The sequence below is a fragment of the Kitasatospora sp. NPDC058184 genome (assembly GCF_042883725.1).
Taxonomy (GTDB): Bacteria; Actinomycetota; Actinomycetes; order Streptomycetales; family Streptomycetaceae; genus Kitasatospora.
The window spans coordinates 1-112291 of sequence record NZ_JBHVVE010000006.1 but is presented as its reverse complement, the minus strand read 5'-3'; the positions used below and the strand labels follow the sequence as shown (position 1 = coordinate 112291).

The window sequence follows — 112291 nt, the reverse complement described above, 5'->3', positions numbered from 1 at the left end:
CCGAGCAGCAGCACCGGCACGTTCGGCAGCCTGCGGTGCGCCGGCGGGATCGGCGGCACCTGCTCGCGCGGCCAGTCCAGGCAGACCAGTTGGCTGCCGAGCCCGGTCGCGGTCGCCGCGTCGTACGGCCAGGTCTGCTCGGCGGTCAGCCGCTGCCGGGTGCGCTCCAGCGCGGCCGCCCGGCCCGCGACCGGGGTGTCCGTGCTGCCCCACGGGAAGCGCGAGTCCGCGCAGACGGTGGCGGCGTGCAGGCCCTGGCTGAGCGCCTCGGCCGGGGCCGCGTCGTCCCGGTGGACGGTCTCGATGAAGGCCTGGAGCTTGGCGGGCTGCCCGCCGGCGGCCTCGTGCAGCGCCTCCGGGACCCCGCCGTAGTTCGGGTCGGTGAACTCGTAGCTGGTGAGGGCGTCCAGGACCTGCGCCCCGTTGCCGTACCGCCGGACGGTGGCGGCCAGGTCGGCGGCCGGGTCGGTGGTGCAGCCGGTGGCCTGGCAGGCGGCCCGCAGCACCCGGGCACTGGCGGGCAGCGCGGCCAGGTCGAGCGGGTCGTAGCCCTGCTGCGGCACCACCGAGTCGAGCACCAGCCGGGCCACGTGCGCCGGGTGGGCGAGCGCGTACCGCTCGGCGACGAGGGTGCCGTACGAGACGCCGTCGAGGGTCAGCCGCCGGTCACCGAGGGCACCGCGCAGCCGGTCGATGTCGGCGACGGTGTCCGCGGTGCTGTAGAAACGGGCGTTGGGGCCCAGGGTGGCGGCGCAGTCGGCGATCGACTGCTTGCGCGGCACGGCGAGGTCGGAGGAACCCATGTCCTCCTGGAGGCCCGGGCACTGGAGCGCACGGGCGCCGGTGCCGCGCTGGTCGTACATCACCAGGCGGTAGTCCTTGAGGACGGGCGCCATCTTGCCGGCGATCCGCTTCATCAGCGGGACGCCGGGCTGGCCGGGGCCGCCGGTGAGGAACAGCAGGTCGCCCTTGGGGGCCGCGGTGTTCCCGGCGACGGCCACCGCGAGGTCGAGGGTGCCGGGGACGGCGCCGCTGTGGTCGAGCGGGACGGTGAGGGTCCCGCAGGTGAACTCGGGCGCGTCCGGGCAGGGCGCCTGCCCGGCGATCCCGCCGCCTGGCCTGGCCGTGGCGAGTGTGTCGGCCGTGGCGGCCGCGGGAGTGGCCAGCGTGGTGCCGGCGACCACCGCGACGGCGCCCAGCAGGGCGGCGATGCGGCCGCGCGTGCTCGTCATGTGAGTCCTTCCGCTCGCACCGCGTCCGTACTGACGCGGGCACGGAAGTAGCCTGCGCCCGGGACGACGGCGAAGGCGAGCGGTTATCCGGGGATTCGACCAGGAGCGAATCCCCGACGGAGCCAGTGACGGTGACGCACCGTCACATCAATCGCGGAAGCCGCGGCAGTCTCAGAGCAGCGCCCGCGGCAGCACCACCCGCACCCACTCCTCCGGCTGCGACAGGTGCGGGGCGTGCCCGGCGCCGCCGTACAGGTGGCGTTCCGCCTTGGGCAAGGTGAGGTCGATGAGGTCCAGCACCTCGCCGAACATCGGCGCGCTCTCGTCGCTCTGGGTGAGCAGCGCGGGCTCGCCGAAGCGGGCGAGCCCGATGAGGTCGAGGTCGAGCGCGTCCGGGTCGCGCAGCTCGTCCAGGTAGGTGGGCGCGTTGCGGATGTAGCTGTGCCGGACCGGCGCGGGCAGCTGCTCCCAGGCGCCGGGGCCGAAGGCGAGGCTGTCCACGTACAGTTCGGCGGCGGCCGCCGACTCGGCCTGTTCCAGCAGCTCCCGGACGGCGGCGATCCGGTCGGCGAAGCCGGTGCCGAGCGGTCGCAGGTCCGGGTCGGCGAGCAGGATGCCGGTGCCCGGCGGCTCGTGCACGGCGATCCCGCGCAGCAGGTCGGGCCGGGCGGCGGCGAGCCGGAGGACGACCAGGGCGCCGTAGGAGTCGCCGTAGGCGAAGGCGGGCGCGAGGCCCAGCTCGTGGATCAGCCCGGCCAGGTCGGCCGCGTCCTCGTGCACCGAACCCTGGGTGAGCGGGTCCTCGCTGCGGCTGTGCCCCCGGCGGTCGTAGGCGACCGCGGTGGTGGACTCCGCCAGGCCGGGCAGCACCCGCGCCCAGGAGTCCGCGTCGCTCCAGGAACCGTGCACCAGGACGACGCCGGGGCCCTCGCCACGGGCCTCGTAGTGCAGCGCCACCCCGTTCACCCTGATCTCGGCCATCACGAGTCTCCCGGTCTCGGCGGTGCTCCCCCACCAGACTGACACAACCACCCGAAAGGGTCAGGTCCGTCGGCGGCGGGCCCCGTCCCGGCCCCGTCAGCTCATCGCCCGCACCGGCGGCTCGTCCCGTGTCCCGTCCTCCGCGACCACCGTGAACCGCTCAGCGTCCGACACCGACAGGTCCACCGGATAGAGCGACGCGGTGTCGTTGACGTCCAGCACGGCGCTCTGCCGCCCGGTCGCCGCCTCCACCCTGGTCACCCGGCCCCGGGTCATCGCCCACACCGAGCCGCCGTCCACCACCAGGCCGGTCACCTGGTCGTCCAGCCCCGCCGTCCACCGCTTGCCGCCGTCCGTCAGCGAGTACGCCAGCAGCCGGCCGGTGGCGGTGCGGCTCGGGTGCTTGCCACCGCTGATGCCGATGTCGCCGGGCTTCTCCCCCGGTACGACGAACAGGTCCCCGACCACCACCCCGCCGAACAGCGGCCGGGCGCTGAACTCGTCGAAGGCGTGCAGCCCGCCCAGCATCACGTCCAGGTCGTACTCGTCCCCGGCGACCGGTATCACCGCCCGCTGCCGGCCGGTCCGGTCGTAGCTGAGCACCGCGTGGGTGCCGCGCTCGGCCTGGGCGTCCACCCACACCGCGAGCGGGTCGACCGACACCACCGCGAGGTTCTTCAGCCCGCCCGCCGCGGGCAGCGCGATCCGCCGCTGCTCCCGGCCGTCCGCCGGGGCCAGCGAGCGCAGCACGGGCGGCGCGGCGCCGCACTGCGCGACCGTGACGGCGTCCCCGGGCCCGCCCGCGACCTGCAGCGGGGTGCAGCCCGGGTCGGCCGCGCCGCGCCAGACGTCCCGGCCGTCGGCCAGCCGTACGGCGCGCCAGCCGGCCTTCTCCTGGAGGAGGGCCTGCTGCCCGGCCACCGCGACCACGTCCGGAGTCGCGTCGTCCCCGTCCCGGGCGGGCGCGTCCACGGCGGCGGTCCAGCCCTCCCTGCCGTCGGAGAGGTCGAGCGCGGTGACGGCGGAGCACGGCTTGTCGTGCGGCGCGTGGCCGATCAGGCCGAGGGCGCCGCCGCGGCCCGTGCCGTCAGGCCCGGTCGTCCGGCTCATCGCGCACACCGTGTCCTCCCCGGGCGGGGCCCAGTGCCAGGCGACGGCCCCGGTCGTCCGGCGGTACGCCACCACCAGGTCCGGCCGGGCCCGGACCACCAGGTCCCCGCTGGTCCAGCTGCCCACCGCGCGGATCGTCGACGGCCGGTCCAGCGGCGCCTTCCAGGAGTCGTTGAGGCCGTCCCCGGCGAAGCCGACGAAGATCCCGAGCCCCAGTACCGCCCCGACGGCGGCCGACGGGAACCCGGCCCTCGGGTGGATCAGCGCCCAGACGAAGCCCGCGCCGCAGGGCATCAGCCCCAGGATGCTGATGATCCCCATGTACGCGAGGCTGTCGCCGCCGAACCCGTTCGCCGGGCCGAACAGCACCGCCAGCCCCATGCTCGCGAACAGCGCCCCCAGCACCCCGCCGGAGACCACCATCCAGGTCTCCCGGTCCCAGGCGGACCACACTCCCCACTTCGCCCGGACGACACTGTCCTCGGGCCGAACGGCCATGCCGGTCTCTCCCCTGCGACGCGCCGCCCACCGCGTCGGGGCGACGATCATCGGATCGTCGCAGAGCGCGCCATGATCCGGAACAAAGAGCAGGGAAAACCCCGGCCATGACCCGCACATACCGGGCCCGGGGCGCCGGTGGCACCTGCTCTCCACGGCGCGCGCCGGGCGCGGAAATCGATTGCCCGCCCCTGGGCCGCTGACTAGCGTTGCCCGGCATGACCACGCCATCCACCACCCCCGACTGGCGCACCGCCAACCGCGCGAACTGGGACGAGCGCGTCCCCGTCCACGCCGCCGGCCCCTTCTACGACCTGCCCGGCTTCGTCGCGGGCCGTGACACCCTCCAGGACTACGAGCCCGCCGAGGTCGGCGACGTCACCGGCCGCACCCTGCTCCACCTCCAGTGCCACCTCGGGCTCGACACCCTCTCCTGGGCCCGCCGCGGCGCCGTCGTCACCGGGCTCGACTTCTCCGCCCCGGCCGTCGCGGCCGCCACCGACCTCGCCGCCCGGATCGGCGCCGCCGACGCCCGCTTCGTCACCTCCGACGTCTACGCCGCCGCCGAGGCGCTCGACGGCCGGACGTACGACATCGTCTACACCGGCTTCGGCGCGCTCTGCTGGCTCCCCGACCTCACCCGCTGGGCCCGGACGGTCGCCTCGCTCATCACCCCCGGCGGCTTCCTCTACCTCGCCGAGTACCACCCGGTGGCCGACGTCCTCGCCGACGACGGGCGCGGCTTCGCGGAGGACTACTTCGAGCGCACCCCGATCGTCGTCGACTACCCCGGCACCTACGCCGACCCGGACGCCCGGCTCGACTCCACCGTCACCGTCCAGTGGCAGCACGGCCTCGGCGAGGTCGTCACCGCCCTGGCCGAAGCGGGCCTGCGCCTGGACTTCCTCCACGAGCACGCCCACGCCCACTTCCGCGTCCCCGCCGGCGCCCCCGCCCCGCAGACCTACTCCCTCCGCGCCACCCGGCCCCGATGACCCCGCCGGGGCGGCTCCGCCCCGGCTCCCAGCGCCTCCCCCTCGCCGCCCTCTCCACCCTCTCCACCCGCACCGCCCTCGCCGCCGTCGAGACCCCCGTCCCCTACGCCGACGCCCTCCCCCGCGGTGCCGCCGGGCGCGATCCCGCCCGTGCTCACGGCGGGCACATTTTTGCCCCTCAGCTCCAGCCCGTGTCCCCGCCCCTGCCCGCGGTCCGATCCCCGCCCGGCACCCTGTCCCCGCCCGGCACCCAGTTGCCGTGCAGGCCCAGGGGCACCCGCACCGGCAGGTGGATGCGGGCCAGGGGCTCGCCGGTGAAGTCCTGGGCGGCGAGGACCACCAGGTCCGCCGCTCCCCGCTCCGGGTCGTGGACGTACGCCATCAGGTACCCGTCGTCCTCCGCCGTCGGCGACTCGGCGGCGACGAACACCGCCTCGCCCACCGCCCCGTCGCGCCCGAACTCGTGGGCCTCGACGGTCCCCCGGCTCAGGTCGTGCTTGAGCAGGGCGTTGCTGAAGCCCTCGTCCGGGCGGTCGTCCCCGGGGCCGGTCGGCGGCGCGTAGAGCTCGACGGCGGCCGCGTAGCCGTAGCGGTAGGGGCGGCCGGTGTGCCGCGGGTTGAGGCGCGGGAACTCCTGCACCCGGTCGTCCAGCCGCTCTTCCCGGACCGTCCCCGCCGCCAGGTCGACCGTCCAGCGGTCGAGCGTGGGCCGGCTCGCGCCGATGTTCCGCAGGTCCATGCCCGGCGGGTGCCGCACGACGTCGACCACCAGCTCGTCCGCCGTCCGCTCGTACGCGTTGAGGGTGTGCCCGACCAGGTGCGGCGCGAGCTCGAACCACCGCACCGCGCCGCCCTCGCGCGGCATCACCCCGACCCGGGCGGCGCGCCGCTCGTCCCAGGTGAAGGGCACCCCGGTGGCCAGGTGCGCCGGGCTGAACACCACCTGGGTGTCGTACAGCAGCACGAACCGCTCGGTGAGCGCGAAGTCGTGCATGTACGGGTTCCCGGGCACCTCGATCAGCGTGCTGCGCCGGACGGTGCCGGCCGCGTCCATCACGATGTGCTGCACCTGCTCGGAGCCGTACAGGAAGGCCAGCGAGTGCAGTTCCCCGGTGTGCGGGTCGACGACCGAGTGGGCGTTGGCGCTGTACCCCTCCGGCGTGGCGCCCAGCCCGCACGGCCCCACCGTGTCCAGCTCGTAGGTGAGTTCGTACGGGCGGATGCCGCCTTCGAGCAGCGCGTAGGTGCGCCCGGCGAGGCCCGCGACCTGCACGTTGGGGGAGATGTCCATCCGCTCGTCGACGGGCGTGCCGCGCCGGGGCTCACCGAGCCGGTCGGCGACCGCGCCGGAGCGGACCCAGCGGTTGCGGTACCACTCGGCGCGCCCGTCCCGGATCCGCACGCCGTGCACCATGCCCGCGCCGAGGGTCCACAGGTGTGCGCCCGGGTCTTCGATGCCCAGCGGGTTGGGGCCGTTGCGCAGGTAGCGGCCGTCGAGGTGGGCGGGGATCCGGCCGGTGACGGGCAGGTCGTAGGCCGTGACCTCCTCGGCCACCGGGGCGAAGTTCCCGGAGACGTAGCGGCTGCGCCTCGTACCGTTGTTGCTGTTGCTGTTGCTGATCGCGCTGTTGCCGTTGCTCTTGCCGATCGTGCTGTTGCGGATCGGGTCGCCTGGGCTCATCGTCTCGGCCTCTCGTCAGGTGATGGGGTGTCCGGACTCGTTCACGAACCGGCGCCGAACGCCCGCCCCAGTGCGGCCATCAGCGCCTCGTAGCGCGCCCCGGCCTCGGCCGACGCGAAGTGGCCGGCGAGCTCCAGGCTCACCGCACCGTGGGTGGCCGCCCAGAAGAGGTTGGAGACCTCCAGGGCGTCGCCGGGCCGGAAGACCCCGGCCGCCATGCAGGCCTCGACGGCGGCCACCGAGGCGCCGAACGCGCCGTCGGCCAGGGCCAACGCCTCGGCGCTGGGCCGGAATCCGGGCACCGGCTGCTCGAACATCACGCGGTAGTAGGCGGGTTCGGCAACCGCCCGCTCCCGGTAGGCGCGGCCGAGCTCGGTCAGGTACTCCAACGGGTCGCTCCCGCGCGGGACTTGCTCCTGCGCCCGGCGCAGTCGTGCGAAGCCCTCCCGGTACAGCGCGTCGAGCAGCCCCTCCTTCCCGCCGAACATCGTGTACAGCACCTTGGTCGAGGAGCCGATCTCGGCGGCGATCCGGCGCACGGTCAGCGCGGCGGGGCCTTCGGCGACGAGGAGGGAGATGGCGCGGTCGAGGATCACGGCGCGTACGGCATCCTGGCCGACCCGCTGCGCGTCCTGGTAAGGCGTGCTCATGGGTAACAACGTAACTGATGAGAAACAGTGTTACCAGCCTTTGCGGGCAAGGGATTTCACCACCCACCCGGCCCGACCGCCCGGCCGCCCCGACCGGCTGTCCGACCACCCTGACTAGACTGGCGCGCTCCACAGCCGAGGGGAGTCAGCGATGAGTGGTGCCACCCGCTGCGACGAGGTCGCGGCCGAGGCGGGCCTGGGCGAACGGCGGCGGCTGTACCGGACGAGCCGCCGGATCGGCGACGGCGTGGGCAAGTGGGGCCTGGGACTGCCCGGCATCCTCGTCTTCGCCGCCTCCGGCTGGACCTGGTGGGGCGCCGTCCTCGCGGTCGCCGCCGTGGCAGCGGCCGCCGTGGCCTACCAGAAGGTCCCGCCGCGCTCCGGGCTGGTCGCCGTGGCGCGCTACCAGGGCGGCCTCGTCCTCCACCACGCCGGCGGCGACTTCCGCGCCCTCCCCTGGGACGCCATCGAGAGCTACGAGTACATACCCTCCCGGATGGAGTTCCGCGGCAACCTGAGCGTCGAGCACTTCGGCCGCGTCCTCATCCTCGCGCGCGGCCGCGAAACCCCCTTCGTGGTCTCGAAACTGGCGGGCCGCTACGAACCGGGGCTGGCCGAGGCCATCCGCGCGGGCCTGCTGCCGCGCTACACCGCGCCGCTGCACGAGCGGTTCGAGGAGGAGGGACACGTCCTGTTCGGGACGGTGCTCGCCGTGCTGCCCGCGGGACTCCTCCTCGACCCCGACGACGACCACCCCACGGCCCCGCTGCCGTGGAGCGACCTCCAGGACATCAGCGCCGAGGACACGCGCGAGCTGCGGATCACGGAGCGCACCGGACCGGGCCGGGGCGGACGGGTCGTCACCCGCGTGCTCACCGACGCGGACGTCGTCGCGGCGTTCGTCCGGGAGACCCGGGCGAAGCTCCTGGCGGAGCAGCGCCCGGAGTGACCGCCCCCTGTGACCGCCCCGCCCGACCGGGCCGCACGACCGGCCCTGACCGCACCCCTAGCTGCGGCCAGCCGACTCGACGACTGTCCGCCAGGGCGCGCCAACCCCGCGCTACGGCCGGATAGTTGACATGCGTCGGGCATCCGCCGGCGCACCGGCGGCACCGGGTCCGCACGTCGTGCTGCGCCGACCGGGTCAACCTCGGCGCCGGACTGTACGCGCACGCCCGGTCGGCTCGTTCTGCTGTACATGCCTCCCCTGATCCCGACGCCCTCACCGCTGCCCGTCCGCGGCACCGCGCGGACCGCCGCACGGAGGTCCCCGTGGCCGTGATCGGCCGTGCGGCGGCCACCGTGGTCGCGCTGGGCATCCTGCTGATCCCGACGGCCGTCACGGCGGGCACCGACCTGCCGCCCGAGCCCGGTGCGGGCTGGTGGGAGGTGTCGGCCAACGCCGCCAACGTCCGGGTCGACCACTTCGGCGAGGAGACCGTCATCGGACTCGCCCGTTCGGGTGACCGGGTCGAGGTCGTGGACACCTGGACCTCACCGCTCGGCGCCCGCTGGGCGAAGGTCATGGTGGAGCGCACCCGGGTCTCCGGCTGGGTCCTGTGGTCCCTGCTCGCGCACCGCGACCCCTCCTCGGAACCGTAGAATCCGCCTGTACACATCAGGAGGGAATTCGCGTGTTCCGAGCGCAGCGTCCGCGCACCGCAGAGCTGACCCCACGACGGGGCGAGGAGCCGGTCACCGGCGTCGCCCTGCTGCTGCCGGGCGGGTTCCTCCGCAGTCGGCGCGCACCGATGCGGGTCGCCGAGCTGGGCCTGCGGGACCTGGCCACCGAGCTCACCGACCGCGGCCGGCCGCACGGCCTCGCGGTGCACCTGCTGCGCTACCGCCACGGCGGCTGGAACGACGCGGACGCCGACACCGCCGTCGACACCCGCTGGGCGCTCGACGAGCTGGCCCGGCTCTACCCGGGCGCACCCGTCGTGCTGATCGGCAACTCGCTGGGCGGGCGCGCCGCCTTCTGGTGCGCCGGGCACCCCTCGGTGGTCGGCGTGGCCGGGATCGCGCCGTGGCTGCCCAGCGGCGACCCGGTCGACCAGCTGGCCGGGCGGCGGGTGCTGATCGTCCACGGCACCGGGGACCACAGCTCGGCCAGCGCCACCCAGTCCCTGGAGTACGCGCTGCGCGCCCGGCGGGTCGTCCCGGACCTCGCGCGGTACGAGGCCCCGGGCGCCAACCACCTGCTGCTCCGCGAGTCCCGCGACATCAGCGCGCTGACCACCGCCTTCACCCTCGGCGTCCTGGGCGCCGAGCCCGCTCCGCTGGTGGCGGGGGCGGTCTGCACCCGGCTGCCGGCGCGGGTGTAGCCGGCGCTCCCCCAACCGCTGTCGCGTCCCGCCTCCCGTGTGGTCCGCGTCCGCACCCCGGGCCTCCCCTGCCGATCGGCAGGGGAGGCCCGGTCGCTTTCCCGCCGGATTCCTGCCGAACGGCACATGCGCGAAGCGGCTTCCGGCAATCACTCTTGGGGGCATCGCGACGGTGGCCACCCGGGCCACTGTGGAAGGGAGTCCCCACCGTGTTCCGTGCCCGCGCTCTCCGCCTTCGCACCGGTCGTGTGCAACTGAATGACCGTCAGCCGCGTGTTCTCCAGGGCGGATCGCTCCGCCCCACAGCCGTCCCACCCGCTTCGGAGGGCACATGGCCGTCAGCAAACCCGCCACCCTCGCGCGGGGCCTCGCCGCCCTGCTCCTCGCGGCGGCGTCCGCATCCACCGCACCCGCCTTCGCCGCCACGCCTGCTCCGGCCGCCCTCGGTCCGGCTGTCCTCGATCCGGCTGCCCTCGATCCGGCTGCCCTCGACGCCGCGATCGCCGCCCGGCCGGGCGACCCGGTGGCGGGCGCGGTCGCCCGGGTGACGGCCGACGGCCTGGTCTGGCGCGGCAGCGCCGACGATCCGGTGAGCGGGCGGCCGGTGGCGCCGGACGCGGCGTTCCGGATCGGCAGCATCAACAAGACCTTCGTCGCCGCGGTGCTGCTCCAACTCGCCGCCGAGCAGCGGATCTCCCTGGACGGAACCGTCCAGCAGTACCTGCCCGGCACGCTGCCCGCGAGCTTCACGCTGCCGATCACCGTCCGTCAACTCCTCGACCACACCAGCGGACTTCCGCAGGCCGTCGAGGGCCCGGAACTCGAGGGCACCGAGCTGGAGAAGCGCGACGGCCTGATCGCCAACCGCTTCGCGATCGAGACGCTCGACCTGGTCGTCCAGCGGACGCTCCGGCCCCACCCGGAGCGCGGCCTGCCCGAGGCCGGCCCGGCCTTCGATCCGGGCAGCGAGCAGGAGTACAACAACTTCAACTACCGGGTGGCGGGCCGGATCATCGAGCAGGTGACGGGGCACACGATCAGGGAGGAGGTGACGGCCCGCATCCTGAAGCCGCTCGGCCTGCGGCACACCGAGGTGACGGAGGGCAGGCCCGCGATGCCCGAGCCCCACCTGGCCGGCTACGTCCCCGACAGCGCCGACACCCCGACGGACGTCTCCGAGCAGGGCGGCAACCCGGAGTCGATGGTGTCCACCCCGGCCGACCTGGACAGGTTCCTGCGCGCCCTGCTCGACGGCGAACTCCTGCCTCCGCAGCAGCTGCACGACCTGCTCACCCTGCCGCGCGACGCCTCCGGCCGGCTGGTGCCCGTACGCGGAGCGGGCGAGTGCCTGTTCGGTCCGGACAAGGGTCGGGCCTGCTACAGCGCCGGACTGATGGCCGTCCCGCTGCGGGACGGCACGGTGCTCTGGGGCAAGACCGGGCACGACCTCGGGTACTCCGACGGCTTCTTCACCACCCCGGACCTGCGCAGGCGGCTGGTCTACTCCGTCGGCGCCGGGAGCGGCACCCCGGCACCGGCGCTCCGCCTCGCCGCCACGACCTTCGGCCCCTTCGCCCCCTGAGCCCGACCGGACCGGACCGGACCGGCAAGCCACACCAGCGCCCTCCCCCCACCGTCGAAAGGAAGCAGATGATCAGCATCCCCGGCGGGCTCGCCCGCACCACCATTGACCGTGAGGGAGCCCCCGGCGCGGCCTGGATCGCCGAACTCCCCGGCCTCGCCGCCGAGCTGCTGGAACGCTGGGGCTGCGTGCCGGACGGCGCCGCCACCCACGGCGGGGTCGGCCTGATCCTCCCGGTCCGGCAGGCGGCCGAGCGCGTGGCCGTACTGAAGGTCTCGTTCCCCCACCCGGGCAACGTCCACGAGCCGGACGCCTTCGCGGTGTGGGCGGGCCGGGGCGCCGTCCGGCTCTACGAACGGGACGACGAGCGCTTCGCGATGCTGCTCGAACGGGCGAGCCCGGCCACGCTCGCGGAGGCCCGGGACGGCGACGAGGTGCCGACGGTCGCCGGGCGGCTCAGCCGGCGGCTCGCCGTCCCGGCGCCCCCGGGCCTGCCCCGGCTGAGCGAGCAGGCCGCGGAATGGGAGGCCGCCCTGCGCGCCGACGCGGCCTCCCTCTCCCACCCCCTGCCGGCCCGCACGGTCGGCGCCGCCCTCGCCACCGTCCGCGAACTCGCCCGCACCCAGCCGGACGTGCTCGTCCACGGGGACCTCCACCCCCGCAACATCCTGCGGGCGGAGCGCGAACCCTGGCTGGCCGTGGACCCCAAGGGCTACGTGGGAGACCGCGCCTACGACGGCGGCACCCTGCTCAAGGTCCATGCCCTGACGCTGCTCGACGCGCAGGACCGGCAGCGCGCACTCCTCCGCGCGCTCGACGTCTTCGCCGAGGCCGCCGAGCTGGACCGCGAACGCCTCCGCCGCTGGACCCAACTCCACGCCGTCCAGGCCGCCTTCCACGGTCGGCGGCACGGCTTCCGGCTCGCCCGAGGAGGCCCCGGGCTCGACCGGCTCACCCGGTACGCGGACGAGCTCGCCGAAGTACTCACCCCCGCCTGACCGGCGCCCACCACCACCGGCAACCACCCGACGACCGCCTACGGGCGCCCAAGGAGGCCCGCGACCACCGACCGTCACCGAGAAGCGCCCGGCCCAGGAATCACGTTGGCGGTCGGCGGCCCGCACTGCCTATGGTCGGGGGATGACCACTCGAACCTTCCGCATCATGGTGCGCGGCGTCTTCGACGGCCTCACCGCCGACCAGCGTGCCGAACTGCTCGCCGCCGCCCCCGAGCACGACGTGCTGCGCGCCGCCTTCACCCGCGAGGGCCACCTCAGCTACGACGTCTCCGCCCGGGCCGCCTTCACCTTCCGCTTCCTCGACGAGGGCGAGGCCGAGGAGGACATCCTGGAGGCCACCGAGCGGGCCGAGCAGTCGGCGCGGGACTGGCTCACCGAACGCGGCTACGGCTACAAGAACCTCCGCTCCCAGGCCGAGGACCTCTCCCAGGCCCCGCTCGGCAAGCGTCAGCGCCGCGCCGCCAACACCGCACACTGACCCACCCCTCCCCTCCCCCCTCCGCCACCTCCTTGACGGCTCGCCCTAGCGCTATACTTGAGCAGTCAAGGAGGTGGCAATGACAGAGCGTCCAGACCATCAGCGTTCAGACCAGCAGCAGCCGGACCAGGTGGACCGGGCCGCGACCGGGCCGGCCGCAACGAGCCCGAGCCCCGATCCCCTGGACACCGCCCTGCGGCTGGTCCGCGCCCAGACCGCCGTGGTCAAGCGCTTCGACGCGGGCCTCAGCCGCCTGCACGGCGTCAGCCTGGCCGACTTCACCATGCTGCTCCACCTCTCCCAGGCCCCCGGCGGCCGGATGCGCCGGGTCGACCTCGCCGAGGCCCTCGGGCTCACCGCCTCCGGCGTGACCCGCGGCCTCGCACCGCTGGAGCGGATCGGCCTGGTCGCCCGCGAGGCCGCCGCCCGCGACGCCCGGGTCACCTACGCCGCCCTCACCCCGACCGGCCGCGAGCGGCTCGCCGAGATGCTGTACACCGCCCGCAAGGTCGCCGCCGAGCACTTCGCGGCGGAGCAGTGGAGCGCCGAGGACCTCGGCCGGCTGTCCACCCTGCTCACCCGCCTCGGCGGCACCGCCCCCGGCCGGCACCTCGGCTGATCCGCCCGCCTCACCGCCCCCGCGCACGCCCTTCCGCACCCCGCCACACCCTCCACCCGAGCCCACGTCCTAGGCTGGCCCCGCACCATGGGGCACCTCCCGTGCCATCCGCAACAACCGGCACTACCCGCACCACCCGCACCACCCCACCCCGCGAAGGGCCGCACCATGACCGACACCCCCGACACCGGGCCCGGCCCGGAGCGCGCCCTCGCGGACGCCCAACGCGCGCACTGGCAGCAGACCTACACCGCCAACCCGGGGATGTACGGCGAGCGGCCCTCCGCCCCCGCCGAGTACGCCGCCGGAGTGTTCGCCGCCGCCGGGGCCCCGGAGGTGCTGGAACTCGGCGCCGGTCACGGACGCGACGCACTGCACTTCGCCCGGGCGGGTTTCCGCGTCCTGGCCGCCGACTTCAGCCCGACCGGCCTGGAGCAGTTGCGCGCCACCGCGGCGGACCAGGGCCTGGCCGACCGGCTCTCGGTCCTCGCCCACGACGTCCGCGACCCGCTGCCCCTCCCCGACGCCTCCGTCGACGCGGTCTTCGCCCACATGCTGCTCTGCATGGCGCTCTCCACCGGAGAGATCGAGGCGCTCGTCGCCGAGGTTCGCCGGGTCCTGCGCCCGGGCGGCACCCTCGTCCACACCGTCCGCCACACCGGCGACGCCCACTACGGCGCCGGCACCGGCCACGGAGACGACATCTGGGAGCACGGCGGCTTCGCCGTCCACTTCTTCCCCCGCGAGCTGGTGGACAGGCTCGCCGAAGGCTGGCACCTGACCGACGTCCACCCCTTCGAGGAGGGCGAACTGCCCCGCCGCCTCTGGCGCATCACCCAGGAGAAGCCCCGATGACCGCCCCCGACGCCACCGCAGGGACCCCCGAAACCGCCGCCCCCGACGCCCCGAACGCCCCCGACCTCACCATCGACGGCACCGGCCTGCTCTGCGTCCAGCTCCTGCTCCGGCTGCGCGCCCGGATCGCGCACCTCCCCGCCGGCGCGGTGGTCCACATCCACACCACCGACCCCGCCGCCCCGCTCGACCTCCCCGCCTGGTGCCACCTGACCGGCCACGAGTACCTCGGCCAGGTCCCGTACGAGGCCACCGACCGCGAGGTGTACGCGCTGCGCCTCACCTCCGCCCCGGTCCAGACGCGCCCCGACCGCCCCTGGCACCCGGCCCCCGTCACCGACTGACCGGCTGACCGACCCGCCCCGCAGGGCGCACCCGGAGCGGGCCACGGCTGCCGCACGCTCCAGGAAGCCTGGCAACGGGCCCGAGGACGGCTCGCGGCCGAGGCCCCCGCAGCGACCGGTGTGCCACCATGATGAGGTACGAACGATCCAGCGCCACAGGGAGGTTGACCGCCGTGGACCCGATCATCAGCTGCCGCTGGCAGGACCCGAGCGGCGAGTGGGCCCTGACCGTCGGCCACAACGGCGACGCCTGGGAACTGCTCGCCTCGGCCCCCTCCTCGTCGGAGTCGATCCCCTTCGCGAACCCGGACGAGGTCCGCCGGCTCGCCCAGGCCCTGCTGGACCTGCCCGCCGAACCCGAGCCGTACGAGTTCGAGTGGCAGCTCTCCCGCAGCGGGCCGGCCCCCGCCCCGGGCGGGCCGCAGCCCCACTTCGCGACCTTCGCCGTCGGCCTCGACCCCACCGACGACCACCGCCCGTACCTCGCCTACCAGTCCTACTACGACCTGGGCCGGGCCACCGGACTCGGCCTGGAGGTGATCTGCGAGGACCCGCCGGTCGACCACCTCCGCGCCCAGGCCCACGCCTTCCTCACCACCTTCTCCGGCCCCACCCGCCGGTAGCCGTACAGACCCACGGCCCCACCGCCCCGCCTCCTTGCCACCCCACCGCCGAGCAGCCCCGACTCACGCCACCGCGCGCACCGCCCAGTCCACCTCGGCCGCCCAACTCTCCGGCGCGGCCCAACCGTTGACCACCGCCAGCAGCTCCAGGTACCGCTCCCGCCGCGGATCGGCCATCGCCCCCAGCCGCTCCGCCAACCGGTCGCGCACCGCCCCGGCTTCCCCCGGCACCGCCCCCGCGCAGCACCGCCCGTACCGCTCCACCAGCACCGCGACGACCGCCGCCGCCTCCGCCGACCCGGGCTCCACCCCGGCCGCGACCGCCGGCCCGGCCAACTCCCGCACCGCCACCGCCAGTCCGGGCCTCGGCAGCCCCGTTCCGGCCGCCTCTGCGGCCTCCGCCTCGGCGAGCCCGCGCAGCAGCGCCCGGAACCCGGCGTCCCCCGCCAGCTGCGCCAACTCCACCCAGGCCTCGACCTGTTCGACCGACGGCTCCTCCGGCAGCTCCGGCGTCAACGAGCGCGCCACCGCGGCGAACCGCCCGCCGCCCCCGACCCCGCCGTCTTCGATCCCGCCGAACACCCCCGTCAGGAACTCCCCGATCAGGCGTCCCCGTTCATCCTCCGTGAGCCGGGCCAACCGGTGCACGAGCGTCAACTCCTCAGGTGTGGAACCCATCCTGGCCACCGCCCCGAGCACCGCCCGCCGCAGCCGCAGCACCCGGATCTGGAGGTCGATCGCCTCCGCCTGCGCGGCGGCGACGTCGGCCGGCGTCAGTTCACGCTCCACCACCCGCCGGATCGCGGGTAGTCCGAGCCCGAGTTCCCGCAGGGCAAGGACCAGTTCGAGGCGCGCGACGGCCTCGGGGCCGTACCGCCGGTGGCCGGCCGGGTTGCGGTCGGCCGGCGACACGATCCCCTGGTCCGAGTAGAAGCGGACGGTCTTGACCGTCAGCCCCGTGCGCCGGGCCAGCTCGCCGATCGTCCAGAGCGCGTCGCCGTTCATGGCCACCACCCTGCTACCTCCCCCTACGGGAGATGCAAGCCGCCCACGGCCGCGGCCGCCCCCGTCTCACCCACGGGGCCCGCGCCGACGCCCCTCCTCCCGCCCGGAGCGCCGCGGTGTCCGCCAGGCGGCGAACAGGATGCCCGCCGCGCCGATGACCGCCTGGAGCGCCCCCGTACCGGCCAGCAGGCAGATCAGGGTGCACACCGCCAGGATCGACATCAGGGCGATCAGATCGAGCGCGCGGCCGTCCGTCCCGGCACCACCGTCACCCCGCGAACCGGCAGGCTCCCCCGTCGAACGTCGAATCTCCGATGACACTGCCGCCTCCCACGGCCGGGGAGGGCAGCGCCGCGGATCCGACTCCACACAACGAAACAGCCGCATCGCGCCGCATGTCTTGTGGGGTTGCTTCCCCGGCTTCCGCCGCTCGACGCGACGAAGCCTGCCCCCAAAGATCATGCAGCCGAGCGGCTACACAGCAGCCATGGAAGCCGACATCCGACGCCGCGTCAACCCCGCCCGGACAGGCGGCGGTTCACCTGCCGGAGCCGACCGGCCAGCCTCCCCGCCGAAGCGACGACCCCCGCCGAGGTGACGACCCCGGCCGGGGAAGCGACCCCGACCGGGGAGGCGGCATCGGCACCCCGCCGTCAGGCGGTACGCCGCAGCAGCGCCAGGTACATCGCGTCCGTCCCGTGCAGGTGCGGCCACAGCTGCACGTCCGGCCCGTCGCCGAGCGCCGGGACGCCGGGCAGCAGCGGGCGCGCGTCGATCCACTCGACCCGGCCGCCCTCGGCCCGCAGCACGTCGTCCACGACCGCCCGGGTCTCCGCGAGGTGCGGCGAGCAGGTCGCGTAGCCGACCACGCCGCCGACCCGGGTGGCCTCGATGGCCGAACGCAGCAGGTCCCGCTGGAGCGGGCCGAAGGCCGCGATGTCCGCCGGCCGACGCCGCCAGCGCGCCTCCGGGCGGCGGCGCAGCGCGCCGAGGCCGGAGCACGGCACGTCGACCAGCACCCGGTCGAAGCCTTCGGACCGCCAGGCCGGGCGCGTCCCGTCGGCCGCGATCACGGTGTACGGGCCGGGGTTGCCCGCCAGCGCCCGTGCCACCAACCGGGCCCGGTGCGGCTGCTTCTCGCTCGCGACCAGCGCCGCGCCCCGCTCCGCGGCCAGCGCGCCGAGCAGCGCGGCCTTGCCGCCGGGGCCCGCGCAGCCGTCCAGCCAGAGCCCGTCCGGCCCGTCCAGCGGCGCCGCGGCCAGTGCCAGCGCGACCAGCTGGCTGCCCTCGTCCTGCACGCCCGCCCGGTTCTCCTGGACCGCCGCGACCGCGCCCGGGTCGCCGCCCTCGGCGAGCCGCAGGGCGAACGGGGACCAGCGGCCCGGTTCGGCCTCGGGCAGCGCGTCGGCCAGCTCGTCGACGGTGGCCCGGCCGGGTCGGGCGACCAGGGTGACCTCGGGCCGCTCGTTGTCGGCCCGCAGCAGCTCCTCCATCGCGGCGCGCCCGGAGGCGTCCGGCTGCCAGCGGCCGAGCGAGTCCCAGAGCGCGGAGACCACCCAGCGCGGGTGCGAGTGCACGACCGCCAGGTGGTCCTCGGCGTCCTTGTCGTACGGCGGGGCGACCTTCTCGATCCAGGCGTCCAGGTCGTGGGCGCTGATCCGGCGCAGCACGGCGTTGACGAACTTGGCCTTGCCGTCGCCGAGCACCACCCGGGCCAGCTCGACGGTCGCCGAGACGGCCGCGTGGCTGGGGATGCGGGTGGTGAGCAGCTGGTGGGCGCCGAGCGAGAGCACGTCCAGCACCGGCGGGTCGACCTTGCCGAGCGGCCGGTCGATGCAGGCGGCGATGACCGCGTCGTAGGTGCCCTGCAGGCGCAGGGTGCCGTAGACCAGCTCGGTGGCGAGGGCGGCGTCGCGCCGGTCCATGCCCTTCTGCTCGGCCTCGCGGAGCAGCGAGGGCAGGATCAGGTTGGCGTACGCGTCGCGCTCGTCGACGGCACGCAGCGCGCGGAACGCGACGATCCGGGCCGGGTCCTTCTTCGGGCGGCGGTGCGGGCGGGGGGCGCGCTTGGCGCTGGGGGTGGTCACAGGTGCCTCAAGGTGCTGCGGTGGTTATCAACGAACGGTGGTTAGCAACGAACTCGGACGACAACGCAATCAGACGACAACGAAGTCGAACGAACACGGACGATCTCAAACGAACAGTAGCGCCAAACCGGAGCGTCAGCCCCCGAAGCGCTCCCCCGCCTCCAGGCGCGCGCCCCGGGCCCAGTCGGCGGCCCGCATCTCCTTCTTCCCCTGCGGACGCACCTCCCCGAGCTCGATGTCGTGGCTGCCGGTCCCGACCCGGACGCTGTTCTTGCCCGCCATCGCGACCTCTCCCGGCGCCAGCCCGGTGGAGTCCGGCAGCAGCCTGACCGGCCCGGTGACCTTCAGCCGCTCGCCCCGGAACTCCGTCCAGGCCCCCGGCGCCGGCGCGCAGCCGCGCACCACCCGGTCGATCCGCAGCGCGGGGTGGCTCCAGTCGATCCGCGCGTCCTCGACGCTGATCTTCGGCGCGAGCGTGACGCCCTCGGCGGGCTGCGGAACGGCGTGCAGGGAGCCGTCCTCGATGCCGTCCATGGTGGCCGCGAGCAGCCGCGCACCGGAGAGGGAGAGCCGGGTGAGCAGCTCGCCGCTGGTGTCGGTCGGGCGGATCTCCTCGGTGATCACGCCGTAGACCGGGCCGGAGTCCAGGCCCTGCTCGATCAGGAAGGTGGACGCGCCGGTGACCTCGTCGCCGGCCAGCACCGCGTGCTGGACCGGGGCCGCGCCACGCCAGGCGGGCAGCAGCGAGAAGTGCAGGTTGACCCAGCCGTGCTTGGGGATCTCCAGGGTGCCGGGGCGCAGCAGCGCGCCGTAGGCGACCACCGGGCAGCAGTCGGGGGCGAGTTCGGTGAGCCGGGCGACGAAGTCCGGGTCGCTGGGCTTCGCCGGCTTGAGGACCTCGATCCCGGCCTCCTCGGCGCGCTGGGCGACGGGGCTGGCGACCAGCTTGCGCCCGCGCCCGGCCGGGGCGTCGGGGCGGGTGACCACGGCGACGACCTCGTGCCGGTCCGAGGCGAGCAGGGCGTCCAGGGCGGGAACGGCGACCTCGGGGGTGCCGGCGAAGACGAGACGCATCAAGTGCCTTTCTGCAAACGGAAGTTCAAGAAACCAACGAAGACCGACAACGACCGGGGAAGACCACCGGGGCCACCAGGACCGCCGGCAGCGACGGAACCGAAGGAACCGGCCGGACTCAGCGGGCGGAACCGAAGGTGCTGTGCGGCGAGACCTTGACCACCGGGGCCGGCCCGGCGCCCCAGTCCGCCTCCCGGATCGCCTTCAGCGCGGCCTTGCGCTGCTCGCGGTCCAACCGGTCGATGAAGATGATGCCGTCCAGGTGGTCGGTCTCGTGCTGGATGCACCGGGCGAGCAACTGCGTGCCCTCCACCGTCACCGGATCGCCGTACATGTTGAAGCCCTTGGCCACCACGCCGTACGCGCGCGTGGTGTCGTAGCGCAGGCCCGGCAGCGACAGGCAGCCCTCGGGGCCGTCCTGCTCCTCCTCGCTCAGCGACAGGTCCGGGTTGATCAGGTGCCCGGTGACGCCGTCCACGTGGTACGTGAACACCCGCAGCGAGACGCCGAGTTGCGGCGCGGCGAGGCCGGCGCCGGGGGCGTCCAGCATGGTGTCGGTGAGGTCGCCGACCAGCTTGCGCAGTTCCTTGTCGAAGGTGGTCACCGGCTGGGCGGTGGACCGCAGGACGGGGTCTCCGAAGAGACGGATCGGCTGGATCGCCACGGGGTACGGGCTCCTGTCCGTAGGGGCGCGGGCTGCGGTCGGCGGCTGGTTCACCCGCCAGTCTATGCAACCCGCGCGGCCGCCCGCCGAGGGCTTCCCCGGAGCCCTGACCGGCACCGGACCGGCACCGCCTCAGGGCCCGGACCGGCGCCGGATCAGCACCGGATCGCCGCCGGATCGCCGCCCGGCACGCCCCGACTGTGCCGAGCCGCGTTACCCCGGCCCCCGCTTCGGCGTTGGTCAAGAGAGATTGACCGGGGCCGGGCACACGGGACACCGCGTCCCGGCCGAGCTGAACCGTACGGAAGGTGGCACGTAGGCCATGGCCGAGCAGATCAACCACGACGCCCGGGCGCGGGCGAGCCTGCACCTGCTGGTGCGGGACATCGAGCGGGTGAGGCGGCAGGTCGACGCGCTGCGGACGCTCACCGCTCAACTGGGCAACGTCTACCGTCCGCGCCGACCGAGCACCTCGGCCGGCTTCGTGGTGTACGGGCGGGCGCCGGCGCCGACCGTGCGCCTGGCACAGGAGCTGCGGGAGAGCGTGGAGACCCTGGTGGCGGCGGCGGTCGAGTTCGACCGGGCGCTGGGGTTCTCCTGGGACTCGGTGGGCTCCGCCCTCGGGGTCACCAAGCAGGCGGTGCACCGGCGCTACGGGATGCGCCGGCCGACCAGCGAACTCCTCGCCGCGAGCGGCGCCGTCCCGGGCCAGGCCCGTCCGGACCGCTCCGAGGAGCTGCCCACGGGCACCGAGCGCACCGGACTGGCCACGACCGTCCCGGCGGCCCGCCAGGGCGGCCTGGACGGTCGCGCCCTGGAGCGCGCCACGATCGACCGCACCGGCATCGACCGCACGCCGATGGACCGCACCACGATCGACCGCACGCCCATCGACCGAACCGGCATCGACCGCGCCGGCATCGACCGGGGCGCGCTGGACCGCCCCGGCATCGACCGCAGCACGATCGACCGCACCCCCGTCGACCGCACCACGACCGACCGCAGCACCCCCGTCGACCGCCCCCAGGCGGACCGACCCGGCATCCCGCTGCGCGGCTGACCGAGCCACGCACCCGGGCCGTCCGGGGCGGGGTGGCCCACTCACCCCGCCCCGCCGGGCCGCCGGTCCCCAAGCCCCCGAACGCGACGCACCCACCCGCGAGCCCCCGAAGCCCCCGACCCCCGCCCCTCAGCCGATGTCCGTCTCAGCCGATGTCCGTCGGATCCACCCGCACCCGCACCGGCTCCGCCGTCCGCAGCGCGATCCGCGCGATCTGCGCCGCCTTGAGCGCCGCCGCCAGCGCGGCCCCCTGCCCGGGCGGCACCCGCAGCAGCGCCCGCTCCTGCTCCTCCCCCCGCAGCGCCGGCGAGGGCACCGGCCCGAGCACGTCCGCCTCCTCCGGCAGCCGGATCAGGTTCAGCAGGTCCGCGACCGCCGAGGGGCTGCCGCTCACCGAGGCCATCCTGGACACCGGCGGGAAGTGCAGCTGCGCCCGTTCGTCCCGCTCCAGCCCGGCGTGCCCCAGCGGATCCCACCGGACCAGTGCCTGCACCGGACGGGCCGAGGGCTCGGCGACCACGACCACCGTCCCGCCCTCCGTCGAGGGCCGCGCCAGCGCGGCCGCCGTGAGCCAGAGCCGCAGCGTCTCCTCCCCCGCCCGCAGGTCCGGCCGGCCCAGCAGCGCCCAGCCGTCCAGCAGCAGTACGGCCCCGTACCCGCCGCCGCCCTCGACCACCGGTTCCGCGCCGGGCGTGGAGATCACCAGGGAGGGTTCGTCCGGCACGGTGGCCAGCACCGCCTCCCGGCCCGAGGTCCGCACCGGGATGCGCGGGAACGCCTTGCCCAGCTCCTCCGCCGTCCGCCGGGCCCCGACCACCTGGGCCCGCAGCCGGAAGGACCCGCACTCGGGGCAGTGCCAGTCGTTCTCCGGCTCCCCGCACCAGGCGCAGCACAGCGTGGCGTCCGCCGAGGGCGCCTCCAGCGGCCCCTCGCAGCGCCGGCAACGGGCGGGGGTCCGGCAGCGCCCGCAGGCCAGCCGGGGCACGTAGCCGCGCCGGGGCACCTGGATGAGCACCGGGTGCCCGGCGGCCAGCGACTCCCGGGCGGCCTCCCAGGCCACCGAGGGCAGCCGGGCGGCCTGGGCGGCGGCGTCCCGGTGCTGGTCCTGGTCGGTGACGGTCCGCACCCGGGGCGCGGCCTGCCGCACCGTCTCGCGGTCCGCGACCAGCGGGCGCGCCCAGCCGGTGCTGACCAGCTGCGCGCCCTCCACCGTCACCGCGTGCCCGCCGAGCAGCACCGCGGCGCCCTCATCGGCGGCCCGCAGCAGCGCCACCTCGCGCACGTGCGGGTGCGGGGCGCGCGGGTCGCTGTGGCTGCCGTCGCCGTCCGACCAGACGACGACCAGCCCGAGGTCCCGGACCGGCGCGAACATGGTGGCCCTGGTCCCGATCACGGCGCGCACCGAGCCCCGGCTCACCGCGAGCCAGCGCTTGTACCGCTCGCGCGGGCCGAGGTCGGCCTCCAGCGCCACGTGCGCCCCGGGGCCGAGCAGTTCGGTCAGCGCCTGGTCGACCCGGGCCACCGAGCGCCCCTCCGGGAGCACGACCAGCGCCCCGCGCCCGCCGGCCAGGGTCGCGGCCACGGCGCGCGCGATCTCGTACGGCCAGCCGGGCCCGGGCAGCGCCGCCCAGACCGCGCGAGGCGAGCCGCCGGCGGTGAGCGAGGCGAGGAAGTCGGGCCCGGCGGGGTAGCGCTGCCAGCCGCCGGGGGCCGGGGCGGCCGGGCGCGGCAGCGGCGGCGGCGAGGGTTCGGCCTCGGCCTTGGCGTGCCGGGGCGGGACGGCCAGCTGGAGCACGTCGGCCAGTGTCCCGGCGTACCGGTCGGCGACGGTCCGGCACAGCCGCAGCAGCTGCGGGGTGAGCACCGGCTCGGGCGAGAGCACCTGGGCCAGCGGGGCGAGCGGGCCGGCGAAGTCGCTCTTCTCCAGCCGGGCGACGATGAACCCGTCGTGCAGTTCCCCGCCCTCGCGCTGGCCCTTCACCACCCGCGCCCCGAACCGCACCCGCACCCGCACCCCGGGCTGGGCCTCCTCGGCCATGGCGGCCGGCACCGCGTAGTCGAAGAACTTGTCGATGGTGAGCACGCCCTTGTCCACCACGACCCGGGCCACCGGCAGGTGCTCGGCCCGCTTGGCCCCGTGCCAGGTGCGCGGCTTGGCCCGCTTGACCGTCTCCCGGATGAACGCCAGCTGCTCCGGCTCGGCGGCCCCGTTCTCCCCTGTGCTGCTCATCGCCACCAAGTACTACCAGGTCACACCGACAATGCACGAAGCGGCGCCCACCCCCGAACGGGGACGGGCGCCGCTTCCGGGCGCTACGGGCCGAGCGTCAGAACGCTACGGGCCGACGCTCGGGCGCCGGGCTCAGGACGTCAGTCCTGGACGGCGGCCTTCAGCTGCTCCACGCGGTCGGTGCGCTCCCAGGTGAAGTCCGGCAGCTCACGGCCGAAGTGGCCGTACGCGGCGGTCTGGGAGTAGATCGGGCGCAGCAGGTCCAGGTCGCGGATGATCGCGGCCGGACGGAGGTCGAAGACCTCGGAGACGGCCTTCTGGATCGCCAGGACCGGCACCGACTCGGTGCCGAAGGTCTCCACGAACAGGCCGACCGGCTCGGCCTTGCCGATCGCGTACGCGACCTGCACCTCGGCGCGGCGGGCGAGGCCGGCGGCGACGATGTTCTTCGCCACCCAGCGCATCGCGTACGCGGCCGAGCGGTCCACCTTGGACGGGTCCTTGCCGGAGAAGGCGCCGCCGCCGTGGCGGGCCATGCCGCCGTAGGTGTCGATGATGATCTTGCGGCCGGTGAGGCCGGCGTCGCCCATCGGGCCGCCGATCTCGAAGCGGCCGGTCGGGTTGACCAGCAGGCGGTAGCCCTCGGTGGTCAGCTTGATGCCCTGCTCGGCCAGCGCCTTCAGCTCCGGCTCGACGACGAACTCGCGGATGTCCGGGGTGAGCAGCGACTCCAGGTCGATGTCACTGGCGTGCTGGGTGGAGACGACCACGGTGTCGAGGCGGACGGCCTTGTCGCCGTCGTACTCGATGGTGACCTGGGTCTTGCCGTCGGGGCGCAGGTAGGGGATGGTCCCGTTCTTGCGCACCTCGGTCAGGCGGCGGGAGAGGCGGTGCGCCAGGGTGATCGGCAGCGGCATGAGCTCGGGCGTCTCGTCGGACGCGTAGCCGAACATCAGGCCCTGGTCACCGGCGCCCTGCTTGTCCAGGTCGTCAGCGCCGTCCCCCTGGGTGGAACCCTCGACCCGTGCCTCGTACGCGGTGTCGACGCCCTGCGCGATGTCGGGCGACTGGGCACCGATGGACACCGACACGCCGCAGGAGGCGCCGTCGAAGCCCTTCTTGGAGCTGTCGTAGCCGATCTCCAGGATCTTGTCCCGGACGAGCTGGGCGATCGGCGCGTACGCCTTGGTGGTCACCTCGCCGGCCACGTGCACCTGGCCGGTGGTGATGAGCGTCTCCACGGCGACCCGGGACGTCGGGTCCTCCCGCAGGAGAGCGTCAAGGATGGTGTCGCTGATCTGGTCAGCGATCTTGTCGGGGTGTCCCTCGGTCACGGACTCCGAGGTGAACAGGCGGCGAGACACAGCGCTCCCTGGGGTTGCAGCGGCTGCTGACTGAAGTTCCCCGGCTCGTACCGGGGAACTCCGGAAAGACTTGATTCCTGGAGTCTAACGGTCTGGTTCCGCCGAACGTCACCCGCTTCAGGATTTCTCGACCGCCGCGCGAGCGAATCCGATCAGTTGCCGCCTGTTTCCAGCCGCTTTGCGACCAGGTCCCAGACCACGTCCGCGAGCGCCTCCTTCGGGCCCACCGGAACGGCCGTCTCGCTGCCGTCCGAGCCCAGCACCACGGCCTCGTTGACGTCCGTGCCGAAGGCCTTGCCGTTGCCCACCTCGTTCACGACCAGCAGGTCACAGCCCTTGCGCGCGAGCTTGGCGCGGCCGTTGGCGAGCACGTCGTCCGTCTCCGCCGCGAAACCCACCACGAGTTGGCCCGAACGGGCCCGGTGGGCCGAGAGCTCGGCCAGGATGTCCGGATTGCGGACCAGCGCGACCGCGGCCGGTTCGACCCCCTCGACCTTCTTGATCTTGCCGGTGGCGTACTCGGCGGGCCGGAAGTCCGCCACCGCCGCGGCCATCACCACGGCGTCCGCGTCCTTGACCGCCTCCAGCGCCGCCTCGCGCAGCTCCAGCGCGGTCGAGACGTGCACCACGTCCACCCCGGCCGGGTCCGGCAGCTCGGCGTTGGCCGAGAGCAGCGTCACCCGGGCCCCGCGCGCCGCGGCCGTCACGGCGAGCGCGTAGCCCTGCTTGCCGGAGGAGCGGTTGCCCAGGTAGCGCACCGGGTCCAGCGGCTCCCGGGTGCCGCCGGCCGAGACCACCACGTGCCGGCCGGCCAGGTCGGTCGGCACCGGCCCGCCGCGGCGCAGCACGGCCTTGCACGCCTCGAAGATCGCGGAGGGCTCGGGCAGCCGGCCCTTGCCGGTGTCCTTGCCGGTCAGCCGCCCGACGGCCGGCTCCAGCACGATCACGCCCCGGCGGCGCAGCGTGGCGACGTTGTCCCGGGTGGCCGGGTGCTCCCACATCTCGGTGTGCATGGCGGGCGCCAGCACCACCGGGCAGCGGGCGGTGAGCAGGGTGTTGGTCAGCAGGTCGTCGGCGAGGCCGTGGGCGGCCTTGGCGATCAGGTCGGCGGTGGCCGGGGCGACCACGACCAGGTCGGCCTGCTGCCCGATCCGCACGTGCGGCACCTCGTGCACGCGCTCCCAGGTCTCGGTGGCGGCCGGGCGGCCGGACAGCGCGGCCCAGGTGGCCTCGCCGACGAAGTGCAGCGCGGCCGCGGTCGGCACCACGGTGACCTGGTGGCCGGACTCGGTGAAGCGGCGCAGCAGCTCGCACGCCTTGTACGCGGCGATCCCGCCGCTCACGCCGAGGACCACGCGGGGGGCGTCCGCACTCAGAGTCATCTACCGGCCTTTCTCCGCATCGGGCTCCGCATCGGGAACGCGCCCACCCTACGGCCCCCCGGCCCCGCCCCGCACAGCGCCCCGGCCCGACCCCGTACGGCGCTCCGCACCGCGCTCCGGCGCCGGGAACGCCGGAGGGCCCGGCGGAAACGATTCCGCCGGGCCCTCCCGGAAATTCAGCGACCGCCTCAGGCAGCCTCGACCGCCTCGGCGGTCAGCATGCCCGCGTTGATCTCGCGCAGCGCGATCGACAGCGGCTTCTCGTGCACGTGGGTGTCGACCAGCGGGCCGACGTACTCCAGCAGGCCCTCGCCGAGCTGGGAGTAGTAAGCGTTGATCTGGCGCGCGCGCTTGGCGGCGTAGATCACGAGGCTGTACTTGGAGTCGGTGGCCTCGAGCAGCTCGTCGATCGGCGGGTTGATGATGCCCTCGGGCGCGGTCATGGAAGAGGACACGCTAAAACCTTCCGAAAGGGTGGAAAAGACAGACAGGTCAGGCTACACCGAGCAAGGCTAGCAGTTCGGCCGCTACCTGCTCGACCGAGGTGTTGACAAGGGTCGTGTCGAACTCGGGCTCGGCCGCGAGCTCGATCGTGGCCGCCGCCAGCCGCTTCTCGATCACGTCCTGCGACTCGGTGCCCCGGCCGGTCAGCCGGCGGACCAGCTCGTCCCAGCTCGGCGGGGCCAGGAAGACCAGCTGCGCCTCGGGCATCGACTCGCGCACCTGCCGGGCGCCCTGGAGGTCGATCTCCAGCAGCACCGGCTCGCCGCGCTCCAGCTTCTCCTGCACGGCCGCACGCGGGGTCCCGTAACGGTTCCCGGCGAACTCGGCCCACTCCAGCAGCTCGCCGTTGGCGACCAGCTTGTCGAACTCGTCGTTGTCGACGAAGTGGTACTGGACCCCGTTCTTCTCGCCGGGCCTCGGGTGCCGGGTCGTCGCCGACACCGAGAGCCAGACCTCGGGGTGCATCTTCCTCATATGAGCGACGACCGTGCTCTTGCCGACCCCCGAAGGGCCGGAGAGCACGGTCAGCCGCGGACGCTCACTCATGCACCGATTATCCCGGATCGCGGGGGATCCTGGGACCACGGGGGCACGGTCAGGCGGCGCCACCGCCGAACTCCCGCTCCAGGGAAGCGATCTGGTTCGTACCGAGGCCGCGGACACGCCGGCTCTCACTGATGCCGAGGCGCTCCATGATCTGCTTGGCGCGGACCTTGCCGACGCCGGGAAGGGACTCGAGCAGAGCCGAGACCTTCATCTTGCCGATCACGTCGTTGTCGGCCTTGCCGGCCTTGATCACCTCGTGCAGGGAGGCGCCGGAGTGCTTGAGCCGGTTCTTGACCTCGGCGCGCTCCCGGCGAGCCTCGGCGGCCTTGGCGAGCGCGGCGGTGCGCTGTTCAGGGGTAAGGGGCGGAAGGGCCACGCCGTTCACCTCAGGGTGTGGATGGATGGATTGAGCTAGGACTGGTTTCGGTACCGAGGACACCGTCCGCAAGGGGAACCACAAGGCCCTGACCTGCGGGAGCCACGGAAATCGCGGCTCGCCGATGACCTATCGCCGGACACTACCCGGATTGCGGCGCCACGTCAGGAAAAGAACACGAAAAGTCCTGGTCAGCCAAGGCCGACCAGGACTTTCCAGGGCAAAATGACCGCGATTGCGAGACTTTGGCGGGGCCGATGTGACGGCGCTCACGTCAACTCGGCGGCCACCGCGCGGTCCTGCGGACACTCCGCAGGGTCACCACCCCGCTACCTGAAGGACGGGTTCCGCTACCAGGACCCGTCTTGCCGATCACTCCTGATCCGGGCTGACCGGCAGGACGGGCCCTACACCGCGTCCGCGAACTCCCCGACGAAGCGCTCCGCCGCCGCGCGCAGCGCCGGCACCGAGGGGCCGTGCTTGAGCACGTCGCGGCTGACGCTCGGCACCACGTTCATCACCGAGGCGCCGAAGACCCGCGGCAGGTCCGCCATGGTCGCGCCCTGGGCGCCGATCCCGGGGGCCAGCAGCGGGCCGTTGATGGCCAGGTCCACGCCCGCGTCGGCCAGCGTCGCGCCGACGACCGCGCCGAAGGAGCCGAGCGGCGCGGCGCCCGCGTTCTCGGCCGCCAGCTGCCGCAGCACCGAGGCCGCGACCGGCTCGCCGTCCGCGCCCACCGCGCGCTGCACCTCGGCGCCCTCGGGGTTGGAGGTGAGCGCCAGCGCGAACACGCCGCAGCCCTGCTCCCGGGCCAGGTCCAGGGCCGGGCGCAGCGAGCCGAAGCCCAGGTACGGGCTGACCGTCACCGCGTCCGAGAACAGCGGGCTGCCCGGCGACAGGAAGGCCTCGGCGTACGCGGCCATGGTGGAGCCGATGTCGCCGCGCTTGGCGTCCATCAGGACCAGCGCGCCGGCCGCCCGGGCCTCCTCGACGGTGCGCTCCAGCACCGCGACGCCCTTGCTGCCGAAGCGCTCGAAGAAGGCGGCCTGCGGCTTCAGCACGGCCACCCGGTCGGCCAGCGCCTCGACCACGGTGCGGCTGAAGGACTCCAGCCCGGCGAGGTCGTCGCCGAGCCCCCAGGCGGCGAGCAGGGAGGCGTGCGGGTCGATGCCGACGCAGAGCTGGCCGCGGGTGTCGAGGGCCTGGCGCAGCCGGGCGCCGAACGGGGCGAGGGTCATGTCGTCCTTTCCAGGACCGGTGGGTCCAGAACCGATGGGGGTGTTCACGAGCCGCGGACGGCGCTGCCGACGGCGTCGGCGAGGCTGCGGAAGCCGCCCGCGCGGACCTTGGCGGACAGGCCCTTGTGGATCCGCCGGCACCAGAACGGGCCCTCGTAGATGAAGGCGCTGTAGCCCTGGACCAGGTCGGCGCCGTGGACGATCCGCTGCCAGGCGTCCTCGGCGGTCTCGATGCCGCCGACCGAGACGAGGGTCAGCCGGCCCCCGGTGCGGGCGCGCAGCCGCTGGAGGACCTCCAGGGCGCGGGCCTTGAGCGGGGCGCCGGACAGGCCGCCCATGCCGATCTCCTCGACCCGCGCGGCGTCGGCGCGCAGGCCCTCGCGGCCGATCGTGGTGTTGGTGGCGATGATGCCGTCCAGGCCCAGCTCCAGGGCGAGGTCGGCGACCGCGTCGACGTCCTCGTCGGCCAGGTCGGGGGCGATCTTGACCAGCAGCGGCACGTGGTGCGCGGTGGTGCGGTCGGCGGCCTCGCGGACGGCGGAGAGCAGCGGCCGCAGGTGGTCCACGGCCTGGAGGTTGCGCAGCCCGGGGGTGTTCGGCGAGCTGACGTTGACCACCAGGTAGTCGGCGTACTGGGCGAGCCGCTCGGTGGACTTCACGTAGTCGGCGACGGCGTCGGCCTCCTCGACCACCTTGGTCTTGCCGATGTTGACGCCGAGCACCGGGGTGGAGCTGGTGTGCGGGCGGGCGGCCAGCCGGGCGGCGACCCGGGCCGAGCCCTGGTTGTTGAAGCCCATCCGGTTGATCAGCGCGCGGTCCTCGACCAGGCGGAACAGCCGGGGCGCCGGGTTGCCGGGCTGGGCCTCGCCGGTGACGGTGCCGATCTCGACGTAGTCGAAGCCGAGCATCGACAGGCCGTCGATGCCGACGCCGTTCTTGTCGAAGCCGGCCGCCAGGCCGAACGGGCCGGGCAGGTCGAGGCCGAGGGCGCGGGTGCGCAGGGCCCGGTCGCGCGGGGCGAGCACCAGCCGCACCAGGGTGCGCAGGCCGGGCACCGAGGAGGCGAGGCGGATCCAGAAGAAGGCGAGGTGGTGGGCCTTCTCGGGGTCCATCCTCTTGAAGAGCAGGTCGAACAGAAGCTTGTACAAGGGTGGTTCAACTCCCGGAGCGGATAACGGGCTTGCTCATGGAAGTGGGGGGCACCCGGCTGGCTCCGGTGCCCCCCACTGCGGTGGTGCTACTTGCGGCCGGCGTTGATCAGCTCGGCGTGCTCCTGGAGCGACATCACCCCGACCTCGTCGCGCAGCAGCGCGTCCATGCCCTGCACGGCCGCGCCCATCGCCTGGACGGTGGTCAGGCAGGGCACCGCGCGGGCCACGGCCGCGGTGCGGATCTCGTAGCCGTCGAGGCGGCCGCCGGTGCCGTACGGCGTGTTGATGATGAGGTCGACCTCACCGTCGTGGATCAGCTGGACGATGGTCCGCTCGCCGTTCGGGCCCTCGCCCTCGCTGTGCTTGCGCACCAGCGTGGACGGGATGCCGCCGCGGTGGAGCACCTCGGCGGTGCCGGCGGTGGCGAGCACCTCGAAGCCGAGGTTGACCAGCGCCCGGGCCGGGAAGACCAGGTTGCGCTTGTCCCGGTTGGCCACCGAGACGAAGACCTTGCCCTTGGTCGGCAGCGCGCCGTACGCGCCGGACTGCGCCTTCGCGTAGGCGGTGCCGAACACCTTGTCGATGCCCATGACCTCACCGGTCGAGCGCATCTCCGGGCCGAGCACGGTGTCCACGCCGCGGCCGTGGATGTCGCGGAAGCGGCTCCACGGCATCACGGCCTCCTTGACCGCGATCGGCGCGTCGGCGGGCAGCGTGCCGCCGTCGCCCTCGGCCGGGAGCAGGCCCTCGGCGCGCAGCTCGGCGATGGTGGCGCCGAGCGAGATCCGGGCGGCGGCCTTGGCCAGCGGCACGGCGGTCGCCTTGGAGGTGAACGGGACGGTCCGGGAGGCGCGCGGGTTGGCCTCCAGCACGTAGAGGATGTCCCCGGCCATGGCGAACTGGATGTTGATCAGGCCGCGGACGCCGACACCGCGCGCGATGGCCTCGGTGGAGGTGCGCAGGCGCTTGATGTCGTAGCCGCCGAGGGTGATCGGGGGCAGCGCGCAGGCGGAGTCGCCGGAGTGGATGCCGGCCTCCTCGATGTGCTCCATGACGCCGCCGAGGTAGAGCTCGGTGCCGTCGTAGAGGGCGTCGACGTCGATCTCCACCGCGTCGTCGAGGAAGCGGTCGATGAGCACCGGGTGCTCGGAGATCAGGCCCGCGTGGCGCTCCAGGTAGGAGGCGAGCGAGGCCTCGTCGTAGACGATCTCCATGCCGCGGCCGCCGAGCACGTAGGACGGGCGGGCGAGCACGGGGTAGCCGATCTCGTCGGCGATCGCCTTGGCCTCCTCGAAGGAGAAGGCGGTGCCGTGCTTGGGGGCCGGCAGGCCGGCGTCGCGCAGGACGCGGCCGAAGGCGCCGCGCTCCTCGGCGAGGTCGATCGCCTCGGGCTGGGTGCCGGCGATCGGCACGCCGTTGTCCTTGAGCGCCTGGGCCAGGCCGAGCGGGGTCTGGCCGCCGAGCTGGACGATCACGCCGGCGAGCGGGCCGGCCTGCTGCTCGGCGTGGACGATCTCCAGCACGTCCTCCAGGGTGAGCGGCTCGAAGTAGAGCCGGTCGGAGGTGTCGTAGTCGGTGGAGACGGTCTCCGGGTTGCAGTTGACCATGACGGTCTCGTACCCGGCGTCGGCGAGCGCGAAGGAGGCGTGCACGCAGGAGTAGTCGAACTCGATGCCCTGGCCGATGCGGTTCGGGCCGGAGCCCAGGATGATCACGGCGGGCTTGGTGCGCGGGGCGACCTCGTTCTCCTCGTCGTAGGACGAGTAGAAGTACGGGGTCTTGGCGGCGAACTCGGCGGCGCAGGTGTCGACGGTCTTGAACACCGGGCGGATGCCGAGGGCGTGGCGCACCTCGCGGACGACGTCCGGCTTCAGGCCGCGGATCTCGCCGATCTGCTGGTCGGAGAAGCCGTGCCGCTTGGCGTGGCGCAGCAGCTCGGGGGTGAGCTCCTCGGCCTCGGCCAGCTCGCCGGCGATCTCGTCCAGCAGGAAGAGCTGGTCGACGAACCACGGGTCGATCTTCGTGTACTCGAAGACCTCCTCCGGGGTGGCGCCGGCCCGGATGGCGTCCATCACGGTGTTGATCCGGCCGTCGGTCGGCACGGTGGCCTTGACCAGCAGCTCCGCCTTCTCGCCGACGGGGCCGGTCCAGGAGAACTGGGAGCCCTTCTTCTCCAACGAGCGCAGCGCCTTCTGCAGCGCCTCGGGGAAGTTGCGGCCCATGGCCATCGCCTCGCCGACCGACTTCATGGTGGTGGTCAGCGTGGCGTCGGCGCTCGGGAACTTCTCGAACGCGAACCGCGGCACCTTGACGACGACGTAGTCGAGGGTCGGCTCGAAGGAGGCCGGGGTCTGCTCGGTGATGTCGTTGGGGATCTCGTCCAGGGTGTAGCCGACGGCCAGCTTGGCGGCGATCTTGGCGATCGGGAAGCCGGTGGCCTTGGAGGCGAGCGCCGAGGAGCGGGAGACGCGCGGGTTCATCTCGATGACGATGACCCGGCCGTCCTCGGGGTTGACGGCGAACTGGATGTTGCAGCCGCCGGTGTCCACGCCGACCTCGCGGATGACGGCGATGCCGATGTCGCGCAGGATCTGGTACTCGCGGTCGGTGAGCGTCATCGCCGGGGCGACGGTGATCGAGTCACCGGTGTGGACGCCCATCGGGTCGAAGTTCTCGATGGAGCAGACGACCACGACGTTGTCGTTCTTGTCGCGCATCAGCTCCAGCTCGTACTCCTTCCAGCCGAGGATGGACTCCTCCAGGAGCACCTCGGTGGTCGGCGAGAGGGTCAGGCCCTGGCCGGCGATGCGGCGCAGGTCCTCCTCGTTGTGGGCGAAGCCGGAGCCGGCGCCGCCCATGGTGAAGGAGGGGCGGACGACGACCGGGTAGCCGCCGAGCGTGTCGACGCCGGCCAGCACCTCGTCCATGGTGTGGCAGATGACCGAGCGGGCGGACTCGCCGTGGCCGATCTTGGCGTTGACGGCCTCGACGACGCCCTTGAAGAGCTCGCGGTCCTCGCCCTTGTTGATCGCCTCGACGTCGGCGCCGATCAGCTCGACGCCGTACTTCTCCAGCGTGCCCGCCGCGTGCAGCGAGATCGCGGTGTTGAGCGCGGTCTGGCCGCCCAGGGTCGGCAGCAGCGCGTCGGGGCGCTCCTTGGCGATGATCTTCTCGACGAACTCCGGGGTGATCGGCTCGACGTAGGTGGCGTCGGCGATCTCCGGGTCGGTCATGATCGTGGCCGGGTTGGAGTTGACCAGCACGACCCGCAGGCCCTCGGCCTTGAGGACCCGGCAGGCCTGCGTACCCGAGTAGTCGAACTCGGCGGCCTGGCCGATCACGATCGGACCGGAGCCGATCACCAGGACGGACTTGATGTCAGAGCGCTTAGGCACGCTGGCCCTCCATGAGCTTCACGAAGCGGTCGAACAGGTAGGCGGCGTCGTGCGGACCGGCGGCCGCTTCGGGGTGGTACTGCACGCTGAAGGCGGGGACGTCGAGTGCCTGGAGGCCCTCGACCACGTCGTCGTTGAGGCAGACGTGGGAGACCTCGACCCGCCCGTAGGGGGTGTCGCTCACCTTGTCCAGCGGGGCGTTCACGGCGAAGCCGTGGTTGTGGGCGGTCACCTCGACCGTGCCGGTGGTGCGGTCCTGCACCGGCTGGTTGATGCCGCGGTGGCCGTACTTGAGCTTGTAGGTGCCGAAGCCCAGGGCGCGGCCGAGGATCTGGTTGCCGAAGCAGATCCCGAAGAACGGGGTCTTGCGCTCCAGCACGCCCTGCGCCACGGCGACCTGGTGGTCGGCGGTGGCCGGGTCGCCCGGGCCGTTGGAGAAGAACACGCCGTCCGGGTTGACGGCGTAGAGGTCCTCCAGGGTGGAGTTCGCCGGCAGCACGTGCACCTCGATGCCGCGCTCGGCCATCCGCTGCGGGGTCATCGCCTTGATGCCGAGGTCCAGCGCGGCGACGGTGAACTTCTTCTCACCGATCGCGGGCACCACGTACGCCTCGGTGGTGGCGACCTCGGCGCACAGGTCGGCGCCCTTCATCTCGGGCGACTGCTGCACCCGGGCCAGCAGGGCGGCCTGGTCGGCCAGCGCCTCGCCGGAGAAGATGCCGCAGCGCATCGCGCCGCGCTCGCGCAGGTGGCGGGTCAGCGCGCGGGTGTCGATGCCGCTGATGCCGACGACGCCCTGGTTGACCAGTTCCTCGTCGAGCGAGCGGCGGGAGCGCCAGTTGGAGGCGACCCGGGCGGGGTCGCGCACCACGTAGCCGGCGACCCAGATCTGCTTGGACTCGTCGTCCTCGTCGTTCCAGCCGGTGTTGCCGATCTGCGGGGCGGTCATCACGACCACCTGGCGGTGGTACGACGGGTCGGTGAGGGTCTCCTGGTAGCCGGACATGCCGGTGTTGAAGACCGCCTCGCCGAAGGTCTCGCCGATGGCGCCGTAGGCCTGTCCGCGGAACGTCCGGCCGTCCTCCAGGACGAGCACGGCAGGCACTCGTTCCCGCCGTTGGCGCTGCGTGGTGGGGGCAGGTGCGGTCATTGCGCGGCCTCTTCCGTCTTCGTCTTCGTACGTGTTGCGAGTTGGGCGACCGCCTCGACCCAGGCGGCGTGCTCATCGGGGTGGTCGGCCCGGAAACCGGAGTCCAGCTCGGCGCCCTCGTGCGTCCAGGTGACGACGAGCAGCCCGGAGGGGACGACCTTGCCGGCGATCCCGGAGTCCGTACGGGCACCGGTCAGGTGCTCGGCCGGGATCCAGAAGTCGACGTCGCCCGGGCGCTGCACCAGCAGGCCGTCCTCGCCGAGGGTGAGGTCGGCGCGGCTGCGGGTGCCCAGGCCGTGGGCGACGACCCGGTCCAGCCAGTTCCCGGCGGTGGTCGTGCCGTGGTACCGGCCGCTGGTCTCCAGGATGGTGCGCCCGGCGCGGGCCGGCACGGCCGGCAGCGGCGGGATCCCGGACTGCAGGGTGCGCCGCCAGTTCCAGCCCTGGCGCATCAGCCAGTAGACGAGGCCGATCACGATCAGCAGGCCGATGGACCAGCCGATGTACCCGGGCCAGTCGGTGACCTTCGCCTGCTCCTGGGCGAGCGTGGCGCGGTCCATCACGCCTCGCCCCGCTCGGCGAGCTCGCCGGCCAGCACGGTGGCGCGCCCGCGCAGGAAGGTGGCGTGCACCCGTCCGGGCAGGTCCAGGCCCTTGTAGGGGGTGTTGCGGCTGCGGGTGGCGAAGCTGTCCGGGTTCACGGCACCACGGTACGCGGGATCGAACAGCACCAGGTTGGCGGGCTCACCCACCGAGATCGGCCGGCCGTGACCGGTGAGACGGCCGATCCGGGCCGGGCGGTGCGACATCCGGTCCGCGACGCCCTCCCAGTTCAGCAGGCCGGTGTCGACCATGGTCTGCTGCACGACCGACAGCGCGGTCTCCAGGCCGACCATGCCCATCGCGGCCACGGCCCACTCGCAGTCCTTGTCCTCGGCCGGGTGCGGCGCGTGGTCGGTGGCGACGGCGTCGATGGTGCCGTCGGCCAGCGCCTCGCGCAGTGCCCGGACGTCCTCGGCGGTGCGCAGCGGCGGGTTCACCTTGTACACCGGGTCGTAGGTGCGGACCAGCTCGTCGGTGAGCAGCAGGTGGTGCGGGGTCACCTCGGCGGTGACGTCCCAGCCCTTGGACTTGGCCCAGCGGACGATCTCGACCGAGCCGGCCGTGGAGAGGTGGCAGACGTGCAGCCGGGAGCCGACGTGCGCGGCGAGCAGCACGTCGCGGGCGATGATCGACTCCTCGGCGACGGCCGGCCAGCCGCCGAGCCCGAGCTCGCCGGAGACCTGGCCCTCGTTCATCTGGGCGCCCTCGGTGAGCCGCGGCTCCTGGGCGTGCTGGGCGACGACGCCGTCGAAGGCCTTGACGTACTCCAGGGCGCGGCGCATCAGCACCGCGTCGTCCACGCACTTGCCGTCGTCGGAGAAGACCCGGACGTCGGCGGCGGACTCGTGCATCGCGCCGAGCTCGGCGAGCTGCTTGCCCTCCAGGCCGACGGTGACGGCGCCGACCGGCTGCACGTCGCAGTAGCCGGCCTCCTGGCCGAGCCGCCAGACCTGCTCGACGACGCCGGCGGTGTCGGCCACCGGGGTGGTGTTGGCCATCGCGTGCACGGCGGTGAAGCCGCCCATCGCGGCGGCCCGGGTGCCGGTGAGCACGGTCTCGGCGTCCTCGCGGCCGGGCTCGCGCAGGTGGGTGTGCAGGTCGACCAGGCCGGGCAGGGCGATCAGCCCGGTGGCGTCGATCTCGATGTCCGCCTCGACCGTCAGGCCGGTGCCGATCGCCTGGACGACGCCGTCGGCGAGGTGGAGGTCCTGCGGGGCGCCGCCCAGGATCTTGGCGTTGCGGATCAGGTAGCTGGTCACTGGGCGGTCTCCACGGAGTCGGTACGGGGGGTGTCGGTGGGCGCGTCGGCGAAGACGGCGCCGCCGAGCAGCAGGTAGAGGACGGCCATCCGGACGGAGACGCCGTTGGCGACCTGCTCGATCGCGGTGCAGCGCGGCGAGTCGGCGACCTCGGCGGTGATCTCCATGCCGCGGACCATCGGACCGGGGTGCATCACGATCGCGTGGTCCGGCAGCTGGGCCATCCGGCGGCCGTTCATGCCGTAGCGGCGGCTGTACTCGCGCTCGGTCGGGAAGAACGCGGCGTTCATCCGCTCGCGCTGCACCCGCAGCATCATCAGCGAGTCCGTCTTGGGCAGCACGCTGTCCAGGTCGTAGCTGACCTCGCAGGGCCAGTTCTCGATCCCGATCGGCAGCAGGGTCGGCGGGGCGACGAAGGTCACCTGCGCACCGAGGGTGTTCAGCAGGTGGACGTTGGAGCGGGCGACCCGGCTGTGCAGGACGTCGCCGACGATGGTCACCCGGCGGCCCGCGAGGTCCTGGCCGGCGCCCGGGTTGAGGTGGCGGCGCATGGTGAAGGCGTCGAGCAGCGCCTGGGTGGGGTGCTCGTGGGTGCCGTCACCGGCGTTGATCACACTGCCGTGCAGCCAGTCGGACTGGGCCAGCCGGGCCGGGGCGCCGGAGGCGTGGTGGCGGATGACCACCGCGTCGGCGCCCATCGCCTGGAGGGTCAGCGCGGTGTCCTTGAGGCTCTCGCCCTTGGAGACCGAGGAGCCCTTGGCGGAGAAGTTGATGACGTCGGCCGAGAGCCGCTTCTCGGCGACCTCGAAGGAGGTCTTCGTCCGGGTGGAGTCCTCGAAGAAGAGGTTGACGACGGTGCGGCCGCGCAGCGTGGGCAGCTTCTTGACAGCCCGGCCGGAGAGCTGGGCCAGCTCCTCGGCGGTGTCCAGGATCAGCAGCGCGTCGTCGCGGCTGAGATCGGCGGCGGAGACGAGGTGGCGCTTCACGCGGGCTACTCCGGGAGGTGCGGTTCGGAAGACTGGGGGGCCAGGGCCTGCGAGGAGCGCTGGGCGAAGTCGCGGTCGCCGACCAGGACGGCGTCCACGCCGTCGCGGTCGGCGAGGCGCACCTGCACGGCCTCGCGCAGCGAGGTGGGGAGGTTCTTGCCCACGTAGTCGGCGCGGATCGGCAGCTCGCGGTGGCCGCGGTCGACCAGGACGGCGAGCTGGACGGCGCGCGGGCGGCCGATGTCGCTCAGCGCGTCGAGCGCGGCGCGGATGGTGCGGCCGGAGAAGAGCACGTCGTCGACCAGGATGACGAGCTTGCCGTCGATGCCGCCGGGCGGGATCTCGGTGTGCTCCAGGGCCCGGGCGGGCTTCAGCCGCAGGTCGTCCCGGTACATGGTGATGTCCAGGGAGCCCAGCGGGATCTCGCGCCCGGTGATCTGGGCCAGCCGGTCGTGCAGGCGGCGGGCGAGGTGGACGCCCCTGGTGTGGATGCCGAGCAGCACGACGTCCTCCGCGCCCTTGGCGCGCTCGACGATCTCGTGCGCTATCCGGGTGACGACCCGGGCGATGTCCGTGCCGTCGAGCACCTGGTGCGGCGGCCGCGGCGTGGGTTCGTGGTGTGTGGTCATGCCGAAGCGGACCTCCTTCCCCGCCTCACTGGACGGGCCTTAAAGGATGTCTGGGATGGCCCCCGCCGACCGGGCGCGGGCTTCGGTCATCCTACCAGCGCGCCGGACGGCAAACAGACGTCCACCATTCCGCTTCCCCGGGTTAACACTCCGGACGCGCCGCCGATGCGGGCCATTCGCACGACTGCCCCATTCGGCTTGACGCAACTACCTTACTCTACGTAACCTCACAGTGAGTTACGAGACGGACGTCGGACCCACCGGTAACGACGTCGGCAATCGCCCGTGACCCACCACTGAACGCGAAGCAATCTCGTCCGGGGAGATCAATGTCCAGCGACTACGCGAAGCAACTCGGAGGCAAGCTCCGAGCGATCCGCACTCAGCAGGGTCTCTCCCTGCACGGTGTCGAGGAGAAGTCCCAGGGGCGCTGGAAGGCAGTCGTCGTCGGTTCGTACGAGCGTGGTGACCGTGCGGTCACCGTGCAGCGACTGGCCGAACTGGCGGAGTTCTACGGCGTCCCGGTCCAGGAGCTGCTGCCCGGCGGTACGCCCGGCGGCGCGGCCGAGCCGCCGCCGCGCCTGGTCCTCGACCTGGAGAGACTGACCCAGGTCCCCTCCGAGAAGGCCGGCCCGCTGCAGCGCTACGCGGCGACCATCCAGAGCCAGCGCGGCGACTACAACGGCAAGGTGCTGTCGATCCGCCAGGACGACCTGCGCACCCTGGCCGTGATCTACGACCAGTCCCCGTCGATCCTCACCGAGCAGCTGATCTCCTGGGGCGTGCTGAACCCCGACGCGCGCCGTGCGGTGCGCGAGGAGGATGCGAGCTGAGGCTCACCGCACCGGCTCCCGCCAGCGGATCCAGGCACGACCCAGCACTCGCGCCACTAGTGCTGGCAAGCAGAAACGTCACGGCGCGGCTCCCCAGACCGGGGGCCGCGCCGCGGTGTAGCCACTCCACCCCGGGGCGGCGGAGGCGTCAGCAGACCGTCCCCAGGCTGTAGCCGGGCTGCGCCGCCACGCCGTCCAGCCGGACCGGCCGGTCGGCCGGGGCCCACTCCTGCCCGCCGCTCGACCAGGCCCAGGAGGCCGGCAGGTACTCCCCGCAGGAGGCCGCCGAGCCCTGCGAGCCGTGCAGCACCGCGACGCCCGGCAGCTCCAGGGCCAGCCCGGTGCAGAGCACCGCGCAGACCAGCTCCAGGTCCTCGTCGTTGATCCGGACCACGCCGTCCTCCCACTGGAGCACCCGGGCCGCGGCGGTCAGCCCGCCGCCGGGCGCGTCCACCCGCAGGCGCAGCTCGTACACCCCGGCGCCCGCGCCGACCAGCATCCGCCGGAACACCTCGCCCCCGCGCTCGTAGGCGGCGCGCACCCAGGCGGCGTGCTCCTCGTCGGACGCGCCCGCGCCCCCGTACAGGCCCCCGTCGAGCAGCAGGTCGGCGTGGCAGAGCGTCAGCCCGTTCTCCCGGGCGCGCACCAGGCGCGGCACGAAGTCCCCGGCCAGCTCCTCGCCCTGATAGGCCAGCAGCTGGGTCTGCAGGGCCGGGTTGACCAGGTAGCGGTCGCGGGCCGCGGGCTCGGCCGGGTCCAGCCCGTTCAGCAGGCAGAACTCCTCGAAGTCCTGCGGGTGGAACGCCCGGGCCCGGACGGTGTCGAACCGCTCCAGCGCCTCGGCCAGCAGGTCGGCGGTGTCGGCCAGGTAGCGCTCGTGGTCGGGGGCGTCGGAGATCCCCCAGGCGCGGGCCCGGGCGAAGTCCGCGGCGTTGGTGAGCACTCCGATGACGAACGCCTGCTCGGCGCCCTCGACCCGCCGCGGCCGGTGCGACCGCACCACGGGCCGCGAGCCGCCGGCGGTGCAGTCGGAGTTACGGCGGGCGCGCCCCAAATGACTCATCGGTGGCTCCTGGCTTCAGGGGAGGACGGTCGGCGGCAGGCGTGCCGCTGACCGTCTTCCTCCCCATCCGCGCGCGTCGCACACGTACGGCGTGTCACAGGAATGTAACCACCGGTAATGCGGGTCGCGCGGGCGTCAGGCGGAGCGGGGCGCGCGGGCCAGCTGGCGGGACTGCGCGACCAGGCGGCCGGACTCGTCCCAGACCTCCGCGTCCTCCTCGAAGTAGCCGCCGGCCAGGTTGCGGGTCGCGTGGGTGACCCGCAGCCAGCCGGGCACCGGCCTGGCGCGCAGGTGGACGGTCAGCTCGACGGTGGGGGCCCAGCCCGGCAGGCCGAGGTCGAAGGTGACCGGCGGCAGCGCGTCGGCGACCAGCAGGAGCAGCAGCGGGTCGGGCTCGCGGCCGTCGGCGAGCCGGAACCAACCCTGGATCCGCCCGTTGCCGGAGGGCTGTCCGAGCGCCCAGCCGATGGTGGCCGGGTCCAGCCGCAGGTCGAACCGCTCCAGCAGGGCGGCCTGGGCGATCAGCTCCTTGGGCGCGTGCTCGACGCCGATGCACTGGTCCGGCGGCGGCAGCTGCGGCGGCAGCGCGCTGGTGCGCACCTCGCCGTCGGCGGTGGCGAGGTCGCCGTGGCTGGCCACCACGCGCAGCCGCTCGACGCCGTCCTGGCTGAGCGAGGCGGTGCCGGTGGACAGGCCGCGGCCGGTGCGCAGCACCTCGGTGCGGACGGTGGCCGGGCCGGGCGTGGAGGCGGACAGGTAGTAACCGCTGATCGACACCGGGTCCGGGTGGGTGCCGTGCTCCAGCGACAGCGCGTGTCCGGCCACCGCGAGCAGCAGTCCGCCGTTCACCCCGCCGCCGATCTGCCAGCCGACGCCGAGCTCGGCCTCGTACCGGCCGGCCTCCTCGGGGTGCCTGGTCAGGGCGATGCCCTGGTCGAACTCGCTGCGGATCGCCGTGGTCATGTGGGGGGCCTGCCCTTCACGCGTGCTTCCGGACGTCAAGTTACTGACAAGTAGGCCCTCACCCTACGCCGCCCGGATGAAACGCGGAACGGCCGCCGGACACCTGTTCGGGTCCGACGGCCGTTCACGGGATTCGACCACTCAGCGGCGGATGCTCGGCTTCAGCTCGAGGAAGCGGGCGAGCAGGCCGTTGACGAAGGCCGGGGAGTCGTCCGTGGAGAACTCCTTGGCGATCTCGACGGCCTCGTCCAGGACGACGGCGTCCGGGACACCGTCCTCCCAGATCAGCTCGTACGCACCGAGCCGCAGGACGTTGCGGTCCACGATCGGCATCCGGTCGAGCGTCCAGCCCACGGCGTACTGCTCGATCAGGTCGTCGATGCGACGAGCGTGCTGGACGTACCCCTCGATGAGCTCCATGGTGTACTCACCGACCTGCGGGGTGCCCTCGTCGGGCTTGGGCTCGCGGGCGCGGGCCACCCAGTCGGCGAGGACCTGCTGCGGGTCTACCCCACGGTGGTCGGCCTCGAAGAGGATCTGGAAGGCCCGCGTGCGGGCCTTGCTGCGTGCGGCCGACACGGACTTACTTCACCCGGCCGAGGTAGCTGCCGTCGCGGGTGTCGACCTTGACCTTCTCACCGGTGGTGACGAAGAGCGGCACCTGGATCTCGGCGCCCGTCTCCAGGGTGGCCGGCTTGGTGCCACCGGTCGAGCGGTCGCCCTGGACGCCCGGCTCGGTCTCGGCGATGGTCAGCTCGACCGCGGCCGGGAGCTCGATGTAGAGGACCGAGCCCTCGTTCTGCGCGACGAGGGCCTCGAAGCCCTCCAGCAGGTACTTGGCGGCGTCGCCGACGACCGACGGCTCGATGGTCAGCTGGTCGTAGGTGTCCATGTCCATGAACACGAAGTTCTCGCCGTCCTTGTACGAGAACTGCATGCCGCGCTTGTCGACGTTGGCGGTCTCGACCTTGGTGCCCGCGTTGAAGGTCTTGTCGACGACCTTGCCGGTCAGGACCTCCTTGAGCTTGGTACGCACGAAGGCCGGGCCCTTGCCGGGCTTGACGTGCTGGAACTCGACGACGGACCAGAGCTTGCCGCCCTCCAGCTTGAGGACCATGCCGTTCTTGAGATCGTTCGTGGAAGCCACGGGCGCACTTACTCCTGTATAGCTGTCAAGGAACCAAGGGATTGCGTCCTGCCGCCCACGGCCCCGGGGGCCGCGGTCACAGGGCGAGGAGCTCCTTGGTGGTGATGGTGAGCAGCTCGGGCCCGCCCTCCTCAAGGGGGCGCACGACGAGCGTGTCCTCGATCCGGACGCCGCCCCTGCCCGGGAGGTGAACCCCCGGACCGACGGTGACCGGCACGCGGCTGTCCAGTTTACCCATGTCCGCCGGACCGAGGCGCGGCGCCTCCCGGATCTCCAGCCCGATGCCGTGGCCCACCGGGTGCGGGGAGGGCTCGGTGTGGCCGGCCGCCTCCAGGACCTGCCGGGCGGCCCGGTCGGGTACGCACTGCTCCACGCCTGGTCCGAGCGCCTCCCGCCCGGCCCGCTGGGCCCGGAAGACCAGCCGGTGCAGCTCCACCTGCCAGGGCGCGGGGGCGGCGCCGATCACGAAGGTGCGGGCGGTGGAGACGCCGTAGCCGCGGTACTGGGCGCCCATCACCACGGTCAGGAAGTCGCCCTCCTCCACCCGGCGGTCGGTCGGCTGGTGGGCGGCCTGGCCGGAGTGGCTGCCGGTGCCGACCGAGACCGGGAAGGCCGCCCGGTCGGCGCCGTGGTCGATCATCCGGCGCTCCAGCTCCATCGCCAGGTGCCGCTCGGTGCGGCCGACCAGGATCGACTCCAGCAGCTCGCCCAGCGCCTGGTCGGCGATCTCGGCGGCGATCCGCAGGTCCGCGATCTCGTGCTCGTCCTTGACCACCCGCAGCCGCTCGACCGTCCGGCCGAGGTCCACCAGCCGGGTCCCCGCTATCAGGTCGCCCACCGCCCGGTGCCGGCTGACGGTCAGGTCGTGCTCCTCCACCGCCAGGCCCGACACCCCGGAGCGGGTGGCCGCGGCCGCGGCGGCCAGCGCGGTGTCCGAGCCGGCCGCCACCGGCAGCCGGGTGACGTCCGGGGCGATCAGGTGCTCCCCGGTGTCGTCCGGCGGCAGGTCGTCCGGCAGCGCCAGCAGCGCCCGCTCCCTGGTCAGCAACAGGCTCGCCCCGCAGGGCGCGCAGCCCGTCAGGTACCGCACGTTCGCCGCACGGGTGATCAGCGCCGCATCGGCCCCGGCCGCGCTGCAGTGCTCCCTCACCCGCTCCCGCCGCCCCGCGTACGCATCCGCCATGCGTCGAGCCTACGAACCCCCGGCCCGAAGCGCCCGCCGAGCACCCCCGCCAGAACCCCCGGTGCCCCTTGCGCGCCCCCCGCGCGACCGCGCCGTCGCCCTCCGGCCCGCGCCGGGGCCCCCGCCCCCACCGCCGCTCGGACGCGCGCCGCCGCCGAGGGGCCCACATCCCCTCGGCGGCGGCTTCCTCCCGTCGCGCCTACTGCCCGTCCGGGTCGAGCAGACCCCGCCGGTACGCCGGGACGAGGTTCTGCGGGACGAGCATCTCCCGGCCGTTCAGGGTGATCGCGACCAGCTTCGGGGGCGTCGCCCGCCACTGGGCCCGGCGGTGCCGGGTGTTGCTGCGGGAGGTCTTGCGCTTGGGTACGGCCATCGCGGGCTCCTTCTCGGGTGGTGTGGTCGAACGCGTCGTCGGGCGGCGCTAGCGGGTGGCGCCCGAGGCGTACGGCAGGAGGGCCGTCTCCCGGGCGTTCTTGATCGCCCGGGCCACCGCCCGCTGCTGCTCGGCGGTGAGCCGGGTGACCCGGCGGCCGCGGATCTTGCCGCGATCGGAGACGAAGCGGCGCAGCAGGTCGGTGTCCTTGTAGTCGATGTACTCGATGCCCGCCGCGAGCAGCGGGTTGGGCCGGGGCTTCGGCGGGGCGGATCGTTTGCGCACGGGAGGGCACTCCTTCAGTGGACGGGGTCGAGCAGGTCCTGGAAGGCGTCCGGCAGGGCCTTCCAGCCGGGTTCGCCGGCGGCGAGTTCGGCGTCGGTGAGCAGGCAGGAGTCGAGCAGGTCGGTGATGCCGTCGACGTCCAGCCCCTCGGCGGTGAAGCTGAGCTGCTGCACCCGGTCGCCGTGCCGGGGGTGCCAGTCGAGGGCGGCGGCGGCCCGGCGCGCGGGCGGGTAGAGCTCCCAGGCCGCGTCGGGCAGGGAGGTGAGCCAGGGCCCGCACTCCTCGACCGCGAGGTTCGCCCCGGCGGCGTCCCAGGCGAGTATCAGGTCGGGCCGGTTGGCCAGCCAGAACCGGCCGCGGCTGCGCTGCGCCGCCGGGACGAGCAGTTCCAGCGCCCGGTGCAGCCGCTCGGGGTGGAGCGGTCGGCGGCGCTCCCACAGCAGGGTGGCGACGCCCGCCTCGTCCCGCTCCTGCGGCAGCAGCGCGAGCGCCGGGTTGACCCGGTCGCGGGCGGCGGCCACGTCGAAGCCGCCGAGCGCGGCCCGGGTGAGCGCGCCGGTGCCGAGCCGGACGGTCCGGGCGGTGGCGTGCAGCTGGCGCAGGAGGGCGAGCCCCGGCGCGTGCGCCGCGGCGCGCGGCACGGTGAGCGTGCCGGCGTACTCGATCTGGTGGGCGAGCGCCTCGGCGCGGGTCCGGTCGTCGCGCGAGGCGGTCTGCTCGCCGTGCTCCACCAGGTCGTCGGGGACGGAGAGCTCGCCGACCAGCCGGTCCGGGTCGACGGCGGTGACCACGCCCGCCAGTTCGACGGCGTCGTCGAGCGGCCGCCCGTCCACCTCTCCCCCGGCGATCACCTCGACCGCGGGGTGCGGGTCGCTGCCGCCCCACAGTTCGACGATCGCCAGTCCGTACCGGCCGCCGTCGGCGATCTCCAGCAGCCGGGGCAGCAGGTCCTCGCGCAGGGCGCAGCACGGGCAGTCGTTCGCCAGCGGGACGTCGGCCACGTCGAAGGCCCCGGCGGCGTCGCGCAGCTCGCGGCGGACGGTGCCGAGCGCGGCGTCCCGCAGGTCGTGGTGCAGGACCACGGCGTCCACCGCGGCCGCCGCCAGTTCCTCGACGGCGGCCCGGCGCTGCTCCGCGTGCAGGCCGGCGACGACCACCACCGGCAGCCTGGTCCCGTCCACGGCGCTCACCAGCTCGCCTTGCGGACGCCGGGCAGGTGCCCGGCGTGGGCGTGGGCGCGCAGGTTGACCCGGGAGAGGCCGAAGGCCCGCAGGTAGCCGCGGGGCCGGCCGTCCACGGCGTCCCGGTTGCGGACCCGGGTGGCGCTGGCGTCGCGCGGCTGGCGGGCGAGCTCGGCCTGGGCGGCGGCGCGCTCGGCGGGGCCGGTGCCGGGGTGGGCGATGGTCCGCTTGAGCTCGGCCCGGCGCTCGGCGTGGCGGGCGACGACGGCGCGCCGCCGCTCGTTCTTGGCGATCTTGCTCTGCTTGGCCATCAGACCTTCTCCCCCCGGGCGCGGATGCGGGCGACGGCGGCCTCGATGCCGATCGCGTCGACGGTGCGGATGCCCTTGGCGCTCAGCGCCAGCCGGACGTACCGGCCCTCGCCGGGCAGCCAGTAGCGCTTGCGCTGGATGTTGGGGTCGAAGCGGCGGCCGGTGCGGCGGTGCGAGTGCGAGATCGCGTTGCCGAAGCCGGGCCGGCGGCCGGTGAGTTGGCAGCGGGCGGACATGGGTGCTCCCTGGCGTCCGGGAATGGGCAGGACCGGGCTCACGTTACACCAGATGAAAATGACTTCCATTTTGATGTACGGTTCGAGCCAACCCCTCGGACCGGAACCCGAGACCCCGACCCCCCAGACCCCAGGAGGACGTCCCATGGCCCGCAGCGAACTGCGCCCGGTGATCAGGCTCCGCTCCACCGCCGGCACCGGCTTCACCTACGTGACCCGCAAGAACCGCCGCAACGACCCGGACCGGATGGTCCTGCGCAAGTACGACCCGGCCGCGGGCCGGCACGTCGACTTCCGCGAGGAGCGCTGACCCCGGACACGCGAACGGCGCCTCCCCGGACTCGGGGAGGCGCCGTGGGTGGCCGGGCCGCTCGGCTCAGGAGCCCTCGGGCGTCCAGCGCTGCTCGACCCGGGCGAGCTTCCAGTACCCGATCGCGATCGCCCAGACCACCACGAACAGCCCGGCGATGGCGTAGCCCACGTTGTCCAGCGAGATGTCCGCGACGAACCCGGTGACCGGGTCGGTCAGGTCGAGCTTCTCGTGCAGCACCCCGACCAGCTCGATGGTGCCGATGATGAAGGCCACCGCGATCGACAGACCCGTGATGGTCAGGTTGTAGTACACCTTCCGGACCGGGTTGGCGAAGGCCCACTGGTACGCGAAGTTCATGAACGTCCCGTCCAGGGTGTCGAACAGGCTCATCCCCGCCGCGAACAGCAGCGGCAGGCAGACGATCGCGTACCAGGGCAGCCCGGAGGCCGCGCCCGAGCCGGCCATCACCATCAGGGTGACCTCGGTCGCGGTGTCGAAGCCCAGGCCCAGCACCATGCCCACCGGGAACATCTGCCCCGGCCGGGTGATCGAACGGGTCGCCCGGTTCAGCACCCGGGCCATGAAGCCGCGCGAGTCGAGGTGCGCCTCCAGCTCCTTCTCGTCGAACTTCCCGGCCCGCATCGAGCGGAACACCCTGAGGATGCCGAGCAGCGCCGCCAGGTTGAGCGCGCCGATCAGGTAGAGGAACACGCCGGAGGTGGTCGTCCCGATCACGCCCAGCCACTTGTGGGTGGCCGACTCGTCGTCCATCAGCGTGTTCGCCAGCTGCGCGCCGCCCGCCACCAGGGCGGCCATCAGCACCACCATCGAGGAGTGCCCGAGGGCGAACCAGAAGCCCACCGAGACCGGCCGCTTGCCGTCCGCCATCAGCTTGCGGGTGGTGTTGTCGATCACCGCGATGTGGTCGGCGTCGAAGGCGTGCCGCATGCCGAGGGTGTACGCGGTGATGCCGAGGCCCACCCCGAAGACCTGGGTACCGACCGCGTACCGCTCGGGCGCGACCAGGAAGATCAGCGTGCCGAAGGCCACCACGTGCATGGCCACGATCACCGCCATCAGCCCGGCCGTACGGACGGTGTCCTCGCGCCGCCATCTGAAGCTGGGCAGCACGGAAGGGGCCGGCTTCGCGCCGGCGGCAACGGTTTCGGGCAGGGTCATCTGCGGATCACGCTCCAGCACCTCGTGGAAAACCTCGTGAGATGCCGTGGCCGGTCTCCTGGCTGACGGGATACCCGTGCCCGCCTTCCCAGGTGCGCGAGGCACCCAGTGGCTCCGTGGGCACGGACGACGTTCCTCCGCGGGCGGAGGAACGACCCGATCACAGTGGCGAGGGCCGCTCCGGGCTGGGACCCCTGAGGGTCCGTCACCGGTCTTCCCGAGCACCACGGCGGGGAACACCGTAGGGGCCGCGCCCCGACCCGTGCAAGGCTGCGCACCTGCGCAGGTGTCCAGGATCACAGGCGACCGCCTGCAAGAATGTCCGCATGCATCTCGTACCGGCCGACCGCGCGGGCCACCGCACCATCGACGGGCACCGGGTCTGCGAGGCCATCGCCGCGATCGGCGACCCCGCGCACGTCCGGTCCTGGGCCGAGCGGTTCTCCCTGCTCGCCGACCCCGGACGGCTCGCCCTGCTGCTCGCCCTCCACCGGGCCGGCCCGCTCGCCGTCAGCGACCTCGCGGTGGCCACCGGCATGCGCGACCCCGCCGTCTCCCAGGCCCTGCGGCTGCTCCGCACGGCCGGCGTGGTCACCGGCGACCGGGACGGACGAGTGGTGCGCTACCGGCTCGTGGACGAGGCCATGCGCCCCCTCCTCGACGAGTGCGCCGCCGCCGAGCACCACGAGCCCAGCGCGGCGGTGGGCTGACCCCTCCCGCCGACGCCTGCCCGACCTGCTGACTCCCGCTCGGTCTGCCGACTCCTGCCCGGGCCGCTGACTCCCGCTCGGGAAGGCGCGCCGCGAACGGCCCCGGCCAGTACGATCATGATGTGCCGTCCCACCCCCATGCCTGGCCCGCCGACCGCTGGAACACCGACCCGGTCAAGGCCCGCGTGCTGGCGGTCGCCCGCACCCTCACCTCGGCCACCCGGGTGCTGGACGTCCTCTCCCTGCTGAGCCCGCACGGCATCGAGTGGTACTTCACCGTCAACCCCGGTTCCGTCTTCGCCGACCGCGCCCTGGACGACTACCTGCACGGCCTGTCCGGCTTCACCGTGCTGGACTGGGACGACGCCGTCCGCCACCGCTTCGACCTGGCCGTCGCCTGCGCCGTCCACTCCTCCATGCACCGCCTGGACGCCCACCTCGTCGTCCTGCCGCACGGCGCCGGCTACAACCGCCTGGTCACCGAGTCCACCGGCGACACGGTCAGCGCCGCCGGCCTGTCCCGCAACGAACTCACCCACCGCGGGCGGGTGTTCGTGGACGCCCTCGGGCTCTCCCACCCCGAACAGCTCGACCGGCTGCGGACCTCCTGCCCCGAGGCCCTGGACGTCGCCCGGGTGGTCGGCGACCCGTGCTTCGACCGGATGCTCGCCAGCCGGCGCTCCCGGGACGGCTACCGCGCCGCGCTCGGCGCCGTCGGCGGCCGACGGCTCGTCGTCGTCAGCTCCACCTGGAGCGAGCACTCGTTATTCGGCCGCCACCCCGACCTGCCCCGGCGGCTCGTCCGCCAACTGCCCGCCGACGAGTACACGGTGGCCGTCGTGCTGCACCCCAACGTGTGGAGCCGCCACGCCCCCGGGGCGCTGCTCGACGACGCCCGCCGGATGGGCCTGCGCCTGATCCCGCCCCACCAGGGCTGGCAGGCCGCGCTCGTCGCCGCCGACTGCGTGATCGGCGACCACGGCTCGGTCACCGTCTACGGCGCCGCCCTGGAACACCGCACCATGCTCGTCGCCACCGGCGCCGCCGAACTCGACCCGCGCTCCCCCAGCTACGCCTTCGGCCAGGCCGCCCCCGTCCTCGACCCGGACGGGGACCTCGCCGCCCAGCTCGAACAGGCCCTCGCCGAGGCCCCGGCCGGCCTGCGCGAGATCACCGACCGCTCACTCGCCCACCGCGGCGAATCCGCCCGGCTGCTGCGCCCGCTGCTCTACTCCTTCCTGGACGGCCTGGACGAACCCGGGGACGAACCGGCCCTGCCGCCCTACCCCAGGCCCGTCCCCTGCCCCGGGGCCACCGAGTGGCCCACCGCGTACGACGTCGAGGGCAGCACCGAGGGGACCGAGGTGAGCCTGCGGCGCTACCCCTTCCACCCGGACGACCACACCCCGCGCGGCTTCCACGCCCTCACCGACGAGCACCCGGGCGACGCCCTGCGCTACACGGCCGAGGTGATCGCCCGCACCGAGGCGCACGCCGAACGCCCCGCCACCCGCTGGCTGGCCGACACCGCCGCCGAACTGCCCGGCCTCGCCGTCGCGGTGGCCGCCCTCGGCCCGGCCCGCCACCTGCTCCGGCTGCACGCCGGCCGACTGCTGGAGGCCCGCGCCGAACCGGACTGGGGCCGCCCCGACCCCGCCGTCGACCCGCTGTTGCTCGGCTCCGCCGTGGCCTGCTGGCTCGCCGACGGCGGCGACCCGGCCGGCCTCCCGGAGCACGGACTCACCGTCCGCACCGGCGGGGACCGCACCCGGGTGTCCTTCCGTACCGGGCCCTGACCCCGCCCGCCCGCTACGGACCGCCCCTCGGCCCGGACCGCCCCTCAGCCCGCCAGCTGCCGCAGCCGCTCGCGGCTGCGCTCCGCCAGCTCCGCGTCGTCCAGCTCCTCGGCGAGGGTGACGAGCAGGGTGTGGGCCTGCGCCTCCTTCGCGTACTGGTTCCGCTCCTTGGCCTGCCGGGCGCAGTCGTCCGCGTGGGCAACGGCGAGGTCCAGCTGCCCGAGGGCCCGGTGGGCCCGGGCCCGGACCAGCGGCAGCTTCATCAGCATGTCGTTGTCCCGCGTCCGCCCGGCCCGGGCGGTGGCCTCGGCCAGCAGGGTCAGCGCCTCCTCCGGACGGCCGTCGGCGATCAGCGCCTGCGCCAGGTTGTAGCTCTGGACGATCTCGCCGTGGTCGTCGCCCCGGTTCTCCGCCAGGGCCAGGGTGAAGCGCTCCACCGCGTCGCCCGGGCGGCCGTCGGCCAGGCAGAGCAGGCCGTCGGTCTCGTAGAGCACCCCGACCACCCGGCGGTTCGTCACCAGCGGGACCAGCTCCGTGGCGAGCGCCAGCTGCTCGGCGGCGAGCCGGTACTCCTTGCGCTCCTGGTGGGCGCGGGCGAGCTGGTTGCGCATCTTGACCACGGCGGCCGGCTGGTTGTCCCACTGGGCCGACTCGATGCCGAGCCGGTGGGTGGCGATCCAGTCGTCGTAGAGCTTGCGGCCGTGGTACAGCGGCCAGAGCGACTCGCAGAGCCGCCACACCTCGCCGTGCCACCCCTGCGCGGCCGCCTCCTCCACCACCGCGCGGAAGTCGGCGCGTTCGGCGTACAGCCACTCCAGGGCCGCGGCGTCGGAGGCGAAGCCGGGCAGGTCGTCGCCGCTCGGGTCCTGCAGCCGGAGCCGGTCCCTGCCCATCGTCCGGTCGGCGAGCGACGCACGGCCCCGGAAGTACGCCACGACGCCGGCGAGGAGCCCGGCGCGGTCGGGCACCTCCCGCGTCCGGCCGTAGGCGTGCAGCCGCACCACGTCGTGGGCCCGGAATCGGTCCTCGCCGTCGTCGTCCACCACCTCGTCGAGCACGTGGACGCCACGCAGCTCCCTGACCGCCTGCTCGGCGCGCTCGACGCCGACCGCCCGCGCCAGTTCGGCGGACACGAAGGGGCCGGGGTGCACGCCGATCAGCTGGTAGAGCGCCCGGCCCGGCGCCGACAGCCGCTCGTGGACCAGGTCGTACGTCGCGCCGAGATCGCTCTCCTCGTCCTCCAGCATCGCCAACCTGCCCTCCCGGTCGTGCAGTTCGGCCACCACCCGGCCGACCGGCAGGCTGTCCCGGTCCAGCAGCTGGCTCCCGACCGCGTTCAGCGCGAGCGGCAACCCGCCGCACAGCTCGACCAGTTCGGCCAGTTCCCCGTCGGTTCCCCGCCCGGAGCCCACCCAGCCCCGCACCAGTTCGGCGCCCGCCGCCGCGCTCAGCGGCCCGAGTCGGCGCACCTCGGCGCCGTCCATCCGCAGCGCGGGCAGCCGCCGCCGGCTCGCGACCACCACCAGCCCGCAGGCGGGGAGCAGCGCCCGGACCTCCGCGGCGTGCTCGACGTTGTCCAGGAAGAACAGGCACCGGCGCCCGGCGGTGGCGGTGCGGAAGGCCGTGAACCGCTCGGCCTCCACGGCCGGGGGCTCGGCGCCCAGGGCGCGCAGGAAGCCGGCCAACAGCCCGGGGAGGTCCACCCCGCCCTGGTGCCGGTAGGCCTTCAGGTCGGCGTAGAGGTCCCCGCCGGGGAAGCGCTCCCGGTGGCGCTCGGTGAACTTGGCGATCAGCTCGGTCTTCCCGACCCCGCCGAGGCCGGTGAACACCACGACCCCGAGTCCGCCCTCCTCGACCCGGTCCAGCGCGCCGGCCAGTGCGGCGAACTCCGGTTCACGGTTGACGAACGGGCCGTGCGGCGCGCGCACCTGACGGGGCGTCGGCACCGTCGGCGGCTGGTGGAGGTGCACCGACCCGATGCTCCCGGCCTGCACCACATGGCCGCCCACCGTGGCGCCTGACACGGTGTTGGCCACCTCGTGCCGCTCCATCCGCCTGCTCCCTCCGGCCGCCCGGGCCCCAGCCTACGGGCTGGGCACCCGGCCGGAGGGGCGCTCGGGTGTCACCGGGGGGTGATCTCGCCCATCTCGCCCCAGCCGTCCATGCCGGGGATCTCGATCGAGACGATCTGCGGCTTGGCGGCCACGGCGTACGACATCTCGTCCATGGCCTTGGTGAAGTGCGCGGACTCCACGTGCTCCTTGCCGGCGTCGCCGTCGCGGAACGCCTCGACCAGGACGAACTCGTTGGCGTTGTCGACGCTGCGGGACCACTCGAAGAAGAGGTTGCCGGGCTCGCTGCGGGTGGCCTGGGTGAAACCGTCGACCAGGTCGAGCCACTCGTCGGCGCGCTCGGGGCGGACCGCGAACTTGACCGTAATGAAGATCATGGGACTTCCTTCCCTTCCACGTTCACACGTGGCCGTGCGGACGGGTGCCCGCCGCTCGGCGGGCACCCGTCCATCGTCGCAGGTCAGAAGGGCTCTCCACGACACGGGGGCGTTGCGCGTCCCGGCCGGGGCCGGTCACGCCGCCTGGCAGGCGGGGCACCAGAAGAGGTTGCGGGCGGCGTGCTCCTCCGTCCGCACGTCGGTGCCACAGACCAGGCAGGGCATGGCGGCCCGCCGGTAGACGTACACCTCGCCGCCGTGGTCGTCCACCCGGGGCGGGCGGCCCATCGCCTCGGGGGTGTGCTCGGGGCGGACGGTGTCGATCCGGCCCGCGGTGACGCCCTCGCGCATCAGGGCGACCAGGTCGGCCCAGATCGCGTCCCACTCCCGGCGGGTGAGGTCGCGCCCGGCCCGGTGCGGGTCGATGCCGTGGCGGAACAGCACCTCGGCCCGGTAGACGTTGCCCACCCCGGCCAGCACCTTCTGGTCCATCAGTAGCGCCGCGACGGTCGTCCGGCTGCCGGATATCCGGCGCCAGGCGGCCTCCGGGTCGGCGTCGGCGCGCAGCGGGTCGGGGCCGAGCCGGGCGGCGACGGCGGCCTTCTGGTCGTCCGTGACGAGCGCGCAGGTGTTGGGCCCGCGCAGGTCGGCGTAGCCGTCCTCGTTCTCCAGCCGCAGCCGGACCAGCCCGACCGGCTCGGGCGCCGGGCCGGTGCCGAAGGTGAAGCCGCCGTAGAGGCCGAGGTGGACGTGCACCCAGGCGCCCTCCTCGAAGCCGAGGAAGAGGTGCTTGCCGGTGGCCTCCGCGCCGGTGAGCAGCTGCCCGTCGATCACCTTGGCCTCGTCGGCGAACCGGCCCTGCGGGCTGGAGACCCGCACCGGGCGGCCGCCGAAGGCCTCGCGGTTCTCGGTGGCGAGGCGGTGGATGATGTGGCCTTCGGGCACGGGCGTCGGCTCCTCCGGGCTCGGCGACTGGACCCGTCCATCATCGCAGCCGGCACCGACAGCCCCGTCCCGCCGCGGGTCAGCGGACCGGGACGCCCATCAACCGGGCCAGGATGACGCGGTCCAGCTCGGCGGCCGTCCCGGCGACGTCCAGGGCGGAGTTGTCGATGATCGGCAGCCCGGAGTTGTACCAGCCGGCCATCCGCCCGTGGATGCGGGCCACCTCCTCGTCCCCGAGCCGGCGGTTGCCGCTGCGCCGGGCGTTGCGGTGCAGCACCGAGTCCAGGCTGGGCAGCAGCACGACCGGGATCATGCCGGGGCCGATGTGCCGCTTCCAGCCGCCGAGGCCGATCGCCGGGCGGTCCGGGAAGACGGCGTCGTCGATGATGCAGGAGATGCCGTTGGCCAGGTAGTTGCGGCAGGCGAAGCCGCAGGTGCGGCGGGCCAGCCGGTACTGCGCCTCGGAGGCGTTGTTCCAGCCGGACTGCGGGTTGGCGAAGCCCGCCTGCACCCACTCGCGGACGTCGTCCAGGCTGATGTGCGCGGTCGGGGTGGGCCGCCGCTCGGCCCAGTGGCGGGCGACGGTGGTCTTGCCGGCCCCGGCCGGTCCGATCAGCAGGACGGCTATCGGCCCGGTGGCCGCGTGCTGCCGCGGCGGGTGGGCCGGCAGTTGGACGGGTGCGCCGGACGGCAGCACGAAGTGCCCGGTGCCCCCGGCGGGCACGGGCGGCGCGCTCGGCACGGGTACGGCCGCGGGGGCCGGGGCCGGGTGGGCGGGAACGGGGTGGGCGGCGGGCCCGGGGCCGGTCGGCCCGGGAGTGACGGGCGCCGCCGGCGCCGGCCGGCCCGGTGGCGGGGACGGCGGAGGCTGCGGGGAGAGCGGCTGCGCCCCCGACGACGTCCCCCGCGTTCCGCCCCCCGGCGCCACCGGCGGGGCGACGGGACGCGGCGGGACCTGCCCGCCTCCGGTGTACTGCGTCACGGCACCTCCCGACACTTCTCAGCGGGGACACTACACGGCGGCCCGGCAGCGGGCACAGTCCGCCGCCGGGCCACCGCCCGTACCCTCAGCGGGTGGTGAGCCGCTCGGCCAGCGCGCGCAGCGCCAGCTCGTAGGAGCCGAGCCCGAAACCGGCGATGGTGCCGGAGGCCACCGCGGCGATCACCGAGGTGTGCCGGAAGGTCTCCCGGGCGTACGGGTTGGAGATGTGCACCTCGATCAGCGGCGCGGTGCGCTGGGCCGCGGCGTCCCGCATCGCGTACGAGTAGTGGGTGAACGCACCGGGGTTGATCACCACCGGCACCTGCCCGTCGGCCGCCTCGTGCAGCCACTCCACCATCTGCTGCTCGGAGTTGGTCTCGTGCACCTCGACCTCGAAGCCGAACTCCTTGCCCAGCGCGGTGCAGCGCTCGACCAGCCCGGCGTACGAGGTGGCGCCGTAGACGTCCGGCTCGCGGCTGCCCAGCCGGCCCAGGTTGGGGCCGTTGAGCACCATCACCCTGGTCACGCCGAGACCTCCGCGTACGCGGCGACCAGCAGCGACGGGTCGGGGCCCTCCAGTACGGAGGTCTTGCCGAGGCCGTCCAGCACGATGAAGCGGATCAGGTCGCCGCGCGACTTCTTGTCGATCTTCATCGCGTCCAGCAGCTTCGGCCAGGCGTCCGCCCGGTAGCTCAGCGGCAGGCCGACCGAGGCCAGCACGGTGCGGTGCCGGTCGGCCGTCTCGTCGTCCAACCGCCCGGCCAGGCGGCCGAGTTCGGCGGCGAAGACCATGCCGATGGAGATCGCGGCGCCGTGCCGCCACTTGTACCGCTCGTTGCGCTCGATGGCGTGGCCGAGGGTGTGGCCGTAGTTGAGGATCTCGCGGCGGCCGGACTCCTTGAGGTCCCCGGAGACCACGTCGGCCTTGACCTGGATGGCGCGGCGGATCAGCTCGACGGTGTGCGGGCCGGACGGGGTCTTGGCGCCCTCGGGGTCGGCCTCGATCAGGTCGAGGATGGCCGGGTCGGCGATGAAGCCGCACTTGATGACCTCGGCGAGGCCGGAGACGTAGTCGTGCTTGGGCACCGTCTCCAGGGTGTCGAGGTCGGCCAGCACGCCCACCGGCGGGTGGAAGGCGCCGACCATGTTCTTGCCCTCGGCGATGTTGATGCCGGTCTTGCCGCCGACGGCCGCGTCGACCATGCCGAGCAGCGTGGTGGGCATGGAGATCCAGCGCACCCCGCGCAGCCAGGTCGCGGCGACGAAGCCGGCCAGGTCGGTGGTGGCGCCGCCGCCGAGGCCGACGATGACGTCGCTGCGGGTGAAGCCGGTCTGCCCGAGCACCGACCAGCAGTACGCGGCGACCTCGACGCTCTTGGCGTCCTCGGCGTTGGGCACCTGGAGCACGATGGCCTCGTAGCCCTCGCCGAGCAGGTCCTCGCGGATCGCGTCGGCGGTGGCGGCGAGCGCCTCCGGGTGGATGAGCGCCACCCGCTTGGCGCGGGTCCCGATCAGCGGAGACAGCTCACCGAGCAGCTGGTGCCCGATCAGCACGTCGTACGGGTCGTGGCCGGCGCTGCCGCCGACGTGGATCCTGACGGTGGTGTCAGTCATGGGGGGTCTTCAGCTCCAGTGCTTCCAGTACGGCGTCCGCGACCTGTTCCGGGGTGCGCCCGGCGGTGTCGACCACGGCGGTGGCCACCTCCAGGTAGAGGGGGCGGCGGGCGTCCATCAGCTCGCGCCAGCGGGCCCGCGGGTTGACGGCCAGCAGCGGGCGCGGGGCGTCCAGGCCGACCCGCTTGACCGCGTCGGCGAGCGGGACCTCCAGGAAGACCACCGGCAGCTCGTGCAGCAGCGCGCGGGTGGCCTCGGCCATCACCGCGCCGCCGCCGAGCGCCAGGACCCCGTCGTGCCCCTCGGCGGCCGCGCGCACGGCGGCCGCCTCCAGCGCGCGGAAGTGCGGCTCGCCCTCGTCGATGAAGATCTCCGGGATGGGCTTGCCGGCCGTCGCCTCGACGTCGGCGTCGGTGTCCCGGAAGCCGACGCCCAGGCGCTCGGCCAGCATCCGCCCGACGGTGGACTTGCCACTGCCGGGCGGGCCGACCAGCACGACAACGGGGTTCGTCATCGGATGATCAGGTTGTCGAGGTAGCCCTGCACGTTGCGGCGGGTCTCGGAGACGTTGTCGCCGCCGAACTTCTCGTTCACCGCGTCCGCCAGCACCAGCGCGACCATCGCCTCGGCGACGATGCCCGCGGCCGGGACCGCGCAGACGTCCGAGCGCTGGTGGTGCGCCTTGGCCGGCTCGCCGGTGCGCACGTCCAGGGTCTGGAGCGCCCGCGGCACGGTGGCGATCGGCTTCATCGCGGCGCGCACCCGCAGCAGCTCGCCGGTGGACAGTCCGCCCTCGGTGCCGCCGGACCGGCCGGAGGTGCGCTTGACGCCCTCGGCGGTCGGGACGATCTCGTCGTGGGCCTGGGAGCCCGGCACCCGGGCCAGGTCGAAGCCGTCGCCGACCTCGACGCCCTTGATCGCCTGGATGCCCATCAGCGCGGCGGCCAGCCGCGCGTCCAGCCGGCGGTCCCAGTGCACGTGCGAGCCGAGGCCCACCGGCACGCCGTACGCCAGCACCTCGACCACGCCGCCGAGGGTGTCGCCGTCCTTGTGGGCCTGGTCGATCTCGGCGACCATCGCCTTCGAGGCGTCGGCGTCCAGGCAGCGCACCGGGTCGGCGTCCAGCTTGGCCTCGTCCGAGGGCAGCGGCACCACGCCGGCCGGCGCCTTGGCGGCGGCCAGCTCGACCACGTGGCTGACGATCTCGATCCCGGCCACCTCGCGGAGGTAGGCGCGGGCGACGGCGCCCAGCGCGACCCGGGCGGCCGTCTCGCGGGCGCTGGCGCGCTCCAGGATCGGCCGGGCCTCGTCGATCGAGTACTTCTGCATGCCGGCCAGGTCGGCGTGGCCGGGCCGGGGGCGGGTGAGCGCCTCGTTGCGGGCCAGGCCCGCCAGGACCTCGGGGTCGACCGGGTCGGCCGACATGACCTGCTCCCACTTCGGCCACTCGGTGTTGCCGACCATGATCGCGACCGGGCTGCCCATGGTCAGACCGTGCCGGACGCCGCCGAGGAAGGTCACCTCGTCCTGCTCGAACTTCATCCGCGCCCCGCGGCCGTAACCGAGCCGGCGGCGCGCCAGCGCGTCGGCCACCACGTCGGTGGTGACCGGTACACCGGCGGGCAGGCCTTCCAGCGTCGCGACGAGTGCGGGGCCGTGCGACTCCCCCGCCGTCAGCCAGCGCAACGTACCCAACGGAGCTCCTTCATCAGCGGACCGGACCACGGCACCGCCGGGGCCCGCCCCGGGCGTGCCTTTTGTACCTGAATCCTTTCATGCCCCAGCGGCACCCGGGGGCACAGTCCGCGTGACGGACAGCAACCGGCCACGATCCGGCCGGGAACCGCCCGGGAAACCGGACGGCGGGCGGGCACCCGGCCGTGGGGCCGGGCCCGTCCAGGTCCGACGGCGGCCGGGCTCAGTGCCCGGCGAGCGCCTTCTCCCCCGCCTCGCGCATCGCCGCCAGCGGCCCGGGCGTCCGCCCGGTGAAGGCCTCGTTCTGCAGCACCGCCTGGTGCACCAGCAGGTCCAGCCCGCCCAGGACGGTCGCCCCGCGCCCGGCGCAGGCGGCGGCCAGCGCCGTCGGCCACGGGTGGTACAGCACGTCGAACAGCGCGCCCGGCTCGGCGGGCAGCGCCTCGGCGAAGACGTCGGTCGCGCCGACCGGCGTGGTGGAGATCGTCAGCGGCCGGGCCAGCGCCTGCGCCCCGAGCTCCCAGTCGGCGGTGCGGACGGCGACGCCCAGCCGCTCGCCCAGCTCGGCCATCTCCCGGGCCCGCTCGGCGCTGCGCACGTAGACCGTCACCTCGCCGGTGCAGATCTGGGCGAGCGCGGCCAGTGCCGAGGAGGCGGTGGCCCCGGCGCCCAGGACGGCCGCCTCGGGCACCTCGGTGATCCCGCGCTCGCGCAGCGCGTTGACCAGCCCGGGGACGTCGGTGTTGTCCCCGGTGCGCCGGCCGTCGGCGGTGAACACCACGGTGTTCACCGCGTCCACCGAGCGGGCCGTCGCGCTGACCTCGTCGAGCAGCGGGATGACCGCCCGCTTCAGCGGCATGGTGAGCGACAGCCCGGCCCACTCGGCCTCGTCCAGCGCGGCGACGAACCCGGGCAGCCCGGCCTCGTCGACCTCGAAGCCGTCGTAGCGCCAGCCGTCCAGCCCGAGCGCCGCGAAGGCGGCCCGGTGCAGGTCCGGCGAGAGCGAGTGGGCGATCGGCGAGCCGAGAACGGCCGCCCGGTGCTTGCTGGTCAACGCTTCTCTCCGCGAACTGGCGAACTGTCGTCCGGCCGCGGCTGCTTCCTGGTGCCGCGGCCACTTCCTGGTGGTGCGGCTACTTCTTGGTGGTGCAGTGGCCGCGCGCCTCGTCGAAGCCCTGCCCGGCCGACTGGCAGTACTCCTTGACGTTGGCGTAGTGCTCCTTGCTCGTCTCGGCGAACCGGGTCTGGGTCGGGGACATCGCGATGAAGTACAGCCACTTTCCGTCCGCCGGGTGCAGCGTCGCGTTGAGCGCCTCGTCGCCGGGGTTGGAGATCGGACCGGGCGGCAGGCCCTGGTTCACGTAGGTGTTGTACTTGTTGTTCGCGTCGTCCATGTCCTTCTTGTCGAGGTCCTTGCGGCCCAGCGAGTACTGGAGCGTGGTGTCCATGCCGAGCCGGTGGTTGATCTCGCCGCCGGCGGCCAGCCGGTTCTGGATGGTCTTGGCCATCTTGGCGAAGTCTTCCGGGTTGTTGCCCTCGCGCTGGAGGATGCTCGCCTCGATGAGCACCTCGTAGCCGGTCTTCAGCCCCACCGAGGCCGCCTGGGCGTCCAGGCCGGCGTACTTCTCGGTGGCGTTCTTCACCATCTGCTTGAGCAGGTCCTCGGGCTTCATGCCCTCGGCGATGTTGTAGCGGGTCGGCCAGAGGAAGCCCTCGATGTTGCCGTTCGCGTACGGCGGCAGGCCGAGGTCGTTGACCTGCGCCTTGGCGACGCCCGCCGTGGTGCCCGGCGGCAGCTTCAGCTTGGTGTCGATGAGGGTGTAGATCTCGGTGGAGTTCTTGCCCTCCGGTACGACGATCGCCGCGCCGCCCGCCTGGGCGAGCAGCTCCTTGAGCGCGGCCGCGGCCGGCATCTCCTTCTTCATCCCGTAGAAGCCGTACTGGATGGTGCCGCACTTGGGCTCGGCCTTGCAGGCCGTGTTGAACGCGTCGACGCTCTTGACCACGCCGGCGTTCTTCAGCGCCAGGCCGATCTGCCCGCCGACCGCGCCCTTCTTGACCTCGACCTGGACGGTGCCGGTGCCCTCGCCGGTGAAGTCCGGCGCCGGGCCGAAGTGGTCCTGGTAGAAGCCGTAGCCCCACCAGCCGGCCCCGCCGACGGCGCCGAGCAGCACCGCGGCGACCAGCAGGCAGGCGCCGCCGTTGCGGCGGCCCGACTTCTTGCCCTTCTCCTTGCGCTTCTTCTGGGCCTCGCGGGAGTCGTCCTGCTCGCCGAGGAAGCCGGCCTCCCCGGCCTCGGCGTGCTCGTCGGGGTACCCGTCCTCCTCGTGGCGGCCGCCGTTCCCGTGGCCGTCCCACTCGTCCGTCCCGCCCTCGCGCGCGGCGCCGACCGGATCGGCGCCGGCCTCCAGCGCGGCGGCCTCGGCCTCCCAGTCGATCCCGTCCGGGCCGGGGCCGGAGGCCGGCACCGGCTCCGGGGCCGGCTGCGGCTTGGCCCGGCGCCGCGGCACCTGCCGCTGCGGAGCCTGCTGCTCGGGGGCCGGCTGCTGCGGGGGCTGCTGCTGGAGGGGCTGCTGTGCCTGGACCTGCTGCGCCTGGACCTGCTGGGGCTGGACCTGCTGCGGAGCCTGCTGCTGGTAACCCTGCTGCTGCACCGGCGCCTGCTGCTGGGGCAGCTGCTGCTGCGCGTACCCCTGCTGCATCGGCTGCTGCGGTTGCGGCTGCTGCGGCACGTACCCCTGCTGGGGGTAGCCCTGCTGCTGCACCGGCGCCTGCTGCTGCGCCATCTGCTGCTGGTAGCCCTGCTGACCGCCCGGGTAGCCCTGCTGCGGCATCTGCTGCTGGGGGGCCTGCTGCTGGTAGCCCTGCTGCGCCATCATCTGCTGCTGCATCTGCGGCGCCATCTGCTGCTGCGCGTACCCCTGCTGCACGTCCCCGTACTGCTGCTGGACCTGCTGGCCCTGCTGCGGGTACTGCTGCTGCCACTGGCCGTCCTGCTGGCCGGGGACCGGCTGCCGGCCGTCGTACCCGGGATCACCGGGGTGCCACGGCTCGCCCTGGGGGTTGTAGCCCCCGCCCAGATCGGTCATTGATCCCCTTAACCGACGGTGACGACCGGAGGATCAAACCGGCCGTCCGGGACGACGCGGTCCCGGCTGATTCTCGAACCGGCGTGCTAGCGCAGCGCCTGGAGGGAGACGTTACCGTACCGCAGCCTTACCCCCGGCCGGGCGGACGCACCGTCAGTGAGCGATCTCACCGACGGCACACAACTCCGTTACGGCGTCCCCGCACCGGGAGCGGAAGGCGCACCGGCCCCGCCCGAGGCCCCCGGGGCCGTCGCCGCCGGGTCGGAGGGCGCGCCCGACGCCGGGCCGCTCGGCTTGGCCGCCGCCCGGTTGGCGTTGAACTCCGCCACGTTGCGTTGCTGGACGTCGAAGCTGTCGGTGAAGCGGGTGTCCCCCGGCTTCACGGTGACGAAGTACAGCCAGTCCCCCGGCGTCGGGTCCAGCGCGGCCATGATCGCCTGCCGCCCGGGGTTGGAGATCGGGCTCGGCGGCAGTCCGGCGTGCAGGTAGGTGTTGTACGGGGAGTCCAGCCTGGTGTCGGTCACCGAGGTGTTCAGGGTCGAGCGGCCGAGCGCGTAGTTGATGGTGGAGTCCAGCTGCAGGGGCATGCCCTTGGCCAGCCGGTTGTAGATCACCCGGGCCACCTTGCCCATGTCCTCGGTGTTGTCGGCCTCGCCCTGGACCATGCTGGCCACGGTGATCAGCCCGTACACGCTCTGCCCGAGGTTCTGCGCGACCACGGTGGCGTCGTCCCGGCCGAACTCCCGGCCGGCCCGGTCCACCATCTGCTTCAGCAGGTCGAAGGCGGTGGTGCCCTCGGTGACGCTGTACGTCGCCGGGAACAGGTAGCCCTCCGGGCTGCCGTTGGCGAAGTCCGGCAGGCCGAGTTCGGCGCCCTGGTCCTGGGCGGTCTTCTGGGCGGTGCCCGCGGGCAGGTTCAGCTTCTTGTCGATGGCCGCGTAGATCTGGTAGCCGCGCCAGCCCTCGGGGATGGTCAGGCCGTTGGCGTTGGCCGGGTCGATCAGGACCGCCAGCGCCGCCGCGGCCGACATCCGCTGCTTCAGCGTGTACGTCCCGGGCTGGATCCGCCCGGCCGCCGCCGCGCTGCCCTTCGCGGCCCGGGTGAAGGCGAGCGAGCTGGCCACCACGCCGTTGCGGACCAGCGCGGAGGCGATCTGGGAGAGGCCGGCGCCCTCCGGCACCGAGACCTGCACGCTGCCGGTGCCCTGCCCGGCGAAGTCGGCGGCGGCCGGGGGTTTGCGCTGCGCCTGGATCCAGGTGTACCCGGTCAGCCCGACCCCGCCGAACACCGCGATCAGCGCGAGCGCGGTGAGCCCGCAGGCCAGCCCGTTGCGCCGTCGGTGCGGATCGGGCGCATCGAAGCGCGGACGGGGCGCACCCGGCGGACGGCCCTCCGGTTCCAGCACCGGTGCGCCCAGATGCCCGGGCGTGAGACCCGGGTGGAAGTCCTGGTCGGTCATGGCTCGCGCCCCCTTCGGCGGTCCCAGATCGATCCGGATCGACATGAATCGATCCAAAACAGACAAGGAAGCGAACGAAAAGGGGTCCGTGCGGACGCGTCCGCACGGACCCCTCAACGGGACGTTAGATCAGACCGGTCAGCCGACCGCCTCGACGCTCTCACCGGGCGGGCGTCCGCTCACCCGTTCGGACTCAAGGGCGGTCTGCAGGATCACCACCGCGGCGGCCTGGTCGACCACCGAGCGGCCCTTCTTCGCCTTGACCCCCGAGGCGCGCAGCCCGTGGGTCGCGGTGACGGTCGACATCCGCTCGTCCACCAGCCGCACCGGCACCGGGTAGAGCCGGTTCGCCAGCCGGGTCGCGTACGCCCGGACCTTCTCCGCCGCCGGGCCCTCCTTGCCGCTGAGCGAACGCGGCAGCCCGACGATCACCTCCATCGCGTCGTACTCCTCGACGATGGCGGCGATCCTGGCCTGCGACTTCACCCCGGCCGGGACGGTCTCCACGGGCGTGGCGAGCACCCCGTCGGGGTCGCAGGACGCGACCCCGATCCGGGCGTCCCCGACGTCGACGGCGATCCGCCGACCCCGTCGGAAGGGCCTCTCCTCGAGCTCCATCAGCTGGCGCGCTCCGCGACCAGGCCGAGCACCGCGGCGATGGCCTCGCCGACCGCGGCCGGGTTGGAGCCGCCGCCCTGGGCGACGTCGTCCTTGCCGCCACCGCCGCCGCCGAGGGTCTTGGCGGCGGTCCGGACCAGCTCGCCGGCCTTGATGCCGCGGCCGCGGGCGTCCTCGTTGGTGGCGATCACGGTCAGCGGGCGGTCGTTCGCCACGGTGAAGGCGGCGACCACGGCCGGGCGCGAGCCGAGGCGGCCGCGCACGTCCAGGACCAGCTTGCGCAGCTCGTCCGCGCCCACGCCGTCGGCGACCTGCGCGGCGACCACGGCGATGCCGTGCACGTCCTCGGCCGAGTCGGCCAGGCCCGCCGCGGCGGCCAGCACCTTCTCGGCGCGGAAGCGCTCGATCTCCTTCTCGGCGTCCTTGAGCTTGGCGAGCATGCCCGAGATCTTCTCCGGCAGCTCCTCCGGACGGCCCTTGACCAGCTCGGTGAGCTGGGCGACCACGGTGTGCTCACGGGCCAGGAACCGGTAGGCGTCGCTGCCGACCAGCGCCTCGACGCGGCGCACGCCGGAGCCGATCGAGGACTCGCCGAGCAGCTTCACCAGGCCCAGCTGGGCGGTGTTGCCGACGTGGGTGCCGCCGCACAGCTCCTTGGAGAAGTCGCCGATGGTGACGACCCGGACCTCGTCGCCGTACTTCTCGCCGAACATCGCGATGGCGCCGGCCTTGCGGGCCTGGTCCATCGTCATGACCTCGGCGGTGACCTCCAGCTCGCGGGTCAGCACGTCGTTGATCTTCTGCTCGACGTCGACCAGCACGCTGCCGGGAACGGCGGCGGGCGAGCCGAAGTCGAAGCGGAAGCGGCCGGGGGCGTTCTCGGAGCCGGCCTGGGCGGCCGTCGGGCCGAGCGCGTCGCGCAGCGCCTGGTGGGTCAGGTGGGTGGCCGAGTGGGCGCGGGCGATCGCCCGGCGGCGCTCGGTGTCGATCGTGGCGTACGCCGAGGCGCCCAGCACGACCTCGCCGAACAGCACCCCGCCGGAGTGCACGATGACGCCCGGGACGGGCTGCTGCACGTCGCGGATCTCCACCACCGCGCCGGACTCCAGCCGGATCCGGCCCTGGTCGGCGAGCTGGCCGCCGCCCTCGGCGTAGAACGGGGTGCGGTCGAGGATGATCTCGACCTCGTCGCCCTCGGAGGCGGCCGGCGCCGGGACGCCGTCCACCAGCAGGCCGACCACGGTGGCCTCGCCCTCGGTGAGCGAGTAGCCGGTGAAGACGCTGGCACCGGACGTGTCGGCGACCTCGCGGTACGCGGCGACGTCGGCGTGGCCCATCTTCTTGGCCTTGGCGTCGGCCTTGGCGCGGTCCCGCTGCTCCTGCATCAGGCGGCGGAAGCCGGCCTCGTCCACCTGGAGGCCCTGCTCCTCGGCCATCTCCAGGGTCAGGTCGATCGGGAAGCCGTAGGTGTCGTGCAGCTTGAACGCCTGGTCGCCGGAGAGCACCGCGCCGCCGGACTGCTTGGTCTCGGTGACCGCGGCGTCCAGCAGGTTGGTACCGGCCTTCAGGGTCTGGAGGAAGGCCGCCTCCTCGCCGACGACGACCGTCTCGATGCGCTTGCGGTCGCTCTCCAGCTCCGGGTACTGCGGGGCCATCGCCTTGATGGCGATGTCGGTGAGGTCCTTGGCCACCACGCCGGTGGCGCCCAGCAGGCGCATGTTGCGGATGGCGCGGCGCAGGATGCGGCGCAGCACGTAGCCGCGGCCCTCGTTGCCGGGGGTGACGCCGTCGCCGATCAGCATCAGCGCGGTGCGGATGTGGTCGGTGACCACGCGCAGCGAGACGTCCGCCTTGTGGTCGGCGCCGTAGGTGTGGCCGGTGAGCTCGGCGGCGCGGTCGAGGATCATCCGGCTGGTGTCGATCTCGAAGAGGTTGTCGACGCCCTGCAGGATGGCGGCGAGGCGCTCCAGGCCGAGGCCGGTGTCGATGTTCCGGCTCGGCAGGTCGCCGAGGATCTCGAAACCGTCCTTGCCGTCGCCGTGGCCGCGCTCGTACTGCATGAAGACCAGGTTCCAGATCTCCAGGTAGCGCTCGCCGTTGACGGCCGGGCCGCCCTCCTCGCCGTACGCGGGGCCGCGGTCGTAGTTGATCTCCGAGCACGGGCCGCACGGGCCGGGGACGCCCATCGACCAGAAGTTGTCCTTCATGCCGAGGCGCTGGATGCGCTCCGAGGGCACGCCGATGACGTCACGCCAGATCTGCTCGGCCTCGTCGTCGTCCTTGTAGACGGTGATCCAGAGCTTCTCCTTCTCCAGGCCGTAGCCACCGTCCGCGACGGGAGTGGTGAGCAGCTCCCAGGCGAACTTGATGGCTCCTTCCTTGAAGTAGTCGCCGAAGGAGAAGTTGCCGCACATCTGGAAGAAGGAGCCGTGCCGGGTGGTCTTCCCGACCTCCTCGATGTCCAGGGTGCGCACGCACTTCTGGACGCTGGTGGCGCGCGAGAACTGCGGCTTGACCTCGCCCAGGAAGTAGGGCTTGAACGGCACCATGCCGGCGTTGACGAGCAGCAGGGTGGGGTCGTCGGCGACCAGGGACGCCGACGGAACGACGGTGTGGCCGCGCTCCTCGAAGAAGCGCAGCCAGCGGCGGCGGATCTCAGCCGACTCCATTAGTGGTCCTTCCGGTTCGGGGTGCCGCCCCGCGGCGGCAGGGCGCGGCGGGGCGTTTCTTCAGTGGTCTGGGGGGTGGTACGGGCGCTGCGGGACGGAGGCAGGGCGGCGGCCGGGCTACCGGGCGCCGCCGAGATAGCTCGGTACTGCGGCTCGCCGCGCAGGACCCTGCGGTCGCCGCGGGGCTCCACCACGGCGGTGCCGTGCAGCCCGAGGTCGTCCTTCAGCTGCTCCTCGCGCTCGGCCATGCCGGCCTTCACGTCCTGGGCGAACTGCTTGGCCAGGTCGCCCAGGTGCAGCGCACCGCGGGCGGCGGTGCCGGAGAGGCTGTCCGGGGTCAGCCGGTGCACGGCCTCGTTGGCCTTGTTCATGGCCCAGACGGTGGCGCCGGCGCCGACCGCCATCCAGAAGATGCGTCGCACCATGCCGTCAGCCCCTCACCGCGCGCCGGACCCGGGAGAACAGTCCGCTCCTGGGCGCCGTCGCGGCGCGGACCTCGGCCCGGATCAGCCGGGCCAGCTCCTCGCGCTCGCCGGCCTGCGAGGGCACCGGCGGCACGCCGCCCTGCTGCCGGGCGACGGCCTTGCGCACGCCGTAGCTGAACGCCGCGACCTTCACCAGCGGTCCGCCCAGGGTGGCGGCCACGGTGGAGGAGAGCGCGTTGGCGTTGGCGGCGGCGTCCTGCACGTTGGCGGTGATCTCGTCCACCCGCTCCAGCTGCTCGTTGGCGCTGCGCACCGCGGCGCCCGCGTCGGTCAGCAGCGGGACGGCCTGCTCGGTGACGGCGGAGACCAGGACGGCGGCCTCCTTGAGGACCCGGGAGAGGCGGACCAGCACCACGGCGAGCAGGGTGACCAGGACCGCCCAGAAGACGGCGACGAGCAATCCGGCCAGCTCTCCCACGGACACCTTTGCGCGCTCCCTCGCCTTGCAGCTCTTCAGAGGGAACCCTATCGCGCCGACGCCCGGTTTCCGGACCGGGTTCTTTCCCCGGCGATCCGGTCGGGTGTGCGATCGGCGCGCGTAACCTACCGGCCGGTCACCTCGTTCTGCCTGGCAGGCCGTCGCCCGTACGGCCCGACGCACGTCCGGACCGCGACGGTCCGGCCTGGAGCACGGGGAGCAGCCCTTGGCCGGGGACTGGAGAGCGGAGCCCGCGGGGCCCGAGGCGGGGCCGCCCGAGCCGGAGCCCGGCCGGCTGCCGGCCGAGCTGACCGGCTTCGTCGGGCGGCGGGGCGAGCTGGCCGAGCTGGCCGGCCTGCTGGCCACGGCCCGGCTGGTGACGGTCACCGGGCCCGGCGGCGTGGGCAAGAGCCGGCTGGCCCTGCGCGCGGCGGCCCGGGCGGCCGACGCGTTCCCGGACGGCACCTGGCTGGTGGACGTGGCCCCCGTACAGGACCGGTTGCTGCTCGGCCACGCCGTCCTGGAGGCGCTGCGGCTCACCGACGGCGGCGCCCGTCCGCCGCTGGACGTCCTGACCGACCGGCTGGACGGCCGGCGCCTGCTGCTGGTGCTGGACGGCTGCGAGCACCTGGTGGAGGCCTGCGCCGAGCTGGCCGACGCGCTGCTGCGGGCGCTGCCCGAGCTGAGGCTGCTGACCACCAGCCGCACCGCGCTGCGGGCCTCGGGCGAGCACCTGCTGACCCTCGCTCCGCTGCCGGTCGGCCCGGCGCCCGTCGACCCGGCGCGGTCGGGCGCGCTGCCGGACGCGGTGCGGCTGTTCGCCGACCGGGCCCGGGCGGTGCTGCCGTCCTTCGAGGTGACGGCGGACAACGCGGAGGCGGTCGCGCTGCTCTGCCGCCGGCTGGACGGCATCCCGCTGGCCGTGGAGCTGGCCGCCGGCCGGCTGCGCGCGCTGTCGGTGGAGCAGGTCACCGCCCGGCTGGACGACCGCTTCCGGCTGCTCACCGGCGGCTCCCGGACGGCTCTGCCCCGGCACCGGGCGCTGCGCACGACGATCGGCTGGAGCCATGAGCTCTGCACCGTGCAGGAACGTTTACTCTGGGCCCGCCTGTCGGTCTTCGCCGGCGGTTTCGACCTGGAGGCCGCCGAGTACGTCTGCGCCGGCGAGGGCATCGAGGCCGAAGAGGTGCTCGACCTGCTCGACGAGCTGGTCGCCAAGTCCGTGGTGCTGCGCGAGGACAGCGCCTTCGGCGTGCGCTTCCGGCTGCTGGACACCCTGCGCGAGTACGGCGGCCAGTGGCTGCGGGCCGCCGGCGAGGAGCCGCGGCTGCTGCGCCGCCACCGGGACTGGTACCTGGGCGTCGCCACCTGGGGCGAGGTCGAGTGGTTCGGCCCCCGGCAGGCGGAGACCGCCGAGCGCACCCAGCTGGCCCACGGCAACCTCCGCGCGGCGCTGGAGTTCTGCCTCGCCGAGCCCGGCGAGGAGCAGATCGCCCTGCTGCTGGCCGGCACCCTCTGGTTCTACTGGATCGGCTGCGGCCACCTCGGCGAGGGGCGGCACTGGCTGGACCGGGCGCTCGCCCTGGACCGCGAGCCCACCGAGGCCCGGGCCAAGGCGCTCTGGGTGACCGGCTACACGGCCACCCTCCAGGGCGACCTCGGCTTCGCCCGCCCGGCGCTGGAGGAGTGCCGCCGCCAGGCCCTGAACACCGGCGACGACCGGGCCCTGGCCCACGCCGTCCACCGCCAGGGCTGCGTCGCCCTGGTCGGCGACGACCCCGACCGGGCCGCCGAGCTGTTCGAGGAGGCGCTCTGGCACTACCGGACCATCGGCGAGCTCAACAGCAACGTGGTGATGGCCATGCTGGAGCTGGGCCTGGCCTACCTGTTCCAGGGCGACCTGGACAGCGGCGAGCTCTGGTTCGGCCAGGCCCGCGAGCTGTGCGAGGAGCACGGCGAGCAGTGGGCCTACGGGTACGTGCTCTACGCGATGGCGTACTCGCACTGGCTGGACGGCGCCGTCCAGCCCGCCCGGATGCTGGCCCGGGAGTGCGTGCGGCTGAACCACCTCTTCCGCGACCTGCTCGGCATCGTGCTGGGCATCGACCTGCTGGCGCTGCTGGAGACCGAGCCGAGCCGCCCGGGCGAGCCGGGCGACCTGCGCGAGGCGCGGGTGCTCCAGGGGGCCGCGCACCGGATCTGGCGCGCGGTCGGCAACCCGTTCCTGGGCTCGCGGAACTTCTTCGGCCCGCACCAGGAGTGCGCGGAGCGGGCCCTGGCCGGGCTGAGCGCCCAGGAGTACGAGGAGTGCTACGAGGCCGGCACCCTGCTGGACCTGGACGCGGCGGTCGCCCGGGCGCTCGGCGGCGGGGGCGCGGCGGAGGGCGCGGAGCCGGTGCCGGATCCCCGCGCGGTGCCGCCCGCGCCGGCGCCCTCGGCGGTGCGGAATAGTTGAAACTTGCCGATTGCTTGAGGAGGCAAGGAACTGCTCGGAAGGAGCACCATGGCCGTCCACAACGCCGCCAACGAGTACCGCATGGCGAAGTTCTACTTCGATTCCAAGGCGTACACCGACGCGGCCCGCATGCTCGAAGGCGTCCTGGCCGAGGAGCCGACCAACCTCTCGGTCCGGATGCTGCTGGCCCGCAGCTACTTCCACTCGGCCCAGCTGCGGCGCGCCGAGGCCGAGCTGCTGCGGATCCTGGAGGCCGACCCGGCCGAGGACTACGCCCGGCTGATGCTCGGCCGCACCCTGGAGCGCCAGGGCCGCGCCGAGGAGGCCCGCCCGCACCTGCGGCTGGCCGCCGCGATGGCCGGCGAGAGCATCTGACGGCAGCGGGAGGAACCGCGGGAACAGCGGAAAAGGGGCGAGCCCCCGTCGCCTCGAAAGGCGGCGGGGGCTCGCTCGTGGTGTCGCGAAGAGCGGAACCGGGTCAGCGCGAGTAGTACTCGACGACCAGCTGCTCGTCACAGATCACCGGGACCTCCTTGCGCTGCGGCGCACGGTCCAGGCGGAAGGCCAGGGCCTTCAGGTTGACCTCGAGGTACTTCGGGGTCTGGCCCTCACCCGCGTAGCCACCCTCACGGGCGACCTGGAAGGGGACCTTCTCCTTGGAGCGCTCGCGGACGGTGACCACGAAGCCCGGCTTCATCTGGAACGACGGCTTGTTGACCTTGCCGCCGTTGACCTCGATGTGGCCGTGGACGACCATCTGGCGGGCCTGGTAGATGGTGCGGGCGATGCCCGAACGCAGGACCAGGGAGTCCAGACGGGTCTCCAGGTCGGCGACGAGCGCCTCACCGGTCTTGCCCTCGGCCTTCTTCGCGCGGTCGAACGCGCGCGCCATCTGCTTCTCGCTCAGGTCGTACTGGGCGCGCAGACGCTGCTTCTCGAGCAGACGGACCTTGTAGTCCGAGTTCTGCTTGCGGCCACGGCCGTGCTGGCCGGGCGGGTACGGGCGGGCCTCGAAGTACTTGACGGACTTCGGGGTCAGCGGCACGCCGAGCGCACGCGCGATCTTGACCTTGGGACGCTTCTGGTTCGCCATGAACCAAACCTTCCTTGCTTACGAATACGGCTTCACCAGGTGTTGACGGAGGTCGCATCTCGCGACCCGGAGACAACCCATCGCCGAGGCGATGCGGTCAGCCGCTCTCCGGAGCCGGGCACGGAAGTGCTGGTCACACGGACCGGCCCGGAATCCGGGCCCGTCCGCGACACCGAAACGGTGCGCGACGCTCCTGGTGCGGGCCCCTCGAGGGGGCCTACGGCCGGTGTCCCGCTGGTGCGGCCGGTCGGTGGGGTCTCCCCCGCCGCCGTCCCGGGACATGGCACTCCGATCGAGTATACCGGTGGATCACTCGCCCTTTTCCCCGGGCTGCTCCTCGGCCCCCGCCGCCGCCTTCCGCGGCTTCTGCTCGGGCTTCTGCTCGGCCTTCTTCTCCACCCTGCGCTCCCCGCGCAGCCGCCCGCGCGTCCACTCCACGACCTCCGCGTACCGGGCCTCGCCGCCGCGCCTGGTCGGCTGGTAGTACTCCCGGCCGTGCACCGCGTCCGGCGCGTACTGCTGGGCGGCGATGCCCTCCGGCAGGTCGTGCGGGTAGCGGTAGCCCTTGCCGTGGCCGAGCTTGCCCGCGCCGCCGTAGTGCGCGTCCCGCAGGTGGGATGGGACGGCGCCCGCCAGGCCCTGCCGGACGTCCGCCAGCGCCGCGTCGATCGCCAGGTAGGCGGCGTTGGACTTGGGCGCCAGGGCCAGCGCGATGGCCGCCTGGGAGAGGATGATCCGGGCCTCCGGGAAGCCGATCAGGGCCACCGCCTGGGCCGCCGCCACCGCCGTCTGCAGGGCCGTCGGGTCGGCCAGGCCGACGTCCTCGCTGGCCGAGATCATCAGCCGGCGGGCGATGAACCGCGGGTCCTCCCCCGCCTCGATCATCCGGGCCAGGTAGTGCAGGGTGGCGTCCACGTCGCTGCCGCGGATCGACTTGATCAGCGCGCTCGCCACGTCGTAGTGCTGGTCGCCGTCCTTGTCGTAGCGCACCGCCGCCTGGTTGACCGCCGTCTCGGTGGTGGCCAGCGTGATGCTCGGCTCGCCCTTCTCCAGCGCCGCCCCGGCCGCCGCCTCCAGCGTGGTGAGCGCCCGCCGGGCGTCCCCGCCGGCCAGGCGCACCAGGTGGTCCTCGGCCTCCGCGGTCAGCTCCAGCGCGCCCTCCAGCCCGCGCTCGTCGGCCACCGCGCGGCGCAGCAGCGCCCGGATGTCCTCGTCGGTCAGCGACTCCAGGGTGAGCAGCAGCGAGCGGGACAGCAGCGGGGAGATCACCGAGAAGTACGGGTTCTCCGTCGTCGCCGCGATCAGGGTGACCCAGCGGTTCTCCACGGCGGGCAGCAGCGAGTCCTGCTGGGCCTTGGAGAAGCGGTGGATCTCGTCCAGGAAGAGCACCGTCTCCCGGCCGGACATCCCGACCGCCCGCCGGGCGCCGTCGATCACCGCCCGGACCTCCTTGACCCCGGCGGTGATCGCGGACAGCTCCACGAAGCGGCCCTCGACCGCCTGGCTGATCACGTGCGCCAGGGTGGTCTTGCCGGTGCCGGGAGGGCCCCAGAGGATCACCGAGCTGGTCGCCGCCGGGCCGCGCGAACTCCCGACCAGGCGGCGCAGCGGCGAGCCGGGCTTCAGCAGCTGCCGCTGCCCGGCCACCTCGTCCAGGGTGCGCGGACGCATCCGTACGGCCAGGGGCGCCCGGCCGGGCTCCCTGGTCTGGCGTTCCTCGGCGGCGGCGGTGAAGAGGTCCGGTTCGTCCACACCGGAAGCCTATGCGAGGGCTCGGACAGCCCGCCAAGAGCTGCGCGCGGCCCGTCCTACTCCAGCCCGGCGGCGTGGTCCGGGACGTACTTCTGGAGGTCCCGCGGCGGCCGCTCGTAGCCGCGCGAGGCGGGGCGGGGCGGCAGCTGCACCCGCGGCTCCCTGATCTCGTGGTACGGCACGGTGGACAGCAGGTGGGCGATCATGTTGATCCGGGCCCGGCGCTTGTCGTCGCTCTCCACCACGTGCCAGGGCGAGTCCGGGGTGTCGGTGTGGATGAACATCTCGTCCTTGGCCCGCGAGTAGTCCTCCCAGCGGGTGATCGACTCGACGTCCATCGGGGAGAGCTTCCAGCGCTTCATCGGGTCCTCCAGCCGGTCCCGGAAGCGCCGCTGCTGCTCGGTGTCGCTCACCGAGAACCAGTACTTGCGCAGCAGGACGCCCGACTCGGTGAGCATCCGCTCGAAGGTCGGGCACTGGTGCAGGAACTGCCAGTACTCCTCGTCGGTGCAGAAGCCCATCACCCGCTCGACGCCCGCGCGGTTGTACCAGCTGCGGTCGAACAGGACGATCTCCCCGGCGGCCGGCAGGTGCTCGACGTACCGCTGGAAGTACCACTGGGTCTTCTGCCGCTCGGTCGGTGTGGGCAGCGCCGCGACCCGGGCGATGCGGGGGTTGAGGTACTCCGTCACCCGCTTGATCGCCCCGCCCTTGCCCGCGGCGTCGCGCCCCTCGAAGACCACCACCAGCCGGGCGCCCTCGACGCGCACCCACTCCTGGAGCTTCACCAGCTCCTCCTGGAGGCGCAGCAGCTCCCGCTCGTACGGCTTCCTGGCCAGTCGCTCCGGTTTCCCGGTCCGCTGCTGCTCGGCCACCCTCGGTTCCTCCGTCCGGCTGAATGCTGATCAGCACTCACCGTAGGCGCCCACGGCCGGTTCCGCAGGTCGGCGGGGGGCGTGGCAACCGGGGCCGGTCTCGTGGACCGGCCCTGGGGAGAGGTGCCGGGAGAGAGGTCAGACGGCGACGAAGGGCTCGGGGTAGCGGCAGAGCCCGCGCGGGGTGCCGTCGTACGACGGCAGCGGCAGCACCTGGAAGTACGCCTCCGGCACCTCGAACGGGCCGGTGACCTCGTGCCGCCCGGCCGGCGCGAAGCCGAACCGCGCGTAGTACTCCGGGTCACCGAGGACGACCACGAGCTTCTCGCCCGCGTCCTCGGCCGCCGCCAGCGCGGCCCGGACGACCAGCTCGCCGACGCCCCGGCGCTGCCACTCGGGCGCCACCGCGACCGGCCCGAGCGCCAGCGCCTTGCCGTCGCCGACGAGCAGCCGGGTGAGCAGCGCGTGGCCGATCACCAGCCCGGCCCCGTCGACCGCCACCACGGACAGCCCGGGCAGCCAGGCGGGATCGCGGCGCAGCGCGTCCACCAGGTCCGCCTCGTCCGGGCCGGGGAACGCGGCCATGTGGACGCGTCTGGTCGCCGGGGCGTCCTCCGGACATTCGATTCTTGTGGTCACCTGCAAGAGTCAACCCTCCCTGTGTCACACACCGTTGTGGACCGGCCCCGGACGGCGGGTGAGCCGTCCGGGGCCGTTGCAGGTTAGCGGATGACGCGGTGTCAGGACTGGGGCTGGGCCTCGCCCTTTGCGTCCTCGCGGACCTTCGGCTTGGCGTCCACGCCGGCCTCGCGGCGCTGCGCCGGGGTGATCGGGGTCGGGGCGCCGGTCAGCGGGTCGCCGCCGGTGGACGTCTTCGGGAAGGCGATGACGTCCCGGATGGTGTCGTACCCGCCCAGCAGGGTGACGATGCGGTCCAGGCCGAAGGCGACACCGCCGTGCGGCGGCGGGCCGTAGTTGAAGGCGTCCAGCAGGAATCCGAACTGCGAGGCCGCCTCCTCCTCGGAGAGGCCGATCGCGTCGAACGCCCGCTTCTGCACGTCGCGCTGGTGGATACGGATCGAACCGCCGCCCAGCTCCGAGCCGTTGAGGACCAGGTCGTAGGCGTTGGAGAGCGCCGAGCCCGGGTCGGTGTCGAAGGTGGCCAGCGACTCCGCGGTCGGGGCGGTGAACGGGTGGTGCACCGCGTGCCAGCCCTGGAACTGGCCCTTGTCGTCCTCGATCGGCTCGAACATCGGGAAGTCGACGACCCAGAGGAAGGCCCACTGGGACTCGTCGATCAGCTCGCAGCGGCGGCCGATCTCCAGACGGGCGGCGCCGAGCAGCTCCTGGGAGGCGCGCTCCTTGCCGGCCGCGAAGAAGACCGCGTCGCCGTTCTTGGCGCCCGCGGCGGCGGCGAGGCCGGCCAGGTGCTCCGCGGAGAGGTTCTTGGCGACCGGGCCGCGCAGCTCGCCGGTCTCGGCGTCGATGAGCACGTAGGCCAGGCCCTTGGCGCCGCGCGCCTTGGCCCAGTCCTGCCAGGCGTCCAGCTGCTTGCGCGGCTGCGAGGCGCCGCCGGGCATGACCACGGCGCCGACGTACGGGGCCTGGAAGACGCGGAACTCGGTGCCCTTGAAGTACTCGGTCAGGTCGGTGAGTTCCTGGCCGAAGCGGACGTCCGGCTTGTCCGAGCCGTAGCGGCCCATGGCGTCCGCGTAGGTCATCCGGGGCAGCGGGTTCGGGATCTCGTACCCGTGCACCTCGCGCCAGATGGAGCCGACGATCTTCTCGCCGAGGGCCAGGACGTCCTCCTGGTCGACGAACGAGGCCTCGATGTCCAGCTGGGTGAACTCCGGCTGCCGGTCGGCGCGGAAGTCCTCGTCGCGGAAGCAGCGGGCGATCTGGTAGTAGCGCTCCATGCCGGCCACCATCAGCAGCTGCTTGAACAGCTGGGGCGACTGCGGCAGGGCGTACCAGTGGCCGGGCTGGAGGCGGACCGGGACGAGGAAGTCGCGGGCGCCCTCGGGGGTGGAGCGGGTGAGGTACGGCGTCTCGATGTCGAGGTAGTCGTTCTCCTCCATCACCCGGCGGATGATGTTGTTGACCTTGGAGCGCAGGCGCAGGCCCTTGGCCGGGCCCTCGCGGCGCAGGTCCAGGTAGCGGTAGCGCAGCCGGACCTCCTCGTTGACCGTGCCCGGCTCGTACTCGGCGACCGGGAAGGGCAGCGGGGCGGCCTCGGAGAGCACCTCGATCGCGCTGACGACGACCTCGACGGCGCCGGTCGGGATGTCGGGGTTCTCGTTGCCCTCGGGGCGGACCCGGACGTCGCCGACGACCTTGACGCAGTACTCGGCGCGCAGGCCGTGTACCGAGTCGAGGTCGCGGACCACGATCTGCACGGTGCCGGAGGCGTCGCGCAGGTCGATGAAGGCGACGCCGCCGTGGTCGCGGCGGCGGGCGACCCAGCCGGCCAGGGTGACGGTGGTGCCTGCGTGCTCCGGGCGGAGCGTGCCCGCGTCGTGCGTGCGGATCACAGCTGCTTCTCCTTCAGGGTGGTGACGAGTGCGTCGAGGGCGACGGGGGTCTGTTCGCCGGTGCTCATGTCCTTGAGCTGGACGACGCCCTCGGCGAGGTCCCGGTCCCCGGCGATCAGGGCGAAGCGGGCGCCGGACCGGTCGGCGGACTTCATGGCGTTCTTGATGCTCTTGACGCCGAAGGCGAGGTCGGTGGCCACGCCGGCCCGGCGCAGCTCGACCACCTTGGCGAACAGGGTGTTCTTGGCCTCCTCGCCGAGCGCGACGGCGTAGACGGAGGTGGCCGCCGGCAGGTCGAGGGCGACGCCCTCGGCCTCCAGCGCGAGGTAGGTGCGGTCCACGCCGAGCGCCCAGCCGACGGACGGCAGCGCCGGGCCGCCGATCATCTCGGACAGGCCGTCGTAGCGGCCGCCGCCGCCGATCGCGGACTGGGCGCCGAGGCCGTTGTGCACGAACTCGAAGGTGGTGCGGGTGTAGTAGTCCAGGCCGCGCACCAGCTTGGGGTCGTCCACGAAGGCCACGCCCGCCGCGGTGAGCAGCTCGCGGACCTTCTCGTCGTACGCCTTGCAGGCCTCGCACAGGTAGTCGCGCAGCATCGGGGCGCCGACCAGCTGGGCCTGCACCGACTCGCGCTTGTCGTCGAGGACGCGCAGCGGGTTGATCTCGGCGCGGCGGCGGGTCTCCTCGTCCAGGTCCAGGCCGGAGAGGAAGTCGATCAGCGCGGCACGGTAGACCGGGCGGCACTGCTTGTCGCCGAGGCTGTTGAGCAGCAGCGAGTAGTCGCTCAGCCCCAGCGAGCGGAAGGCGTCGTCGGCCAGGATGATCAGCTCGGCGTCCAGCGCCGGGTCCTCGGCCCCGATCGCCTCGGCGCCGACCTGGGAGAACTGGCGGTAGCGGCCCTTCTGGGCGCGCTCGTAGCGGTAGTACGAGCCCGAGTACCAGAGCTTGACCGGCAGGTTGCCCTGCTTGTGGAGGTTGGCCTGGAGCGCGGCGCGCAGCACCGAGGCGGTGCCCTCGGGGCGCAGCGCGAGCTCGTCGCCGCCCTTGGTGGTGAGGGTGTACATCTCCTTGGAGACGATGTCGGTGGACTCGCCGACACCGCGGGAGAACAGCTTCACGTCCTCGAAGACCGGGGTCTCGACGTAGCCGTAACCGGCCCGGCGGGCGGGCGCGGCGATGCGCTCGCGGATCGCCAGGAAGGTCGCGGAGCTGGGGGGCAGCAGGTCGTAGGTGCCCTTGGGGGCGGTGAAGGTGCTCAACTTCTCTTCCGTCACATTCCTCGTCGCGGGAAAGCCGGGGCGCCTGCCGCCCCTGCTGCCTGTCGGAGGTAGGGGTTGGTGGCGCGCTCGCGGCCGATGGTGGTCTGACCGCCGTGGCCGGAGAGGACCACGGTGGAGTCGTCGAGGGGCAGGCACACCCGGGCCAGCGAGTTCATGATCGCCTCGCTGTCCCCGCCCGGGAGGTCGGTACGCCCGATGGAGCCGGCGAACAGCAGGTCGCCCGAGAACAGCACCGGGGGGAGGTCCTCGGCACCGGGCGTCCGGAAGGTCACCGACCCCCCGGTATGGCCCGGGGCGTGGTCCACGGTGAGCTTCAGGCCGGCCAGCTCCAGCACGCCGCCGTCGGTGAGCTCGCGCACGTCGTCGGGCTCGCCGACGGTGAGCTCGCCCATCAGCTGGGTGCCCAGGGAGCGGCCGAGCGCCTTCTCCGGGTCGGACATCATGTACCGGTCCTCGGGGTGGATCCAGGCCGGGACGCCGCGGGCGCCGCAGACCGGGACCACCGAGGCCACGTGGTCGATGTGGCCGTGGGTGAGCAGCACGGCGACGGGCTTCAGCCGGTGCTCGCGGACCATCTCCTCGACGCCGCGGGCCGCCTGGTGGCCGGGATCGACGATGACGCACTCCTCGCCGGCCGCCGGAGCGACCAGGTAGCAGTTGGTGCCCCAGGCTCCAGCGGGGAATCCGGCGATGAACACGCGCGTCCTTCGGGTGTGTGGCGGTCGGCTGCGGCGGCTGCCAGTGGTGATGCCACCAGTGGTGATTCAGGTGCAGCCTACCGGCGCCGCGGGTCCGGTTGCGAACCAGATACGGGCGGCGGGGCGCCGCGGCCCGGCAGGTTCACCGGGTTCTTACAGGCCCGGTCCCTACACTTGGCCGCCGAGGGATGCGATGATCCGCTCCGGAATCCATCCACTTTTCCCGCACATCCGTAGGAGACACGGCCGGTGGTCAGCAGCGAACAGCGGCGGCGGCAGCTCGCCCGAGAGAAGTACGAGCGCCAGTTGGAGCGCCGGGTCGAGGCCCAGGCCGCGCGCAGGCGGCGCAACACGATCCTGGGCGCCTCGCTCGCCGTCGTGGTCCTGGCCGGCGGTGGCACCCTGATCGCCACCGGCGCGTTCAGCTCGGACGACAAGGGCGACAAGAAGGCCTCGAACAGCGCCCAGGCCGCGCCGACCGGTACCGAGGAGCCGTCCGCCCCGACCCGCAAGCCGGTCGAGGGCTGCGCCGCCCCGGCTCCGGGCGCGCCCAACGGCAAGCAGTGGCAGGCCGAGCCGGCCATGACGATCGACGCGGGCGGCTCGTACGCCATGACGCTGGACAGCAACTGCGGCAAGGTGACGATCGCGCTGGACGCGGCCAAGGCCCCGCACACCGTGAACTCCTTCGCCTTCCTGGCCGGTGAGCAGTACTTCGACCACACCAAGTGCCACCGCCTCACCACCGACGGCATCTTCGTGCTGCAGTGCGGCGACCCGACCGCCAGCGCGACCGTCCCGGGCGGCTCCGGCGGCCCCGGCTACAAGTTCGCGGACGAGAACCTGACCGGCGCGACCTACCCGGCCGGCACCGTGGCGATGGCCAACTCCGGTCCGGGCACCAACGGCAGCCAGTTCTTCCTGGTCTACAAGGACACCAAGCTGCCCCCGAACTACACCCCCTTCGGCAAGGTCACCGGCGGCCTGGACGTGGTGCAGAAGATCGCCGCCGCGGGCACCCTGGAGGGCTCGTCGGACGGCCACCCGATGGCCGACGTCACCTTCAACTCCGTTACGGTGGCGAAGGGTTGACCGACTCCGGGGTCGTCGGCGGGTGGCCTGCGCGCCGCCCCCGCACGGCCCCGGACCGAAATCGCCCGGCCCGGATGCGGACAGCACCGGGCCTGGTCGCCTATGTTGGCGTTGTATAGGGTGCCCGGACCCGCCTAGCCGTCACCCTCGGCAGCAAGGCACGGCGGACGGGGACGGCGGACTCTTTCGGTCCGTCGCACATCAACTGTGGACGACGGACGCGCGCCGCCCCGGCGCGGGCGCGACGTCATGTGGAGGACGCGCTATGAGCAGCGACCCGTGGGGCCGTGTGGACGAGCAGGGCACGGTCTACGTCAGGACGGCCGACGGCGAACGAGTCGTCGGTTCCTGGCAGGCCGGCTCGCCCGAGGAGGCCCTCGCCTACTTCGAGCGCAAGTACCAGGGCATCGAGGTGGAGATCGGCCTGCTGGAGAAGCGGGTGCGGACCACCGACCTGGCCGCCAAGGACGCCCTGGCCGCGCTGGAGCACCTGCGCGCCCAGGTGGTCGAGGGGCACGCGGTCGGCGACCTGGAGGGTCTGGCCAAGCGGCTGGACACGCTCACCGGCGAGATCGAGAGCCGGCGCGAGGAGCGCAAGGCCGCCCGCGCCAAGGCCCAGGACGAGGCCCGTGCGGCCAAGGAGGCCCTGGTCACCGAGGCCGAGCAGCTCGCCGAGTCCACCCAGTGGCGGGAGGCCGGGGACCGGCTGCGCGCCCTGGTGGACACCTGGAAGGGCCTGCCGCGGCTGGACCGCAAGAGCGACGACGAGCTGTGGCACCGCTTCTCGCACGCCCGCTCGGTCTTCTCCAAGCACCGCAAGGCGCACTTCGCCACCCTGGACGCCGAGCGCGAGAAGGCCCGGCAGACCAAGGAGGCGCTGGTGTCCGAGGCCGAGGCGCTGTCCTCGTCCACGGACTGGGGCAGCACCGCGGCCGCCTACCGCGACCTGATGGCGCGCTGGAAGGCCGCCGGCCGGGCCCAGCGGGACATCGAGGACGAGCTGTGGGCGCGGTTCCGCGGCGCCCAGGACGTCTTCTTCCAGGCCCGCTCCGCGGTGTTCAGCGAGCGGGACGCCGAGCAGGTGGAGAACCAGAAGCTCAAGGAGGCGCTGGCCGCCGAGGCCGAGACGATCCTGCCGATCACCGACCTCAAGGCCGCCAAGGCCGCGCTGCGCGAGGTCAACGAGCGGTGGGAGGCGATCGGGCACGTGCCGCGCGAGGTCCGTCCGAAGCTGGACGGCCGGCTGAACGCGGTCGAGCGGGCGATCCGCGAGGCCGAGGAGGCCGAGTGGTCGCGCTCCAACCCGGAGGCCAAGGCCCGCGCGGCCGGCATGGTGGGCCTGTTCCAGGCGAAGGCCGACAAGATCCAGGCCGACCTGGACAAGGCCCGCGCGGCCGGCAACGCCTCCAGGATCGCCAAGCTGGAGTCCGAGCTGGACGGCGTGCGGACCCTGCTGGACCAGGCGCACAAGAGCCAGGAGGAGTTCAGCGGCTGATCGCCCCGGCACGCTGGACGGCGAAGGCCCCCGGGACCGTTCCCGGGGGCCTTCCGCGTTCCCCCCGCCGTGCTGCCGGCGGGGGCCGCCGCTACTTGCGGGCGGAGGTGACGCGGTAGACGTCGTACACGCCCTCGACGCCGCGCACCGCCTTGAGCACGTGGCCCAGGTGCTTCGGGTCGCCCATCTCGAAGGTGAAGCGGCTCATCGCCACCCGGTCCCGGGAGGTCTGCACCGCCGCCGACAGGATGTTGACGTGCTGGTCGGAGAGCACCCGGGTGACGTCCGAGAGCAGCCGGGAGCGGTCCAGCGCCTCGACCTGGATGGCCACCAGGAAGACCGAGGACTGGGTGGCCGCCCACTCGACGTCGATCATGCGCTCCGGCTGCTGGTTCAGCGCCTCCACGTTGACGCAGTCGGCGCGGTGCACCGAGACGCCGTTGCCGCGGGTCACGAAGCCGACGATCGGGTCGCCCGGCACCGGGGTGCAGCAGCGGGAGAGCTTGACCCAGACGTCCTCGACGCCCTTGACGATCACGCCCGGGTCGCCCTTGGCCCGGCGGCGCACCGCGCGCCGGTTGTCGTGGGTCGGGGTGGCGGTCTCCGCCAGGTCCTCGGTCGCGCCCTCCTCGCCGCCGAGCGCCTGGACCAGCTTCTGCACGATGTTCGGCGCGGCGACGTGGCCCTCGCCGATCGCGGCGTAGAGCGAGGAGATGTCGGGGTAGCGCATCTCGTGGGCCAGGGTGACCAGCGAGTCGCCGGTCAGGATCCGCTGGATCGGCAGGCCCTGCTTGCGCATCGCCCGGACGATCGCCTCCTTGCCGTGCTCGATCGCCTCCTCGCGGCGCTCCTTGGAGAACCAGGCGCGGATCTTGTTGCGGGCGCGCGGCGACTTGACGAAGCCCAGCCAGTCCCGGGACGGGCCGGCGTTCTCCGCCTTGGAGGTGAACACCTCGACGGTGTCGCCGTTCTCCAGGGTCGACTCCAGCGGCACCAGCCGCCCGTTGACCCGGGCGCCTATCGTCCGGTAGCCGACCTCGGTGTGCACCGCGAAGGCGAAGTCGACCGGGGTCGCCCCGGCCGGCAGGGCTATCACGTCGCCCTTGGGGGTGAAGACGAAGACCTCGTTGCTGGCCAGGTCGAAGCGGAGCGACTCCAGGAACTCGCCCGGGTCGGCGGTCTCCTTCTGCCAGTCCAGCAGCTGCCGCAGCCAGGCCATCTCGTTGACGGCGCCGGCCTTGTCGTCCTTGCGGACCTGGGTCGGGGTGTCGGTGCGGACCTTGGAGGCCCCGGCCACCGCGCGCTGCTTGTACTTCCAGTGCGCGGCGATGCCGTACTCGGCCCGCCGGTGCATGTCGAAGGTGCGGATCTGCAGCTCGACCGGCTTGCCCCCAGGGCCGATCACCGTGGTGTGCAGCGACTGGTACATGTTGAACTTGGGCATCGCGATGTAGTCCTTGAACCGCCCCGGCACCGGGTTCCACCGCGCGTGGATGGTGCCCAGCGCCGCGTAGCAGTCGCGGACGGTGTCGACCAGGACCCGGATGCCCACCAGGTCGTAGATCTCGGCGAAGTCCCGGCCCCGGACGATCATCTTCTGGTAGACCGAGTAGTAGTGCTTCGGCCGGCCGGTGACGGAGGCGGTGATCCGGGCGCCCCGCAGGTCCCCCTGGACCTGGTCGATGACGGTCGCCAGGTACTCGTCCCGCTTGGGGGCGCGCTCGGCGACCAGCCGGACGATCTCGTCGTACATCTTGGGGTAGAGGATCGCGAAGGCGAGGTCCTCCAGCTCCCACTTGATGGTGTTCATGCCCAGCCGGTGCGCCAGCGGGGCGTAGATCTCCAGCGTCTCGCGGGCCTTCTTCTCCTGCTTCTCCCGCTTGAGGTAGCGCATCGTGCGCATGTTGTGCAGGCGGTCGGCCAGCTTGATCACCAGGACCCGCGGGTCCTTGGCCATCGCCACGACCATCTTGCGGACGGTCTCGGCCTGCGCGGCCTCGCCGAACTTGACCCGGTCCAGCTTGGTGACGCCGTCCACCAGCAGGGCCACCGAGTCGCCGAAGTCCTTGCGCAGGGTCTCCAGGCCGTAGTCGGTGTCCTCGACGGTGTCGTGCAGCAGCCCGGCCATCAGCGTCGGGGCGTCCATGCCGAGCTCGGCCAGGATCGTCGCGACGGCCAGCGGGTGGGTGATGTACGGGTCGCCGCTCTTGCGCTTCTGCCCGCGGTGCCACTTCTCGGCCACCGCGTACGCCTTCTCGATGTCGCGCAGCAGAGCCGGGTCGGCCTTGGGGTCGTTGGCCCGGATCGAGCGGAACAGCGGTTCCAGGACGGGGTTGAGCACGCTGGAGCGCTGGCCGCCCAGGCGGGCCAGCCGGGCCCGCATGCCGCCGGTGGAACCGCGGCCGGAGGGGCCGAGCGAACGCGAGGAGGTCGGCGCCGGGCGTGCCGGGGTGGCCCCCGAGGGCGTGGGACGGTTTTCGGGGGTGGCCGCTTCGGCCGTGGGCACAACCTCGTCGGGCAAGGACTACTCCTCGGGGCACCGGGGCCGACCCCTGCCGAGGCCCGAACGGTCCGGGACAACCGGGAGGGGATGAATCTTCATGGTACCGAGCCGGGCGCCGGGGTGTTCATCCGGCCGGGCCAGGAAACGGAAGGACGGCGGTCGGATGTCCCGACCGCCGTCCTCCCGACGAGTCCCTCAGACCGTGACCAGCGTCTCCAGCGGAGCGCCGCCCAGGTGCCCGGCCAGCCGCTCGCGGCCGTCCAGGAAGCCCAGCTCCATCAGCACCACGACGCCCGCCAGCTCGGCCCCGGCCTCCTTCACCAGGTCCAGCGAGGCGCCGATGGTGCCACCGGTGGCCAGCACGTCGTCCACCACCAGCACCCGCTCACCGGGCGTGAAGGCGTCGCACTGCACCTCCAGCGTCGCCGAGCCGTACTCCAGCTCGTACGAGCGCCGGAACACCTCGCCGGGCAGCTTGCCCTGCTTGCGGATCGGCACGAAGCCGAGCCCGGCCGCGAAGGCCGCCGGGGCCGCCAGCACGAAGCCGCGCGCCTCCAGGCCCACGACCTTGGTCGCACCGAGCTCCGCGGCCCGGTCCGCCAGCGCCCGGGTGAGGGCGCCGAAGGCCTCGGCGTCGGCGAGCAGCGGCGCGATGTCCTTGAACAGCACACCCGGCTTCGGGTAGTCCGGGACGTCCCGGATCCGGCTGTTCAGCAGCTCGGCCAGTGCGGTGTCGGCGGTGGTCACGGTGGGTTCCTCGGGTTCGTGGTCGGGTTCAGCGCTTGGTGGACGGACGGCCCTTGGCACGGGTGCCGGCCGAGCGGCCACGCTGTCCGACCATACCCGCAGGCTGCTCCTCGTCGTCCGGCTCCCCGTCCGCCGTGACGGCGTCCCCGGCCTCCGCCTTGGCGGCGGCCGAGGCCCGGTGCTGGAGGACCCGCTTGCGCAGCGCCTTCATCTCCGGCTGCTCCTCCTTGAGCTGCGCCAGCAGCGGGGTGGCGACGCAGATCGAGGAGTAGGCACCGGCCGCGAGACCGATGAACAGCGCGAGCGAGATGTCGTTCAGGGTGCCGGCGCCCAGGAAGCCGCCGCCGATGAACAGCAGCGCGGCGACCGGAAGCAGCGCCACCACGGTGGTGTTGAGCGAGCGCACCAGGGTCTGGTTGAGGCCCGCGTTGGCGGCCTCGCTGTAGGTGAGCTTGTTCTGCTTGGTGATCCCCTTGGTGTTCTCCTTCACGGTGTCGAAGACGACGACCGTGTCGTAGAGGGAGTAACCGAGGATCGTCAGGAAGCCGATCACCGTACCCGGGGTGACCTCGAAGCCCACCAGGGCGTACACGCCGATGGTGATCAGGAGGTCGTGGATGAGGGCGACCAGCGCGGCCAGCGCCATCCGCCACTCGAAGGCGATCGCCAGGTAGACCGTCACCAGGACCATGAAGACGACCAGGCCGGTGAGCGCCTTCTGGGAGATCTGCTTGCCCCAGCTGGGGCCGATCACCTGGGCCTCGACGGTGTCCAGCGGCACGCCGAGCTTCTGGGAGAGCTCGGAGCGGATCTCGTCGGAGCTCTTCGGCTCCTCGGTGCTGACCTGGATGCGGATCTTGCCGTTGTCGGTCGACTGCACCAGCGGGTGCGAGGAGACGACCCCGTCGGCGGTTTCCTGCGCCTGGGAGACCGTCAGGCCGGGCTTGGCCACGGTGTAGACCGAGCCGCCCTTGAACTCGATGCCCAGGTGCAGACCCATGGCCAGGCCGATCGCCGCGACCAGCACGATCACGCCGGAGATGGAGTACCAGAGCTTGCGGCGACCGACGAAGTCGAAGCTGACCTCGCCCTGGTAGAGCCGGTGGCCCAGGTTGGAGAAGCGTGACACGGTGTCAGGCCTCCTTCACGGCGGCAGAGGAGGGGTTACGGCGACGGCTGCTGCGAAGCGGCGGGCGGGCGCCCAGTCGCTTCGGGTCCAGGCCGGACCACGGGTGGCCGTTCAGGAAGAACTTGCGGCGGGCCAGCAGCGTGATCAGCGGCTTGGTGAAGAGGAAGATCACCACGACGTCGAGCGCGGTGGTCAGACCCAGGGTGAAGGCGAAGCCCTGGACCTTGCCGACCGAGACCACGTAGAGGACGGCGGCACAGAGGAAGGACACGAAGTCCGAGACCAGGATGGTGCGCCGGGCGCGCGGCCAGGCCCGCTGGACCGCCGGGCGCAGCGGGGCGCCCTCGCGGACCTCGTCGCGGATGCGCTCGAAGTACACGATGAAGGAGTCGGCGGTGATACCGATCGCGACGATCGCACCGCAGACCGCCGGCAGGTTCAGCGCGAAGCCGATCGCGTTGCCGAGCAGGCTCATGATCGAGTAGGTCAGGGCCGCCGAGACGAGCAGACCGGCGATCGAGACCAGGCCGAGGCCGCGGTAGTAGACCAGCGAGTAGGCGACCACCAGCAGCATGCCGATCGCGCCGGCCACCAGGCCGGCCTTGAGCTGGTCACTGCCGAGCGCCGGGGAGACGGTGGTGATGTCGCTCTTGACGAACTCCAGCGGCAGGGCGCCGTAGCCGAGCACGTTGGACAGGTCCTGCGCCTCGGCCTGGGTGAAGCGGCCGGTGATCACGGCGCTGCCGCCGGGGATCGCGTTCTTGACCTCGGGGTGCGAGACGACCTGGTTGTCCAGGACGATCGCGAACTGGTTGTTCGGCGGGGCCTGGGTGGCGAGCTGGCCGGTGACCTTGGTGAAGTCGTCGGTGCCGTTGCCGTTGAACTGCAGCTGGACCTGCCAGCCGGCACCCGTCTGGGTGTCGAGGGTCGGCTGCGCCTTGGAGACGTCCGAGCCCTTCACGGCGACGGGGCCGAGGGCGAGCTTCTCGTAGTAGCCGTTCTCGGGCTTCTGCGAGCAGGCGACGACGGCCTTGTCGTCGGGGCCGGTCTGGGCGGTGCGGACCTCGGGCTTGGAGCAGTCGAGGGCGGCGAACGCGGCGCTCAGCTCCGGCGGCACGGTGCCCTGGGTCATCGCGGCGCTGAGGTCGGCGGCGCTCGGCGGGGTGGCCGCGGCGCTCGGGGCGCCGGTGGCGGGGGCGGTGGGCGCGGTGCTCGCGCCGGTGGCCGCGGCGGTCGGGCTGGCGCCCTCGGCGGCCAGCGCCTCGCTCTCGGGGCGGCCCTGCTTGGTGGCGCTCGCGCCCGGGGACGGGGTGCCGGCCGTGGCGGCGGGCGGGGTCGCGCCCGGGGTGCCGGTGGCGGCGGCGGACGGGGTGCCCGTGGGAGCCGGGGCGGTGACGCCGCTGGGCGCCACGGCCAGGACCGGACGGAAGAACAGCTTGGCGGTGGTACCCACCTGGTCCGCCGCGTTCTGCTGGTTCCCGCCCTTGGGGATGTTCACGATGATCGTGTTGTCGCCCTGGGTCTGGACCTCCGCCTCGGAGACACCCATACCGTTGACGCGGCGCTCGATGATCCCGGTGGCGATGTCCATGTTGGACTTGGTGATCGCCTTGGGGTCGGTCGACTTCGCGGTCAGCGTGATGCTGGTGCCACCGGCGAGATCGATCCCGAGCCGGGGCTTGGTGGTGCCCGTCCCGAACATGAGGGCGACCAGTCCGACGGTGACGACCAGGATGAGGGCCAGCGCCCGCCCTGGGTAGCCGTCGCGCGGGCGCGACTTGGGTGTTGCCACCTTGCTCGTTTCTCCCTGTCCATGCCACTTCCCCGACCGGACCCCCGTCCGGCTCGTGGCGGGACAGGGGTCCGGCGGTTCTGCGGCCCTGAGGTCCTGTGGGCTCGCGGCACTGTGCCGCGCGGCCGGGCGGGTTGCCCGTCCGTACTACTTGCTCGCGGGAGCCCCGCCCTCGACGTCGCCCTTCTCGGCGCTGTCCTTGGAGAGCGACAGCGGCTTGTCCTCGACCGGCTCGGCGTCGGCCTCCTCGGCCTCCGGCTCGGGCAGCTCGTCATCGGCGGGGCGGCCGTTGATGATCGCGTCGTACTCCTGGGGGTCCAGGACGGCCGCGATGGCGCTCTTGGTGAAGTGGGTGACCACGCCGGGCGCGATCTCCAGCTCGACGGTCTCGTCGTTGACCGCCTTCACCTGGGCGTACAGACCGCCGATGGTGCGCACACCGGCCCCCGGCTCCAGCGCCGTCTGCATCTGCTGCATCTGCGACTGGCGCTTCTTCTGCGACCGGAACATGAGCACGATCGCGATGATCGGGAGGAGAAGGATGATGAGGTTCACTGCAGCCAGGGTCCTTTACGGGCCGCCGGCCGGCGGCCTGTGTGGTATTGGTCGGCCCGTCAGGTGAGAGGGGCGGTCCGGCGGAGTCTAGGCGACCCCGAATCGATCGGACAACGCCAAGCATCGCATCATGCCGCCGAAAGTGGCGACCCTCCGCCTGCACAGTTTCCCCGGACGCCACTCCCGGCTCCCCCGTGCGCCACCACGGGAGCACCGGCCGGGAACCGACCGGCCCGACTCACCCGTTCAGCCGATGGCGGTCAACTTTCGTCGGCGGGGAACAGCTCCGACTGCGCCGGAACACGCCCGCGGGTGGTCTGGACCGGCGGGGTCAGGCCGAGGTGCTGCCAGGCGGCCGCGGTGGCGATCCGGCCGCGCGGGGTGCGGGCGAGCAGGCCCTCGCGGACCAGGAAGGGCTCGGCGACCTCCTCGACCGTCTCCGACTCCTCACCCACGGCGACCGCCAGTGTCGACAAACCGACCGGACCGCCGCCGAACAGCCGCAGCAGCGCGTCCAGCACCGCGCGGTCCAGCCGGTCCAGCCCGCGGGCGTCCACCTCGTAGACGTCCAGCGCCTGGGCGGCGATCCCGGCGTCGACCACGCCGTCGTGCCGGACCTGGGCGTAGTCGCGGACCCGGCGCAGCAGCCGGTTGGCGATGCGCGGGGTGCCGCGCGAGCGCCCGGCGATCTCGGCCGCGCCGGCCGGGTCTATCTCCACGTCCAGCAGCGCGGCCGAGCGGTGCACCACCCGCTGGAGCTCGGCCGGGGCGTAGAACTCCATGTGCCCGGTGAAGCCGAATCGGTCGCGCAGCGGGGGCGGCAGCAGGCCGGCCCGGGTGGTGGCGCCGACCAGGGTGAAGGGCGGCAGCTCCAGCGGGATGGCGGTGGCGCCCGGGCCCTTGCCGACGATCACGTCGACCCGGAAGTCCTCCATCGCCATGTAGAGCATCTCCTCGGCCGGCCGGGACATCCGGTGGATCTCGTCGAGGAAGAGCACCTCGCCCTCGGTGAGCGAGGAGAGGATCGCCGCGAGGTCCCCCGCGTGCTGGATGGCCGGGCCGGAGGTGATCCGGATCGGGGCGCCCAGCTCGGCGGCGATGATCATGGACAGGGTGGTCTTGCCGAGCCCGGGCGGGCCGCTCAGCAGCACGTGGTCGGGCGCGCTGCCGCGCTGGCGGGCGGCCTGGAGCACCAGCGACAGCTGCTCGCGCACCCGCTCCTGGCCGATGAACTCGTCCAGGAGCTTGGGGCGCAGCGCCGCCTCCACCGCCTGGTCCTCACCGTCGGCGGCGGCCGTGACCAGCCGGTCGGTGGGTTCCGGGTCGTACATCGTCGCGGGCTCCAGAGTCTCCGGTGTCGACAAAAGGACAGATCGTCAGTTGGTCAGCGGGCGCGGTTGAGGCCGCGCAGGGCGAGCCTGAGCAGGGCGCCGACGTCCGTCACCGCCTGCGCCTCGGCCTCCGGGGTGACGGCCGCGACCGCCTCGTCCGCCTCGCGCGGGGCGTAGCCGAGGCCGGTCAGCGCGGAGTGCAGCTGCTCGCTCCACGGCGCCGGGCCGCTCGCGACCGGCTTCTGCGCGGGCACCGCCCCGTGCGGGGCGCCGAGCTTGTCCTTGTACTCCAGCAGCAGCTTGGCCGCCTTGGCCTTGCCGATGCCCGGCACCGCGACCAGCGCCTTCTCGTCGCCGCCCGCGATCGCGGCGCGCAGCGCGTCGGGGCTGTGCACGCCCAGGATCGCCTGCGCCAGCTTGGGGCCGACGCCGGGCGCGGCCTGGAGGATCTCGAACACGGCGCGCTCGTCGTCGTCCGCGAAGCCGAACAGGGTCAGCGAGTCCTCCCGGACCACCAGCGAGGTGGCCAGCCGGGCCGGCTCGCCCAGCCGCAGCCCGGCCAGGGTGTTCGGGGTGCACTGCACGGCCATGCCGACCCCGCCGACCTCGACCACCGCGATCCCGGAGGAGACGGCCGCCACGGGCCCTTGCACGAAGGCGATCATCGGAGGGTGCCTTTCGGAGGAGTGGAGCGGGAGGTGGCGCGGGCGGCCCGGACGGCGGCCTCCAGCCGGTTGGTCGCCCCGCCGCGCCAGATGTGGCAGATGGCCAGCGCCAGCGCGTCGGCGGCGTCGGCGGGCTTGGGCGGCGCGTCCAGCCGCAGCAGGCGCTGCACCATGGCGGTGACCTGCGCCTTGTCGGCCCGGCCGGAGCCGGTGACGGCGGCCTTGACCTCGCTGGGGGTGTGCAGGGTGACGGGGATGCCGCGCCGGGTGGCGCAGAGCATCGCGACGGCGCTGGCCTGGGCGGTGCCCATCACGGTGCGGACGTTGTGCTGGGCGAAGACCCGCTCGACGGCCACCAGGTCGGGCCGGTGCTCGTCCAGCCAGGCCTCGATGCCCTGCTCGACCTGGAGTAGCCGCTCCCCGATCTCCGCCTCGGCGGGGGTGCGCACCACGCCGACCCCGGCCATCCGCAGCGGCCGGCCCGGCGCGCCCTCGACCACGCCGACCCCGCACCTGGTCAGCCCCGGGTCCACGCCCAGTACCCGCACCACTCGCCCGTCTCCCTGCCACTCGCCACGAAGGACCTCCGCAGGCTACCGCCCGGGTCCGACAACCCCGCCGACGACACCGGCCCGGTGGTCCAGGGACCACCGGGCCGGGCAGTGGGACCGGTCACCCACCGACGATCACTGGGCGGTGATCACTCGGCGTCGAGCTGCGCGCCGACCTCGTCGGAGATGTCGAAGTTGGCGAAGACGTTCTGCACGTCGTCGCTGTCCTCGAGCGCGTCGATCAGCTTCAGGATCTTGCGGGCGCCGTCGACGTCCAGCTCGACCTGCATGCTGGGGAGGAAGTTGGCCTCGGCCGAGTCGTAGTCGACGCCGGCGTCGACCAGCGCGGTGCGCACGGCGACCATCTTCGAGGCCTCGGAGACGATCTCGAACGAGTCGCCGAGGTCGTTGATCTCCTCCGGCTCCTGGTCCAGGACGACCTCGAACAGCTTGTCCTCGTCCACGCCGTCGGCCTTGGGGACGATGACGACACCCTTGCGGGTGAACAGGTACGAGACCGAGCCCGGGTCGGCCATCGAGCCGCCGTTGCGGGTCATCGCGACGCGCACGTCGGAGGCGGCGCGGTTGCGGTTGTCGGTGAGGCACTCGATCAGGACCGCGACACCGTTCGGGCCGTAGCCCTCGTACATGATGGTCTGGTAGTCGGCGCCGCCGGCCTCCAGGCCGCCACCGCGCTTGACGGCGCGGTTGATGTTGTCGATCGGGACCGAGCTCTTCTTCGCCTTCTGGATGGCGTCGTAGAGGGTCGGGTTGCCCGCCGGGTCGGGTCCGCCGGTGCGCGCCGCCACCTCGATGTTCTTGATCATCTTGGCGAAGAGCTTGCCGCGCTTGGCGTCGATCACGGCCTTCTTGTGCTTGGTGGTAGCCCACTTAGAGTGGCCGGACATCGCCAGCTCCTTTACGTCGCCAAAGGGAAATGAACAGATGAGATCTTACCGGTGTCGCCGGCGGTGGGGCGCACACGGTGGGCGGCGGTCTACCGACCGGCGAGGTGCTCCTCGACCATCCGCACGAAGTACGCGTGGACCCGGTGGTCGCCGGTCAGCTCCGGGTGGAAGGAGGTGGCCAGCAGGTTGCCCTGGCGCACGGCGACGATCCGGCTCTCCGGGCCGTCCGCGGCGGGCAGCTCGGCCAGCACCTTGACGCCCGCGCCGACCCCCTCGACCCAGGGGGCGCGGATGAAGACGCCGTGCACCGGCGCGTCGTCCAGGCCCGCGAACTCGATCCCGGACTCGAAGGACTCGTTCTGGCGGCCGAAGGCGTTGCGGCGCACCGTCATGTCGATGCCGCCGACGGTCTGCTGGTCGTCGCGGCCGTCCAGGATCTTGTCCGCCAGCATGATCATGCCCGCGCAGGTGCCGTAGACCGGCATCCCGTCGGCGACCCGCTCGCGCAGCGGCTCCATCACGCCGAACAGCAGCGCCAGCTTGGACATGGTGGTGGACTCGCCGCCGGGGATCACCAGCGCGTCGACCTCGGCCAGCTCCTCGGCGCGGCGCACCGGACGGGCGAGCGCGTCGGCCTCGGCCAGCGCCACCAGGTGCTCGCGGACGTCGCCCTGGAGGGCGAGGACGCCGATGACAGGAGTGCTCACGGTCTTCAACCTCTATCGATCGTTACGACGGACTACGTGGCGCGGCCCGCCGCGCGCCGAGGCGCTGCGGCGGGCCGGCTCGGAAACTGCGGGTGGTTACCAGCCGCGGTTGGCGTAGCGCTCGGTCTCCGGCAGGGTGTCGCAGTTGATGCCGACCATGGCCTCGCCCAGGTTGCGGGAGGCGTCCGCGATGACCTTCGGGTCGTCGAAGAAGGTGGTGGCCTTCACGATCGCGGCGGCACGCTTGGCCGGGTCGCCCGACTTGAAGATGCCGGAGCCGACGAAGACGCCCTCGGCACCCAGCTGGCGCATCAGCGCGGCGTCGGCCGGGGTGGCCACGCCACCGGCGGAGAACAGCACGACCGGCAGCTTGCCGAGCTCGGCGACCTCCTTGACCAGCTCGTACGGGGCGCGCAGCTCCTTGGCGGCGGCGAACAGCTCGTTGTTGTCCAGCGCGCGCAGCTTGCCGATCTCGTTCTTGATCTGGCGCAGGTGGCGGACGGCCTCGACGACGTTGCCGGTGCCGGCCTCGCCCTTCGAGCGGATCATGGCCGCGCCCTCGGCGATGCGGCGCAGGGCCTCGCCCAGGTTGGTGGCGCCGCAGACGAAGGGGGTGGTGAAGGCCCACTTGTCCGAGTGGTTGACCTCGTCGGCCGGGGTCAGCACCTCGGACTCGTCGATGTAGTCGACGCCCAGCGACTGGAGCACCTGGGCCTCGACGAAGTGGCCGATGCGGGACTTGGCCATCACCGGGATGGAGACCGCCTCGATGATCTCCTCGATCATGTTGGGGTCGGACATGCGGGCCACGCCGCCGTCCTTGCGGATGTCGGCCGGGACCCGCTCCAGGGCCATGACGGCCACGGCGCCGGCGTCCTCGGCGATCTTGGCCTGCTCGGCGTTGACCACGTCCATGATCACACCGCCCTTGAGCTGCTCGGCCATGCCGCGCTTGACCCGGGCGGTGCCGATCTGCGGCTGGTCTGCGGTGGTGGGGGTCGTGGACACGTGAGACCTCACTCGAAGATGAATCAGTGCTATCGCCCTATGGTAGGCAGACCGGATGGCCCACTCATGCGCCACCAAGTCCAGCCAGGACGACGGGACACGACAAACGGGCCGTATCCGGGGGACACCTTAAGCAGGCGCCCCTTCGGGCGTGAGAGCGGGCGGCGGTGCATCGTCCATCTCGAACGCCAACGGGAACGGCGCCTTCCCCGCCAACCGGAAGTACCGCACCAGCCGGTGCTCGCGCACCGCCCGCGCCGCCCGCACCGCGTCGTTGTGGAACCGGCGGGCCATCGGCACCCGCCGCACCGCGGCCGTCAGCTCACGAACCGCGTCCTCGCCACCCGGCTCCGCCACCAGCGCCGCCATCTGCTCCGGCTCCTCGAACACCGCCCGCAGCGCCAGGCTCAACTGGCTCTCCGCCACCTCGCGCTGCTCGTCATCGGCCTGCCGGGCCGCGTGCGCCGCGTCCAGCAGCAGCAGCGAGGCCGCCGGATCCAGCAGCGAGGACGTCGCCAGCTCCATCGCCACCGAGGCCCGGCGCACCAGCTGCGCGTCCAGCGCCGCCCGCGCCGCGTCGATCCGGGCGTGCAGCCGGTCCAACCGGCCGGCCGTCCAACTCAGGTACATGCCGAACAGCACCACGGCCACGCCGGCCCAGATCCAGGTAGTCACGGGCCGCTACGTTACCCGGTGTCACCGGTTCAGCCCCGGGCGGTCGCGTTCCGGTAGCTCTCCCGGTCGATGTCCGCGATGTTCACCGCCGTGAACAGCCGGGTGCCCGGCCTCGGCCGGACGAACCGCGCCAGCAGCGCCAGCACGCCCTCGCTCAGCGCCGCCTTCGCCTCCGGCGAACGACCCGGGAAGATCTGGAACTCCACGAACACCTGGGTGTCGCCGGCCGCCCCGCTGGTCCCGACCACCAGCAGCTCGCTCTGCCGGAACACCGTCTTGCAGGACTCCGGCTTCGCGTCGATCGTCGCCTCGGCCAGCCGGTTGATCGCCAGGCCGAGGCCCCGGCGGTCGAAGGTTCCGGCCAGGTCGGCCGAGTAGTCGACGGAGATCTGCGGCATCGTCGCCCCCGTGGATCGCAGTGGTACGGACGCCCGACCCTAACCCCACCGGCCCCGGGGATCAGTCCCGGGCCAGCCCGAACCGGCCGCGCCGACCGCTGCGCACGTCCTCCTCGACCACCGCCGCCTGGCCCGCCGTCACCGTCTCGTACACCGCCAGGATGTCCGCGCCGACCGTCGACCAGTCGAACCGCCGCACGTGCCGCGAAGCCGCCTCCCGCAGCTCCTCCAGCCGCGCCGGATCACCCAGCAGCCGCAGCGCCGTACGGGCCAGCGCGTCCGCGTCCTCCACCGGGAACAGCTCGCCCGCGTCCCCGCCGTCCAGCACCTGCTTGAACGCGTCCAGGTCGCTCGCCAGCACCGGCGCACCCGCGGACATCGCCTCGACCAGGATGATCCCGAAGCTCTCGCCCCCGGTGTTCGGCGCCACGTACAGGTCCACGCTGCGCAGCAGCCGGGCCTTGTCCCGGTCGCTCACCATGCCGAGGAACTCCACCTGCCGGCGCACCTCCGGCGCCAGGCCCGCGACCGCCTCCTCCTCGTCGCCCTTGCCCGCCACCAGCAGCCGCACCCCCGGCCGCTCCACCAGGATCCTCGGCAGCGCCGCCAGCAGCGTCGGCAGGCCCTTGCGCGGCTCGTTGATCCGGCCGATGAAGCCGATCGTGCCCGGCTCCCCCTTCGCCGCACCGCCCGTCCAGCGCTCGTCCGGCTCGGCCTCCGCGAAGAAGCCCACGTCCACGCCGTTGGGGATCACCACCGCGTCCCCGCCCAGGTGCTCCACCAGGGTGCGCCGGGCGTACTCCGACACCGCGATCCGGGCCCGGATCTTCTCCAGCCCCGGCTGGAGGATCGGCGAGGCCGCGATCATCATCCGGGACCGCGGGTTGGAGGTGTGGAACGTCCCCACCATCGGCCCGGTCGCCGACCAGGCGGCCAGCATCGACAGGCTCGGCGCGGCCGGCTCGTGCACGTGCAGGATGTCGAAGCGGCCGTCGTGCAGCCACCGCCGCACCCGCGCCGCCGACAGGATGCCGAAGCTCAGCCGCGCCACCGACCCGTTGTACGGCACCGCCACCGCCCGCCCGGCCGGGACCACGTACGGCGGCAGCGCCTCGTCGTCCTCGGCCGGCGCCAGCACCGACACCTCGTGCCCCAGACCGATCAGGTGCTCGGCCAGGTCCCGGATGTGGAACTGCACCCCACCGGGGACGTCCCAGTCGTACGGGCAGACGATGCCGATCTTCACGGGTTCCTCAAGCTCCTTCGGACGGTCGTGCGGGCGGGACGGCGGAACGGATCAGGACCCGGAGGCCTCGGCCACCGGCTCCGGGGCCCCCTCCGCGCGCTCCGCGGGCGCCGCCTTCACCGTCTCACGGACCGGCAGGTCGGCGAGCCAGAACCTCTGCAGCATGTGCCAGTCCTGCGGGTGCTCGCGGATGCCCCGCTCCCACACCCCCGCCATCGCCTGGGTCATCGCCCGGGTGCGCTCCTTGCGGTCGCCCTCCTCGGGCACCGGCACCTCCGGGTGGATCCGGCCCCGCAGCACCGGACCGTCGTACCAGAGCGTCACCGGCATCAGCGCCGCCCCGGTCCGCTGGCACAGCGCCGCCGGACCGGCCGGCATCCGGGTCTCCTCACCGAAGAACGTCACCCCGATACCCGCCTCCGACAGGTCCCGGTCCCCCACCAGGCAGACCAGCCGGCCCTCGCGCAGCCGCCGCGCCAACGTCCCGATCACGTTCACCGAACCGCCGGTCAGCGCCAGGACCTCCATGCCCTGACCCTCCCGGAACTCCACGAACCGGTCGAACAGCCGCTCCGGCTTCAACCGCTCCGCGACCGTGGTGAACGGGTAGCCCTGCTGCGCCACCCAGGTCCCCGCGAGGTCCCAGTTGCCCATGTGCGGCAGCGCTATCACCGCGCCCCGACCGGCCTCCAGCGTCTCCCGCAGGTGCTCGAAGCCGTCCACCTGGACATCCCGGGCCACCCGCTCCCGGCTCCACACCGGCAGCCGGAACGACTCCATCCAGTACCGCAGGTACGAGCGCATCCCGGCCCGCGACAGCTCCCGCATCGCGGCCTCGTCCAAGCCCGGACGGACCCGGCGCAGGTTCGCCTCCAACTGGAGCACCCGCTTGCCGCGCTTGCGCCACGCGTAGTCCGCCAGCCGGTCGAACAGCCCCGCGGCCACCCGCTCCGGCAGGTGCTTCAGCAGCCCCCACCCCAGCGCGTACGCCCAGTACACCAGTCGGTCCGTCACCGCAGGACGCCCCCCATCAGCTCCCGGCCGCCGCTCGGTCGGCCTCGAACGCCTCCCGGCGCACGGTCAGCATGCGCTGGAACACCGTCACCAGGCTGCCCGCCGCCACCAGCCACAGCGCCACCGGCAGCAGCCACTCCACGTACGGCACACCGAACGTGTGCAGACCCGCGACCCCGGCCGCCACCAGGCTGGCCACCAGCCGCTCGGCCCGCTCCACCAGCCCCGACACGTCGCACGGCAGACCCTGGCTCTCCGCCCGCGCCTTCGTGTACGACACCACCAGACCGCTCGCCAGGCAGAAGATCGCCACCGCGCAGAGCAGGTTGTCGTCACCCTTGCCCGCGTACCACATCGCCAGACCACCGAAGATCGCCGCGTCCGCGACCCGGTCCAGGGTGGAGTCGAGGAACGCCCCCCACTTCGAGGTCCGGCCCAACTGGCGGGCCATGTTCCCGTCGACCAGGTCCGAGAAGATGAACAGCGTGATCGTGATGGTGCCCCAGAAGAACTCCCCGCGCGGGAAGAACACCAGCGCACCGGCCACCGAACCGGCGGTACCGATCAGCGTCACGGCGTCCGGACTCACACCGAGGCGGATCAGGAACGCGGCGAACGGGGTCAGGACACGTGTGAAGAAGGCACGCGCGTATTTGTTGAGCATGGCCTTCCCAGCCGCTCCGATCTCCCAGATACCGCCTGGCGCGGAACGCGCGGCAGACGGCCGGGCGGATCAGCCCGTCCGGCCCACCCATCGTAGCCACGCCGGAGACACGCTCCGGCGCACGCACCGCCGGGTCGGCGCCCCCGCCACCACCCACACACGGACCGTCACCGACCGGCCCCTACGACACGCGCCCCGCAGAACCCGACCCTAGACTGCCAAAGACAGCCTCGGCGCCACGGGAGGAGACCCCGATGCCCGACCGCAGCACGGCACGAGCCGGCCAGGCACCCCCCGTCAACGGCCCGAAGGACCTGCGCAACGTCGTCCTCATCGGCCCCAGCGGTGTGGGCAAGACCACCCTCGCCGAATCCCTCGCCCTCGCCTCCGGCGCCACCGGCCGGGCCGGCCGCGTCACCGACGGCACCACCGTCTCCGACCACGAGGACATCGAGCACCAGCAGCAGCGCTCCGTCCAGCTCGCGCTCCTCCCCCTCGAATGGAAGGGCGTCAAGATCAACCTGATCGACCCGCCCGGCCACCCCGACTTCACCGCCGACCTGCGCGCCGCCCTGCACGCCGCCGACGCCGCCGTCTTCGTCGTCTCCGCCACCGACCCGGTCACCGCCCCCACCCGCGCCCTGTGGCGCGAATGCGCCGCCGAAGGCATCCCCCGCGCCATCGCCGTCGCCAAGCTCGACCTCGCCCACACCGGCTTCGACGACATCCTCACCGCCTGCCACGACGCCTTCGACCTCGGCCCGGACACCCTCCGCCCGCTCTTCCTGCCCGTCCTCCACGACGGACACCCCGACGGCAGCGTCGACCTCCTCACCGGCGACACCTACGGCGACACCGACCCCCTCCCCGACACCGCCCCCGCCCACGACAGCCTCGTCGAGGCCATCTCCGGCCAGGACGACACCCTCATGGAGCGCTACCTCTCCGGCGACCCCCTCGACACCGACTCCCTCGAAGCCGGCCTGCGCCGCGAAGTCCTCTCCTGCACCCTCCACCCCGCCGTCCCCACCAGCGAGAACGGCCTCGGCGCCGCCGAACTCCTCGACCTCATCGCCCACACCTTCCCCGACCCCACCGAACGCACCCGCCCCGCCCCCGCCTGCGACCCCGACGCCCCGCTCGCCGCCCAGGTCGTCCGCGTCACCGGCGACGCCTACGTCGGCCGGATCAGCCTGCTGCGCCTCTACGCCGGCACCCTGCGCCCCGACACCCGGATCCACCTCACCGGCACCGCCCACACCGCCGACCAGAACGGCGACGAACGCGTCACCGCCCTCACCAGCCCCTTCGGCAAACTCCAGCGCCCCGTCCCGCACGCCGTCGCCGGCGACCTCGTCTGCGCCGCCAAACTCACCACCGCCCGCGCCGGCGACACCGTCCACGACCCCGGCCACCCCGTGGAACTCGACGGCTGGAACCTCCCCGAACCGCTCCTCCCGATCGCCGTCGAAGCCCACAGCAAGGCCGACGACGACAAGCTCTCCCAGGCCCTCGCCCGCCTCACCGCCGAGGACCCGGCCCTACGCCTCGAACAGAACCCCGACACCCACCAGCTCGTCCTCTGGTGCACCGGCGAGGCCCACGCCGAGGTCGTCCTCGACCGCCTCCGCACCCGCCACGGCGTCCACGTCGACACCGTCGAACCCAAGGTCGCGCTGCGCGAGACCTTCGGCACCGCCGCCGCCGGCCACGGCCGCCTGGTCAAGCAGTCCGGCGGCCACGGCCAGTACGCCATCTGCGACCTGGAGGTCGAACCGCTCCCGGCCGGCTCCGGCTTCGAGTTCCAGGAGCACGTCGTCGGCGGCGCCGTCCCCAAGCACTTCATCCCCTCCGTCGAGAAGGGCGTCCGCGCCCAGCTCGCCAAGGGCGTCGCCACCGGCCACCCGCTCGTCGACGTCCGGGTCACCCTCACCGACGGCAAGGCGCACTCCGTCGACTCCTCCGACGCGTCCTTCCAGAACGCCGCCGCCCTCGCCCTGCGCGACGCCGCCGAGCACGCCGTCATCCGCCTGCTCGAGCCCGTCGCCGCCGTCAGCGTCCTGCTCCCCGACGACTACCTCGGCGCCGTCCTCGGCGACCTCTCCGCCCGCCGCGGCCGCGTCCTCGGCAGCGAGACCGGCGGCACCGGCCTCACCCTGCTGCGCGCCGAGGTCCCCGAACTCGAACTCGTCCGCTACCCGGTCGACCTGCGCTCGCTCACCCACGGCACCGCCGAGTTCTCCCGCGCCTACCTGCGCCACGAGCCGATGCCCGCCGCCCTGGCCGAGCGCTACACCGACTGAGCGGCCCCGCGCCGGACCACGGCCGGACGGGTCTACGGCCGGACGGGCTTCCGGGCCGGCAGCGCGCACGCCGCCGTACCCCCCGGCATCCGGTGCCGGTTGCGCGCCACCCAGCGGTAGACCACCCCCGCCAGCGGCCGCACCGGCGCCGCCGTCAACACCGCGCCCAGATATGCCCACGCCCCGCCGGAGCGCATCAGCAGCCGCGCAACCCCCTGCGCGCCCCCGTACACCCGGCCGGCCGGCGTCACCCAGAGCACCTCGCGCTCCGCCCGCTCCGCCGACACCTCGCCCCGCCCGCCCGCACGCCCGTCCAGCCCCGCCAGGTCCGCGAACTGGAACGGCACCGCCTCCCAGCCCCCCGAGGCCAGCGTCTGCCGCAGGTACCGCTCCGCCCAGCGCACGCAGGACGAGCAGAACGAACAGTCCCCGTCGAAGACCAGCACCGGATCCTTCACGGCCGCGCCCCTTTCGTCACTCCCACCACCCATCCTGCCCCACCGCCCCCATCCCTCCCACGGCGGGCATCGACCCGCCCGAAGCTGGGCATCATGCCCCTCAGGCCTCCGGTGACGGTACTTCAGACGATCATCCGCGCGGGGGTGCCACGGCACGGTAACCTGCCGCTGACAAGGGGAGGAGGGGACGCCACCGTGACCACACTCGACATGACCCCGGGTGCGCAGATACCCCGGACCGACACCGGGCCGCAGACCGCCATCACCCAGGGACTCTCCTCGACCGCCTACCGCGACGGCGAGATCCAGGGCTTCGTCGGCGCCGTCACCGACGCCACCGCGAAGAAGGGCCGCTTCGCGCTCTTCCGCCCCAACCTCGGCGAGGCCTTCAGCAAGGCGCTGGTCTCCCGCGCCCTGGGCGGCGCCCGCAAACCCCTCGTCCCGGCCTTCGGAGTCGACACCCGCCAGGTCGTCGAGCACTGCCTGGCCGCCGAGGAACTGCGCAACACCCGCGACCGGCAGCTCAGCACCGTCTCCATCGCCACCGGCGTGCTCTTCCTCCCCGGCACCCTGGTCTGGCTCGGCGCCTTCCAGCTCCGCGCCTGGCTCAAGCGGGACAACCCGAAGAACGCGGCCGTCTACGGCGGCATCGTGCTCGCCGCGGCCGCCGCCCTCGCCGTCCTGCTCGCCCTGCGCCCGCCGGCCACCGGCTTCATCGGCGTCTACCTGCGCGTCACCATGCTCGCGCCGGTCATCGGCTGGTACCTCGCCCGCCGGATCGTCGAGCGCTCCGCCAAGGACCTGCGCAGCCGCTGGCAGGCCCTGGTCGAGGGCAGCGCCGTCGCCGCCACCGTCGCCAAGGCCGTCCCCCGGGACGACCTCGACAAGAAGGCCGCCGACCTGCGCGACAAGCTCGGCCGCCTGGACGCCGAGCAGGAGACCAACATCCACCACTACGCCGGTCCCAAGGGCATCCTCGGCGCCGGCCGCCGCTGGGGCGAATGGCGCCTCGCCGACACCCTCCACCCCGCCGAGGGCCACGTCGACTTCCGCGCCTTCCACCCCTGGGACCTGATCCGCCGGATCTCCTCCCACCTGAAGGGCCTCGGCGTCAGCCACGTCGCCAACAGCGGCATGCCCAACGTCGCCATCAAGCAGTGGGTCGTCTTCGACATCGGCGAGGGCGCCGACGAGATCAGCCGCCCCGGCAACGCCGACATGGACGGCGACCGGATGCGCGACTTCGCCGTCCAGAGCGTCGCCGACAAGCAGACCTTCTCCGGCGGCCCCCGGCACTACCTCGCCACCCAGTTCATCACCCACGACGGCAAGCTGGTCCTCACCTTCACCGTCACCGTCACCCTGCTCGCCAACGTCCTCAACATCACCGTGTCCGGCTACGCGCTCGGCCCGGTCAAGGGCGTCTTCTTCGACAAGCCCAAGGACAAGGAGAAGTCGGTCGCCAAGACCGTGAAGTTCTGGGAGGAGCGCACCGTCAAGCTCCCCCTGATCGACAACGACGAGGTCGTCCGCCAGGCCGTCCGCGCCCCGTTCTACCGGATGCCCGGGCTGCTCACCTGGCTCGGCGGCGGACTCGGCCTGCCCGAGCCGTTCGGGCTGCGGCACATCTGGGCCGGCCGGGCCTGGGAGAACCGTTCCATGGTCGACAACGCCCAGAACGCCTCCGTCCCGGTGCTCGCCGCCGTCCACGCGGCCACCCTGGAGTTCCTGGAGGAGCACGACCTGGACGCCGACCGCTTCTTCAAGAACCGCACCTCGATCATCAAGTCCGAGGCGCAGAGCCCCCGCCCGTACGACGTCGACACCTTCAACGCCGGCTGACCCGCGGAACGCGGAAGGGCCCCACCGGGATCTCTTCGGTGGGGCCCTCTTGCGCTCGTGCTGTGGATCAGCCCTGCGGCCAGACCTCGGCCAGCATCTTCCGGGTGTCCGCCAGCAGCTGCGGCAGCACCTTGGTGTGGCCGACCACCGGCATGAAGTTGGTGTCCCCGCCCCAGCGCGGCACCACGTGCTGGTGCAGGTGCGCCGCGATCCCGGCCCCGGCCGCCGCGCCCTGGTTCATCCCGATGTTGAACCCGTGCGCCCCGGAGGCCGCCCGCAGCGCCGTCATCGCCTTCTTGGTGAAGTCCGCCAGCTCGGCCGTCTCGGCCTCGTCCAGGTCCGTGTAGTCGGCGACGTGCCGGTACGGGACCACCATCAGGTGCCCGCCGTTGTACGGGTACAGGTTCAGCACCGCGAACACGGCACTCCCCCGGGCGATGACCAGCCCCTCCTCGTCGCTCAGCGACGGGATCGAGCAGAACGGACAACCGTCGTCCGGAGCCGGGCCGGTGGGCTTGTTCTCACCCTGGATGTACGCCATCCGATGAGGCGTCCACAAGCGGCGGAAGCCGTCCGGCTCGCCGACGCCCCGCTGAAGTTCCGGCTCAGTCGTCATGCTGATCAGCATATTCGCCCGACAGGGCTTGCAAAGCCGCGCGGGGCAGACTCATCGAGAGCCTGCCCCGCGCAACCCCGCGAACGCGGGGCCTACGGCACCTTCCTCCGGTGCGCGTTCCGAATTTTCGGATCACCCCCGCTCAGGCGGGGCCCACCTCACACCTGGATACGACGCGCCACAGCATCAACGATCTCGGCGATGGCCTCGTCACGGGGCACGCCGTTCTTCTGCTCGCCGTTGCGGTAGCGGAAGGACACCGCACCCGCCTCGACATCGTCGTTGCCCGCGATCAGCATGAACGGCGTCTTGGTCTTCTGTGCGTTGCGGATTTTCTTCTGCATGCGGTCGTCCGAGGTGTCGACCTCGACCCGGATCCCGTGCTTCTTGAGCTCGGCCGCGACCTCCAGCAGGTACGGCACGTGCTCGTCGGTGATCGGGATGCCGGTCACGGTGACGGGAGCCAGCCACGGCGGCATGGCGCCGGCGTAGTGCTCCAGCAGCACCGCGAAGAACCGCTCGATGCTGCCGAACAGCGCCCGGTGGATCATGACCGGCCGCTGACGCGAGCCGTCCGCCGCCGTGTACTCCAGGTCGAAGCGCTCGGGGAGGTTGAAATCCAACTGAATTGTCGACATCTGCCACGTCCGGCCGATGGCGTCCCGTGCCTGCACCGAGATCTTCGGGCCGTAGAAGGCCGCGCCGCCCGGGTCCGGCACCAGCGGCAGGCCCTGCTTCTCGGCCACGCTCGCCAGGACGGCGGTGGCCTCCTCCCAGGTCTCGTCGCTGCCGACGTACTTGACCGGGTCCTTGGTCGACAGCTCCAGGTAGAAGTCGGTCAGACCGTAGTCGCGGAGCAGGTTGAGCACGAAGGTCAGCGTGGAGTCGAGCTCCTCCGCCATCTGCTCGCGGGTGCAGTAGATGTGCGCGTCGTCCTGCGTGAAGCCGCGGGCACGGGTCAGGCCGTGCACGACGCCGGACTTCTCGTAGCGGTACACCGTCCCGAACTCGAAGAGGCGCAGCGGCAGTTCACGGTACGAGCGGCCGCGCGCGTCGAAGATCAGGTTGTGCATCGGGCAGTTCATCGGCTTGAGGTAGTAGTCCACGCCCTCGTCGAGCTGCATGGGCGGGTACATACCGTCCGCGTACCAGTCGAGGTGGCCGCTCTTCTCGAAGAGCTTCCCCTTGGTGGCGTGCGGGGTGTAGACGAACTCGTAGCCCTCCTCCTCGTGCCGCTTGCGCGAGTAGTCCTCCATGGCCCGGCGGATGATGCCGCCCTTGGGGTGGAAGACGGCGAGGCCGGAGCCGATCTCCTCGGGGATGGAGAAGAGGTCGAGCTCGTTGCCGAGCTTGCGGTGGTCGCGCTTCTCGGCCTCGACGAGGAAGTCGAGGTGGGCCTTGAGCTCGTCCTTGGTCGGCCAGGCGGTCCCGTAGATGCGCTGGAGCATCGGGTTCTTCTCGCTGCCGCGCCAGTAGGCGGCCGCGTTGCGCATCAGCTTGAACGCCGGGATGTGGCGGGTGCTGGGCAGGTGCGGGCCGCGGCAGAGGTCGCCCCAGCACTGCTCGCCGGTCTTGGCGTCCAGGTTGTCGTAGATGGTGAGCTCGCCGGCGCCCACCTCGACGTCGGCGCCCTCGCCGGCGGTGGCGGCGGAGCCCTTGAGGCCGATCAGCTCCAGCTTGTACGGCTCGGCGGCCAGCTCCTCGGCGGCGGCCTCGTCGGTGACCACGCGGCGGGAGAACTTCTGCCCGCGCTTGATGATCTCCTGCATGCGCTTCTCGATGGCCTTGAGGTCATCGGGGTGGAAGGGCTTCTCGACGTCGAAGTCGTAGTAGAAGCCGTCCTTGACCGGCGGGCCGATGCCGAGCTTGGCCTCGGGGTAGAGCTGCTGCACGGCCTGGGCCATGACGTGCGCGGTGGAGTGGCGCAGGATGTCGAGGCCGTCCTTGCTGCCGATCTCGACCGGCTCGACCTCGTCGCCGTCCTGGACGGCGTAGGCGAGGTCCTTGAGCTGGCCGCCGACGCGGGCGGCGATGATCGAGCGGTCGTCGGCGAAGAGCTCGGCGGCCGTGGTGCCCGTCGTCACCACGCGCTCTTCCCGATCGGGTTCGCGGCTGATGATTACCCGGACGTCCGTCACCGGTCTCTCCTGACGTGCTGGATTTCAGAGGACGCAACACTGCGCTGCGCGTGACGATGGTACCGAGAGCGCCGCCCCTGCCGTCCACCTACGCCCCTTCTCCCCCTTCCTCCGTCTTCTCTCCGAGCGACTTCAGCAGCCGCTCGCGGTCCCCGTCCTCCCAGCCGCGGAGCTCCAGTCCGTGCGGGCGGACGAGCCGGCGGAAGCCGTCGTGCCGGTCCAGCCGGCCGGAGACCCGGACGGGCAGGCCCGCGAGGTGGGCCTCGGCGGCGAGCCGGTAGTCGGGGTCGGGCAGGCGGAGCTTGAGCTCCCGGACGTCGGCGCCGGTCAGCACCCGGAGCCGTACCGAGCCCGGTCCGGCCGGGTCGGCGCGCTTGAGGCGGGTGACCACGCCGAGCACGGTGACGGCGATGGCGGGTTCGGTCCGTTCCAGCAGGTCGGCGGCCTCCGCCAGGGCGGGCAGGTCGCCGGGCGAGAAGTCGAGGTCGATCCGGCGGTCGCCGAAGCCGCCCGGCGTCCCGGCGGCGGGTGACCAGGCGACACTGAGCCGGGCGGCCGTGGCGTCGCGCACCAGGTCCTCGACGGACCGGACGAGCTCGCGGCTGACCCCGGCCCGGACGGCGTTCCCGAAGGCCTCGGGCCCGCCGCTGACCCGGCGGTAGTCGACCGCGTCGCGCAGCGCCTCCAGGGCCCGGACCAGGGTGGTGACGGCGGCGCGGCCCTCGGGGGCGGGGGTGTACGCGGTGAGGGCGGCGCCCTGTTCGACCAGCAGGACGCGGTCCAGGTAGTCCCCGGCGAGGCCGTCCAGCCGGGCTCCGAAGTAGCCGGCCCTGGTGCGGGCGGCCTTGGCGCCGGCGGCGAGCATCCCTCGGGCCGCCCCTCTGAGCCGCTCGGCCTCGTCCCAGGAAACGGTCCCGGCGGGCCCGGGCGGCTCGCGGTGCCAGCGCAGTTCGTCGCCGGGGACGGCCAGGGCGAGCAGGATCGAGCGGGCGGAGGGGGTACGGGCGCGGGAGAGCGCGGCGACGGCGTCGGTGAGGAGTTCGACGGCGTCGTCGAAGCCGTCCCCGGCCGGGACGAGCAGGCTGGTGCCGGGCTCCTCGTCGGGCGGGGTCCAGCGTCCGTACCGGGCGGCCGGGCCGCCGCGGCGGACCCAGCCGTGCCGGGCGAGCAGGGTGGCCAGCACGGCGGGGTCGACGGCGGCCGGGTCGGGCAGGGGCCGGGCCGGCTCGCCCGGTGGGTACGGCGGTGTCATGGGTCCGGTTCCTCCCTGCCGCGGCCGGGCCGTCACGGGCTGCCGCCCGCGCCGATCCGGGCCATGATGTCGCAGAGCGCGCGGTCGTCGAAGACCTTGTCGGTGGGCACCCGGACGTTGGTGCGCCGCTGCCCGGTGACGGGGTGGCCGGCCAGGTTGACCCAGTAGCAGCAGTGCCGCAGTTCCAGGGCGTCCGGGCGGGCCCGCAGCCAGTGGTCGACCCGGCGCGGGAGCAGCATCACGACCAGGATCCGCGGTACGGCGACCCGGGGCCGGGCGAGCTTGCGCAGGTGGTCGTTGTCCAGGGTGAAGCTGAAGAACGGTCCGGCCGGGTCGGGCGCGACCTGCTGGGTGGCCTTGAGCTGGATCTTGATGGTGACCTCGTCGTCCACCTCGTGCGCCCGGGAGCCGTGGCTGACGTGCCAGTCGATGCCGTTGTCCGGGAACGGCTGGGAGAGCGAGCAGCCGGCCGCGGCGGCGACCGCGTGCAGGTAGCCGACCTGCAACGTCTCCATGCAGGCGGTGACCGCGAGGTTCCCCCGCGGTGCGGCCGCCGCCTCCTCGGGCTGCGGCTGGGTCAGTGCCATCGCCCCGTGGCCTCCCCCGGCTCGGGCCCGTCCCGGTGTCCGGACGGGTCGGTCGATTCGATCGGGACAGTCATGGGCAGGATCCCCGGTCGGGCTTGGGCCAAACGGGTTGAAGGGGCGTCAGAACCGGGTATCAACCGGGCGCAACGCTCGTCTGAGGGGCAGTCATGCAGCAGCACTGGTACACCGGCCCGCTCGCCTCCTTCGACACCGAGACGACCGGCGTGGACGTGGAGAACGACCGGATCGTCTCCGCCGCCCTGGTCGTCCAGCTCGCGCCGGGCGCACCGGCGCGGACCACCACCTGGCTCGCCGATCCGGGGGTTCCGATCCCGGACGGCGCCCGCGCGGTGCACGGCATCACCGACGAGCGGGTGCGCGCCCACGGGCGTCCGGCCCGCGCGGTGGTGGCGGAGGTCGCCCACGCGCTGGCGGCCGAGGCGCTGGCCGGGCATCCGGTGGTGGTGATGAACGCGCCCTACGACCTGACGCTGCTGGACCGGGAGCTGCGCCGTCATCACGGGCTGACGCTGGCCGGGGGGCCGGCGGCGGCCGGGCTGGTGGTGCTGGATCCGCGGGTGCTGGACAAGCACGTGGACCGCTACCGCAAGGGCCGCCGGACGCTGACCGACCTGTGCGCCCACTACGGCGTGGAGCTGGCCGGGGCGCACGACGCGGCGGCGGACGCGGCGGCGGCGCTGGCGCTGACCCGGCGGATCGGCGCCCGCTACCCGGCGGCGCTGGGCGGGCTGTCGGCGGCGGAGCTGCACCTGCGGCAGGCGGTCTGGCACGCGGCGCAGGCGCGGGGGCTGCAGAACTGGTTCGACCGCTCGGGGAAGGCGGAGCGGGTGGACCTGTCCTGGCCGCTGCGGCCGGCCCGGTGCGGCTGCGGGCGCCGACTGGAGCCGGAGCACGGCTGCGAGGCGGCGGCGTAGACGGGCGGCCCCGGTGTCCCGGGCCCGAACGCGCCGCAGGCCCTGACCTGTTTCCTGGTCAGGGCCTGCGTGCTGTCCGGGTGGGCGATACTGGGATCGAACCAGTGACCCCTTCGGTGTGAACGAAGTGCTCTCCCGCTGAGCTAATCGCCCGGGCAACGAGAAGAACTGTAGCACCATTCGGGGCCGGTCGTACAACTCGCCCGTTCCGGGTACTGCCGACACCTCCGCAGAACTCGCGCCCCACGCGGAAGATGACTGTGCCTCAGGCGATTACCGACGGCTCTTCGGGCGGATTCCGGAAATACACGTGAGGCCCAGCCGATAATCGGCTGGGCCTCACGTATCACTGTGCATTCCGGTGGGCGATACTGGGATCGAACCAGTGACCCCTTCGGTGTGAACGAAGTGCTCTCCCGCTGAGCTAATCGCCCGGGTGCAGAGAAAACATTACCGCATCCCAGAGGGTGCTCCGACCACCCTCCCCGCCCGCGACCCCGCTCCCGGTCGCCCCCCGGGCTCCCGTCCGGCCGCCCCGGTTCGCGGCGGCGCACCCGCGGGTCACGGCCCGCCGGGCGGCCTCCGTGACCTCGCGGCGGATCCGGTGCGGGGCCGGGCCCGGTCGGTCGGGCCCCGCACCCAGGAAGATCACCAGCCGGGCGGCGGCGCGACCGGTCCGAGCGCACCCCCGCGGGGCCAGCCGGGGAGATCACCACCCGCCGGACCGGGTGCGGCGGACGCCGGCCGGGGCCCGTCAACCGGTCGCCCGTCCGCCGTCGACGACTGCGTCAACCGCCACAGCCGCTTCACCCGTTCCCGTGTTCCCGCGCCTCTTGTCGTTTCGCACAGTCATGCCAGGAAACTAACCAAGTAGCGCCCGGGTAATGCCCGGCCCGGCCGCTGCGGGGCGATTCCGCAATGCGCCGTAAGGGGTACGACTCGCGCCCGAATCGGGACAGAGGGGTTTACATCGGTCTTGGGGGTGGGATGGTCCGTTCGCCGACGTGCGATTCCCCGAGCGCACACTGAGCGAAAGGCCATGGCGCTTATGAACACCACGGTCAGCTGCGAGCTGCACCTGCGCCTCATCGTGTCCAGCGAGTCCTCACTGCCCGTCCCCGCGGGCCTGCGCTATGACACCGCCGACCCCTACGCCGTGCACGCCACGTTCCACACGGGCGCCGACGAGACCGTGGAGTGGGTGTTCGCCCGAGATCTCCTCGCGGAGGGGCTGCACCGACCCACCGGTACCGGCGACGTCCGGGTGTGGCCGTCCCGCAGTCACGGGCAAGGGGTGGTCTGCATCGCACTGAGCTCTCCGGAAGGAGAAGCCCTGCTGGAGGCCCCGGCCCGAGCGCTTGAGTCGTTCCTCAAGCGGACGGACGCCGCGGTGCCCCCCGGCACCGAACACCGTCACTTCGACCTCGACCGGGAGCTGTCCCACATCCTCGCCGAAAGCTGACCCCGTCCGGAGGGCGGTCACGCCCCGCTGTCGGCGGGGCCATACCGCCTGCCGCCATCGCAGCCGTCCTACTCGGGGGCACGGCAGCGGACTCAGCCGCGCACGACGCGGTCTCGGGGCCGGTGAGGCGGTCCCGCTCCCCCGGAGCGGGCCCCAGCACCGCAGGCGCCCGGCACCGAGGCCGGTCATCCTCACGGGTGGCCGGCCTCGGTGCCGGGCGCCGACGTCTTCCGGCGGCCCTACGGACGGTGCCCCGGGGGCCGTCCGGCCGGGCGGTGTCCGGTTTCGGACGCCTTGCCGGACTGCGCACACATCTTCGAAAGAAGGCACCGCCCTACCGGTACGAGGCCCGGTATGGTCTGGGGTAACCGCGGACGCGGGGTATCGGAGTCCCCCTGCGCGAGGAGCCCCCAACGTGCTGATCACCCATGACACCGAGTGCGCGCTGAGCCTCCTCGTGGAGCTGCTCAACACCGCGCCCGAGGTGTGCGGCGCCGAGCGGCTGCCGGACGTCGCCGCACTGGACGCCTTCGTGGTCCGCCAGGAGATCAGCGAGATCGACTCGCTGACCGAGGACGACCTGCGGCGGGTGCACGAGCTGCGCACCCGGCTGCGCGAGGTGTTCGCGACGGAGTCCACCGCGGAGGCCGCCGAGCTGGTCAACTCGATGGTCGCGGCCGCCGGGACGACGCCCCGGCTGACCAACCACGACGGCCACGACTGGCACATCCACTACTTCGCGCCGCACGCCGCGCTCGGCGACCACCTGGCGGCCGAGCTGGGCATGGCGCTGGCCTTCATCCTCATGGCGGGCGAGCGGGAGCGGCTGCGCCGCTGCGAGGCGCCGGACTGCGCGCGGGTCTTCGTGGACCTCTCCCGGAACCGCTCGCGGCGCTACTGCGACAGCCGTACCTGCGGCAACCGGCTGCACGTCGCCGCCTACCGGGCGCGGCAGCGGTCGGCGGAGGCCGTTCCCTCCGCCTGACCGCCCGGGTCCGCTCGGTCCGCCTGGCCCGCCGGATCCACCCGTCCCGCTCAGATCCCGCGCTTGCGGAGGATCTCCTCGATGTCGGCGAAGTCGCCGAGGCCGTCCTCCCGCTTGCCCGCGGCCGGCTTCTTCGCGGCCTTGGGGGCCGGCGCCGCCACCGCCGGGCGCTCGGGCGCCGGGCCGGCCGCGGCCGGGCGCTCCGGGGTGCTCTCCACCGCCGTACCGCCCCGGCGGCCCACCCAGCGGGTGGTGACCAGCAGGACCGCGGAGACGCCGAGCAGGGCGATGCCGGTCCAGACCCGCGGGTCGAAGACCAGCCTGGTCGCCCAGTCGGCGAACTCCCGGGCGATCGTGCTCGCCAGCGGGAACAGGCCGGTGAGGTAGAGCCCGGCGGGCAGCAGGGCCACCGCGAACCAGCGGGTCGCCGACAGGAAGCGCCGCCGGTAGGCCCGCAGCCCCGCGAAGGCCACTCCGCCCGCCGTGAGGATGAAGCTGATCGCCGCGCTCAGCACGGGGCCGCTCCTTCGTGTCCGGTCGTCCTGGTCATCGGTGCCTTCCTCTCGGTCCGCCTCGGGCGCACCTCCGGCCGGAGCGGGCGCCCACTAGTGGAACACTGAGGGAATGATCGATGGTTCCCTCCCCCGCCTCGAGTTCTGGTGCGACCTCCAGTGCCCGGACTGCCACACCGCGCTGGACGACGTACGGGCGCTGCGCGCGCAGTACGGCGACGCGCTGCCGCTGGAGGTGCGGCACTTCCCGCTGGAGAAGCACAAGCACGCCTACGCCGCCGCGGAGGCGGCCGAGGAGGCGTTCGCGCAGGGGCTGGGCTGGCCCTTCGTGGAGGCCCTGCTGGCCCGCACCGCGGAGCTGGACGCGCGCGGGCAGCAGGTGCTGCTGGAGGTGGCCCGGGAGGTCGGGGCCGACGTCGAGGAGGTCGACACCGCGCTGGTCGACGGCCGGCACATGCTGACCGTCGACGCCGACCAGGCCGAGGGCAAGGCGATCGGGGTCACGGGCACGCCGACGTACGTGATCGGCGGGAAGCGCCTCGACGGCGGGCAGAGCCAGGACGGGCTGCGCGAGCGGATCGTGGCCGTCCTCGAGGCGGCGAAGTCCTCCTGACCGCACGCCCGGTCACAGCTGCTTGCCGTAGACGCGCTCGGTGACCCGGTAGCCGAGCGAGGTGTAGAGCCGGATGGCGACCTCGTTGCCGGCGAAGACGTTGAGGCCGAGGTGCCGCACCCCGGCGGCCAGGCACTCGCGTTCGGCGAGCAGCATCAGCGTGCGTCCGTGTCCCTGGCCCTGATGGGCCGGGGACACCTCGACCTTCATCACCCAGGCGAGCGGTTCGCCGTCCGGCTGGTCGCGCAGGCGCGGCTGCAGCCAGAGCAGGCCGTACGGGCCCTCCCCGCCGTCGGCGCCGTACAGGCGGCGCACGACCATGCCGGGGGCCTCCGGGTCCGGCGGGGGCGGGCTCTGCGGCCCGGCGGCCATGCGGGCGCGGGCCTGTTCCTCGGTGAGTCCGGAACCGACCATCATGCGGACGTAGTCGTCCGCGGACTCCTCGTACCAGGCCCGGAGTTCGGCCGGGTCGTCGAAGGGGCGCGCGCTCAGCCCGACGGGCAGCTCGGGGGCGTCGACCAGCGGCTTGGACATGGCCAGGGCCCGCTCGGTGTAGCCGAGGGTCGCGGCGAGCCCCCGGGCCGCCGCGGCCGACTCCGGGACGGCGACGTCGACCCGGGTGCAGCCCCAGGTGCGCAGCACCTCCTCGGCGGCCAGCCCGCCGAAGGTGCCGCGGCCCCGGCCCCGGCCCTCGGTGACTTCCAACTCGGATATTCTCCCGAAGAGTTGACCGCCCTGCGGGTCGGCGGTGGTGCGCACCGCGCCGACCGGGCGGCCGTTGGAGAGGATCAGCCAGCGTCTGGTGCGGCCGCCGGCCGCGGTGGGTGTCTCCGGGCCCTCGGGGCGCAGCGTGGTGGTCATGTGGTGGTCCCTTCCCGTTGCGGGGGAGGTTATCCACGCGGTCGGCCTGCTCCCCGGCCGGGGATCACGGGTCGAGGTCGTCGCCGCTGCGCTCGGCGAAGACGGCCATGGCCTTGGCGGTGACGGGGCCGATGCCGGGCAGTTCGCGGTCGTCGACCCGGGTGACGGCCTGGACGTCGCGGGTGGTGGAGGTCAGGAAGACCTCCTCGGCGTCCTGGAGGGCGGTGAGCGGGAGGTCGGCCTCCTCGGCGCCGCACCAGTCGATGACGAGCCGCCGGGTGATGCCGGCCAGGCAGCCGGAGGCGAGGGCGGGGGTGAGCAGGCGGCCGCCGAGGACCACGAAGACGTTGGAGCCGGTGCCCTCGCAGAGCAGGCCGGCGGTGTTGGCGAACAGGGCCTCGGAGGCGCCGGCGCGGTGGGCGGCGGCCAGGGCGACGACGTTCTCGGCGTACGAGGTGGTCTTGAGGCCGGCGACGGCGCTGTGCTCGTTGCGGCGCCAGGGGACGACGGCGACGGCGGTCTCGTCGGGGCGGTGGCCGATCGCGCTGAGGGCGACGACCAGGGTGGGGCCGGTGGTGCCGCGCTCGGAGCTGAGCGGGCCGTTGCCGCCGGTGTAGGTGATGCGCAGCCGGCCGAGCGGTGCGGGGTTGGCGGCGAGGACCTGGTCGCAGGCCTCGCGGACCAGGTCGTGGTCGGGGTCGGCCAGGCCGAGGCCGCGGGCGGAGCGGGTGAGCCGGTCGAGGTGGCGGGTGACCGCGAAGGCCCGGCCGTCGACCGTCTTCAGGGTCTCGAAGACGCCGTCGCCGGTGGTGAGGCCGTGGTCGAGGACCGAGACGGTCGCGTCGGCGGAGTCGACGAGGGCCCCGTTGACCCAGCTCGTGGTGCGGTTGTGCATCGGGTGCTGCTCCTAGGCGGTGGGGGCTCAGGCCCCGGTCGGGTCGGATCCGCTGCCGGACTCGCCACCGGGTTCGCCGCCCGACGCTATCGCGACCAGGCGGGCTGCCTTCAGTTCGGTTTCGGCCCATTCGCGTTCGGGGTCGGAGCCCCAGGTGATGCCGGCGCCGGTGCCGAAGCGCAGGACGGGTGCGGCGGGGTCCGTCCGGTCGATCCAGAAGGTGCGGATGCCGACGGCGAGTTCGGCCTCGCCGCGGTCGGCGTCGACCCAGCCGACGGCGCCGCAGTACGGGCCGCGGGGGGCGGTCTCCAGGGCGTCGATGATCCGCAGGGCGCTGGACTTGGGGGCGCCGGTGACGGAGCCGGGCGGGAAGGTGGCGGCGAGGAGTTCGGGCCAGCCGGCGCCCTCGCGCAGGGTGCCCTCGACGGTGGAGACGAGGTGGACCAGGCCGGGGTGCTTCTCGACGGCGCAGAGGTCGGGGACGGTGACGGTGCCGGTCCCGCAGACCCGGCCGAGGTCGTTGCGGACCAGGTCGACGATCATCACGTTCTCGGCGTGGTCCTTGTCGAGGAGGTCGTCCTCGGTGCGGCCGGTGCCCTTGATCGGGCCGGAGGAGACGGTGCGGCCGGTGCGGCGCAGGTAGAGCTCGGGCGAGGCGGTGGCGATCTCGACGCCGTGGTCGGGCAGGCGGATGGTGCCGGCGTAGGGGGCGGGGTTGCCGTGGGCGAGGAGGCCGGTGAGGGCGTCGACGTCGCTGCGGTCCGGGTCGGGCAGTGGTGCGGAGAGCACCCGGCAGAGGTTGGCCTGGTAGACCTCGCCGGCGGCTATGTGCTCGCGGATGCGGCGGACGCCCGCGGTGTAGGCGGCGCGGTCGAGGGAGCTGTGCCAGCCGCCGGCCTCCGGTCCGCGCCAGCCGGCGCCGGAGGGCGGGGCGGGGGCGGGGCGGACCTCGTCGAAGCGGGCGCAGGTGAGGCGGCCCTCGAAGTCGTAGGCGACGGCCCAGTAGCCGGCGGAGTCCAGGGCGGCCGGGTCCGAGGTGACGTCGCGCAGTCCGGTGGCGAGGCGGCCGCCGAAGCGGGCGAGCGGGGTGCGGGGGGCGGGGTGGCCGGACACGGTTCTCCTGCGCGGTGGTGCTGGGGGGCGGTGCCTGAAGTGTAGGTCGGGGGGCGTGGGCCCAGCCCGGCTCGCGCCCCCGCGTACGAGCAGTCGCGTGCGTCGTGCGGGTGTGCGCCGGGTGGCCTGCGGATGATCGTCCGGGAGCGGCGCAGGTGGTGGCCGGTGGTCGGCCGGGAGGGCTGACGGGACGGCACTCGCCGGTCATCCCCTCGCATGCTGCGGGAACGGATTTTTAGCTGGCCCGGGAATCCGCTAGAGTTCAACACGTCGCCAGGGAGCGCAGCCGAAGAAAAGCGGTGAAGCCCCCCGGGAGACAGGCGGACGTGGCTCAGTTGGTAGAGCATCACCTTGCCAAGGTGAGGGTCGCGAGTTCGAATCTCGTCGTCCGCTCGATGGAGAACAGTGTAAGATCGTTCTTCATGTGTTGCCTGGTGGAGTGGCCGAGAGGCGAGGCAACGGCCTGCAAAGCCGTGTACACGGGTTCAAATCCCGTCTCCACCTCCAAGAGGTCCTCCCGGTTCTTCCGGGAGGCCTCCCCGCGCGATTAGCTCAGCGGGAGAGCACTACCTTGACACGGTAGGGGTCACTGGTTCAATCCCAGTATCGCGCACGTCAGGCCCCTCGGGGCTTGCTGCAGGATCGCCACATCAGGCGCGATTAGCTCAGCGGGAGAGCACTACCTTGACACGGTAGGGGTCACTGGTTCAATCCCAGTATCGCGCACAGTAACGGGCCTTCCGGGGTCTGCTGCAACACCGCCGCACCAGGCGCGATTAGCTCAGCGGGAGAGCACTACCTTGACACGGTAGGGGTCACTGGTTCAATCCCAGTATCGCGCACGTCAGGCCCCTCGGGGCTTGCT

General features: G+C 73.2%; 107 protein-coding genes, 7 tRNA genes, 1 pseudogene and 1 riboswitch (1 of these 116 cut by a window edge). Of the genes and pseudogenes, 31 read left to right on the top strand and 84 right to left on the bottom strand.

Going from position 1 to position 112291, the window contains the following annotated elements:
* The 3 genes from ACFVXH_RS13655 to ACFVXH_RS13645 all read right to left on the bottom strand — a co-directional run.
* Nucleotides 1-1232, bottom strand: partial view of an alpha/beta hydrolase gene (locus ACFVXH_RS13655; RefSeq protein WP_375875518.1) — the 5' portion only. It extends 163 nt beyond the left edge of the window; only the first 1232 of its 1395 coding nucleotides appear in the window; its start codon is at nucleotides 1230-1232; its stop codon lies beyond the left edge, outside the window.
* A gap of 171 nt (nucleotides 1233-1403) precedes the next feature.
* Nucleotides 1404-2213 (bottom strand): alpha/beta fold hydrolase, encoded by an 810-nt coding sequence (locus ACFVXH_RS13650; RefSeq protein ID WP_049654204.1) that lies wholly within the window; start codon nucleotides 2211-2213, stop codon nucleotides 1404-1406.
* Between the two features lie 96 nt (nucleotides 2214-2309).
* Nucleotides 2310-3821 carry a PQQ-binding-like beta-propeller repeat protein gene (locus tag ACFVXH_RS13645; protein ID WP_380741146.1) on the bottom strand — a complete coding sequence of 504 codons (1512 nt, stop codon included), beginning with the start codon at nucleotides 3819-3821 and terminating at the stop codon, nucleotides 2310-2312.
* Nucleotides 3822-4039: 218 nt separating this feature from the next.
* Here ACFVXH_RS13645 and ACFVXH_RS13640 point away from each other — a divergent pair, with 218 nt between their 5' ends.
* Nucleotides 4040-4816, top strand: a complete 777-nt coding sequence (locus tag ACFVXH_RS13640) for a bifunctional 2-polyprenyl-6-hydroxyphenol methylase/3-demethylubiquinol 3-O-methyltransferase UbiG (RefSeq protein WP_117491536.1) — start codon at nucleotides 4040-4042, stop codon at nucleotides 4814-4816.
* 178 nt (nucleotides 4817-4994) lie between these two features.
* Here ACFVXH_RS13640 and ACFVXH_RS13635 read toward each other — a convergent pair whose 3' ends face one another.
* Nucleotides 4995-6497: a carotenoid oxygenase family protein gene (locus ACFVXH_RS13635; RefSeq protein ID WP_387823014.1), complete on the bottom strand. Its 1503-nt coding sequence runs from the start codon at nucleotides 6495-6497 to the stop codon at nucleotides 4995-4997.
* Nucleotides 6498-6538: 41 nt separating this feature from the next.
* Nucleotides 6539-7147, bottom strand: coding sequence for a TetR/AcrR family transcriptional regulator (locus ACFVXH_RS13630; protein ID WP_074002408.1), 609 nt, complete (start codon nucleotides 7145-7147; stop codon nucleotides 6539-6541).
* A 151-nt stretch (nucleotides 7148-7298) separates the two neighbouring features.
* On the opposite strand from ACFVXH_RS13630, the gene ACFVXH_RS13625 reads away from it, so the two are divergent.
* The 10 genes from ACFVXH_RS13625 to ACFVXH_RS13580 all read left to right on the top strand — a co-directional run bounded on the left by ACFVXH_RS13625 (nucleotide 7299) and on the right by ACFVXH_RS13580 (nucleotide 14991).
* Nucleotides 7299-8096 carry a hypothetical protein gene (locus tag ACFVXH_RS13625; protein WP_387823011.1) on the top strand — a complete coding sequence of 266 codons (798 nt, stop codon included), beginning with the start codon at nucleotides 7299-7301 and terminating at the stop codon, nucleotides 8094-8096.
* A 323-nt stretch (nucleotides 8097-8419) separates the two neighbouring features.
* Complete coding sequence (locus ACFVXH_RS13620; protein ID WP_074002406.1) at nucleotides 8420-8749, top strand: hypothetical protein; 330 nt, start codon at nucleotides 8420-8422, stop codon at nucleotides 8747-8749.
* A 32-nt stretch (nucleotides 8750-8781) separates the two neighbouring features.
* Nucleotides 8782-9471, top strand: coding sequence for an alpha/beta hydrolase (locus tag ACFVXH_RS13615; RefSeq protein ID WP_049654234.1), 690 nt, complete (start codon nucleotides 8782-8784; stop codon nucleotides 9469-9471).
* 331 nt (nucleotides 9472-9802) lie between these two features.
* Nucleotides 9803-11053, top strand: a complete 1251-nt coding sequence (locus ACFVXH_RS13610; RefSeq protein ID WP_387823007.1) for a serine hydrolase domain-containing protein — start codon at nucleotides 9803-9805, stop codon at nucleotides 11051-11053.
* 68 nt (nucleotides 11054-11121) lie between these two features.
* On the top strand, nucleotides 11122-12051 hold the full coding sequence (locus ACFVXH_RS13605; RefSeq protein WP_387823004.1) for an aminoglycoside phosphotransferase family protein: 930 nt from the start codon (nucleotides 11122-11124) through the stop codon (nucleotides 12049-12051).
* Between the two features lie 142 nt (nucleotides 12052-12193).
* A complete protein-coding gene (locus ACFVXH_RS13600) occupies nucleotides 12194-12550 on the top strand; it encodes a DUF6204 family protein (protein WP_049654238.1) in 357 nt (118 codons plus the stop codon).
* Nucleotides 12551-12629: 79 nt separating this feature from the next.
* The gene (locus ACFVXH_RS13595) at nucleotides 12630-13169 is read left to right on the top strand and encodes a MarR family winged helix-turn-helix transcriptional regulator (protein ID WP_387823001.1); all 540 of its coding nucleotides are present in this window, start codon (nucleotides 12630-12632) and stop codon (nucleotides 13167-13169) included.
* 168 nt (nucleotides 13170-13337) lie between these two features.
* Nucleotides 13338-14024 (top strand): class I SAM-dependent methyltransferase, encoded by a 687-nt coding sequence (locus tag ACFVXH_RS13590; RefSeq protein ID WP_387822998.1) that lies wholly within the window; start codon nucleotides 13338-13340, stop codon nucleotides 14022-14024.
* Entirely contained in the window at nucleotides 14021-14368 is a 348-nt protein-coding gene (locus ACFVXH_RS13585) for a sulfurtransferase TusA family protein (protein ID WP_387822995.1), read from the top strand. The genes ACFVXH_RS13590 and ACFVXH_RS13585 overlap by 4 nt, the downstream gene beginning before the upstream one ends.
* 173 nt (nucleotides 14369-14541) lie before the next feature.
* A complete protein-coding gene (locus tag ACFVXH_RS13580) occupies nucleotides 14542-14991 on the top strand; it encodes a hypothetical protein (protein WP_049654244.1) in 450 nt (149 codons plus the stop codon).
* A 63-nt stretch (nucleotides 14992-15054) separates the two neighbouring features.
* Here ACFVXH_RS13580 and ACFVXH_RS13575 read toward each other — a convergent pair whose 3' ends face one another.
* The 5 genes from ACFVXH_RS13575 to def form a co-directional block, all read right to left on the bottom strand.
* The gene (locus tag ACFVXH_RS13575) at nucleotides 15055-15996 is read right to left on the bottom strand and encodes a MerR family transcriptional regulator (RefSeq protein WP_387823566.1); all 942 of its coding nucleotides are present in this window, start codon (nucleotides 15994-15996) and stop codon (nucleotides 15055-15057) included.
* Nucleotides 15997-16062: 66 nt separating this feature from the next.
* Nucleotides 16063-16218, bottom strand: coding sequence for a hypothetical protein (locus ACFVXH_RS13570; RefSeq protein ID WP_158077698.1), 156 nt, complete (start codon nucleotides 16216-16218; stop codon nucleotides 16063-16065).
* Nucleotides 16219-16649: 431 nt separating this feature from the next.
* Complete coding sequence (locus ACFVXH_RS13565; RefSeq protein ID WP_387822991.1) at nucleotides 16650-18083, bottom strand: RsmB/NOP family class I SAM-dependent RNA methyltransferase; 1434 nt, start codon at nucleotides 18081-18083, stop codon at nucleotides 16650-16652.
* Nucleotides 18084-18218: 135 nt separating this feature from the next.
* Nucleotides 18219-19157, bottom strand: coding sequence for a methionyl-tRNA formyltransferase (gene fmt, locus ACFVXH_RS13560; protein WP_387822988.1), 939 nt, complete (start codon nucleotides 19155-19157; stop codon nucleotides 18219-18221).
* A 118-nt stretch (nucleotides 19158-19275) separates the two neighbouring features.
* Entirely contained in the window at nucleotides 19276-19821 is a 546-nt protein-coding gene (gene def, locus ACFVXH_RS13555; protein WP_074002396.1) for a peptide deformylase, read from the bottom strand.
* Nucleotides 19822-20143: 322 nt separating this feature from the next.
* On the opposite strand from def, the pseudogene ACFVXH_RS13550 reads away from it, so the two are divergent.
* Nucleotides 20144-20611 (top strand): annotated as a pseudogene (locus ACFVXH_RS13550) (hypothetical protein); the annotation flags it as partial.
* Nucleotides 20612-21026: 415 nt separating this feature from the next.
* Here ACFVXH_RS13550 and ACFVXH_RS13545 read toward each other — a convergent pair.
* The 14 genes from ACFVXH_RS13545 to pyrR form a co-directional block, all read right to left on the bottom strand.
* Entirely contained in the window at nucleotides 21027-23111 is a 2085-nt protein-coding gene (locus ACFVXH_RS13545; protein WP_380778437.1) for a primosomal protein N', read from the bottom strand.
* Nucleotides 23112-23251: 140 nt separating this feature from the next.
* Nucleotides 23252-24475, bottom strand: coding sequence for a methionine adenosyltransferase (gene metK, locus ACFVXH_RS13540; protein WP_049651366.1), 1224 nt, complete (start codon nucleotides 24473-24475; stop codon nucleotides 23252-23254).
* Between the two features lie 152 nt (nucleotides 24476-24627).
* Entirely contained in the window at nucleotides 24628-25857 is a 1230-nt protein-coding gene (gene coaBC, locus ACFVXH_RS13535; protein ID WP_049651365.1) for a bifunctional phosphopantothenoylcysteine decarboxylase/phosphopantothenate--cysteine ligase CoaBC, read from the bottom strand.
* A gap of 188 nt (nucleotides 25858-26045) precedes the next feature.
* Complete coding sequence (rpoZ, locus tag ACFVXH_RS13530; protein WP_030056185.1) at nucleotides 26046-26312, bottom strand: DNA-directed RNA polymerase subunit omega; 267 nt, start codon at nucleotides 26310-26312, stop codon at nucleotides 26046-26048.
* Nucleotides 26313-26349: 37 nt separating this feature from the next.
* Entirely contained in the window at nucleotides 26350-26907 is a 558-nt protein-coding gene (gmk, locus tag ACFVXH_RS13525; RefSeq protein WP_074002393.1) for a guanylate kinase, read from the bottom strand.
* A gap of 49 nt (nucleotides 26908-26956) precedes the next feature.
* Nucleotides 26957-27283, bottom strand: a complete 327-nt coding sequence (gene mihF / locus ACFVXH_RS13520) for an integration host factor, actinobacterial type (RefSeq protein WP_030056187.1) — start codon at nucleotides 27281-27283, stop codon at nucleotides 26957-26959.
* A gap of 407 nt (nucleotides 27284-27690) precedes the next feature.
* On the bottom strand, nucleotides 27691-28521 hold the full coding sequence (gene pyrF / locus ACFVXH_RS13515) for an orotidine-5'-phosphate decarboxylase (protein ID WP_387822981.1): 831 nt from the start codon (nucleotides 28519-28521) through the stop codon (nucleotides 27691-27693).
* 44 nt (nucleotides 28522-28565) lie between these two features.
* Nucleotides 28566-29669 (bottom strand): quinone-dependent dihydroorotate dehydrogenase, encoded by a 1104-nt coding sequence (locus tag ACFVXH_RS13510; protein ID WP_117487142.1) that lies wholly within the window; start codon nucleotides 29667-29669, stop codon nucleotides 28566-28568.
* 89 nt (nucleotides 29670-29758) lie between these two features.
* Nucleotides 29759-33067, bottom strand: coding sequence for a carbamoyl-phosphate synthase large subunit (carB, locus tag ACFVXH_RS13505; protein WP_387822977.1), 3309 nt, complete (start codon nucleotides 33065-33067; stop codon nucleotides 29759-29761).
* The gene (gene carA, locus ACFVXH_RS13500; RefSeq protein ID WP_117487144.1) at nucleotides 33060-34217 is read right to left on the bottom strand and encodes a glutamine-hydrolyzing carbamoyl-phosphate synthase small subunit; all 1158 of its coding nucleotides are present in this window, start codon (nucleotides 34215-34217) and stop codon (nucleotides 33060-33062) included. Before carA ends, carB begins: the two co-directional genes overlap by 8 nt.
* On the bottom strand, nucleotides 34214-34777 hold the full coding sequence (locus ACFVXH_RS13495) for a hypothetical protein (RefSeq protein WP_049651359.1): 564 nt from the start codon (nucleotides 34775-34777) through the stop codon (nucleotides 34214-34216). The genes carA and ACFVXH_RS13495 overlap by 4 nt, the downstream gene beginning before the upstream one ends.
* Entirely contained in the window at nucleotides 34777-36078 is a 1302-nt protein-coding gene (locus tag ACFVXH_RS13490) for a dihydroorotase (protein WP_049651358.1), read from the bottom strand. The genes ACFVXH_RS13495 and ACFVXH_RS13490 overlap by 1 nt, the downstream gene beginning before the upstream one ends.
* Nucleotides 36075-37064, bottom strand: coding sequence for an aspartate carbamoyltransferase catalytic subunit (locus tag ACFVXH_RS13485; RefSeq protein ID WP_049651357.1), 990 nt, complete (start codon nucleotides 37062-37064; stop codon nucleotides 36075-36077). Before ACFVXH_RS13485 ends, ACFVXH_RS13490 begins: the two co-directional genes overlap by 4 nt.
* Before the next feature lie 5 nt (nucleotides 37065-37069).
* Nucleotides 37070-37693 (bottom strand): bifunctional pyr operon transcriptional regulator/uracil phosphoribosyltransferase PyrR, encoded by a 624-nt coding sequence (gene pyrR / locus ACFVXH_RS13480; protein ID WP_049651356.1) that lies wholly within the window; start codon nucleotides 37691-37693, stop codon nucleotides 37070-37072.
* A gap of 329 nt (nucleotides 37694-38022) precedes the next feature.
* Between pyrR and ACFVXH_RS13475 the strand changes: the two genes are divergently transcribed.
* Nucleotides 38023-38526, top strand: coding sequence for a transcriptional regulator (locus ACFVXH_RS13475; protein ID WP_030056198.1), 504 nt, complete (start codon nucleotides 38023-38025; stop codon nucleotides 38524-38526).
* Nucleotides 38527-38674: 148 nt separating this feature from the next.
* Here ACFVXH_RS13475 and ACFVXH_RS13470 read toward each other — a convergent pair whose 3' ends face one another.
* The 10 genes from ACFVXH_RS13470 to rpmB all read right to left on the bottom strand — a co-directional run bounded on the left by ACFVXH_RS13470 (nucleotide 38675) and on the right by rpmB (nucleotide 45268).
* Nucleotides 38675-39589 (bottom strand): hypothetical protein, encoded by a 915-nt coding sequence (locus tag ACFVXH_RS13470; RefSeq protein ID WP_387822970.1) that lies wholly within the window; start codon nucleotides 39587-39589, stop codon nucleotides 38675-38677.
* A 135-nt stretch (nucleotides 39590-39724) separates the two neighbouring features.
* Complete coding sequence (locus ACFVXH_RS13465) at nucleotides 39725-40552, bottom strand: thioesterase family protein (RefSeq protein WP_387822967.1); 828 nt, start codon at nucleotides 40550-40552, stop codon at nucleotides 39725-39727.
* A 141-nt stretch (nucleotides 40553-40693) separates the two neighbouring features.
* The gene (nusB, locus tag ACFVXH_RS13460; RefSeq protein ID WP_049651353.1) at nucleotides 40694-41131 is read right to left on the bottom strand and encodes a transcription antitermination factor NusB; all 438 of its coding nucleotides are present in this window, start codon (nucleotides 41129-41131) and stop codon (nucleotides 40694-40696) included.
* A 4-nt stretch (nucleotides 41132-41135) separates the two neighbouring features.
* Entirely contained in the window at nucleotides 41136-41699 is a 564-nt protein-coding gene (gene efp / locus ACFVXH_RS13455) for an elongation factor P (protein ID WP_049651352.1), read from the bottom strand.
* Between the two features lie 76 nt (nucleotides 41700-41775).
* On the bottom strand, nucleotides 41776-42882 hold the full coding sequence (locus tag ACFVXH_RS13450; RefSeq protein WP_117487146.1) for a Xaa-Pro peptidase family protein: 1107 nt from the start codon (nucleotides 42880-42882) through the stop codon (nucleotides 41776-41778).
* Between the two features lie 199 nt (nucleotides 42883-43081).
* Nucleotides 43082-43255: a 50S ribosomal protein L32 gene (gene rpmF, locus ACFVXH_RS13445; RefSeq protein WP_049661326.1), complete on the bottom strand. Its 174-nt coding sequence runs from the start codon at nucleotides 43253-43255 to the stop codon at nucleotides 43082-43084.
* Nucleotides 43256-43303: 48 nt separating this feature from the next.
* The gene (gene rpsR, locus ACFVXH_RS13440; RefSeq protein WP_049661328.1) at nucleotides 43304-43540 is read right to left on the bottom strand and encodes a 30S ribosomal protein S18; all 237 of its coding nucleotides are present in this window, start codon (nucleotides 43538-43540) and stop codon (nucleotides 43304-43306) included.
* Between the two features lie 14 nt (nucleotides 43541-43554).
* A complete protein-coding gene (locus ACFVXH_RS13435) occupies nucleotides 43555-44721 on the bottom strand; it encodes a CobW family GTP-binding protein (RefSeq protein WP_387823563.1) in 1167 nt (388 codons plus the stop codon).
* Between the two features lie 5 nt (nucleotides 44722-44726).
* Entirely contained in the window at nucleotides 44727-45032 is a 306-nt protein-coding gene (gene rpsN / locus ACFVXH_RS13430) for a 30S ribosomal protein S14 (RefSeq protein ID WP_375875499.1), read from the bottom strand.
* Nucleotides 45032-45268 (bottom strand): 50S ribosomal protein L28, encoded by a 237-nt coding sequence (rpmB, locus tag ACFVXH_RS13425; RefSeq protein WP_074002388.1) that lies wholly within the window; start codon nucleotides 45266-45268, stop codon nucleotides 45032-45034. The genes rpsN and rpmB overlap by 1 nt, the downstream gene beginning before the upstream one ends.
* A 145-nt stretch (nucleotides 45269-45413) precedes the next feature.
* Here rpmB and rpmG point away from each other — a divergent pair, with 145 nt between their 5' ends.
* Nucleotides 45414-45578, top strand: a complete 165-nt coding sequence (gene rpmG / locus ACFVXH_RS13420; protein WP_049656556.1) for a 50S ribosomal protein L33 — start codon at nucleotides 45414-45416, stop codon at nucleotides 45576-45578.
* A gap of 66 nt (nucleotides 45579-45644) precedes the next feature.
* On the opposite strand, the gene ACFVXH_RS13415 is transcribed toward rpmG, so the two are convergent.
* Complete coding sequence (locus ACFVXH_RS13415; RefSeq protein ID WP_049656561.1) at nucleotides 45645-46760, bottom strand: HoxN/HupN/NixA family nickel/cobalt transporter; 1116 nt, start codon at nucleotides 46758-46760, stop codon at nucleotides 45645-45647.
* A 30-nt stretch (nucleotides 46761-46790) separates the two neighbouring features.
* Nucleotides 46791-47004: riboswitch (cobalamin riboswitch) on the bottom strand.
* A gap of 82 nt (nucleotides 47005-47086) precedes the next feature.
* Here ACFVXH_RS13415 and ACFVXH_RS13410 point away from each other — a divergent pair.
* Complete coding sequence (locus ACFVXH_RS13410; RefSeq protein ID WP_049656554.1) at nucleotides 47087-47470, top strand: metalloregulator ArsR/SmtB family transcription factor; 384 nt, start codon at nucleotides 47087-47089, stop codon at nucleotides 47468-47470.
* A 122-nt stretch (nucleotides 47471-47592) separates the two neighbouring features.
* The gene (locus ACFVXH_RS13405; RefSeq protein WP_387822958.1) at nucleotides 47593-49266 is read left to right on the top strand and encodes a hypothetical protein; all 1674 of its coding nucleotides are present in this window, start codon (nucleotides 47593-47595) and stop codon (nucleotides 49264-49266) included.
* Between the two features lie 44 nt (nucleotides 49267-49310).
* Here ACFVXH_RS13405 and ACFVXH_RS13400 read toward each other — a convergent pair whose 3' ends face one another.
* From ACFVXH_RS13400 to ACFVXH_RS13330, 15 genes are all read right to left on the bottom strand, one after another.
* A complete protein-coding gene (locus tag ACFVXH_RS13400; RefSeq protein WP_387822955.1) occupies nucleotides 49311-51317 on the bottom strand; it encodes an AAA family ATPase in 2007 nt (668 codons plus the stop codon).
* A 71-nt stretch (nucleotides 51318-51388) separates the two neighbouring features.
* Nucleotides 51389-51715, bottom strand: a complete 327-nt coding sequence (locus ACFVXH_RS13395; protein WP_074002386.1) for a putative quinol monooxygenase — start codon at nucleotides 51713-51715, stop codon at nucleotides 51389-51391.
* Nucleotides 51716-51850: 135 nt separating this feature from the next.
* Complete coding sequence (locus tag ACFVXH_RS13390) at nucleotides 51851-52660, bottom strand: Fpg/Nei family DNA glycosylase (protein WP_380737419.1); 810 nt, start codon at nucleotides 52658-52660, stop codon at nucleotides 51851-51853.
* 79 nt (nucleotides 52661-52739) lie between these two features.
* Complete coding sequence (locus ACFVXH_RS13385) at nucleotides 52740-53642, bottom strand: AAA family ATPase (RefSeq protein ID WP_387822951.1); 903 nt, start codon at nucleotides 53640-53642, stop codon at nucleotides 52740-52742.
* An 85-nt stretch (nucleotides 53643-53727) separates the two neighbouring features.
* Nucleotides 53728-54156 carry a type II 3-dehydroquinate dehydratase gene (gene aroQ / locus ACFVXH_RS13380; protein ID WP_049653999.1) on the bottom strand — a complete coding sequence of 143 codons (429 nt, stop codon included), beginning with the start codon at nucleotides 54154-54156 and terminating at the stop codon, nucleotides 53728-53730.
* A gap of 8 nt (nucleotides 54157-54164) precedes the next feature.
* The gene (gene aroB / locus ACFVXH_RS13375) at nucleotides 54165-55256 is read right to left on the bottom strand and encodes a 3-dehydroquinate synthase (protein WP_049653979.1); all 1092 of its coding nucleotides are present in this window, start codon (nucleotides 55254-55256) and stop codon (nucleotides 54165-54167) included.
* Nucleotides 55249-55770 carry a shikimate kinase gene (locus tag ACFVXH_RS13370; RefSeq protein ID WP_117487151.1) on the bottom strand — a complete coding sequence of 174 codons (522 nt, stop codon included), beginning with the start codon at nucleotides 55768-55770 and terminating at the stop codon, nucleotides 55249-55251. The genes aroB and ACFVXH_RS13370 overlap by 8 nt, the downstream gene beginning before the upstream one ends.
* Nucleotides 55767-56951: a chorismate synthase gene (aroC, locus tag ACFVXH_RS13365; RefSeq protein ID WP_117487152.1), complete on the bottom strand. Its 1185-nt coding sequence runs from the start codon at nucleotides 56949-56951 to the stop codon at nucleotides 55767-55769. Before aroC ends, ACFVXH_RS13370 begins: the two co-directional genes overlap by 4 nt.
* 223 nt (nucleotides 56952-57174) lie before the next feature.
* Complete coding sequence (locus tag ACFVXH_RS13360; protein ID WP_074002383.1) at nucleotides 57175-58005, bottom strand: shikimate dehydrogenase; 831 nt, start codon at nucleotides 58003-58005, stop codon at nucleotides 57175-57177.
* A gap of 79 nt (nucleotides 58006-58084) precedes the next feature.
* The gene (mltG, locus tag ACFVXH_RS13355; RefSeq protein WP_387822946.1) at nucleotides 58085-60040 is read right to left on the bottom strand and encodes an endolytic transglycosylase MltG; all 1956 of its coding nucleotides are present in this window, start codon (nucleotides 60038-60040) and stop codon (nucleotides 58085-58087) included.
* 188 nt (nucleotides 60041-60228) lie between these two features.
* Complete coding sequence (gene mltG, locus ACFVXH_RS13350) at nucleotides 60229-61500, bottom strand: endolytic transglycosylase MltG (RefSeq protein ID WP_117487154.1); 1272 nt, start codon at nucleotides 61498-61500, stop codon at nucleotides 60229-60231.
* 138 nt (nucleotides 61501-61638) lie between these two features.
* Nucleotides 61639-62118, bottom strand: a complete 480-nt coding sequence (ruvX, locus tag ACFVXH_RS13345; RefSeq protein ID WP_049653990.1) for a Holliday junction resolvase RuvX — start codon at nucleotides 62116-62118, stop codon at nucleotides 61639-61641.
* Nucleotides 62118-64787 (bottom strand): alanine--tRNA ligase, encoded by a 2670-nt coding sequence (gene alaS / locus ACFVXH_RS13340; RefSeq protein WP_049653992.1) that lies wholly within the window; start codon nucleotides 64785-64787, stop codon nucleotides 62118-62120. Before alaS ends, ruvX begins: the two co-directional genes overlap by 1 nt.
* Nucleotides 64787-65212 carry a DUF6167 family protein gene (locus ACFVXH_RS13335; protein ID WP_053112171.1) on the bottom strand — a complete coding sequence of 142 codons (426 nt, stop codon included), beginning with the start codon at nucleotides 65210-65212 and terminating at the stop codon, nucleotides 64787-64789. Before ACFVXH_RS13335 ends, alaS begins: the two co-directional genes overlap by 1 nt.
* 4 nt (nucleotides 65213-65216) lie before the next feature.
* Complete coding sequence (locus ACFVXH_RS13330; RefSeq protein WP_049653994.1) at nucleotides 65217-65696, bottom strand: DUF948 domain-containing protein; 480 nt, start codon at nucleotides 65694-65696, stop codon at nucleotides 65217-65219.
* A 220-nt stretch (nucleotides 65697-65916) separates the two neighbouring features.
* Between ACFVXH_RS13330 and ACFVXH_RS13325 the strand changes: the two genes are divergently transcribed.
* Together ACFVXH_RS13325 and ACFVXH_RS13320 are read left to right on the top strand one after the other, a co-directional pair.
* Nucleotides 65917-68145: an ATP-binding protein gene (locus ACFVXH_RS13325; protein WP_387822940.1), complete on the top strand. Its 2229-nt coding sequence runs from the start codon at nucleotides 65917-65919 to the stop codon at nucleotides 68143-68145.
* A gap of 48 nt (nucleotides 68146-68193) precedes the next feature.
* A complete protein-coding gene (locus tag ACFVXH_RS13320) occupies nucleotides 68194-68520 on the top strand; it encodes a tetratricopeptide repeat protein (RefSeq protein WP_049651814.1) in 327 nt (108 codons plus the stop codon).
* Nucleotides 68521-68623: 103 nt separating this feature from the next.
* Here the strand turns inward: ACFVXH_RS13320 and rpsD are convergent, their stop codons facing one another.
* The 7 genes from rpsD to ACFVXH_RS13285 all read right to left on the bottom strand — a co-directional run bounded on the left by rpsD (nucleotide 68624) and on the right by ACFVXH_RS13285 (nucleotide 76374).
* The gene (gene rpsD, locus ACFVXH_RS13315; RefSeq protein WP_030240707.1) at nucleotides 68624-69238 is read right to left on the bottom strand and encodes a 30S ribosomal protein S4; all 615 of its coding nucleotides are present in this window, start codon (nucleotides 69236-69238) and stop codon (nucleotides 68624-68626) included.
* A 309-nt stretch (nucleotides 69239-69547) separates the two neighbouring features.
* A complete protein-coding gene (locus tag ACFVXH_RS13310) occupies nucleotides 69548-70990 on the bottom strand; it encodes a replication-associated recombination protein A (RefSeq protein ID WP_234348384.1) in 1443 nt (480 codons plus the stop codon).
* A gap of 56 nt (nucleotides 70991-71046) precedes the next feature.
* The gene (ppk2, locus tag ACFVXH_RS13305; RefSeq protein ID WP_049651815.1) at nucleotides 71047-71865 is read right to left on the bottom strand and encodes a polyphosphate kinase 2; all 819 of its coding nucleotides are present in this window, start codon (nucleotides 71863-71865) and stop codon (nucleotides 71047-71049) included.
* 138 nt (nucleotides 71866-72003) lie between these two features.
* Nucleotides 72004-72504 (bottom strand): GNAT family N-acetyltransferase, encoded by a 501-nt coding sequence (locus tag ACFVXH_RS13300; protein ID WP_259316510.1) that lies wholly within the window; start codon nucleotides 72502-72504, stop codon nucleotides 72004-72006.
* A 101-nt stretch (nucleotides 72505-72605) separates the two neighbouring features.
* Nucleotides 72606-74396, bottom strand: coding sequence for an aspartate--tRNA ligase (gene aspS / locus ACFVXH_RS13295; RefSeq protein ID WP_049651817.1), 1791 nt, complete (start codon nucleotides 74394-74396; stop codon nucleotides 72606-72608).
* Nucleotides 74393-75655 (bottom strand): histidine--tRNA ligase, encoded by a 1263-nt coding sequence (hisS, locus tag ACFVXH_RS13290; RefSeq protein ID WP_049651818.1) that lies wholly within the window; start codon nucleotides 75653-75655, stop codon nucleotides 74393-74395. Before hisS ends, aspS begins: the two co-directional genes overlap by 4 nt.
* Before the next feature lie 11 nt (nucleotides 75656-75666).
* Nucleotides 75667-76374, bottom strand: a complete 708-nt coding sequence (locus tag ACFVXH_RS13285) for an MBL fold metallo-hydrolase (RefSeq protein WP_049651819.1) — start codon at nucleotides 76372-76374, stop codon at nucleotides 75667-75669.
* 249 nt (nucleotides 76375-76623) lie between these two features.
* Here ACFVXH_RS13285 and ACFVXH_RS13280 point away from each other — a divergent pair, with 249 nt between their 5' ends.
* Both ACFVXH_RS13280 and ACFVXH_RS13275 read left to right on the top strand, forming a co-directional pair.
* Entirely contained in the window at nucleotides 76624-77466 is an 843-nt protein-coding gene (locus ACFVXH_RS13280; protein WP_049651820.1) for a peptidylprolyl isomerase, read from the top strand.
* A gap of 265 nt (nucleotides 77467-77731) precedes the next feature.
* Nucleotides 77732-78961 (top strand): DUF349 domain-containing protein, encoded by a 1230-nt coding sequence (locus ACFVXH_RS13275; protein WP_049651821.1) that lies wholly within the window; start codon nucleotides 77732-77734, stop codon nucleotides 78959-78961.
* Nucleotides 78962-79052: 91 nt separating this feature from the next.
* Here the strand turns inward: ACFVXH_RS13275 and ACFVXH_RS13270 are convergent, their stop codons facing one another.
* The 16 genes from ACFVXH_RS13270 to pgsA form a co-directional block, all read right to left on the bottom strand.
* Nucleotides 79053-81482, bottom strand: a complete 2430-nt coding sequence (locus ACFVXH_RS13270; protein WP_181970527.1) for a bifunctional (p)ppGpp synthetase/guanosine-3',5'-bis(diphosphate) 3'-pyrophosphohydrolase — start codon at nucleotides 81480-81482, stop codon at nucleotides 79053-79055.
* A 177-nt stretch (nucleotides 81483-81659) separates the two neighbouring features.
* A complete protein-coding gene (locus ACFVXH_RS13265) occupies nucleotides 81660-82211 on the bottom strand; it encodes an adenine phosphoribosyltransferase (RefSeq protein WP_049651822.1) in 552 nt (183 codons plus the stop codon).
* 28 nt (nucleotides 82212-82239) lie between these two features.
* Nucleotides 82240-83340, bottom strand: coding sequence for a protein translocase subunit SecF (secF, locus tag ACFVXH_RS13260; protein ID WP_049651823.1), 1101 nt, complete (start codon nucleotides 83338-83340; stop codon nucleotides 82240-82242).
* A gap of 4 nt (nucleotides 83341-83344) precedes the next feature.
* Complete coding sequence (secD, locus tag ACFVXH_RS13255; protein WP_380781165.1) at nucleotides 83345-85132, bottom strand: protein translocase subunit SecD; 1788 nt, start codon at nucleotides 85130-85132, stop codon at nucleotides 83345-83347.
* Between the two features lie 147 nt (nucleotides 85133-85279).
* A complete protein-coding gene (gene yajC / locus ACFVXH_RS13250) occupies nucleotides 85280-85687 on the bottom strand; it encodes a preprotein translocase subunit YajC (protein ID WP_053112055.1) in 408 nt (135 codons plus the stop codon).
* Between the two features lie 260 nt (nucleotides 85688-85947).
* Nucleotides 85948-87018 carry a Holliday junction branch migration DNA helicase RuvB gene (gene ruvB, locus ACFVXH_RS13245; RefSeq protein ID WP_049651426.1) on the bottom strand — a complete coding sequence of 357 codons (1071 nt, stop codon included), beginning with the start codon at nucleotides 87016-87018 and terminating at the stop codon, nucleotides 85948-85950.
* Between the two features lie 53 nt (nucleotides 87019-87071).
* Nucleotides 87072-87683, bottom strand: a complete 612-nt coding sequence (gene ruvA, locus ACFVXH_RS13240) for a Holliday junction branch migration protein RuvA (protein ID WP_074002376.1) — start codon at nucleotides 87681-87683, stop codon at nucleotides 87072-87074.
* Nucleotides 87680-88231 carry a crossover junction endodeoxyribonuclease RuvC gene (gene ruvC, locus ACFVXH_RS13235; RefSeq protein ID WP_387823560.1) on the bottom strand — a complete coding sequence of 184 codons (552 nt, stop codon included), beginning with the start codon at nucleotides 88229-88231 and terminating at the stop codon, nucleotides 87680-87682. Before ruvC ends, ruvA begins: the two co-directional genes overlap by 4 nt.
* Before the next feature lie 152 nt (nucleotides 88232-88383).
* On the bottom strand, nucleotides 88384-89142 hold the full coding sequence (locus ACFVXH_RS13230; RefSeq protein ID WP_049651428.1) for a YebC/PmpR family DNA-binding transcriptional regulator: 759 nt from the start codon (nucleotides 89140-89142) through the stop codon (nucleotides 88384-88386).
* A gap of 89 nt (nucleotides 89143-89231) precedes the next feature.
* Nucleotides 89232-89849 (bottom strand): pyridoxal 5'-phosphate synthase glutaminase subunit PdxT, encoded by a 618-nt coding sequence (gene pdxT / locus ACFVXH_RS13225; RefSeq protein WP_049651445.1) that lies wholly within the window; start codon nucleotides 89847-89849, stop codon nucleotides 89232-89234.
* Nucleotides 89850-89945: 96 nt separating this feature from the next.
* Complete coding sequence (pdxS, locus tag ACFVXH_RS13220) at nucleotides 89946-90857, bottom strand: pyridoxal 5'-phosphate synthase lyase subunit PdxS (RefSeq protein ID WP_049651429.1); 912 nt, start codon at nucleotides 90855-90857, stop codon at nucleotides 89946-89948.
* A 129-nt stretch (nucleotides 90858-90986) separates the two neighbouring features.
* Nucleotides 90987-91532, bottom strand: a complete 546-nt coding sequence (locus tag ACFVXH_RS13215) for a membrane protein (protein WP_049651430.1) — start codon at nucleotides 91530-91532, stop codon at nucleotides 90987-90989.
* Between the two features lie 29 nt (nucleotides 91533-91561).
* On the bottom strand, nucleotides 91562-91930 hold the full coding sequence (locus ACFVXH_RS13210) for a 5-carboxymethyl-2-hydroxymuconate Delta-isomerase (protein ID WP_049651431.1): 369 nt from the start codon (nucleotides 91928-91930) through the stop codon (nucleotides 91562-91564).
* A gap of 61 nt (nucleotides 91931-91991) precedes the next feature.
* Nucleotides 91992-93176, bottom strand: a complete 1185-nt coding sequence (locus ACFVXH_RS13205; protein ID WP_387822925.1) for a glycosyltransferase family 4 protein — start codon at nucleotides 93174-93176, stop codon at nucleotides 91992-91994.
* A 51-nt stretch (nucleotides 93177-93227) separates the two neighbouring features.
* Nucleotides 93228-94190 carry a phosphatidylinositol mannoside acyltransferase gene (locus tag ACFVXH_RS13200; RefSeq protein ID WP_241852867.1) on the bottom strand — a complete coding sequence of 321 codons (963 nt, stop codon included), beginning with the start codon at nucleotides 94188-94190 and terminating at the stop codon, nucleotides 93228-93230.
* Nucleotides 94191-94206: 16 nt separating this feature from the next.
* On the bottom strand, nucleotides 94207-94854 hold the full coding sequence (pgsA, locus tag ACFVXH_RS13195) for a phosphatidylinositol phosphate synthase (protein WP_049651434.1): 648 nt from the start codon (nucleotides 94852-94854) through the stop codon (nucleotides 94207-94209).
* Between the two features lie 254 nt (nucleotides 94855-95108).
* Between pgsA and ACFVXH_RS13190 the strand changes: the two genes are divergently transcribed.
* Nucleotides 95109-97157 carry an elongation factor G-like protein EF-G2 gene (locus tag ACFVXH_RS13190; RefSeq protein ID WP_049651435.1) on the top strand — a complete coding sequence of 683 codons (2049 nt, stop codon included), beginning with the start codon at nucleotides 95109-95111 and terminating at the stop codon, nucleotides 97155-97157.
* 32 nt (nucleotides 97158-97189) lie between these two features.
* Here the strand turns inward: ACFVXH_RS13190 and ACFVXH_RS13185 are convergent, their stop codons facing one another.
* Nucleotides 97190-97615, bottom strand: a complete 426-nt coding sequence (locus tag ACFVXH_RS13185) for a thiol-disulfide oxidoreductase DCC family protein (protein WP_387822920.1) — start codon at nucleotides 97613-97615, stop codon at nucleotides 97190-97192.
* A 195-nt stretch (nucleotides 97616-97810) separates the two neighbouring features.
* Here ACFVXH_RS13185 and ACFVXH_RS13180 point away from each other — a divergent pair, with 195 nt between their 5' ends.
* Nucleotides 97811-99457, top strand: a complete 1647-nt coding sequence (locus tag ACFVXH_RS13180) for a hypothetical protein (protein WP_079272097.1) — start codon at nucleotides 97811-97813, stop codon at nucleotides 99455-99457.
* A 67-nt stretch (nucleotides 99458-99524) separates the two neighbouring features.
* Here ACFVXH_RS13180 and ACFVXH_RS13175 read toward each other — a convergent pair whose 3' ends face one another.
* The 4 genes from ACFVXH_RS13175 to ACFVXH_RS13160 form a co-directional block, all read right to left on the bottom strand.
* Nucleotides 99525-100085 carry an HIT domain-containing protein gene (locus tag ACFVXH_RS13175; protein ID WP_049651438.1) on the bottom strand — a complete coding sequence of 187 codons (561 nt, stop codon included), beginning with the start codon at nucleotides 100083-100085 and terminating at the stop codon, nucleotides 99525-99527.
* Nucleotides 100086-100231: 146 nt separating this feature from the next.
* Nucleotides 100232-102211, bottom strand: coding sequence for a threonine--tRNA ligase (gene thrS, locus ACFVXH_RS13170; protein WP_380737394.1), 1980 nt, complete (start codon nucleotides 102209-102211; stop codon nucleotides 100232-100234).
* An 88-nt stretch (nucleotides 102212-102299) separates the two neighbouring features.
* Nucleotides 102300-103463 carry a hypothetical protein gene (locus ACFVXH_RS13165; protein ID WP_380737392.1) on the bottom strand — a complete coding sequence of 388 codons (1164 nt, stop codon included), beginning with the start codon at nucleotides 103461-103463 and terminating at the stop codon, nucleotides 102300-102302.
* Nucleotides 103464-103495: 32 nt separating this feature from the next.
* Nucleotides 103496-104050, bottom strand: coding sequence for a DUF4365 domain-containing protein (locus ACFVXH_RS13160; protein ID WP_074002369.1), 555 nt, complete (start codon nucleotides 104048-104050; stop codon nucleotides 103496-103498).
* A gap of 167 nt (nucleotides 104051-104217) precedes the next feature.
* Between ACFVXH_RS13160 and ACFVXH_RS13155 the strand changes: the two genes are divergently transcribed.
* Complete coding sequence (locus tag ACFVXH_RS13155; protein ID WP_074002368.1) at nucleotides 104218-104985, top strand: exonuclease domain-containing protein; 768 nt, start codon at nucleotides 104218-104220, stop codon at nucleotides 104983-104985.
* Nucleotides 104986-105066: 81 nt separating this feature from the next.
* Here ACFVXH_RS13155 and ACFVXH_RS13150 read toward each other — a convergent pair.
* Nucleotides 105067-105138, bottom strand: a tRNA-Val gene (locus ACFVXH_RS13150).
* 209 nt (nucleotides 105139-105347) lie between these two features.
* A tRNA-Val gene (locus ACFVXH_RS13145) sits at nucleotides 105348-105419 on the bottom strand.
* A gap of 614 nt (nucleotides 105420-106033) precedes the next feature.
* On the opposite strand from ACFVXH_RS13145, the gene ACFVXH_RS13140 reads away from it, so the two are divergent.
* Entirely contained in the window at nucleotides 106034-106447 is a 414-nt protein-coding gene (locus tag ACFVXH_RS13140) for an SsgA family sporulation/cell division regulator (RefSeq protein WP_030056266.1), read from the top strand.
* A gap of 415 nt (nucleotides 106448-106862) precedes the next feature.
* Nucleotides 106863-107432 carry a CGNR zinc finger domain-containing protein gene (locus ACFVXH_RS13135; RefSeq protein ID WP_049656188.1) on the top strand — a complete coding sequence of 190 codons (570 nt, stop codon included), beginning with the start codon at nucleotides 106863-106865 and terminating at the stop codon, nucleotides 107430-107432.
* Between the two features lie 50 nt (nucleotides 107433-107482).
* On the opposite strand, the gene ACFVXH_RS13130 is transcribed toward ACFVXH_RS13135, so the two are convergent.
* Nucleotides 107483-107947, bottom strand: coding sequence for a hypothetical protein (locus tag ACFVXH_RS13130; protein WP_380782063.1), 465 nt, complete (start codon nucleotides 107945-107947; stop codon nucleotides 107483-107485).
* Nucleotides 107948-108056: 109 nt separating this feature from the next.
* Here ACFVXH_RS13130 and ACFVXH_RS13125 point away from each other — a divergent pair, with 109 nt between their 5' ends.
* Nucleotides 108057-108557, top strand: coding sequence for a DsbA family protein (locus tag ACFVXH_RS13125; RefSeq protein WP_117487168.1), 501 nt, complete (start codon nucleotides 108057-108059; stop codon nucleotides 108555-108557).
* A gap of 12 nt (nucleotides 108558-108569) precedes the next feature.
* On the opposite strand, the gene ACFVXH_RS13120 is transcribed toward ACFVXH_RS13125, so the two are convergent.
* The 3 genes from ACFVXH_RS13120 to ACFVXH_RS13110 form a co-directional block, all read right to left on the bottom strand.
* Entirely contained in the window at nucleotides 108570-109418 is an 849-nt protein-coding gene (locus ACFVXH_RS13120; RefSeq protein ID WP_375876749.1) for a GNAT family N-acetyltransferase, read from the bottom strand.
* 64 nt (nucleotides 109419-109482) lie between these two features.
* A complete protein-coding gene (locus tag ACFVXH_RS13115) occupies nucleotides 109483-110313 on the bottom strand; it encodes an aminotransferase class IV (protein ID WP_380737389.1) in 831 nt (276 codons plus the stop codon).
* 27 nt (nucleotides 110314-110340) lie between these two features.
* Nucleotides 110341-111426, bottom strand: a complete 1086-nt coding sequence (locus ACFVXH_RS13110) for a chorismate-binding protein (RefSeq protein ID WP_049656197.1) — start codon at nucleotides 111424-111426, stop codon at nucleotides 110341-110343.
* Nucleotides 111427-111746: 320 nt separating this feature from the next.
* Here ACFVXH_RS13110 and ACFVXH_RS13105 point away from each other — a divergent pair.
* The 5 genes from ACFVXH_RS13105 (at nucleotide 111747) to ACFVXH_RS13085 (ending at nucleotide 112268) form a co-directional block, all read left to right on the top strand.
* Nucleotides 111747-111819, top strand: a tRNA-Gly gene (locus ACFVXH_RS13105).
* Nucleotides 111820-111859: 40 nt separating this feature from the next.
* Nucleotides 111860-111933, top strand: a tRNA-Cys gene (locus ACFVXH_RS13100).
* Nucleotides 111934-111967: 34 nt separating this feature from the next.
* Nucleotides 111968-112039: transfer RNA gene (locus ACFVXH_RS13095), tRNA-Val, on the top strand.
* A gap of 41 nt (nucleotides 112040-112080) precedes the next feature.
* A tRNA-Val gene (locus tag ACFVXH_RS13090) sits at nucleotides 112081-112152 on the top strand.
* A gap of 44 nt (nucleotides 112153-112196) precedes the next feature.
* Nucleotides 112197-112268 (top strand) — tRNA-Val (locus ACFVXH_RS13085).
* Nucleotides 112269-112291: the final 23 nt, after the last annotated feature.

What these genes read in the sequence shown, in the direction of transcription:
- ACFVXH_RS13650 (WP_049654204.1), bottom strand. Translation starts at nt 2,213, where the DNA reads ATGGCCGAGATCAGGGTGAACGGGGTGGCGCTGCACTACGAGGCCCGT.
- ACFVXH_RS13645 (WP_380741146.1), bottom strand. Translation starts at nt 3,821, where the DNA reads ATGGCCGTTCGGCCCGAGGACAGTGTCGTCCGGGCGAAGTGGGGAGTG.
- ACFVXH_RS13640 (WP_117491536.1), top strand. Translation starts at nt 4,040, where the DNA reads ATGACCACGCCATCCACCACCCCCGACTGGCGCACCGCCAACCGCGCG.
- ACFVXH_RS13635 (WP_387823014.1), bottom strand. Translation starts at nt 6,497, where the DNA reads ATGAGCCCAGGCGACCCGATCCGCAACAGCACGATCGGCAAGAGCAAC.
- ACFVXH_RS13630 (WP_074002408.1), bottom strand. Translation starts at nt 7,147, where the DNA reads ATGAGCACGCCTTACCAGGACGCGCAGCGGGTCGGCCAGGATGCCGTA.
- ACFVXH_RS13625 (WP_387823011.1), top strand. Translation starts at nt 7,299, where the DNA reads ATGAGTGGTGCCACCCGCTGCGACGAGGTCGCGGCCGAGGCGGGCCTG.
- ACFVXH_RS13610 (WP_387823007.1), top strand. Translation starts at nt 9,803, where the DNA reads ATGGCCGTCAGCAAACCCGCCACCCTCGCGCGGGGCCTCGCCGCCCTG.
- ACFVXH_RS13605 (WP_387823004.1), top strand. Translation starts at nt 11,122, where the DNA reads ATGATCAGCATCCCCGGCGGGCTCGCCCGCACCACCATTGACCGTGAG.
- ACFVXH_RS13600 (WP_049654238.1), top strand. Translation starts at nt 12,194, where the DNA reads ATGACCACTCGAACCTTCCGCATCATGGTGCGCGGCGTCTTCGACGGC.
- ACFVXH_RS13595 (WP_387823001.1), top strand. Translation starts at nt 12,630, where the DNA reads ATGACAGAGCGTCCAGACCATCAGCGTTCAGACCAGCAGCAGCCGGAC.
- ACFVXH_RS13590 (WP_387822998.1), top strand. Translation starts at nt 13,338, where the DNA reads ATGACCGACACCCCCGACACCGGGCCCGGCCCGGAGCGCGCCCTCGCG.
- ACFVXH_RS13585 (WP_387822995.1), top strand. Translation starts at nt 14,021, where the DNA reads ATGACCGCCCCCGACGCCACCGCAGGGACCCCCGAAACCGCCGCCCCC.
- ACFVXH_RS13575 (WP_387823566.1), bottom strand. Translation starts at nt 15,996, where the DNA reads ATGAACGGCGACGCGCTCTGGACGATCGGCGAGCTGGCCCGGCGCACG.
- ACFVXH_RS13570 (WP_158077698.1), bottom strand. Translation starts at nt 16,218, where the DNA reads ATGTCGATCCTGGCGGTGTGCACCCTGATCTGCCTGCTGGCCGGTACG.
- fmt (WP_387822988.1), bottom strand. Translation starts at nt 19,157, where the DNA reads ATGCGTCTCGTCTTCGCCGGCACCCCCGAGGTCGCCGTTCCCGCCCTG.
- ACFVXH_RS13545 (WP_380778437.1), bottom strand. Translation starts at nt 23,111, where the DNA reads ATGAGCAGCACAGGGGAGAACGGGGCCGCCGAGCCGGAGCAGCTGGCG.
- coaBC (WP_049651365.1), bottom strand. Translation starts at nt 25,857, where the DNA reads ATGACTCTGAGTGCGGACGCCCCCCGCGTGGTCCTCGGCGTGAGCGGC.
- gmk (WP_074002393.1), bottom strand. Translation starts at nt 26,907, where the DNA reads ATGAGTGAGCGTCCGCGGCTGACCGTGCTCTCCGGCCCTTCGGGGGTC.
- pyrF (WP_387822981.1), bottom strand. Translation starts at nt 28,521, where the DNA reads ATGACCCTCGCCCCGTTCGGCGCCCGGCTGCGCCAGGCCCTCGACACC.
- carA (WP_117487144.1), bottom strand. Translation starts at nt 34,217, where the DNA reads ATGACCGCACCTGCCCCCACCACGCAGCGCCAACGGCGGGAACGAGTG.
- ACFVXH_RS13495 (WP_049651359.1), bottom strand. Translation starts at nt 34,777, where the DNA reads ATGGACCGCGCCACGCTCGCCCAGGAGCAGGCGAAGGTCACCGACTGG.
- pyrR (WP_049651356.1), bottom strand. Translation starts at nt 37,693, where the DNA reads ATGACCACACACCACGAACCCACGCCGCGGCCGCCGCACCAGGTGCTC.
- ACFVXH_RS13475 (WP_030056198.1), top strand. Translation starts at nt 38,023, where the DNA reads ATGTCCAGCGACTACGCGAAGCAACTCGGAGGCAAGCTCCGAGCGATC.
- ACFVXH_RS13470 (WP_387822970.1), bottom strand. Translation starts at nt 39,589, where the DNA reads ATGAGTCATTTGGGGCGCGCCCGCCGTAACTCCGACTGCACCGCCGGC.
- ACFVXH_RS13465 (WP_387822967.1), bottom strand. Translation starts at nt 40,552, where the DNA reads ATGACCACGGCGATCCGCAGCGAGTTCGACCAGGGCATCGCCCTGACC.
- ACFVXH_RS13450 (WP_117487146.1), bottom strand. Translation starts at nt 42,882, where the DNA reads ATGGCGGATGCGTACGCGGGGCGGCGGGAGCGGGTGAGGGAGCACTGC.
- rpmF (WP_049661326.1), bottom strand. Translation starts at nt 43,255, where the DNA reads ATGGCCGTACCCAAGCGCAAGACCTCCCGCAGCAACACCCGGCACCGC.
- rpsN (WP_375875499.1), bottom strand. Translation starts at nt 45,032, where the DNA reads ATGGCCAAGCAGAGCAAGATCGCCAAGAACGAGCGGCGGCGCGCCGTC.
- rpmB (WP_074002388.1), bottom strand. Translation starts at nt 45,268, where the DNA reads ATGTCCGCCCGCTGCCAACTCACCGGCCGCCGGCCCGGCTTCGGCAAC.
- rpmG (WP_049656556.1), top strand. Translation starts at nt 45,414, where the DNA reads ATGGCCCGCAGCGAACTGCGCCCGGTGATCAGGCTCCGCTCCACCGCC.
- ACFVXH_RS13415 (WP_049656561.1), bottom strand. Translation starts at nt 46,760, where the DNA reads ATGACCCTGCCCGAAACCGTTGCCGCCGGCGCGAAGCCGGCCCCTTCC.
- ACFVXH_RS13410 (WP_049656554.1), top strand. Translation starts at nt 47,087, where the DNA reads ATGCATCTCGTACCGGCCGACCGCGCGGGCCACCGCACCATCGACGGG.
- ACFVXH_RS13400 (WP_387822955.1), bottom strand. Translation starts at nt 51,317, where the DNA reads ATGGAGCGGCACGAGGTGGCCAACACCGTGTCAGGCGCCACGGTGGGC.
- ACFVXH_RS13395 (WP_074002386.1), bottom strand. Translation starts at nt 51,715, where the DNA reads ATGATCTTCATTACGGTCAAGTTCGCGGTCCGCCCCGAGCGCGCCGAC.
- aroQ (WP_049653999.1), bottom strand. Translation starts at nt 54,156, where the DNA reads ATGGTGCTCAACGGCCCCAACCTGGGCCGGCTGGGCAGCCGCGAGCCG.
- aroB (WP_049653979.1), bottom strand. Translation starts at nt 55,256, where the DNA reads ATGACTGACACCACCGTCAGGATCCACGTCGGCGGCAGCGCCGGCCAC.
- ACFVXH_RS13370 (WP_117487151.1), bottom strand. Translation starts at nt 55,770, where the DNA reads ATGACGAACCCCGTTGTCGTGCTGGTCGGCCCGCCCGGCAGTGGCAAG.
- mltG (WP_387822946.1), bottom strand. Translation starts at nt 60,040, where the DNA reads ATGACCGATCTGGGCGGGGGCTACAACCCCCAGGGCGAGCCGTGGCAC.
- mltG (WP_117487154.1), bottom strand. Translation starts at nt 61,500, where the DNA reads ATGACCGACCAGGACTTCCACCCGGGTCTCACGCCCGGGCATCTGGGC.
- ruvX (WP_049653990.1), bottom strand. Translation starts at nt 62,118, where the DNA reads ATGGAGCTCGAGGAGAGGCCCTTCCGACGGGGTCGGCGGATCGCCGTC.
- alaS (WP_049653992.1), bottom strand. Translation starts at nt 64,787, where the DNA reads ATGGAGTCGGCTGAGATCCGCCGCCGCTGGCTGCGCTTCTTCGAGGAG.
- ACFVXH_RS13335 (WP_053112171.1), bottom strand. Translation starts at nt 65,212, where the DNA reads ATGGTGCGACGCATCTTCTGGATGGCGGTCGGCGCCGGCGCCACCGTC.
- ACFVXH_RS13320 (WP_049651814.1), top strand. Translation starts at nt 68,194, where the DNA reads ATGGCCGTCCACAACGCCGCCAACGAGTACCGCATGGCGAAGTTCTAC.
- rpsD (WP_030240707.1), bottom strand. Translation starts at nt 69,238, where the DNA reads ATGGCGAACCAGAAGCGTCCCAAGGTCAAGATCGCGCGTGCGCTCGGC.
- ACFVXH_RS13275 (WP_049651821.1), top strand. Translation starts at nt 77,732, where the DNA reads ATGAGCAGCGACCCGTGGGGCCGTGTGGACGAGCAGGGCACGGTCTAC.
- ruvB (WP_049651426.1), bottom strand. Translation starts at nt 87,018, where the DNA reads ATGTACGACCCGGAACCCACCGACCGGCTGGTCACGGCCGCCGCCGAC.
- ruvA (WP_074002376.1), bottom strand. Translation starts at nt 87,683, where the DNA reads ATGATCGCCTTCGTGCAAGGGCCCGTGGCGGCCGTCTCCTCCGGGATC.
- ACFVXH_RS13230 (WP_049651428.1), bottom strand. Translation starts at nt 89,142, where the DNA reads ATGTCCGGCCACTCTAAGTGGGCTACCACCAAGCACAAGAAGGCCGTG.
- ACFVXH_RS13210 (WP_049651431.1), bottom strand. Translation starts at nt 91,930, where the DNA reads ATGCCGCAGATCTCCGTCGACTACTCGGCCGACCTGGCCGGAACCTTC.
- pgsA (WP_049651434.1), bottom strand. Translation starts at nt 94,854, where the DNA reads ATGCTCAACAAATACGCGCGTGCCTTCTTCACACGTGTCCTGACCCCG.
- ACFVXH_RS13190 (WP_049651435.1), top strand. Translation starts at nt 95,109, where the DNA reads ATGCCCGACCGCAGCACGGCACGAGCCGGCCAGGCACCCCCCGTCAAC.
- ACFVXH_RS13175 (WP_049651438.1), bottom strand. Translation starts at nt 100,085, where the DNA reads ATGCTGATCAGCATGACGACTGAGCCGGAACTTCAGCGGGGCGTCGGC.
- ACFVXH_RS13165 (WP_380737392.1), bottom strand. Translation starts at nt 103,463, where the DNA reads ATGACACCGCCGTACCCACCGGGCGAGCCGGCCCGGCCCCTGCCCGAC.
- ACFVXH_RS13160 (WP_074002369.1), bottom strand. Translation starts at nt 104,050, where the DNA reads ATGGCACTGACCCAGCCGCAGCCCGAGGAGGCGGCGGCCGCACCGCGG.
- ACFVXH_RS13155 (WP_074002368.1), top strand. Translation starts at nt 104,218, where the DNA reads ATGCAGCAGCACTGGTACACCGGCCCGCTCGCCTCCTTCGACACCGAG.
- ACFVXH_RS13140 (WP_030056266.1), top strand. Translation starts at nt 106,034, where the DNA reads ATGAACACCACGGTCAGCTGCGAGCTGCACCTGCGCCTCATCGTGTCC.
- ACFVXH_RS13125 (WP_117487168.1), top strand. Translation starts at nt 108,057, where the DNA reads ATGATCGATGGTTCCCTCCCCCGCCTCGAGTTCTGGTGCGACCTCCAG.
- ACFVXH_RS13120 (WP_375876749.1), bottom strand. Translation starts at nt 109,418, where the DNA reads ATGACCACCACGCTGCGCCCCGAGGGCCCGGAGACACCCACCGCGGCC.
- ACFVXH_RS13115 (WP_380737389.1), bottom strand. Translation starts at nt 110,313, where the DNA reads ATGCACAACCGCACCACGAGCTGGGTCAACGGGGCCCTCGTCGACTCC.